Annotated in this window: 105 protein-coding genes and 2 tRNA genes (1 of these 107 cut by a window edge); 59 read left to right on the top strand and 48 right to left on the bottom strand. The window is 65.5% G+C overall.

Annotation, left to right across the window (positions count from 1 at the left end):
- The 3 genes from C474_RS04860 to mptA form a co-directional block, all read left to right on the top strand.
- Window positions 1–207 carry the 3' portion of a hypothetical protein gene (locus C474_RS04860; protein ID WP_049916723.1) on the top strand. Its footprint begins 30 nt before the window's first position, so the window shows 207 of its 237 coding nt (coding positions 31–237); its start codon lies off the left edge, out of view; it ends in the stop codon at window positions 205–207.
- Window positions 208–417: 210 nt separating this feature from the next.
- Entirely contained in the window at window positions 418–834 is a 417-nt protein-coding gene (locus C474_RS04865) for a DUF7124 domain-containing protein (protein ID WP_049916724.1), read from the top strand.
- A 99-nt stretch (window positions 835–933) separates the two neighbouring features.
- Complete coding sequence (gene mptA / locus C474_RS04870) at window positions 934–1872, top strand: GTP cyclohydrolase MptA (RefSeq protein ID WP_049916725.1); 939 nt, start codon at window positions 934–936, stop codon at window positions 1870–1872.
- A 32-nt stretch (window positions 1873–1904) separates the two neighbouring features.
- Here mptA and C474_RS04875 read toward each other — a convergent pair whose 3' ends face one another.
- The 3 genes from C474_RS04875 to C474_RS04885 form a co-directional block, all read right to left on the bottom strand.
- Window positions 1905–2837 (bottom strand): MarR family transcriptional regulator, encoded by a 933-nt coding sequence (locus tag C474_RS04875; protein ID WP_152421595.1) that lies wholly within the window; start codon window positions 2835–2837, stop codon window positions 1905–1907.
- 219 nt (window positions 2838–3056) lie between these two features.
- Entirely contained in the window at window positions 3057–3881 is an 825-nt protein-coding gene (locus tag C474_RS04880) for a TrmB family transcriptional regulator (RefSeq protein ID WP_008384533.1), read from the bottom strand.
- 85 nt (window positions 3882–3966) lie between these two features.
- Complete coding sequence (locus C474_RS04885) at window positions 3967–5607, bottom strand: DUF255 domain-containing protein (RefSeq protein WP_008384535.1); 1641 nt, start codon at window positions 5605–5607, stop codon at window positions 3967–3969.
- 198 nt (window positions 5608–5805) lie between these two features.
- On the opposite strand from C474_RS04885, the gene C474_RS21205 reads away from it, so the two are divergent.
- From C474_RS21205 to C474_RS04905, 5 genes are all read left to right on the top strand, one after another.
- On the top strand, window positions 5806–5964 hold the full coding sequence (locus tag C474_RS21205; protein WP_083861947.1) for a DUF1059 domain-containing protein: 159 nt from the start codon (window positions 5806–5808) through the stop codon (window positions 5962–5964).
- A gap of 58 nt (window positions 5965–6022) precedes the next feature.
- Window positions 6023–6775 carry a helix-turn-helix transcriptional regulator gene (locus C474_RS04890; RefSeq protein WP_008384537.1) on the top strand — a complete coding sequence of 251 codons (753 nt, stop codon included), beginning with the start codon at window positions 6023–6025 and terminating at the stop codon, window positions 6773–6775.
- 165 nt (window positions 6776–6940) lie between these two features.
- On the top strand, window positions 6941–7282 hold the full coding sequence (locus C474_RS04895; RefSeq protein ID WP_008384539.1) for a HalOD1 output domain-containing protein: 342 nt from the start codon (window positions 6941–6943) through the stop codon (window positions 7280–7282).
- A 122-nt stretch (window positions 7283–7404) separates the two neighbouring features.
- Complete coding sequence (locus C474_RS04900) at window positions 7405–7797, top strand: DUF7344 domain-containing protein (protein WP_008384541.1); 393 nt, start codon at window positions 7405–7407, stop codon at window positions 7795–7797.
- A 150-nt stretch (window positions 7798–7947) separates the two neighbouring features.
- A complete protein-coding gene (locus C474_RS04905) occupies window positions 7948–8430 on the top strand; it encodes an FxsA family protein (protein ID WP_049916743.1) in 483 nt (160 codons plus the stop codon).
- A gap of 473 nt (window positions 8431–8903) precedes the next feature.
- Here the strand turns inward: C474_RS04905 and C474_RS04910 are convergent, their stop codons facing one another.
- The 3 genes from C474_RS04910 to C474_RS04920 form a co-directional block, all read right to left on the bottom strand.
- On the bottom strand, window positions 8904–9188 hold the full coding sequence (locus tag C474_RS04910; protein WP_049916744.1) for a helix-turn-helix transcriptional regulator: 285 nt from the start codon (window positions 9186–9188) through the stop codon (window positions 8904–8906).
- A gap of 129 nt (window positions 9189–9317) precedes the next feature.
- Window positions 9318–9602, bottom strand: coding sequence for a PadR family transcriptional regulator (locus tag C474_RS04915; protein ID WP_008384546.1), 285 nt, complete (start codon window positions 9600–9602; stop codon window positions 9318–9320).
- Between the two features lie 208 nt (window positions 9603–9810).
- Window positions 9811–10740, bottom strand: coding sequence for a DUF389 domain-containing protein (locus tag C474_RS04920; protein ID WP_008384547.1), 930 nt, complete (start codon window positions 10738–10740; stop codon window positions 9811–9813).
- A gap of 536 nt (window positions 10741–11276) precedes the next feature.
- Here C474_RS04920 and C474_RS04925 point away from each other — a divergent pair.
- The 5 genes from C474_RS04925 to C474_RS21965 all read left to right on the top strand — a co-directional run bounded on the left by C474_RS04925 (window position 11277) and on the right by C474_RS21965 (window position 16000).
- Window positions 11277–11350: transfer RNA gene (locus C474_RS04925), tRNA-Ile, on the top strand.
- An 864-nt stretch (window positions 11351–12214) separates the two neighbouring features.
- A complete protein-coding gene (locus tag C474_RS21210; protein ID WP_008384548.1) occupies window positions 12215–13369 on the top strand; it encodes a replication-related protein in 1155 nt (384 codons plus the stop codon).
- A 158-nt stretch (window positions 13370–13527) separates the two neighbouring features.
- Window positions 13528–14421 (top strand): hypothetical protein, encoded by an 894-nt coding sequence (locus C474_RS21960; protein WP_152421596.1) that lies wholly within the window; start codon window positions 13528–13530, stop codon window positions 14419–14421.
- A 33-nt stretch (window positions 14422–14454) separates the two neighbouring features.
- A complete protein-coding gene (locus tag C474_RS21215; protein WP_008384550.1) occupies window positions 14455–15132 on the top strand; it encodes an IS6 family transposase in 678 nt (225 codons plus the stop codon).
- Window positions 15101–16000, top strand: a complete 900-nt coding sequence (locus tag C474_RS21965; protein WP_152421597.1) for a hypothetical protein — start codon at window positions 15101–15103, stop codon at window positions 15998–16000. The genes C474_RS21215 and C474_RS21965 overlap by 32 nt, the downstream gene beginning before the upstream one ends.
- 30 nt (window positions 16001–16030) lie before the next feature.
- Here the strand turns inward: C474_RS21965 and C474_RS21220 are convergent, their stop codons facing one another.
- Window positions 16031–16393 carry a replication/maintenance protein RepL gene (locus C474_RS21220; RefSeq protein ID WP_083861948.1) on the bottom strand — a complete coding sequence of 121 codons (363 nt, stop codon included), beginning with the start codon at window positions 16391–16393 and terminating at the stop codon, window positions 16031–16033.
- Between the two features lie 145 nt (window positions 16394–16538).
- On the opposite strand from C474_RS21220, the gene C474_RS21225 reads away from it, so the two are divergent.
- Together C474_RS21225 and C474_RS04940 are read left to right on the top strand one after the other, a co-directional pair.
- Entirely contained in the window at window positions 16539–17576 is a 1038-nt protein-coding gene (locus C474_RS21225; protein ID WP_008384551.1) for a tyrosine-type recombinase/integrase, read from the top strand.
- Between the two features lie 411 nt (window positions 17577–17987).
- Window positions 17988–18293, top strand: a complete 306-nt coding sequence (locus C474_RS04940; protein ID WP_008384553.1) for a metal-dependent transcriptional regulator — start codon at window positions 17988–17990, stop codon at window positions 18291–18293.
- A gap of 258 nt (window positions 18294–18551) precedes the next feature.
- Here the strand turns inward: C474_RS04940 and C474_RS04945 are convergent, their stop codons facing one another.
- Complete coding sequence (locus C474_RS04945; protein WP_049916729.1) at window positions 18552–19547, bottom strand: phosphoribosyltransferase family protein; 996 nt, start codon at window positions 19545–19547, stop codon at window positions 18552–18554.
- Window positions 19548–19839: 292 nt separating this feature from the next.
- On the opposite strand from C474_RS04945, the gene C474_RS23260 reads away from it, so the two are divergent.
- Both C474_RS23260 and yciH read left to right on the top strand, forming a co-directional pair.
- The gene (locus C474_RS23260; RefSeq protein WP_008384555.1) at window positions 19840–19974 is read left to right on the top strand and encodes a hypothetical protein; all 135 of its coding nucleotides are present in this window, start codon (window positions 19840–19842) and stop codon (window positions 19972–19974) included.
- A gap of 67 nt (window positions 19975–20041) precedes the next feature.
- Window positions 20042–20347, top strand: coding sequence for a stress response translation initiation inhibitor YciH (gene yciH / locus C474_RS04950; RefSeq protein WP_008384556.1), 306 nt, complete (start codon window positions 20042–20044; stop codon window positions 20345–20347).
- Window positions 20348–20485: 138 nt separating this feature from the next.
- On the opposite strand, the gene C474_RS04955 is transcribed toward yciH, so the two are convergent.
- Together C474_RS04955 and C474_RS04960 are read right to left on the bottom strand one after the other, a co-directional pair.
- Window positions 20486–21526: a sodium:calcium antiporter gene (locus C474_RS04955; protein WP_008384557.1), complete on the bottom strand. Its 1041-nt coding sequence runs from the start codon at window positions 21524–21526 to the stop codon at window positions 20486–20488.
- Window positions 21527–22756 (bottom strand): GNAT family N-acetyltransferase, encoded by a 1230-nt coding sequence (locus C474_RS04960; RefSeq protein WP_008384558.1) that lies wholly within the window; start codon window positions 22754–22756, stop codon window positions 21527–21529. It abuts the gene before it with no gap.
- A 165-nt stretch (window positions 22757–22921) separates the two neighbouring features.
- On the opposite strand from C474_RS04960, the gene C474_RS04965 reads away from it, so the two are divergent.
- The 5 genes from C474_RS04965 to C474_RS04985 all read left to right on the top strand — a co-directional run bounded on the left by C474_RS04965 (window position 22922) and on the right by C474_RS04985 (window position 28667).
- Window positions 22922–23179, top strand: coding sequence for a hypothetical protein (locus C474_RS04965; protein ID WP_083861952.1), 258 nt, complete (start codon window positions 22922–22924; stop codon window positions 23177–23179).
- A gap of 69 nt (window positions 23180–23248) precedes the next feature.
- The gene (locus tag C474_RS04970; RefSeq protein ID WP_008384560.1) at window positions 23249–23500 is read left to right on the top strand and encodes a hypothetical protein; all 252 of its coding nucleotides are present in this window, start codon (window positions 23249–23251) and stop codon (window positions 23498–23500) included.
- 97 nt (window positions 23501–23597) lie between these two features.
- Window positions 23598–24131, top strand: coding sequence for a DUF5815 family protein (locus C474_RS04975; RefSeq protein WP_008384561.1), 534 nt, complete (start codon window positions 23598–23600; stop codon window positions 24129–24131).
- 198 nt (window positions 24132–24329) lie between these two features.
- Window positions 24330–27566 (top strand): carbamoyl-phosphate synthase large subunit, encoded by a 3237-nt coding sequence (gene carB / locus C474_RS04980; RefSeq protein WP_008384562.1) that lies wholly within the window; start codon window positions 24330–24332, stop codon window positions 27564–27566.
- 285 nt (window positions 27567–27851) lie between these two features.
- Window positions 27852–28667, top strand: coding sequence for an SDR family oxidoreductase (locus C474_RS04985; protein WP_049916730.1), 816 nt, complete (start codon window positions 27852–27854; stop codon window positions 28665–28667).
- Here the strand turns inward: C474_RS04985 and C474_RS04990 are convergent, their stop codons facing one another.
- Window positions 28668–29492, bottom strand: coding sequence for an NAD(+)/NADH kinase (locus C474_RS04990; protein WP_008384564.1), 825 nt, complete (start codon window positions 29490–29492; stop codon window positions 28668–28670).
- A gap of 205 nt (window positions 29493–29697) precedes the next feature.
- Between C474_RS04990 and C474_RS04995 the strand changes: the two genes are divergently transcribed.
- Window positions 29698–30960 carry a KaiC domain-containing protein gene (locus tag C474_RS04995; RefSeq protein ID WP_008384566.1) on the top strand — a complete coding sequence of 421 codons (1263 nt, stop codon included), beginning with the start codon at window positions 29698–29700 and terminating at the stop codon, window positions 30958–30960.
- Between the two features lie 175 nt (window positions 30961–31135).
- Here the strand turns inward: C474_RS04995 and C474_RS22305 are convergent, their stop codons facing one another.
- The 5 genes from C474_RS22305 to C474_RS05020 form a co-directional block, all read right to left on the bottom strand.
- Window positions 31136–32470 (bottom strand): cohesin domain-containing protein, encoded by a 1335-nt coding sequence (locus C474_RS22305; RefSeq protein ID WP_049916731.1) that lies wholly within the window; start codon window positions 32468–32470, stop codon window positions 31136–31138.
- Window positions 32467–33699: a metallophosphoesterase gene (locus tag C474_RS05005; RefSeq protein WP_008384569.1), complete on the bottom strand. Its 1233-nt coding sequence runs from the start codon at window positions 33697–33699 to the stop codon at window positions 32467–32469. Before C474_RS05005 ends, C474_RS22305 begins: the two co-directional genes overlap by 4 nt.
- A gap of 413 nt (window positions 33700–34112) precedes the next feature.
- The gene (locus tag C474_RS05010; protein WP_008384571.1) at window positions 34113–35249 is read right to left on the bottom strand and encodes a hypothetical protein; all 1137 of its coding nucleotides are present in this window, start codon (window positions 35247–35249) and stop codon (window positions 34113–34115) included.
- A 412-nt stretch (window positions 35250–35661) separates the two neighbouring features.
- The gene (locus tag C474_RS21230) at window positions 35662–36027 is read right to left on the bottom strand and encodes a hypothetical protein (RefSeq protein WP_008384573.1); all 366 of its coding nucleotides are present in this window, start codon (window positions 36025–36027) and stop codon (window positions 35662–35664) included.
- Window positions 36028–36122: 95 nt separating this feature from the next.
- Window positions 36123–37643, bottom strand: a complete 1521-nt coding sequence (locus C474_RS05020; protein WP_008384575.1) for a lipopolysaccharide biosynthesis protein — start codon at window positions 37641–37643, stop codon at window positions 36123–36125.
- Window positions 37644–38148: 505 nt separating this feature from the next.
- Here C474_RS05020 and C474_RS05025 point away from each other — a divergent pair.
- The 5 genes from C474_RS05025 (at window position 38149) to C474_RS05045 (ending at window position 45327) form a co-directional block, all read left to right on the top strand.
- On the top strand, window positions 38149–39474 hold the full coding sequence (locus tag C474_RS05025) for a glycosyltransferase family 4 protein (protein WP_008384577.1): 1326 nt from the start codon (window positions 38149–38151) through the stop codon (window positions 39472–39474).
- Window positions 39475–39548: 74 nt separating this feature from the next.
- On the top strand, window positions 39549–41384 hold the full coding sequence (locus C474_RS05030; RefSeq protein ID WP_152421598.1) for an alginate lyase family protein: 1836 nt from the start codon (window positions 39549–39551) through the stop codon (window positions 41382–41384).
- Between the two features lie 164 nt (window positions 41385–41548).
- On the top strand, window positions 41549–42319 hold the full coding sequence (locus tag C474_RS05035) for a glycosyltransferase family 2 protein (RefSeq protein ID WP_008384581.1): 771 nt from the start codon (window positions 41549–41551) through the stop codon (window positions 42317–42319).
- Window positions 42320–42431: 112 nt separating this feature from the next.
- Window positions 42432–43421, top strand: coding sequence for a DUF1616 domain-containing protein (locus C474_RS05040; protein ID WP_008384582.1), 990 nt, complete (start codon window positions 42432–42434; stop codon window positions 43419–43421).
- A gap of 82 nt (window positions 43422–43503) precedes the next feature.
- The gene (locus tag C474_RS05045) at window positions 43504–45327 is read left to right on the top strand and encodes a hypothetical protein (protein WP_152421599.1); all 1824 of its coding nucleotides are present in this window, start codon (window positions 43504–43506) and stop codon (window positions 45325–45327) included.
- A 577-nt stretch (window positions 45328–45904) separates the two neighbouring features.
- On the opposite strand, the gene C474_RS05050 is transcribed toward C474_RS05045, so the two are convergent.
- Window positions 45905–47008 carry a glycosyltransferase family 4 protein gene (locus C474_RS05050; protein ID WP_008384586.1) on the bottom strand — a complete coding sequence of 368 codons (1104 nt, stop codon included), beginning with the start codon at window positions 47006–47008 and terminating at the stop codon, window positions 45905–45907.
- Window positions 47005–48189: a glycosyltransferase gene (locus tag C474_RS05055; protein ID WP_008384588.1), complete on the bottom strand. Its 1185-nt coding sequence runs from the start codon at window positions 48187–48189 to the stop codon at window positions 47005–47007. The genes C474_RS05050 and C474_RS05055 overlap by 4 nt, the downstream gene beginning before the upstream one ends.
- Window positions 48190–48429: 240 nt before the next feature.
- On the opposite strand from C474_RS05055, the gene C474_RS05060 reads away from it, so the two are divergent.
- Both C474_RS05060 and C474_RS05065 read left to right on the top strand, forming a co-directional pair.
- A complete protein-coding gene (locus C474_RS05060) occupies window positions 48430–50190 on the top strand; it encodes an asparagine synthase-related protein (RefSeq protein ID WP_049916732.1) in 1761 nt (586 codons plus the stop codon).
- Between the two features lie 173 nt (window positions 50191–50363).
- Window positions 50364–51788, top strand: a complete 1425-nt coding sequence (locus C474_RS05065) for a sulfatase (protein ID WP_008384591.1) — start codon at window positions 50364–50366, stop codon at window positions 51786–51788.
- Between the two features lie 206 nt (window positions 51789–51994).
- Here C474_RS05065 and C474_RS05070 read toward each other — a convergent pair whose 3' ends face one another.
- The gene (locus C474_RS05070) at window positions 51995–52987 is read right to left on the bottom strand and encodes an alkaline phosphatase family protein (RefSeq protein WP_049916733.1); all 993 of its coding nucleotides are present in this window, start codon (window positions 52985–52987) and stop codon (window positions 51995–51997) included.
- Between the two features lie 323 nt (window positions 52988–53310).
- Between C474_RS05070 and C474_RS05075 the strand changes: the two genes are divergently transcribed.
- Window positions 53311–54222 (top strand): alkaline phosphatase family protein, encoded by a 912-nt coding sequence (locus tag C474_RS05075; protein WP_008384595.1) that lies wholly within the window; start codon window positions 53311–53313, stop codon window positions 54220–54222.
- 107 nt (window positions 54223–54329) lie between these two features.
- On the opposite strand, the gene C474_RS05080 is transcribed toward C474_RS05075, so the two are convergent.
- Both C474_RS05080 and C474_RS05085 read right to left on the bottom strand, forming a co-directional pair.
- Entirely contained in the window at window positions 54330–55655 is a 1326-nt protein-coding gene (locus tag C474_RS05080) for a glycosyl hydrolase family 28-related protein (protein WP_008384597.1), read from the bottom strand.
- 277 nt (window positions 55656–55932) lie between these two features.
- A complete protein-coding gene (locus C474_RS05085; protein WP_008384599.1) occupies window positions 55933–57363 on the bottom strand; it encodes a right-handed parallel beta-helix repeat-containing protein in 1431 nt (476 codons plus the stop codon).
- A gap of 453 nt (window positions 57364–57816) precedes the next feature.
- On the opposite strand from C474_RS05085, the gene C474_RS05090 reads away from it, so the two are divergent.
- Window positions 57817–58782 (top strand): glycosyltransferase family 2 protein, encoded by a 966-nt coding sequence (locus C474_RS05090; RefSeq protein ID WP_008384601.1) that lies wholly within the window; start codon window positions 57817–57819, stop codon window positions 58780–58782.
- 2 nt (window positions 58783–58784) lie between these two features.
- Here the strand turns inward: C474_RS05090 and C474_RS05095 are convergent, their stop codons facing one another.
- From C474_RS05095 to C474_RS05125, 7 genes are all read right to left on the bottom strand, one after another.
- Entirely contained in the window at window positions 58785–60026 is a 1242-nt protein-coding gene (locus C474_RS05095; protein ID WP_152421601.1) for a carbohydrate-binding domain-containing protein, read from the bottom strand.
- A 347-nt stretch (window positions 60027–60373) separates the two neighbouring features.
- Entirely contained in the window at window positions 60374–61522 is a 1149-nt protein-coding gene (locus tag C474_RS05100; RefSeq protein ID WP_008384605.1) for a Gfo/Idh/MocA family protein, read from the bottom strand.
- A 137-nt stretch (window positions 61523–61659) separates the two neighbouring features.
- Window positions 61660–62877, bottom strand: a complete 1218-nt coding sequence (locus tag C474_RS05105) for an FG-GAP repeat domain-containing protein (protein WP_008384607.1) — start codon at window positions 62875–62877, stop codon at window positions 61660–61662.
- A 500-nt stretch (window positions 62878–63377) separates the two neighbouring features.
- The gene (locus C474_RS05110) at window positions 63378–63662 is read right to left on the bottom strand and encodes a winged helix-turn-helix domain-containing protein (RefSeq protein WP_008384608.1); all 285 of its coding nucleotides are present in this window, start codon (window positions 63660–63662) and stop codon (window positions 63378–63380) included.
- A 351-nt stretch (window positions 63663–64013) separates the two neighbouring features.
- On the bottom strand, window positions 64014–64706 hold the full coding sequence (locus tag C474_RS05115) for a nitroreductase family protein (protein ID WP_008384610.1): 693 nt from the start codon (window positions 64704–64706) through the stop codon (window positions 64014–64016).
- Between the two features lie 102 nt (window positions 64707–64808).
- Window positions 64809–65264, bottom strand: coding sequence for a universal stress protein (locus C474_RS05120; RefSeq protein ID WP_049916734.1), 456 nt, complete (start codon window positions 65262–65264; stop codon window positions 64809–64811).
- 48 nt (window positions 65265–65312) lie between these two features.
- Window positions 65313–67229, bottom strand: a complete 1917-nt coding sequence (locus C474_RS05125) for an ATP-binding protein (RefSeq protein WP_008384613.1) — start codon at window positions 67227–67229, stop codon at window positions 65313–65315.
- 90 nt (window positions 67230–67319) lie between these two features.
- Here C474_RS05125 and C474_RS05130 point away from each other — a divergent pair, with 90 nt between their 5' ends.
- Complete coding sequence (locus C474_RS05130) at window positions 67320–67661, top strand: DUF7113 family protein (RefSeq protein WP_008384615.1); 342 nt, start codon at window positions 67320–67322, stop codon at window positions 67659–67661.
- A 46-nt stretch (window positions 67662–67707) separates the two neighbouring features.
- Here C474_RS05130 and C474_RS05135 read toward each other — a convergent pair whose 3' ends face one another.
- Window positions 67708–68964: a DNA double-strand break repair nuclease NurA gene (locus C474_RS05135; protein WP_008384617.1), complete on the bottom strand. Its 1257-nt coding sequence runs from the start codon at window positions 68962–68964 to the stop codon at window positions 67708–67710.
- A 121-nt stretch (window positions 68965–69085) separates the two neighbouring features.
- Here C474_RS05135 and C474_RS05140 point away from each other — a divergent pair, with 121 nt between their 5' ends.
- Window positions 69086–69745, top strand: coding sequence for an HAD family hydrolase (locus C474_RS05140; RefSeq protein WP_049916748.1), 660 nt, complete (start codon window positions 69086–69088; stop codon window positions 69743–69745).
- Between the two features lie 80 nt (window positions 69746–69825).
- On the opposite strand, the gene C474_RS21970 is transcribed toward C474_RS05140, so the two are convergent.
- The 3 genes from C474_RS21970 to C474_RS05155 all read right to left on the bottom strand — a co-directional run bounded on the left by C474_RS21970 (window position 69826) and on the right by C474_RS05155 (window position 71210).
- Window positions 69826–70251, bottom strand: a complete 426-nt coding sequence (locus C474_RS21970; RefSeq protein ID WP_152421602.1) for a hypothetical protein — start codon at window positions 70249–70251, stop codon at window positions 69826–69828.
- A gap of 86 nt (window positions 70252–70337) precedes the next feature.
- Window positions 70338–70709, bottom strand: coding sequence for a hypothetical protein (locus C474_RS05150; RefSeq protein WP_008384625.1), 372 nt, complete (start codon window positions 70707–70709; stop codon window positions 70338–70340).
- 60 nt (window positions 70710–70769) lie between these two features.
- Window positions 70770–71210, bottom strand: a complete 441-nt coding sequence (locus C474_RS05155; RefSeq protein WP_008384626.1) for a DUF2240 family protein — start codon at window positions 71208–71210, stop codon at window positions 70770–70772.
- Window positions 71211–71373: 163 nt separating this feature from the next.
- Here C474_RS05155 and C474_RS05160 point away from each other — a divergent pair, with 163 nt between their 5' ends.
- Entirely contained in the window at window positions 71374–71751 is a 378-nt protein-coding gene (locus C474_RS05160) for a 30S ribosomal protein S8e (protein ID WP_008384628.1), read from the top strand.
- A gap of 80 nt (window positions 71752–71831) precedes the next feature.
- On the opposite strand, the gene C474_RS05165 is transcribed toward C474_RS05160, so the two are convergent.
- Window positions 71832–72833 carry a phosphate uptake regulator PhoU gene (locus C474_RS05165; protein ID WP_008384630.1) on the bottom strand — a complete coding sequence of 334 codons (1002 nt, stop codon included), beginning with the start codon at window positions 72831–72833 and terminating at the stop codon, window positions 71832–71834.
- A 315-nt stretch (window positions 72834–73148) separates the two neighbouring features.
- Here C474_RS05165 and C474_RS05170 point away from each other — a divergent pair, with 315 nt between their 5' ends.
- The 6 genes from C474_RS05170 to phoU all read left to right on the top strand — a co-directional run bounded on the left by C474_RS05170 (window position 73149) and on the right by phoU (window position 79996).
- Window positions 73149–74297 (top strand): PstS family phosphate ABC transporter substrate-binding protein, encoded by a 1149-nt coding sequence (locus C474_RS05170; protein ID WP_049916735.1) that lies wholly within the window; start codon window positions 73149–73151, stop codon window positions 74295–74297.
- Window positions 74298–74510: 213 nt separating this feature from the next.
- A complete protein-coding gene (locus tag C474_RS05175; RefSeq protein ID WP_049916736.1) occupies window positions 74511–75608 on the top strand; it encodes a PstS family phosphate ABC transporter substrate-binding protein in 1098 nt (365 codons plus the stop codon).
- Window positions 75608–76663 carry a phosphate ABC transporter permease subunit PstC gene (pstC, locus tag C474_RS05180; protein WP_008384635.1) on the top strand — a complete coding sequence of 352 codons (1056 nt, stop codon included), beginning with the start codon at window positions 75608–75610 and terminating at the stop codon, window positions 76661–76663. Before C474_RS05175 ends, pstC begins: the two co-directional genes overlap by 1 nt.
- Window positions 76660–78300, top strand: coding sequence for a phosphate ABC transporter permease PstA (gene pstA, locus C474_RS05185; RefSeq protein ID WP_008384636.1), 1641 nt, complete (start codon window positions 76660–76662; stop codon window positions 78298–78300). The genes pstC and pstA overlap by 4 nt, the downstream gene beginning before the upstream one ends.
- Entirely contained in the window at window positions 78297–79211 is a 915-nt protein-coding gene (gene pstB, locus C474_RS05190) for a phosphate ABC transporter ATP-binding protein PstB (RefSeq protein ID WP_008384638.1), read from the top strand. The genes pstA and pstB overlap by 4 nt, the downstream gene beginning before the upstream one ends.
- A 107-nt stretch (window positions 79212–79318) precedes the next feature.
- Complete coding sequence (gene phoU, locus C474_RS05195) at window positions 79319–79996, top strand: phosphate signaling complex protein PhoU (protein WP_008384640.1); 678 nt, start codon at window positions 79319–79321, stop codon at window positions 79994–79996.
- A gap of 620 nt (window positions 79997–80616) precedes the next feature.
- Here phoU and C474_RS05200 read toward each other — a convergent pair.
- Window positions 80617–82842 carry a CDC48 family AAA ATPase gene (locus C474_RS05200; RefSeq protein ID WP_008384642.1) on the bottom strand — a complete coding sequence of 742 codons (2226 nt, stop codon included), beginning with the start codon at window positions 82840–82842 and terminating at the stop codon, window positions 80617–80619.
- 192 nt (window positions 82843–83034) lie between these two features.
- On the opposite strand from C474_RS05200, the gene larC reads away from it, so the two are divergent.
- Together larC and C474_RS05210 are read left to right on the top strand one after the other, a co-directional pair.
- Entirely contained in the window at window positions 83035–84375 is a 1341-nt protein-coding gene (gene larC / locus C474_RS05205; RefSeq protein ID WP_008384644.1) for a nickel pincer cofactor biosynthesis protein LarC, read from the top strand.
- Between the two features lie 119 nt (window positions 84376–84494).
- A complete protein-coding gene (locus C474_RS05210; RefSeq protein WP_008384646.1) occupies window positions 84495–84992 on the top strand; it encodes a YciE/YciF ferroxidase family protein in 498 nt (165 codons plus the stop codon).
- A gap of 141 nt (window positions 84993–85133) precedes the next feature.
- Here the strand turns inward: C474_RS05210 and C474_RS05215 are convergent, their stop codons facing one another.
- Window positions 85134–86006, bottom strand: a complete 873-nt coding sequence (locus C474_RS05215; protein WP_008384647.1) for a hypothetical protein — start codon at window positions 86004–86006, stop codon at window positions 85134–85136.
- A gap of 141 nt (window positions 86007–86147) precedes the next feature.
- On the opposite strand from C474_RS05215, the gene radB reads away from it, so the two are divergent.
- Window positions 86148–86846: a DNA repair and recombination protein RadB gene (gene radB, locus C474_RS05220; RefSeq protein WP_008384649.1), complete on the top strand. Its 699-nt coding sequence runs from the start codon at window positions 86148–86150 to the stop codon at window positions 86844–86846.
- A 123-nt stretch (window positions 86847–86969) separates the two neighbouring features.
- On the opposite strand, the gene C474_RS05225 is transcribed toward radB, so the two are convergent.
- Complete coding sequence (locus C474_RS05225; RefSeq protein WP_008384650.1) at window positions 86970–88112, bottom strand: CBS domain-containing protein; 1143 nt, start codon at window positions 88110–88112, stop codon at window positions 86970–86972.
- A 201-nt stretch (window positions 88113–88313) separates the two neighbouring features.
- Between C474_RS05225 and C474_RS05230 the strand changes: the two genes are divergently transcribed.
- The 3 genes from C474_RS05230 to C474_RS05240 all read left to right on the top strand — a co-directional run bounded on the left by C474_RS05230 (window position 88314) and on the right by C474_RS05240 (window position 90525).
- Window positions 88314–88562 (top strand): hypothetical protein, encoded by a 249-nt coding sequence (locus C474_RS05230; RefSeq protein ID WP_008384653.1) that lies wholly within the window; start codon window positions 88314–88316, stop codon window positions 88560–88562.
- Between the two features lie 161 nt (window positions 88563–88723).
- Window positions 88724–89041: a DUF7344 domain-containing protein gene (locus C474_RS22310; RefSeq protein WP_008384655.1), complete on the top strand. Its 318-nt coding sequence runs from the start codon at window positions 88724–88726 to the stop codon at window positions 89039–89041.
- Between the two features lie 116 nt (window positions 89042–89157).
- On the top strand, window positions 89158–90525 hold the full coding sequence (locus C474_RS05240; protein ID WP_008384656.1) for a hypothetical protein: 1368 nt from the start codon (window positions 89158–89160) through the stop codon (window positions 90523–90525).
- 604 nt (window positions 90526–91129) lie between these two features.
- On the opposite strand, the gene C474_RS05245 is transcribed toward C474_RS05240, so the two are convergent.
- A tRNA-Val gene (locus C474_RS05245) sits at window positions 91130–91204 on the bottom strand.
- 237 nt (window positions 91205–91441) lie between these two features.
- Between C474_RS05245 and trpD the strand changes: the two genes are divergently transcribed.
- The 5 genes from trpD (at window position 91442) to C474_RS05270 (ending at window position 96121) form a co-directional block, all read left to right on the top strand.
- Entirely contained in the window at window positions 91442–92476 is a 1035-nt protein-coding gene (gene trpD / locus C474_RS05250; RefSeq protein ID WP_008384658.1) for an anthranilate phosphoribosyltransferase, read from the top strand.
- A gap of 1 nt (window position 92477) precedes the next feature.
- Window positions 92478–93131 (top strand): phosphoribosylanthranilate isomerase, encoded by a 654-nt coding sequence (locus C474_RS05255; protein WP_008384661.1) that lies wholly within the window; start codon window positions 92478–92480, stop codon window positions 93129–93131.
- Window positions 93128–94759 (top strand): anthranilate synthase component I, encoded by a 1632-nt coding sequence (gene trpE, locus C474_RS05260; RefSeq protein ID WP_008384662.1) that lies wholly within the window; start codon window positions 93128–93130, stop codon window positions 94757–94759. The genes C474_RS05255 and trpE overlap by 4 nt, the downstream gene beginning before the upstream one ends.
- Window positions 94756–95403, top strand: coding sequence for an anthranilate synthase component II (trpG, locus tag C474_RS05265; RefSeq protein ID WP_008384664.1), 648 nt, complete (start codon window positions 94756–94758; stop codon window positions 95401–95403). Before trpE ends, trpG begins: the two co-directional genes overlap by 4 nt.
- Window positions 95404–95578: 175 nt before the next feature.
- A complete protein-coding gene (locus tag C474_RS05270) occupies window positions 95579–96121 on the top strand; it encodes a metal-dependent hydrolase (protein ID WP_008384666.1) in 543 nt (180 codons plus the stop codon).
- A gap of 44 nt (window positions 96122–96165) precedes the next feature.
- On the opposite strand, the gene C474_RS05275 is transcribed toward C474_RS05270, so the two are convergent.
- Both C474_RS05275 and C474_RS05280 read right to left on the bottom strand, forming a co-directional pair.
- The gene (locus C474_RS05275) at window positions 96166–96801 is read right to left on the bottom strand and encodes a phosphatase PAP2 family protein (protein ID WP_008384668.1); all 636 of its coding nucleotides are present in this window, start codon (window positions 96799–96801) and stop codon (window positions 96166–96168) included.
- A gap of 63 nt (window positions 96802–96864) precedes the next feature.
- Complete coding sequence (locus tag C474_RS05280; protein ID WP_008384669.1) at window positions 96865–97092, bottom strand: hypothetical protein; 228 nt, start codon at window positions 97090–97092, stop codon at window positions 96865–96867.
- Window positions 97093–97646: 554 nt separating this feature from the next.
- Here C474_RS05280 and C474_RS05285 point away from each other — a divergent pair.
- The 4 genes from C474_RS05285 to C474_RS05295 all read left to right on the top strand — a co-directional run bounded on the left by C474_RS05285 (window position 97647) and on the right by C474_RS05295 (window position 103782).
- Window positions 97647–100844, top strand: a complete 3198-nt coding sequence (locus C474_RS05285; RefSeq protein WP_008384670.1) for an adenosylcobalamin-dependent ribonucleoside-diphosphate reductase — start codon at window positions 97647–97649, stop codon at window positions 100842–100844.
- Window positions 100845–101129: 285 nt separating this feature from the next.
- Complete coding sequence (locus C474_RS05290) at window positions 101130–102407, top strand: aryl-sulfate sulfotransferase (RefSeq protein WP_008384672.1); 1278 nt, start codon at window positions 101130–101132, stop codon at window positions 102405–102407.
- A gap of 26 nt (window positions 102408–102433) precedes the next feature.
- On the top strand, window positions 102434–102556 hold the full coding sequence (locus C474_RS23265; protein ID WP_008384674.1) for an HVO_2523 family zinc finger protein: 123 nt from the start codon (window positions 102434–102436) through the stop codon (window positions 102554–102556).
- A gap of 215 nt (window positions 102557–102771) precedes the next feature.
- The gene (locus C474_RS05295; RefSeq protein ID WP_008384675.1) at window positions 102772–103782 is read left to right on the top strand and encodes a phytoene/squalene synthase family protein; all 1011 of its coding nucleotides are present in this window, start codon (window positions 102772–102774) and stop codon (window positions 103780–103782) included.
- A gap of 196 nt (window positions 103783–103978) precedes the next feature.
- Here C474_RS05295 and C474_RS05300 read toward each other — a convergent pair whose 3' ends face one another.
- The 5 genes from C474_RS05300 to C474_RS05320 all read right to left on the bottom strand — a co-directional run bounded on the left by C474_RS05300 (window position 103979) and on the right by C474_RS05320 (window position 108953).
- Entirely contained in the window at window positions 103979–104410 is a 432-nt protein-coding gene (locus C474_RS05300; RefSeq protein WP_008384677.1) for a Zn-ribbon domain-containing OB-fold protein, read from the bottom strand.
- Window positions 104407–105576 (bottom strand): thiolase C-terminal domain-containing protein, encoded by a 1170-nt coding sequence (locus C474_RS05305; protein WP_008384678.1) that lies wholly within the window; start codon window positions 105574–105576, stop codon window positions 104407–104409. Before C474_RS05305 ends, C474_RS05300 begins: the two co-directional genes overlap by 4 nt.
- A 158-nt stretch (window positions 105577–105734) precedes the next feature.
- Window positions 105735–106604, bottom strand: coding sequence for a bisanhydrobacterioruberin hydratase (cruF, locus tag C474_RS05310; protein WP_008384680.1), 870 nt, complete (start codon window positions 106602–106604; stop codon window positions 105735–105737).
- Window positions 106597–107457: a prenyltransferase gene (locus tag C474_RS05315; protein WP_008384682.1), complete on the bottom strand. Its 861-nt coding sequence runs from the start codon at window positions 107455–107457 to the stop codon at window positions 106597–106599. The genes cruF and C474_RS05315 overlap by 8 nt, the downstream gene beginning before the upstream one ends.
- Window positions 107454–108953 (bottom strand): phytoene desaturase family protein, encoded by a 1500-nt coding sequence (locus C474_RS05320; protein ID WP_008384685.1) that lies wholly within the window; start codon window positions 108951–108953, stop codon window positions 107454–107456. The genes C474_RS05315 and C474_RS05320 overlap by 4 nt, the downstream gene beginning before the upstream one ends.
- Before the next feature lie 104 nt (window positions 108954–109057).
- On the opposite strand from C474_RS05320, the gene C474_RS05325 reads away from it, so the two are divergent.
- Together C474_RS05325 and C474_RS05330 are read left to right on the top strand one after the other, a co-directional pair.
- Window positions 109058–109759 carry an SDR family NAD(P)-dependent oxidoreductase gene (locus C474_RS05325; protein WP_008384687.1) on the top strand — a complete coding sequence of 234 codons (702 nt, stop codon included), beginning with the start codon at window positions 109058–109060 and terminating at the stop codon, window positions 109757–109759.
- A gap of 114 nt (window positions 109760–109873) precedes the next feature.
- Window positions 109874–110695, top strand: a complete 822-nt coding sequence (locus C474_RS05330) for a ZIP family metal transporter (RefSeq protein WP_008384689.1) — start codon at window positions 109874–109876, stop codon at window positions 110693–110695.
- Between the two features lie 10 nt (window positions 110696–110705).
- On the opposite strand, the gene C474_RS05335 is transcribed toward C474_RS05330, so the two are convergent.
- Entirely contained in the window at window positions 110706–111053 is a 348-nt protein-coding gene (locus tag C474_RS05335; protein ID WP_008384691.1) for a hypothetical protein, read from the bottom strand.
- Window positions 111050–112066: a DUF7490 domain-containing protein gene (locus C474_RS05340; RefSeq protein ID WP_008384693.1), complete on the bottom strand. Its 1017-nt coding sequence runs from the start codon at window positions 112064–112066 to the stop codon at window positions 111050–111052. Before C474_RS05340 ends, C474_RS05335 begins: the two co-directional genes overlap by 4 nt.
- A gap of 109 nt (window positions 112067–112175) precedes the next feature.
- On the opposite strand from C474_RS05340, the gene C474_RS05345 reads away from it, so the two are divergent.
- Window positions 112176–112580 (top strand): universal stress protein, encoded by a 405-nt coding sequence (locus tag C474_RS05345; protein ID WP_008384695.1) that lies wholly within the window; start codon window positions 112176–112178, stop codon window positions 112578–112580.
- 3 nt (window positions 112581–112583) lie between these two features.
- On the opposite strand, the gene C474_RS05350 is transcribed toward C474_RS05345, so the two are convergent.
- Together C474_RS05350 and C474_RS05355 are read right to left on the bottom strand one after the other, a co-directional pair.
- Window positions 112584–113927: an ornithine cyclodeaminase gene (locus tag C474_RS05350; RefSeq protein ID WP_008384697.1), complete on the bottom strand. Its 1344-nt coding sequence runs from the start codon at window positions 113925–113927 to the stop codon at window positions 112584–112586.
- A gap of 265 nt (window positions 113928–114192) precedes the next feature.
- Entirely contained in the window at window positions 114193–115194 is a 1002-nt protein-coding gene (locus tag C474_RS05355) for an alpha/beta hydrolase (protein WP_008384702.1), read from the bottom strand.
- Window positions 115195–115343 lie beyond the last annotated feature (149 nt).

A 115343-nucleotide genomic window follows, 5' to 3' on the forward strand; every position in this document is an offset into this window, starting at 1 on the left:
GAGATTCCGAACGAAGGAATGACCATAGTGCGAACGGGCCCGGCGGACATCGACGCGGACGCGACGGTCCGCCACTACGACCAACTCTCCGAACGGGCCCGACGGGTCGTCGCCGACGCCGCGAACGGGTCGGAGCCGTCGGTGCGGGCGCCCGACCTCTCACCCGGCGACGTCGTCCGCTTCACCGACTACTACGTCGTCCGCTGACGCCGACGGGCCCCGCCTCTCCGCTCTCGCCCGTCCCCGCCATTCTGGGCTCGCCCGCCCCTACCGCCCCCGCTCTCACCGTTCGTCGCCGCGCCGTCGCGCTTCCCGACCGCTCGGTCCACCGGAGGAGATTCCACCGTCCGTCGCGGGTCGTCCGGCGGCGTGCGCGGAATCGAAGCGGTTTTGCGTCCCACGCGACCACGTTTCATCATGGACGGAGGCGGCTCGACAGATATGACGCTGGCGTTCGAGTTGGAGGCGCTGAAGGCGCTCGCCGACCCGACCGTCGTATTCAACGACGCGCGACAGTGGACGGAGTACGTCGGCGTGGTGAGCGAAAAGCCCACCTACGTCGTCACGAACTTCACCCGGAAACACCGCGTCCGTCAGGACTTCTTCTCGGGGCCCCGCGGCGTCAAGGAGAGCCTGGAGAACGTGAAACGCCAGTTCGACACCGACCGGCACGTGTTCGTCGGCACCTCCGAGGAGGACCGCGCGTTGGCCGAAGAGACGGGCTGGGAGTATCTTCCCCTCGAACAGGCTTCCGAGGCGGCCGGGGGGACGCTGGCCGGCGACGAGGAGGAAGCGGACCCCTTCGAATCGGAGACGCGGGACGACTGGCCCTGACGTCGACGCCGGGGAGACGCCCCGTATCGGTCGAATTCTCGCGTGAGGGGTGTTCCCGTAACGAAAGCGTTAATCGAGCCGCTACCCACCGTTGGTACGATGAGTCACCAGTTGCCTGACGTTCAGGCAAGCCAACCCGACGTCACCGTCGGACTGAGTCAGGTGGGAGTGACGGGCGTCGACAAACTCGTCAAAATCGCCCGCGACGGCAAGCGACCGCTGATTCTGATGGCGGAGTTCGAGGTGTTCGTCGACCTACCGAGCGGTCGGAAGGGTATCGACATGAGCCGCAACATGCAGGTCATCGACGAAGTGCTCGAAGCGGCCGTCGCCGAACCGACGTACCGCGTCGAGGACATGTGCGGCGACGCCGCCGAGCGACTCCTCGCGAAGCACGACTACACCTCGAAGGCCGAGGTGCGGATGACCGCCGAACTCGTCCTCAAAGAGGAGACGCCGGCGTCGGGACTGCCGACGCAGAGCACGACGGACATCATCGCCAGCGCCGTCGCCACCGACGAGGGTACCCGCGAGGAGATCGGCGCCGAGGTGGTCGGCATGACCGTCTGCCCGTGTTCGCAGGGGATGTCCGCCTCCCGCGCCCGCGACGTGCTCCGCGACTTAGAGGTCGACGACGACACCATCGAGGAGTTCCTCGAACAGGTGCCGCAACCGGGTCACTCACAGCGCGGTCACGCGACGCTGACCGTCGAGACGAACGGGTCGCCCGACGTCGACCTCATCGACCTCGTGGACGTCGCCCGCGACTCGATGTCCGCGCGCATCTACAACCTCGCCAAACGGCCCGACGAGGACCACATGACCTACCACGCCCACGCCGACGCGAAGTTCGTCGAGGACTGCGTCCGTTCGATGGCCGAACAGGTCGTCGAGGAGTTCGACCACCTCGCCGACGACGCCGTGGTTCACATGAAGCAGTCGAACGACGAATCCATCCACCAGCACAACGCCCACGCGGAGCGCGTCACCCCCCTCGGCGAACTCCGCACCGAGGTCGAGACCGTCGACCGCTCGTAATCCGCCCTCGACGCCGACGACGGCCGTTCCCGCTACGCCCGTCCGCCGGACGCGATGACCGCCTTCAGTATCCTGTCCTCCTCGCCTTCCGTGATGTCCGGCGCGTCGAAACAGGCGCGGACGACTTTGCAGGCGAGGTCCGGTTCGCCCAGCGGCGGCGGTTCGTCGCCGCTCGCGGGGGGAGCGCCGTCGAGTCGATCCTCCAAGGCGGCTACCCGCGCGGAGAGTTCGTCGAGGCGAGCTAGCACCTCCCGCCTCGATTCGGGGGCGCGGTCGGCGCCCGGGTCCCCCCCGTTCGACCGGACCGCGTCGCCGGCTTCCGTCTCCCCCCTTAGCTCCGATTCTCCGGGCCCGTCGGCCTCTGAGTCCATCGCGTCGTTCCCGTCCGTCTCTCCGGCCTCGTCTCCGTTATCGACGCCCACGCCGTCGGTCCGTTCGTGCGTCACCTCGCTCCCGCCTCGCAGCGCTTCGTCCCCGAGTGCGGCCTCCGCGAACGCCCGTCGGCGCTGCCAGTCGAACCCCTCGATGGAGTTGAGACGGTTGTTGATAGTGGACTGTGTCACCCCGAACTGCTCGGCGAGTTCGCCCTGCGTCGCCTCGGGCGAGACTCGAATCGCCCGAAGCGCCTCCCGTTGCTTCATCGTCAGCGTCGGCGGATCGTTCGGTTCATCGATGCCTCGGGGATCGACTCCACCCGCGTCCCCGTCCGTCTGTGCGTGTTCCATCTGTGATTGCTCCTCGGTCGCGTCGTGTTCTGAACCGCCGGTCGTCCCCTCGCTCTCGGCGGGATCGCCGTACTCCTCGAAGACGCGTTCCACGAGGTCGGCGGACGCCCCGTTGACGGCGGCGGCGACCTGCTCGACCGACGCGCTCGGTTGCGACTCGGCGGCGTCCAGAATCTTCTTGTGTATCATCGCCCGCGGAACGGACGACTTCCCGTTGCCCACTCCCGAATATGAACTCATAACTCGTGTGTGTTAGAGTACCACAACGTGCGCCCGTATTGTCATGGACCGACTATATCAAACTATTTTCACGTAAACGAGGGTCTGGGCGAACGCCGCACGCAGAATCGAAACTATTGCTTCTGAGACTGGAGGAGACGACGTAAGACGGACGGAGGCGGCTGATTTAGTCGCCGTCGGAGTTCGCTTAGTAGCGTATTAAGCTTCGGAGGGACTCCGTTAGTCGTCGGCGTCGACCGTCGAGAGCGACAGCGCGTCGGCCTCCTCCCAGCGCGGGTCGAACATCCCCCGGATATCGGCGGCGAAGTCGGCGTCCTTCAGGTCGATCATCGCGAACGCCTCCCCGGGGTCAAGCGGGTTGGGGACCTCGATGCACACCTCCATGTTGTCGATGAGATTGAACGTTCCCGGAAGCTGTTCGGTCGTCCGCACCTCGAATCGGGGGTGGTCCTCCAGTTGCTCCACGTAGCGTTGGCCGACGCTCCGAGGGAGCGAGGCGACGATTTCGGGCGACATCAGCACCGACACCTCGACGCCGCGGTCCAGGGCGGCCTCCAACTCCTCGGTGACGAGTTCGCCGACGCGGCCGAGGTCGAACTGCGGCGAGAGCGCCCCGGCGACGATAACGAGCGAGTCGTCGGCCGCCGAGAGTCGTTCGAGAAGCAGGTCGACCGACTCGTCCATGCCGACCGCGGCGGTCCAAAACTGCCCTTGAACCGGCTCCGCGGCCTCCAGTTCGTTCGTCAGGTCGTCGACGACGGCCTGGTACTGTTCGGCCTTCTCGGACAACTCCTGCCGCTTCGTCTCGAGCAGGCGGTCCAGCGCCGTGTCGGGTTCGACGGCGACGTACTTTTTCGGCCGACTGGCGGCCTGACTCCGCACGAGGCTGTGCTGTTCGAGGCTGTTCAGGACGTCGTAGATGCGGCCCATCGGCACGTCGCTGGCACGTGACAACTCTTTGGCCGTTGTCGCGCCGGTCCGAAGCAGCGAGCGGTACGCGCGCGCCTCGTACTCCGACAATCCGAGGTCCCGGAGGCTGGCCATACCTCTCACTCAGCCTCCATCGGTAAAAACGAATCGGAGGTTTACACGTATCGGCCGTTCACCCTTTCGCCCCTCGAGCGACGGTTCAGGCGTCGTCGGTGAGGTCGGAGACGGCTGTCATCAACTGCTCGGGTGTGGCCGCCGCCCGCTCGCACTCCCCGACGCGGACGACCGCTTCGTCGGGCGAGACGCCGTCGGCGCCGGGAAGGACGACCTTCTCGTGGTCGGCGACGCGCAGGGCGGCGCGGTGGAGGTCCGACCCGGCGGGCGCGCCGACGGCGACGGTCAGCGTCGGTCGAGTCAACCGGGCGGCGACCGATCCGTATCCGGCGACCTGCACGCCGATTCGGTCCCACGCACCCGCGAACGCGCCGACGGCCTCGCGGGCCGCCTCCTCGTACCGCTTCTCGCCGGTCGCCGCCGCGAGGTCGACCAGCGCGTCCGCCATCTCGACGTTCGCGTCGAGGGGGCGGAGCGGACGGTCCAGGAGGCCGAGTCCGGACGACGGACCGTCCCGAAAGGCGCCGTCGTCCGATTGCAGTCCGTCGAGGGCCGCGTCGGCGACGGCGCGCGCGCGGTCGAGGTACCGTTCGTCCCCGAGCACCTGCCGGGCGCGGACGAACGCGCCGAGGGCCCGCGCCTGATCCTCCAAGAGGAGCGTCTCGCCCGACTCCTCCGCCGCCTCGAAGTGCGTCACGACGCCGTCGTCGACGAGTCGGTCGTCGAGATAGTCTAGCGTCCGCGCCGCGTAGTCGCGGGCGTCCTCGTCGTCGGTGTACGCCGTGAGCGTCAGGAGGGCGTCGGCGGCGAGGGCGTTCGCGCCCGCGTAGGCGGTCAAGTCGCGACGCGGGCCGGCCCCCTCGGTGCGTTCCTCGGCGTCGCCCCCGTGGTAGTCGTCGTCGCCGGGACCGACGCTTCCCCCGAACGCGGCGCCGTTCCAGAGTCGGTCGACGAGGAACTCGCGAGTTCGCTCGGCCGGGCCGAGGAGGGCGTCGTCGCCGGTGTAGAGGTAGCCGTTGGCGAACGCGCGGACGAGGGCGGCGTTCGCGTCGAGCAGTTTCTCGCGGTGGGGTTCCGACCAATCGCGGCCGTCGGCGTAGCGGAAGAACCCGCCGGCCACGTCGTCGAACAGCGTTTCGCCTATCGTCCGGAGCGTCTCGACGGCCTGCCGGTTCGACCGCTTGAGGGCGAACTCTATCGTCCGCGGCATCGGGAACTTCGCCCCGTCGCCCCACCCGGCGAACCGGTCGTCGTACTTCTCGTCGAGTTGGCCCGCGAGGTGCTCTTCGATGCGGGTGTCCACCGGTCCCGAGGGCGTCGGGTCGCCGGCGAGGGCGCGGGGGACGCGCCCGGACTCGGGGCCCTTCTCGGTCCACGTCTGCCGCACGCGGTTCAGCACCTGTCGCATCCCGTCGGGACCGAGGTACATCGCGCCCGTGATGAGTTCGCCCGCGGGCGTGCAGAACACCGTCGAGGGGAACCCGCCCATGTTGTACCGCTCCCGAACGCGCGGGTGGCGGTCCACGTCGACGCGGACGGGGACGAAGTCGTCGTTCACGTTCGCGGCGATGCGCGGTTCGCCGTACGTCTCCACGTCCATCTCGTGACAGCCGTCACACCACGTCGCCGTGAGCGAGAGCAACAGCGGTTTCCCGGCCGTCTCGGCCTCCTCGAACGCCTCCGGACCCCACTCACGCCACTCGACGCGCGTCTCGTCGTCCGTCATGCCTCTCCGTCGGGGACCGCTTGGGGTAAGCCCTTCGAGGCGTCGCCCGAATCGAACGACTCCGAGAGGAGGCGCGTCGACTCGGGAACGACCCTCCGCGACGCCACACAGTCAATAAGACGAGATTGTCCTGGTTCGATGCGTTTGTTTCCGTTGTAGCGTGTTTTAAGGTAAGGCGAGTGATACTGTACAGCGAACATGCCCTCTCAGTTCGAATGCTTCCAAGACGGATGCAACTTCATGGTCCGCGCGGACAGCGACGAGGAAGTCGTCCACCTCGTCCGAGAACACGCGCAGTTCACACACGACATCACCCTCGACGCAGACACCATCGAAGAGGAGATCGAACGCGTCTGATGCGCGCGTTCCTCGCCCGCTTCGAGTCTCAGTGCGACTCCGAACCCACGGACACAACATGGACGACGACGACGTCATCGAGGTAGTCAAACGCCTCCCCATCCTCCAGGCCCTCCGAGACGGGTCGCAGAGCGCGGGGAGTCTGGAAGAACAACTCTCCTTCTCGCGGTCCACCATCCACCGAGCCACGAACGCGCTCGCCGCGTTGGGAATGATTCGGAAGCGCGGCGGCGAGTTCGAGTTGACCTCGTTCGGCCGCGTCGCGGTCCGCTGTCTGTCCCAGTGTCGACGCGACCTCGACATCGCCGACCGCCTCGCCCCGTTCCTCAACGCCGTCGACGCCGACGTGGCGTTCCCCATCGCCGCTCTCTCGGACGCCGCGGTCACCTCGCCGGACCGCGGGCAGGCGCACTTCGCCGTCAAGCGCGTCTCGGATCTGATGGCGGAGTCCGAGTCGCTCCGCACTTTCTCGGCCGTCGTCTCCCCGGTGTACGTCGACATCTGCTGTCGGCAGGCGCGTCGAGGCGCGAGCGTCGAGGCGATTTTCGACAGGCGGGTCGTCGACATCCTGTTCGACGACTACGGCCCGGAGGCGCGCGAGGCGATACGGAGCGGCGACTTGGAGGTGCTCATCTGCGACGACTGCCCGTTCGAGTTGTTCGTCTTCGACGACTGCGTGGCGATGACGGCTCACGGCTCCGGCGGCGAACGGACGCCGTTCGTCGAATCGACGAACCCCGACCTCTACGAGTGGGCCGAAGACCTGTTCGAGCGGTACAAATCCGACGCGGAGTTCGCCACCGTATTCTGAATCTTCGGTCCGAGTAGCGACCGTGACCGCCCCATTCTCTTTTCTCACGTCTGAAACAGCTCCCGTCGACCGAATCGTTTTCTAAATTGAACAGATGTGCAAATTTTGTTCGATACGGCGACGTATATTTGTATACCCGTCCATTATGATGACGTACGAGGAAGCATGTCTGCTGACACTGGGGATGGAAACGGATCGTCGATTCCGTTCAAAACGATCGACGACTTCCGGTACGACGACCAGATGGGGATGCATCGAGCGAGATACGACGCCGCGTCCGCGCACGAACTCCTCGTGGACATCGTCCTCGCCGTCGCGGACATCGAGGGGGCTACGACGGACGACATCGACCCGGCGTACCGGAGTATCGACGCGGACGCTTTCGAGACGCTGGTGCGCACGAATACGGGTGAGAATCCTTCGGCCGGACCGCTGACGTTCCCGCTCGGCGGGTACCAAGTGACCGTCGTCGCGGGCGAGGTCACGTTCGAGCGCCGACCGTCCTGACCGACCGGAGCCATCGCGGGCGGACGCCCTCTCGGCGGAGCGACGAGCCGGTTGTTAGAAGGTGTTTTAGGCACGCCCGTGCTACGTCCGAGTAGTCGGGCGCCCCCCTCGCCCTGTTGAATATGAGACCAGAACTCCACAGAGAGACCCGAATCCCGAGCCCGGACCACGTCCAGACGGACGGCGGCGAGCCCTCGCTCGATACCGTCTTTCAGATACTCAGCAACCGCCGTCGTCGGTTCGTCCTCTACTTTCTCACGGAAGTGGACGACTCGGTCGGACGCGAGGAGTTAGCGAGGCGCATCGCGACGTGGGAACGAGACGAGGACATCGGCGACGTCCCGAGCGACGAGATAGCCCGGGTCACCGTCTCTCTCGACCACGCCCATCTCCCGCGACTCGAAGATAGCGGCATCCTATCGTACGACCGCGAGAATCGGGAGATCGCGGCGACCGACGCCGTCGACCGTTTCCTCCCGTATCTGGAGTTAGCCCAGTCCGAGGACTTCGACTGACGCCGTCGAACGCCCTTCGACGGGACGTGAGGCAGACTCTCGCGATAGTGTCGACGCCCGCATCCGCGTTCGGGGCCCGGTCGTCGAATCCTCGCGAACGACGCCCCACAGGACACAAGGGCTATGAACGACGACCGAAAAGGACAGAGCATGCAGACGCGCTGGGTCATCGCGGCACTCCTCGCGATTCCGCTCTTGGACACGTTGCTGTTGATTCCGCTGTCCGGGTTCATCGGATTCGTGCCAACGGTGCTGCTGGTCGTCCTGACCGGCCTCGTCGGAATGCTTCTCGTTCGCGCCGAGGGCCGTCACACGCTCTCGAAACTCCAGCGGAAGGTCGCGACGGGGGCGTTGCCGACGAACGAACTGCTGGATGGGGGGCTACTCATCGGCGCGGGCGCGTTCCTCCTCACACCCGGCGTGGTCACCGACCTCCTCGGATTCGTCCTGGCCGTCCCGGTGACGCGGTATCCGATTCGCGAGGCACTGAAACGCTTCGTCGTTCGTCCGTACCTCGAAAAGCAGACCGAGGGGTTCTTCTCGGGCGACGTCTGGGTCGGCGGGTTCCCCGACGACGACGTCATCAACCTCGACCCGGAGAACTACGGTCGGCCGGACGACGACAACTCCTGACCCGCGAGGTTCGTCCGCCGTCTCACTTGCGACGAGCGATTCTCCCGTAGTCGGTGTAAAGACTCGAACACAGTATCTGGTGCTCTACCGAGATTTCTGTCCCTATCCATCGACAAAGAAATTCTATAGTGGTCGTTTCTGGATCTATATTAGAAACTACGTACGAAAGTATCCCAGTATGGACGTATAACTGACTACTATAATTACATTCTGTCTTTGTATAGATACATAAGTGTGGGTCTGGTTAGATGTTCCCCACTCGCACACCCGAACGGTGAGCGGTCAGATATCGTTCTCTGCAACTACACGAACTTCGACACCGGGGTGTCAAGGTTTCCCATTACGGACGTATGCCTGTAACTAGCCCCCTCACGAGTGATGGGGTCAATCACATCGTCGCCTTTCCGTGTCGCTCGGGGGTGGCGGAGTCGTGTAATTCGGTCGCAGAAGAGGCCGGTTCGACGCGGTGAGACCTACTGGTCGTCGAGGCCCGGAATGGTCTCGTTCTCCCACCGACGACGGTTTTCGAGGGCCTCGCGGCCGGTCTCCGAGAGCGTGTAGAAGTTCGTCCGTCGGTCGAGTTGTCCCTTCTCGACCAGACCGTTCTCCACGACCACGTCGAGGTTCGGATAGAGACGGCCGTGGTTCACCTCGTTGATCTCCTTTTCGATCTCCTCTTTGACGGTCTGTCCCGAGGGCTTGTCCAATCCCGCAATCACCGTCAGCAAGTCCCGCTGAAACCCGGTCAACTCGAACATCTCGTTCGTCATCGACCATCTCTTCTCACGACGAACATATATATTCAACCAATGTTCTATAGTATTGACTGTCACACAATGGGATGTAAAACCGAATCACCAGGGTCCGGTTGGCGACCGCGACCGCCGTCAGTCGTCGGTGAGGTTCGGGACGGTATCGTTCTCCCACCGACGGCGGTTCTTAAGCGCTTCGCGGCCCGACTCGGACAGCGCGTAGTAGTTCGTTCGCCGATCGAGTTGTCCCTTCTCGACCAGACCGTTCTCGACGAGGGCATCGAGGTTCGGGTAGAGGCGACCGTGGTTCACCTCGTCGATCTCTTTTTCGATCTCCTCTTTGACGGTCTGTCCGGAGGGCTTTTCGAGTCCCGCGATCACGGTGAGGACGTCTCGCTGAAATCCAGTCAGCTCGAACATATTATCCGTCATCAGTCTCCCCTTCTTGCGAGTGTCACAAGTATTTATGCAGAGTCACAGATAAAAGAAAATCACTAATAGCTACGTGTATATCGACCAGCGGCGAGTTGCGACCCCGATACCCGCCGTTCGAATCGTCTGTCGACTTTTCTCTGACGACGCCGTCGTGAGCGACGGTGCAGACGACTGAAGGGGGAATTCCGAACGTTCATCCGCCGTGCTTTCCCCCACCGTCCGGCGACCGGTATCCGAGCAGTCGAAAGGTGACGTAAGATGTGACGTTGATACACCCGACGTTCAACAGGAGGACGGCGAACGCGCCGAACGCGACGGAGAACTGGCGCCACGCGAGACCGACGCCGCCGGCGGCGGCAGCGGGGATGACGGCCGCGGCCACGGCTACGCCGGCGAGCACTACCCCCTGGTCGGTCGCCAACGCGAGTGCGCTCGCAGCGCCGGCGGCTATCGCGATCGTGAGTATGAGGAAGCCCGGAGTGCTGAAAGCGGTCACCTGCTTCGTTCCGACTATCGGCCCGTTCGGCGGCACGACGGCCGTCCAGTTGGCTAACAGTCCGACGCAGAAGCCGGTGACAACTGCGAATCCGAGCCCGAACAGCTGCGATTTAGCCCCGTCGACTAGGAGTTCGGAGTCGCCGAGGAGTGCGCCGAGTGCGACGGATAGCAGCGAACTGGTGAGCGGTGAGATGACCATGGATCCGACGATGGCGATGACCGAGTTCAACAGCAGACCCGCCGTCGCCACCGTCGCACTGAGCACCGCTTGCGCGAGGAAGATCTTTCGGTCCGGCTCTATCTCCCGAGCGGAGGTCCGCAGTTCGTCGCGGGCGATACGCGAGTCCGACTCCTCGCCCTCCGTGTACTCCTTCTCCAGTTCATCGACGTTCGGCGTCATCGCGGTGTTGAGGTCGCTGACCACGGTGTATCGTTCCACCTCGACCTCCGAATCTCGCAGTTCCTCCAGAATCGCCTCAACGGCGCCCGAAGGCACCGGAAAGGAGACGAGCGAGGCATCTCGGCGGTCGGCGTCGAGAGAGACGAAGTCGACGCCGACCTCGTCTAAGGTGTCGAACGTCGCGTCCCGATGTTTGTCGCGGACGAGTATCTCTATGCGGCGCATCGGCGACCTATCCCGTGGGTGCGGTCGCTCCCGGAACGTCCACCGTCCCGCGGCGCCGCAGTCGGTCGACTCGAGCAATGCAGCGACGCTCCGTTCACCGATGCGGAGTTCGTCCGGGTCGCTGGAAAGCGTTGTGACCGACGGCGGATCCGAGGCTCCATCGAGGATAGAGTCGGACGCTTTTAGCTTTCCATCATCTCGCTACTATGGGAGTACAATTGTCGTATATAAAATCACATATCCGCCCCAAAACATTTTGTTGTCGAGTGTGTTTCTATACAGACGAATATATAAACAAAAAATTCGATACTAAACTCGGAACCCACAGATATGTATACAAGTATGTCAGATATGGTTTCTAATCAAGCATAGGGTTGCTCGGATGCATTCCCGTCCCCGCTGAACATCTCGTACAGACGCCGGCGCGCGCCGCCCGCTCTCCTATCGGTCGTACGCCGGTGTCTATCACCCGACGGAGCCGCCTCGAAAAGAAACTCTTAAACGAATCCTCGAACAACGACTGAATGCGCTCACCTGGGCCAATAGCTCAGTCAGGTTGAGCGCTCGGCTGATAACCGGGAGGTCCGCGGTTCAAATCCGCGTTGGCCCACCTACCTTCCTGGCCTTCGTTGGCCAGGAGAGATTGGGGCCGGGAACTCCCCAGCCACCTAATCTCGGCGTTTCCTCAAACTCGCTATAGGGGTCTCTATGAGCAATTCGGTAGTTCCCCTACCTGTACCCTACGCCATCTGGCGATAGGTTTAGCTCAGTATAGTAGTCCGGGGTGGGTCTTGTGAATCCGATACCCGGATTCTGTGCCGCCTGTCGCCAATATTCCTGTGAGCTCGTACGCGGGCGAGAAACGGCAGACGATCCTCTCTGCTCATACTGCTATGAGGGACTAGTTCGTCCTGCGTACGATCCACGGCTTCTCTCGAAACACATCCAGGAGATGGCCCGATGAACGGGTGTCTTCGCGCGGTTCAGCGAGTCCGCCGCGATCTCTACCCTCCCACACACCCACCCTCATTGTTGGGTGACCGAGAGGACCCCCTTCACGGGGGTCCGATCGGTCGTCCGTCCATCCGCCGCAAGCGGAGGAACGGAAGAGACGGCTCGCCCGGCAGCGCAGCGAAGCGAGCAGCCCGGAACGCGGTGCGGGCGCTCACCGCACCGCGCACCGGCTCGACCACCCGTCCGTGGGGCTTGTCCCCACGCAACGGAAGCCGACGCGCACCCTCGACCGAAGGGAGAGGGCCCGAGGTGCGGTGGCAGTGCGGGAGGTGGAGCAGTTAGCGTGAGTAATCCATCAGCACTCACTGGAGCTCACGCGCCAGATTGGGAGTCCCGTTCTCGGCCTTCCAAGACTAACTGTACAACCGCCGACTCGAACTCTCTACCGACCGGTGAGACGACTTGGCGGGGATATTGGTGGAAACAAAAGAACCGTCTGGTCGACCAATTTCTTGAAGACATGCCAAACCGGGCATCTCGACCGCTATCAGTCCGTAACAATGTGAAACTTCGTGAAGAGGCCACGAGGGAGAAGCATGAGGATTCTACAGGCGCTCGACGTTCAGCCCCTTGGTCATCGGTATTACGCGAGTTCTTGACTTGGTACAACGACTACCGCTATCTACACCTTCGGTTCCGTGATCCAGATGGTAATTTAGTGCGGGGTCAGATGTCGAACAGCCATCAACCACGATACAGGAACCGGTATTACGCTCGCATCAAGGCCCTTGAACGCCAAGCTATTGCTCAGTTTGACGATCTGTACGTAACGATGCTATCGCTCACTGGCTCTATGCAGAACGCCAACGGAGGTTGGCGTGCCCCGGCCGATCACCTCCGAGACGTTGTTTCGTCTTGGCGTCCTGATCGCGGTCGCGGTGTTTACCATGCATTGAGGGATTCTCTCAGTGCTGCGAACGATGTTACTCGCTGGGAATATGCCATTGTGACTGAACACCATGCAAATGGCTACGGGCATATTCACGTAGCAGTATTTACTGATGGTCCGGTTGATCAGGAGACGTTTCGCCCGGCTGTGAACGCGCACGTTCGGAAGTGCGATATTGCAGGAGCTGAAGCGCACCAGGTGACTGGAGATGGCGGGGTCGTCTCTGTCTCGCGAGTTAATCCAGATCTTGATCCAGATGACTATGATGGTTCTAATGAGGTTGGGAATCTTGGATCGTACATAGCAGAGTACATCGGAGCAGGCGACGACGGCGGCGATCTGCTTGATCGTGAGCTCTCGGAGTTAATCCATCGTGCAGCCTGCTGGGCAACAGGAACTCAGCGTGTACGGTTCAGCACAGGTGCAAATGAGCTCATAGATGATGATTTAGCAGAAGAGCCTGATACTGACGACGGCGAACCAATCTTAGTACCTCGACCAGAGTTTGATCCTGATGCCGATGACCCGGGTGCTACTGTCGGCTATGGAGCTCCTCACGAGGTCATGAACGAAGGCTGGACACTCGATGGCATCGGCACGGTTGATGAAGATGGCGAGGATGTTTTTGACCCTGGACATGAAGGAGTTATCTGGATGAATATCGATGATGCACGCCATCTCGATCCTCCAAATATCCAACCACCTCCACTCACCAGCTACGACTAAGAATTAAGCGAGACTGCGTTGATAACGTAGGTACGTTGACTCTTGGCTACAATCCTAAGGAAAGTATATATGAAATATGAAAAACGCTTCTCCCAATATGAACGGTGTCTTCACACTCGCTACGTATTTTCATTACAATTGAAAATAACGCACTACAAATGAAGGATCTCGCAGAATCAAACAAGGGTGCCCGTGGTTTTATAAAAGTACTCGAAGAATATATACCACTGTTCTTCTTTGGGGCAATCTTCATCAGTGGATGTATCTTACTATTTGCTCTTATTAGTATATCCGACAATTTTCCATTTGGCCAATTTACTTTCGTCCGAGATATTGGAATATTAACACTATCTTTGTTAATTCTCCCTCTACTGATTGCTACTGCGGTCTTTCCTGCCACCAACCTATTCATGCGACTCGTTCTGGGGCATATTTCGTTAGAAATTTCTTCTTCTTTGTATGTCCTAGCACGATTCCATTACATTCGACACATTCTAAATAATCTCACTATCTCCTATCTCATTATCCCACTCGTATATATGCGTTCAATTGCTAGTGGACTCCTTAGCACACAGATTGCTTTGAGCTCGACAATAATTGCAGTGTATTTCCTTTTTATAATAGTTATACAAGATCTCTTTACGACCCTTATTATGGGCTTTTCAACCAGTGTTCGATGGAACCTTCAAGTAATCCTCGCATTGATGGGGATAGTAGCCGCGGTTGGAGTTTTCTCTGCTAATTATATTGACCGGAATACCTCTGATATCGCACCAAGGATATATCTCACTATTCCAATTCGTCTTTCCATTTTAGTCATGGGAGTTACTGGCGTATTTGCTATCTCCACTCTCCTTATTGCGATATTCCAGGAAGATCTACAGGCGGTATTCGCTAATGTATCTGCCTTTTTCTTGGCTATATTCTCTATGGGTCTTTTCTCCTTTGTAGTATATCTATTTTCACTCCCTTTTCGCGGAGGAATGCAAATTCTCAGGAAACGCGCAGCCATGCAAGCGATTCGACGATATGCGTTAGGTGGCACTGTCTAGATAAGGACGAGCAGGTTGAAGAGCTAGTGATTCATGCTACTCTCAGACCTGCTCAAAGAGAGTTTAGACACTGCAACGCTTGAATGTTGGCAGCGGGAGCGGACGGCGACGCCCGTCAGGGCGTTCGCCGTCCGCCTCCACGCTGCCGGTCTCTCGCTCAGGGAAACAGAGGCGATTCTGCATCTACTCGGCGTAGATCGCTCGTTTCAGGCGATTTTCCAGTGGGTACATCGACTGGCTGACAGCGTCTCAGACCCGCCTTCGGCGCAGCCGAAGCGGGTCGCTGTCGACGAGACCGCTGTCAAAATCAACGGAGAATTGTCTTGGTTGTACGCTGCAATAGATCTCGACACAAAATTACTTCTCGACGTACAGCTGTTCAAGCGACGTGGCACCGACCCGGCGGCTGCGTTCCTTCACGGAGTCGTCGAGAAACACGATTGTGAAGACACTGTGTTTCTGGTCGATCAATTCGGCTATCGGACTGCCCTCTCTCGATTAGGGTTAAACGGTCGGGTTGACTATACGGACCGAAACCTGATCGAAAAGTGGTTTCACACCCTCACAATGCGAGTCGACCGCTTCCATAATTCGTGGGTGGGCAGTCGGCTGAGCGTTCGCCAGTGGCTTGCGCTGTTTGTTCATTACTATAACTTTCAACGACCGCATCAAGCGCTCAATGGACGAACACCGGTTGAGGAGGTTAACTAGACAGTGCCCGTTAGGTAGTCTACAAAGGGAATTGTCATTTGAGATTCTGAACGGTATCGAACAGAACAATAACGATCAGAATACACCCGGAGAAAGCCAATCCGTCGGTATTACTTCCGCAGACCTCAATCTAAAATCTGGTGAGAGAATAACTGACATCCAATTAAAGGATATTGGGAATATCTACCAAACTTATGGAAACTGCTTTGAATCCTTGACATTTGAGAAAACAGTGGGTGACGAGATCGTCGGTTATGATGATACGGTAGTATCTGTCTCGGGCTGGAACGGAAAACGAGCGATTAGTGAACTCTGCTCAGATTTGTCTGATGCGTATTATTCTGATCTCGTTGGTGATGGTTTCGGAATTAAGCCTCAACGACAAAACAATGCACTTGAAGAGTATATATCTCAGCTAGAAAACCAGTCAAAAAAAGCAATATCTGAACATAACCCAGCCCGACTATCTTTCCTGATGGAGGAGTATCGTCACTTGATTGAGATTTGTTCAATCAACAGTGAACTCTATAGCTCAGAAACAGTATCTGTAGAACTTCCCACCCAAACTTTGCAGCAGAGTCTGGAAAATACTGTCCAATTCACGATTGATGTTACTAGCCCAGAGGGAGAACTTACTCCCTCAAAAAGGTCCATATTAGGTATAATAGTTTACGCAGTATACAGATCGGGAGCGGAAAGCTATAAAGAAGGCCACGATCCATCATATTCGGAAAAAGCAGAGGAAGTGTTAGATAGATTCTTAATGTTGCTACCGCGAGACGATGTTGATCTATATGATGATATTCGGGAAAGAAGAGATAGCCTCAGAAAACTGAGTGGGGAAGAGTCCAAAGAGAATCGCTCATAGTTGCTAGGTAGTTGGTTCCACAACAAGTTATTATTGAGAATTCTTATTGTTTGATTCAGGAGCCTGGTCGTAGACCTCTGGATCACCAGTGACAACAAAAGCACCATCGGGTGTAATCTGATATTTCCCTCGGCCAACTTTTTCAACTAATCCTCCTGCTTGTAATGTATTCAGCCGCCGCGAAACGGTTACACGTGATACATTAGTGTTCTCTGCAATAACCGAGGGGGTGAGAATAAGTCCGGTGTACATTACAAATAGAATGTGTGCGTCTGCCCCAGTGAACCAGTCTGGTGTGTCGCCACTAATTATTGGTTTTGTTTCTCCAGAAAGATTCGGAAGTTGAGATAGCTTTTCCGAGGCTGTTTCCTCCTCGTTGTCGCAGTCGTCCATTAAACAGCGTATTGGGTTGAGTACTGAAAACAGTATGGTCTTTTTATATCCACCTTTTAGAGGTAGCCATACATAGGCAACTACTTGTATGATACTAATTAGTAACAACAGTTAAGATACCCCGTACAGAATCGTTCAGATAAGGATGAGGAGGAATAGAGATCTCGACCCAATCACACCCGACGCGGCGCTTGAATACTATCTCGATGCTCGTCGGTATGATCTCCGTGAGACTACTCTTCGGACGCATAGAGCGCGTCTTAAGTCCTTCACCGATTGGTTGAAAGACCAAAACGTGGAGAATATAAATGATGTAGACCTCCAGCTGGTCCACGCTTATCGAGTCTACAAGCGCGAAGACAACGGAGATGACTCACCCTGCAACGATGTTACTATGCAGGGCCAGGTATCCACTGTCCGCCGATTCCTCGCTCATCTCGTCGATATTGATGCAGTGAGAGAGGAACTCCCTGAGCGTGTTCGACTTCCGAAGGTCCATGGTGACGATTCCCGTGATACGATGCTTGGTCAGGGTCGTGCGAAGGCAATCCTCGAATATCTCCAAGACTTCCAATACGCTTCATCAGAACACGTTACACTCTTGCTCATGTGGCGAACATCGGCTCGTCGAGGAGGTGTCCGTTCGCTCGATCTCAAGGATTTTGATCGCGATGATCGGGCGCTTTGCTTTCGCCATCGACCGAAGAAAGGAACTCCTCTGAAAAATGGAGAGAGAGGAGAACGCGATGTTTCACTTGCTCCTCACGTAGCTCACGTCCTGGAGGACTACATCGAGAGTCCAAACCGGTACGACACTACGGACGAGTACAATCGCTCACCGCTAATCACGACGAAATACGGGCGGCCATCAGTCGGTACGTACCAAAACTGGATATACCGATTCACTCGACCGTGCGTGATCGGGGAACCGTGTCCACACGACTACGACCCGAGTACCTGCAATTATACAGCTCACGATAGAGCGAGTGGATGTCCTTCGTCTGTATCTCCTCACGCCGTTCGGAAAGGTTCGATTACGGCGCTTCGGGATTCTGGGACTCCACGCGAGGTTGTTAGTGATCGGGGTGACGTGAGTGAGAAAATTCTTGAGAAGCACTACGATAAGGCTTCGAAACGCCAGCGGATGCGGCGTCGGAAAGATCATCTACCGGAGGATTTCTGAATGCCTGAATCAATGTTCAGACAGGCAGTTCAATTGTCTTATACCGCGTTGGCCCATCCACTGCGCGAACGGTCCTTGACCGTTCCGCGTTAGGGGCTGAGAACTCCCCAGCCACCTAACTTCGTTGCACTTACTCCTCGAGAGGCTTCGGTGTCTACGCCGAACTGCATCAGTTCAGACCGATATGCATCCCGAGAGCGGCGCATCGCTCCTTTCGGACCGTTGATTGGACTCGTCGACTTCGCGGCGAACGGCGCTTGTCGTGTCATATATCTTCGAGGAGTCGGACCGACGAGGAGAATCAGAACGCCGTTTCGGCGCACCTCACAACCGAAGCATCTATCACATTTTAGGTGGGCCTAAAATCATGGCGAGAGCAAGCGCGGTTCGGGAGGTGCCGAGGGGTCGCGGATGAGCGAGCGCTCGCTGTACCTCCCCGCGCTGTACATCGTCGAGCACCGGCAGCAGCCGCCCGTCGCTCCCGGGCGGGTCGCCGAACTCGTCGGTCGCACGCCGGCGACGGCCATCGAGGCGATTCACCGGTTCGACGACGAGGGACTGGTCGACTACGAACCGTACGAGGGCGTCGAACTCACGCGGCGGGGTCGGGAGGTCGCGGCGGACCTACACGAGACGTACGTGACGCTCTCGTGGTTCCTCCGCAGCGTCCTCGAACTCGCCGATTGCGAGGGCCGATGCGAATGGCGGGCGTCCTGAGTCCCGACGTCGCCGGGCGACTCGCGTCGACACTCCCGTACGAGGAGGAGGAAAAGAGAGAGAGGGAGGAGTGACCCCGACCCGGGACGGCGACGAGTGATAGGCGCGCCTCGCCCGTCGCCGCCTCGGGGTGGCGTGTCTCCGAGACCGCCGTCCCCGACGGTGGAGGTAGTTGAGAAACGCGCGTAGAAGTGCGGTCTCGTCCCCTCGAGACGGCCCGTAGACGAGCGACGGGCCGGTTCGATGTCGTCCTCGCCGCTACTTCCCGAAGTGGGTCTGTATCGTCCGACTCATCCTGTAGTAGCTCTCGCTGAGCACGTACTTGCTGGCCTTCAGCGAGAAAGCGACCGGGTCCTCGCTGAACTGCGTGACGTAGTCGGTGCTCTTGTTGTGGATGCGGTCGACACAGCCAGGCTTCATCAGTTCGTTCGACTCATAGCAGAGGACGGGCTGCTTCGAGCGCTCGCAGATTACCTCGGCCTGTCGCGGCGAGCTCTCGATGAACAGCTTCGTGTTCGTGTTCTGGTAGACGTTGGCCTTGTATTCGGCGTGGTTCCCCGCCCGCTGTCGGGCTTCCTTCGAGGGATGGTCCATCATCACCAAGTTCTCGTACTCGACGCCGTGTTCGTTCAGCCACGCCTCCGTCTCCTCGCGGTACTTCTCTAGCCGGCACGTCACCAGCCACCCGATGGTCTCCGTGGGGACGACGCGCGGTTCGACGGTCTGCAGGAACTCTCGGTAGCGCGGCCCGTCGTCGTTCTCCTCGCGGGTCGGGTCGCGGCAGAGGATGCCGTCGATGTCGACGCAGGAGAACTGCAGCATCGGGTGGTGCATCACGTTCCACTCGAAGACGCGCGGTTTGTCGACGACGTCGACCCAGTAGTCGACGAACTGGTGTCCCTTCGAGGAGACGTACACCGCGGCGTACTCGATGTCAAAATCGAGATTCTCCTTGGCCAACTGCGCTTTCGTCTCTCTCATCTGCCGCCCTGAATCCACCGAGTCGTCGACGACGAGCACCCGCTCTACGTCGTCGAACGACGCCTCGCCGTCGTACCGATGACCGGTTTGGAGTATCCGACCCTCGCATAACCCTTCTACGTCGGTCATCGGCACGTCGAGATTCAAACAGAGTAGGTTCGCGGCGAGCAGACCGCTCCGCGGAATGCCGACCACGAGGTCCACCCCACGTGGAATATCGTACGAGAGTCGGCGCGCCCCTCTGTTCAACTCGGCCACACTTCTGTAGTTCACTATACGATATTCAGTGGGTTTGACCGTATTATTCTAACTATGATAACCCCGATTAGGAGCGGTAAAATCTGACATTTTGATGGTAGTCCCGTGAAACAGAACCACCTCTTGATAAGCCTGATAAACCTACGAGAGCCTACCCGGAGGACTCGCCGACTCATCGTCGTCCGGAAATCGGTCGAATCGATCGGTTCTCCGCACGAATGAACGGACGCGGACGAGAAGGACGGTATAATTTACTCTGTTCCGTATCACAGTAGTATTATGCGTGAGAACGTTGTACACAGTCCCGATGCCCGAAATACGCGTCTCCGACAGCCTGTACAGACAACTCGTCTCCGTCTCAGAGGCGGAGGGCGGTGACCTCGACAAGACGATGTGGAAGATGGTCGCACGCTACGGCCGCGGGAACCACCCCGGCGACTGATCGGCGGTCGTTCGCACCGCGCGCACGGCAGGCCAACGGGTATATCCGCCCGGCGTGTAGGGAGAACGTGGCAAACAACGACGACCTGTCATCCATCGCCGGACTTCCCGAAGAACTCGGCATCGACCAGGACCTCTCGAAATCCCAACAGCAGCTCTCGGTTCACGTCGACACTCGCCGCTACGGGAAAGCCGTCACCGTCGTCAGCGGCTTCGACCTCTCGAAGGACGAACTGCGGGACGTGGCCTCGCGATTGAAGAGCAAACTCGCCTGCGGCGGGACGGTCGAGGACGACTCGGTGGAGCTACAGGGCGACCACACCGGCCGCATCGGCGATATCCTCCGCGACATGGGCTACGGCGTGCAGACCTGAGCGAGTCGCGACGGCCGGCGCAGATAGGCGCGCGATAGAATCACTCCGTTTTCGCTGGTTTCACCGGTTTCACCGCACGAGCCGTTCGACGCGGGCTTCGAGTCGGCTTTTTCAACGGTAGAGCCGTCGCCGGGCCGCCTATCCCACGAACGAGGTGACGCCGAGGCTCTCGGCGATGAGCCAGACGATGAACACGCCGTAGAGGGCGACGAGAAAGTACGCCTCTCGGTGGGAGAGGCGCATATCCGTCCGGAGAACGGCGAAGAACGCCACGGACGCGGCGACGAGAAAGCCCATCATGGGAACCACGTCCGGGAGCGACACCGTCGCCCGCCCGGCGGCGAAGACGCCGGCGGGGAGGACGACCAACAGCGCGAAGATGTTGCTCCCGAGGACGTTCGCGAGGCTCACGTCCGCGTTGCCGCGGCGCGCGGCGACGACGCTGACGAACGTGTCCGGCAGACTCGTCCCGGCCGCGACGACGGTGAGTCCCCACAGGAACGTCGAGGTGCCGAAGGCGTTCCCGAAGCCGACGGCGGCGCGGACGAGCAACTCCGCGGAGACGACGATGATACCGAGCGAGACGAGCAGTCGAGCCCACTCGCGTTCGACGTTCACGGCGTCGGGGTCCGCGTTGAAGGGCGACTTCACCCGGTGTTCGAGGGTGTCGGTGTACTGGATGAAGAGGTACAGACCGTACAGGACGAGGGGGACGGCGCCGAGGGCGGGCGTCAGCGTCCCGGTGAACGGATCGCCGTCCGCCGACCCGTCGTAGAGGACGGCCAGCGTGAACATCAGAAACACCACCGCGACGGAGAGCAGGTAGAACTGCGTCTCCTTGAACACCAGGTCGCGATTCGACGCGAGCGACCCCTCGCCCGCCAGTGCGGAGACGGAGGGGATGACGAGGATGTTGAACACCGCCGACCCGACGACGGCGCCGACGCCGATGTCGAACGCGCCGTAGCGGGCGGCGGCGATAATCGTGCTCGACAGTTCGGGGAAACTCGACCCGACGGCGGCGACGACGGCTCCCTGCACGACGGCCGGGAGGCGGTAGTACGCGCCGAGGCTGTCGGCCGCCTCGACCAGCAGTTCGCCGCCGCGGAACGCGAGTCCCGCGCCGACGACGGCCGCACCGAGATACAGCGCCAGCGTGAACGTCGTGGCAGCCACCATTCAGAACCCTTCTCTGAAGAACGCTCGCTCGCGCGGGAACAGGGCGTCCAGCGTCGCTCGGATGGACGCGTCCGCGACGGTCAGGTCGCCGGCGCGTTCCAGTTCGGCGGCGTCGCGCGCGCCGACGGCCAACTGCGAGAGCGCGCCGATGCCGAGTTCGGCGTCCGGGCCTCCGGTCGCGGTCGCACCGTCACCGAGGCGGCTCACGTGCGCGCCCGCGGCGTCCACGCGGAGTTCGAACGTTCCGTCGTTCCACGCGCACCGGTCGTCCGAGACGGCGAGCACGACGGACTCGCGCGCGTCGTACGACAGCGTCGAGAGCGCCCTCGCCACGTCGACGATGCGGACCATCGGCCCGGGTTTCACCTCCAGCGTCGCCGCCCGCGGGTCGGGTAGTTCGTCGATGGGACGCGCCCACTCGGGGAGGGCGAGGAACGTCACCGAGTCCACCTGCGAGTCGTGGTCGCGGCAGAACCGCAGCAGGTGCCCGCGCGCCTCGTGGTCGACGGCGGCGCGTTCCCACACGCGCATCTCGCGCCCGTCGCCGTCGTCCTCGTCGACGGTGTACGTGAGATAGCCCCGCAGCGACCCCTCCTCGTCGGACCAGCCGAAGACGTAGGGGTCCTTCCGCCACCCCCGGAAGACGCGCTCGCGCCACCAGCCCTCGGTCCGGCGGACCGCGAGCGACTCGGTCGCCCACGCCTCGTGGACCGCGCGCATCGCCGAGAGGTCGTCGTCGGGGGTCAGTCGCCGGAACGTCCCGCTGGCCGCGGGGACGACGTCCGCGAGTTGCTCGGGCGGGAGCGTCACCTTCGCATGGTTACAGCAGGTGGCCCAGCCCAGTCGGCGGTAGAAGGGGTACTCGAACGGCCACAGCGCCGAGAACGCCGCCCCCTCCTCGCGGTAGCGCGCGAGGAGGGCGTCGAGCATGGCGCCGACGGTCCCCTGCCGCCGACCCTCCGGCGGGGAGGCGACGGCGGAGACGCCGGGCATCGCGCGCCACTCGCCGCGCACGCGGGCGGTGAAGTCGTAACTGCCGCAGACGGTGCGGAGGTCCGAGGCGTCGGGGTCGGAGTCGGGGGGCGCATCGTAGAAGCCAAGCGGGGTGAACAGGTCGGGGTCCTCGCGGTTACGGTCCTCCCAGTCCGGCCCGTCCGTCGGTCGGAAGGCGTAGTTCACCATCTCGCGGAAGGCGTCGCGGTGGTCCTCCGGTAGCGAACGCAGGTGCACGTCCCCACCGTCTCCGCGGACGGTAAAAAGCGCTCCCCGACCGTGCGAGCGGGGACCACGCCGAACGCGGCGTCGGCCGTCGAGGACGACCGGACCGAGTGGAGCGGGCGGCGACGGACGGCGCGGAACCGAGCGATTCAGGGTCGTGTGGTCCCGAGCGGGTGTATGGGTCAAGACGAGGCTCCCGTTCGGGACGACGGGGAGTCGTCGAGCATGTTCGAACTCACGCGCGATAAGGTGCTCCTGTTGACGGTGCTGTTCGTCGGCATCGCCGGCACGGGGCTCCTCCGACGGTTCCTCGGCGAACTCGGCTACAACGGCATCGGCCGTATCGTGTTCGTGCTCGGCTACGGGGGGATGGTGTTCATCATCTGGTACGGATGGATCCGCCCGATGGATATCACCGGTCCCGGCGGGGGGTAGCGCGGGCGTCCGGTCCGCCGGAGAGAACGGAACTTTAATACTCGATTCGCGCCGAATCTCGCGGTAAGGATGCTCCCCATACAGCTCATCGACAGCTTCCTGCTGGAGTACAACGTCGGGCAGGCGCTGTTGCTCGTTTTCATCTTGGCGACGCTGGGCGCGCTACCGCTGAAATCCGCGAAGGTAGTCGCCCTCAACACCATGGCGTTCGGCGTCATCTTCCTCTTGACGCCCCAGTCGCTCGTCCCGCTTCACTACCTGTTCCTCGGTATCGCGCTGGTCATCATCGGTCCACTGCTGTGGACCACCTCGCGGGACTGACCGCGGACCCGAGGCGCCGGCCGCATCCTTTCCCGTCCGGGCGGCGAACGCGGACGCGAACGCGACGTTTAACCCACCGCGACGACAACGACGGCACATGGCACAACCGCGCGTCCCCGGCGGCCGTGGTGAGGACCTCGAACTCCCGTGCGGGGAGACGAAATCGGTCCGGAGCCTCGATCTCGGCCTCCGAGAGTTCGACTGTCCGTGCGGCGACACGCACGCCGTGGTGATGGACGTGCACCCGCCGGAGCGATTTCTCCCCGACTTCCTCGTCGAAGTCCTGCAAGGGGCCGTCGAGACGACGAGCGAGGAGATGCCGGAGTTCGGCACGGCGCACCTGATGGGCATCGTCCTCGAAGAGTTCCCCCGAAAGGTCGTCTCCGCCGACGTGAGCGACGACGGCGACGTGGGCGCGGGCATCGTCTGGGTGACGGACTTCGACTCGCGCCGCCTCCACGAGATAATCGTCGAACTGGTCGTCGAACTGATGGAACACGCCGTCTCCCACGCCGAAGACGACTCGGCCATCTCCGACTTCGAGACGAAGATGCTGGATTTCGATGTGGGTGAGTTCGTCGAGCAGTACCGCGCGCAACGCGACCTGTCCGAGGACGACGTGTACGCGTAGGGCCGTCGACGGGACGCGCGGATACGAACGTGGTTCTCCCCACCTTGACTCTCCCACTCACACCATCCAGCGACGCGTCTCGAAAGCCGAGACAGCCGATTCGACCGCGTCGCGGCCCCTCTACGATATTCGAAACTCTGTTTCGTATCTCGTAGTAATTCGCCGGGCTTATTACGATGTGCTGGTTTCGTTCCCACGATGACCGACGAGGACACCTCGACTGGCTCTCCCGAAGAGGGCGAGAACAGGACCATTCTGCTCATCGGAAGCGGTCCCATTCAGATCGGACAGGCGGCCGAGTTCGACTACTCCGGCGCGCAGGCGTGCCGAGCGCTTCAGGAGGAAGGGGCGCGAGTCGTCCTCGTCAACTCGAACCCGGCGACGATTATGACCGACCCCGAGATGGCCGACAAGGTGTACATCGAACCCATCACCACGGAGGCCATCTCCGAGGTCATCCGCAAGGAAACCCCCGACGGCGTCATCGCCGGCCTCGGGGGACAGACGGGGCTGAACGTCACCGCCGAACTCGCCGAGGAGGGAATCCTCGAGGAGTTCGACGTGGAGATAATGGGGACGCCGCTCGACACCATCTACGCGACGGAGGACCGCGACCTGTTCCGCCGGCGCATGGAGGACCTCGGTCAACCCGTCCCCGCCTCGACGACCATCTCGCTCGATGAGGACGAGTCCGTCTCCGCGGTCACGGAGGAGGACCTCTCGGACCGCGTCGAGTCCGCGGTGGACGCCGTCGGCGGCCTCCCCGTCATCTCGCGGACGACCTACACCCTCGGCGGATCGGGGTCGGGCGTCGTCGACGACATGGAGGAACTGAAACAGCGCGTGCGCAAGGGCCTCCGCCTCTCGCGCAACAGCGAGGTGCTCATCACCGAGTCCATCTCGGGGTGGGTCGAACTGGAGTACGAGGTGATGCGCGACGCCGACGACTCGTGTATCATCATCTGCAACATGGAGAACATCGACCCGATGGGTATCCACACCGGCGAGTCGATGGTCGTCACGCCCTCGCAGGTGATTCCGGACGAGGGCCACCAGGAGATGCGCGACGCCGCTCTCGAGGTCATCCGCGACCTCGGGATTCAGGGCGGGTGTAACATCCAGTTCGCGTGGCACGACGACGGCACCCCCGGCGGCGAATATCGCGTCGTCGAGGTGAACCCGCGCGTCTCCCGTTCCTCGGCGCTGGCCTCGAAGGCCACCGGCTACCCCATCGCCCGCGTGACGGCCAAAGTCGCCCTCGGCAAGCGCCTCCACGAGATAGACAACGAGATTACGGGCGAGACCACCGCCGCCTTCGAACCGGCCATCGACTACGTGGTGACGAAGATTCCGCGGTGGCCCAAAGACAAGTTCGACGACGTGGACTTCACGCTCTCGACGGCGATGAAGTCGACGGGCGAGGCGATGTCCATCGGACGGACGTTCGAGGAGTCGATGCTGAAGGCGCTCCGCTCCACCGAGTACGACCCGGTGGCCGAGTGGTCCGAGGTATCCGACGAGGAACTCGAAGCGGAGTACCTCGAACGGCCGACGCCGGACCGCCCGTACGCCATATTCGAGGCGTTCGAGCGCGGTTACACCGTCGAAGACGTGGTGGAACTGACCGACATGAAGACGTGGTACGTCGAGCGGTTCAAGCGCATCACCGACTCCGTCGCCGCCGCGCAGGAGGGTGATTTCACCGCCGCGGCCACCGCCGGTCACACGAACGCCGAGATAGCCGCCGCGACGGGCAGCGAGGTGGGCACCGTCGAGACGCAGGTGCCCGGCCGGACCTACAAACAGGTCGACACCTGCGCCGGCGAGTTCGCCGCGCAGACGCCGTACTACTACTCCTCGCGCAAACCGGAGTTCTTCTCCGGACCGTACGAGGGCAACGCCGCGGCGGGCGAACTCCGCGTCGACCGCGACGTGGAGAGCGTCGTCGTCGTCGGCGGCGGTCCCATTCGCATCGGACAGGGCGTCGAGTTCGACTACTGTTCGGTCCACGCCGTGCGCGCCCTGCGCGAGATGGGCATCGACGCGCACGTCGTGAACAACAACCCCGAGACGGTCTCGACGGACTACGACACCTCTGACGGCCTGTTCTTCGAGCCGATAACGGCCGAGGAGGTCGCGGACGTGATCGAGGCCGCCGACGCGGACGGCGTGATGGTCCAGTTCGGCGGACAGACCTCCGTCAACATCGGCGAGAAACTGGAGGACGAACTGGCCCGCCGCGGCGTCGACTGCGAGATTCTCGGGACGACGGTGGACGCGATGGACCTCGCGGAGGACCGCGACCGGTTCAACGTTCTGATGGACGAGTTGGAGATTCTCCAGCCCGAAGGCGGGTCCGCGCGGAGCAGAGAGGAGGCGCTCGAACTCGCGCGCGAGATCGGCTACCCCGTCCTCGTTCGCCCGTCGTACGTCCTCGGCGGCCGCGCGATGGACGTCGTCCACTCCGACGAGGAGTTGGAGACGTACATCGAGGAGGCCGTTCGCGTCTCGCCGGACAAACCCATCCTCGTCGACGAGTTCCTCGCGGACGCCGTCGAACTCGACGTGGACGCCGTCAGCGACGGTCGTCGCACCCTCATCGGCGGCGTGATGGAACACGTCGAGAGCGCGGGCGTCCACTCGGGCGACTCCGCCTGCATGATTCCGCCGCGCGCCCTGGACGAGGAGACGATGACGCGCGTCCGCGAGGTGACGGAGGAGATAGCCACCGCCCTCGATACGGTGGGTCTGCTGAACGTCCAACTCGCGGTCAAAGACGGCGAGGTGTACGTGCTCGAAGCCAACCCGCGCTCCTCGCGGACGGTGCCGTTCGTCTCGAAGGCGACGGGCGTCCCCATCGCCAAACTCGCGGCGAAGGTGATGGCCGGCGAGACGCTTGCGTCCCTCGACGTGCAGGAGCAGATTCCCGAGCACACCTCGGTGAAGGAGGTCGTCCTGCCGTTCGACCGCCTGCCGAACTCCGACCCGCGCCTCGGCCCCGAGATGAAGTCGACGGGCGAGGTGATGGGCACCGCGCGGTCGTTCGCCAAGGCGTACGACAAGGCGCAGGACGCGACCAGCAAGCCGGTGCCGACCGGCGGCACCGCCATCGTCGACCTCTCGGCCGACGAGTTCCCGGACCTCGACAGCGAGGCGGGGGAGACCCTCCGTGAAGGCTTCGCGGAGTACTTCGACCTCGTCTCCTTCGAGGACGAGGAGGAACGCGACGCCGCCATCCGCGAGGGGAAGATAGACCTCGTGGTGTCGCGGAATCGCGACATGCTCGAACTCTGCGTCGAAGAGGAGATAACGTACTTCTCGACGCACGCCTCCGCGTCGGCGGCGCTCGAAGCCATCGGCGCGGCGGACGACCCCCTCGACGTGCTGGCCGTCTCCGACCGTCCGAAGCGGACGGCCGAGTGGGGCGGCGAGTAGCGTAGCGAGACGACACACGACAAGCCAAGACGGGAGGCGAGGCGGTCGACGGCGCGTCGCGGTCCTCGTCTCTTCTTGTCTCTTCTCGACCGTCTGCGTTTCTTCCGCCCCACGGGTCGTCGCTTCGCGATACTTACTCTCAGGGGGGTGCCGTCCGTGTCGAAACGGCAAACCCGTCACCGCTGGGTACGCCGCGGGTGCCCGCCCACGCCCCGCGCTCTCGGGAGAACGCAGATTTTGCCCGCCGAACGAACCGTTATGTACGCTCGAGAGCCACGATATCGTATGTCATTTTCCAGCGGCCGGGTGCTGGTCGCCGGCGCGACGGGCGGGACGGGTCGGCGCGTGCTCGACACGCTCCGGTCGCTCGACGCCGACGTGACCGTCCGCGCATTGACGCGGTCCGCGGACGAGGAGTCGGCGCTCCGAGAACGGGGCGCCGACGAGGTGGTCATCGGCGACGTTCTCTCCGCCGAGGACGCTGCCCGCGCCGTCGAGGGCTGTGATGCCGTCGTCTGCACGCTCGGGTCCTCGCCCGGACTCGGCTCCCTCACCGGCGACTACGCCGACGGACAGGGGGTGGAGAACCTCGTCGACGCCGCCCGCGACGCCGGCGTCACGCGGTTCGTCCTCGTCTCCTCCATCGGCGTCGGCGACTCCAAGTCGGGGATGGCGCTCGGCCTCCGTCTTCTCCTCCGCGGCCTCGGTATCCTCCGGGCGAAGGCCCGCGCCGAGGCGCACCTCCGCGCGTCGGGTCTCACGTACACGGTTCTCCGACCCGGCGGGCTGACGAACGCCGACGCGACGGGCGACGTGGTCGTCGGCGAGGGCGGCGACACCGTCTCGGGGTCGGTCCCGCGCGCCGACGTGGCGGGACTCTGCGTCGCCTCGCTGTTCACGCCGGCGGCGGAGAACAGGACGTTCGAGGTAGTCGCCCGGCGGGGTCTCCGCGGCAACCCAGAGGGCGTCGTCGAGGTCGACTGGCGGATGGGTCCCTCGCCCGGCGGCGGCGCCTCGGCGGCCGATACCGCCAAGCGGCGGTCCGCGTCCGGTCGCGCGTCGGACGACGCTACGGTCGAGGAGAGCGAGTCGGCGGACTGACTAATCGAGCTTTCCGAGCGCCTCGAAGAAATCGGAGGGCGACCCCGCGAGGCGGACGGGGGCGTTCGCGGACGCGACGGTCACCTCGGCCGGCGGCGTCAGGTATTTCCGCCGTCTGCCGTCGGTGACGACGACGGCCTCTTCGGCGCCGGCCACCGAGATTGTCACCTCCGCGTCGGGCGAGACGACCAGCGGCGGCATCCCGTCCTCTGCGACCATCTCGTTGACGACGAGGCCGCCGACGCTCGGGTGGACGAGCGGGCCGCGTTCGCTGAGGTTGTACGCCGTGCTCCCGGTGGGCGTCGCCACGAGGACGCCGTCGACGTGCCCGCCGCTGTACAGCGAACCGTCGACGCGCACCTCGACGTCCACGCCGCCGCCGTGACCGCGCCGGGGACCCTGCACGACCACCTCGTTCATCGCGGGCCGCTCGGTCCACCCGTCGCCGCCGGCGGCGATGCGCGGCACCTTCCGGACCGCCAGCGACTTTCCCTGCCGGAAGTGCTCGACCTCTCTCATCACGGCCTCGACGGCCTCGTCGGGACCGACGGCGTTCAGAAACCCGACTTCGCCGAGGTTGACGCCGAGGATGGGCGTCCCGCCCGCGCCCCGCGCGGCGAACAGGAACGTGCCGTCGCCCCCGATGCTCACCGCGAGGTCCGCCGATTCGAACGTCTCGACGTCGTGGCCCGAGACGCCGAGCGTCTCCGCCGTGTCCGCGTCGACGCGCACGTCGACGCCCGCCTCGCCGAGTCGCTCCCGGAGGTCCTCGGCCAACCGCGCGGCCCGGTCGTTCCCCCGTTGTGCGACGATGACCACCTGCATGCTCGTCTCTCGGGTTCGCCCTCGCCCGGCAAAAGCCCACCGTCACCCGATTCGTCTCCGATACGACCTCCCCCCCGTCGGCGCGCGCAAACCAGTCGGTACGGGTAACATTCATACAGTTTGGCGACTATCTACTCACGACTGCGATGGAATCGACCGCTTCGCGTTCGCGCGCGACACGACACGGCGACCGGGGGGACGACGCGTGAGCGACGACGACGACTGGTTCGAACGCGCGTTCGCGGACTCCGACGACGACTCGGAGGCCGCGACGGCCGACGGCGAGACGGAGGCGGGCCGGGACGACACCGCGCGACCGGACGCGGGTACCGACACCGAGGAGACGGCGGCGGACGACGGGTCCGACGGTGCGACTGACGGCTTCGAACGCGCCTTCGGGGCCGACCCCGACGACGACGCGTTCGGCTTCGACGTCGGCGCACCGTCGGACGACGCGGAATCGACCGCCGACCAACCCGACGTCGGTCAAACCGACCCCGGCCAAGCCGACGCCACCGACCCGTTCGGCGGCGTCCGCGATAGGCGGGCGGACGAGCGAAGAGGAACCGACGCCGGGGCGGACTCCGACGGACACGACCCGTTCCCCGACGACTTCGCGGCGGCGATGGAAAGCGCACCGGAGTTCGGCGGCCCGAGCGACGACTTCGCGGCGGCGATGGAGAGCGCACCGGGGTTGGACGGTCCGGACGCCGGGTTCGGCGGGATGGGCGGCGATGCGGAGACGTTCGACGACGAGGCGTTCGAGTCCGACATCGAACGCCTCGACATCGGCATCGACGGACTGGACGAGATGATTCTGGGCGGCGTCCCCACCCGGTCGCTCATGGTCGCCATCGGGTCGGCCGGGACGGGCAAGACCACGTTCGGCCTCCAGTTTCTCAACCGGGCGCTCGAAGACGGCGAGAAGGCCGTCTACATCACGCTGGAGGAGAGCCGACAGCGCATCTTCGATACCGCCGAGGAGAAGGGCTGGGCGTTCCGCGAGTACGCCGAGGAAGACCGACTCGCCGTCATCGACCTCGACCCCGTCGAGATGGCCAACAGCCTCGCCAGCATCCAGAACGACCTCCCGCGTCTCGTCTCGGAGTTCGGCGCCCAACGCCTCGTCCTCGACTCCGTCTCACTCTTGGAGATGATGTACGACCGCCCGTCCGAACGCCGGAGTCAGGTGTTCGACTTCGCCCGCGCGCTGAAGGACGCCGGCGTGACGACGCTTCTCACCTCCGAGGCGAAGGAGAACAACCCCTACTCCTCCCGGCACGGACTCGTGGAGTACCTCGCCGACGCCGTGTTCGTCCTCCAGTACGTCCGTCCGAGCGACTTCCGCGAGACGAGACTCGCCATCGAAATCCAGAAGGTTCGGGACGCGAACCACTCGCGCGAGACGAAACCGTACGAACTCACGAACGACGGCATCAGCGTCTACCGACAGGCGAACATCTTCTGACGCCGTCGCGGCGGCCGAACTCGGTCGTTACGTGGGAGCGACTCGAAGGGCCGGAATCGAACTCGCGGCTAAAAACGACTCGGGGCCGCCGGCGGGCCCTCTCCGCTCGGATTATTCGCTCGGCCGGAGGCCGTCGCCTCGGCGTCCGAATACGTTCGGTTCGCCGCGGGCCTCTCTACTCGTCGCGTCGCAGTGCGAGCAAGCAGACGAGCAGGCTCATCGCCGCGAGCGAGGCGACGAAGCCGAATCCGGGCGTGGAGCCGTCGGTTCCCGTGCCGCCGGATTCGGTGTTGCTCTCCGACGCGGCAGCCGTCTCCTCCTCCGTCGCCGGAGCCGACGTGTCGGTCGGCGTGGCCGTCGACTCCGGCGTCGCGGTGGCCGTCGACTCGTTCGCCGCGACGGTCACGTTGCCGGCGGAGACGGAGTTGACGCCGAGGGCGTACGTTCCGGGTTCGTCGAAGCTGATGGAGAAGTTCACCCTGCGGCTCTCCCCTTCGTCTATCTCGACCGACCGACTGTACTCCGTCTCGTTCCCGTCGACGTACAGGCGCGCGTCGAACTCGCCGTCGGCGTCGCCGGAGTTCTCGACGAGTGCCGAGACGAGCACCGGGTCCCCGACGCTCCCGTTCGTCGCGTTGAGTTCGACCGATTCGACGGAGAACTCCGGTTCGTCCGACGAGTAGTCGCCGCCTCCGCCGCCGCTGCTACGGCTGCTGTCGTCGTCGTCATCGTCGCTACTGTCGTCGTTGCTGCTGTCCTCTTGCGCCGGGACTGCCGTCTCCGTCTCGGTCTCTGTCGCGGTTTCCGTCTCCGTCTCGGTTTCGTTCTCTGTGACGGTCTCGGTTTCTGTCGCCGTCTCCGTGGCGGTTTCAGTCTCGTTCTCTGTGACGGTTTCCGTTTCTGTGCCCGTCTCGGTCTCTGTCGCAGTCTCAGTTTCCGTCTCCGTCTCTGTCTCCGTTGCAGTCTCGGTTTCGGTCGCCGTCGGCGTCGGCGTCTCGGCTGCCTCGACGTTCACGGTCACGTCGTTGAGCGTCTCCGGGGCGAACGTCTCGCCATCCGCGGAGGCGAACTTCGTCTCGGACTCCTCGAACGAGAGTGCGGTGCTCTCGTTCGCCTCGCCGGTCACTTCCAGCGTTATCTCGGCCAGCACGGGACCGTCCGCCTCAGAGGAGCGGATCTGGTTGAACGCGACGGTGCCGGCCTCGTTGTCGACGTTCGCGACCGGGTCGTCGAAGTCCTCGCTCCCCGAGACCGCTGTCACTTGGACGACGGCGGGGTCGAACGCGAGCGCCGTCTGATAGCCGCTCACGCCCGTGGCGTCCGTCCACACGCTCACCGTGACGGTCTCGCCCGGTTCCGCGGTCAGGGTCCCGTCCGGCGACGACGTGACCTCGTCCCCGACGCTGATCCCGGGGGCCGTCTGCGCCGCGACCGACGTCACGCCAGCCGGGAGGCCGACGAGCAGTACGAGGACGCAGCCGAGGACCAACGCCCTGTTCGCACCGCTCATTGTCCTTCCTCGCTGATGTTGCGCGCGCGAATCGCATCGCCGATGTCCACGTCGCCGTCGTCGTCGACGTCCGCGGCCTCCGTGTTGATGTCGACATCCTCGCCGGCTATCGAGCGCTGGATGGCGTCGACGTCGTCGCTATCTACGTCGCCGTCGCCGTCGGCGTCCCCCGCGAGGGGGCCGTCCGAGGCGGATCCGAAGCGGGCGTCGAAGTCGAGGTCGAAGCCGAACTCGCTGTCCGCGTCCTCGAGGAACTCGTCGGTGCTCGGCGAGTACGTGTAGACCTGAATGCGGTCGGGGTCGTCCTCGCTCCCGCCTTCGCCCGGTTGGAATTGGACCTGTCGAAGGAGTCCGTACCCGCCGTTAGAGCGGTTCTGGAAGTCCGACAGCAGTTCGTACACCTCCTCGCCGTCGTCGTTCGACGAGACCTGATGCGCCTCGCCGTCGTCCCTGTGCCAGTGGCCGCAAAGCACCATGAACACCTGCGAGTTCGGCGCGATGAGCTTCTCCCACACCGTTTGACCCTCGGTTCCGATGCCGTTGTCCTCCTGTACCTGCAGGGTCCGACGCTGCGGATAATCCCGGAGATACGAGTGCGTGGTGACGATGGTCGGTCGGTCGGGGTACTGCTCGAGGACGCTCTGGGCCCATCCCAACGCCGTCGACGGGTCGTCTATCTCGCCCGGAACCTCCCACTCTAAGGCCAAGTGGAGGAAGTCGTAGCCGCCCGCGGAGAACAGTTGATAGGTGTTGAGGTCGTCGGGGCCCGCGCCGCCGAAGTAGCCCTCCCCTTCGTGCCGCGACGGCCCGAAGTACTGCTGGTAGTTCTCGATGGACGAAGTGCGGTCGCCTAACGACGCCCAGTCGTGGTTGCCCGGAAGCGTCGAGTAGGGAACGGTTCCGTCGAGCGGTGCGAGCGAATCGCTCATGTGCTCCCACTCCGCCTCGTCGTCGCCGTGTTCGACCACGTCGCCGAGGTGGCTCACGTAGGCGATGTTCTCCTCGTCACGCGCCGCGGCGATCCATTCGGCCTGGTCCCGCGGATACGACGTCTTGTCTTCGGCGTAGAACTGCGTGTCCGGGAGAGCGACGACGGTCCACGGTTCCGCGCTCTGGGCCGAACTCCCCGCCGCGCCGACTCCCGCCAGCGTCGCGCCGGCGCCCAGCGCTCGTAGGATCGTCCGTCTCGTTGGGCCCGACCATCCCGTCGCCTCGGAGTCGGCCGTCATGCTACCACGCGCTCAGGCCGTGGTTCGGTCCGATAAGCTGTGGTCCGTGTTTCGATATGCCGGCGCGCCGTGCGGAGTCGCTCCTGTGGTGTCGACTGTACGCCATAACCACTGTGGGGACTCCCTGGTGTTCGACTCATAGGCGGTTCTTACCTCGAATGTAATTCCTCGTTGACGGATAGTTATATATGAGTTAAATAAGCGTCTCCAAATCGGTATCCCAGTTAATCGGCGCTCTGTCGGGCGGCCCTCGGAGACACCGCGAAAATTGGTCTCCCTAATTGACATTTTGGGTCCCATCTGACCGGTTTCCGATACATCGATGCGGACGTGCCCGCCGGTGGAACCGGAGGTTGCCACTGGCTCCCGTCTTTCGGCCGCGGCCTCGACCCACCATCTCGCGGTCCGCTCGGTCAGTCGGACGCCTCGACGGTTCTCCGCGGTTCGAGCGACTCTATCATCTCAACGACCTCCGTGTCGAGTCCGTGTTCGGTCCAGTCGCGCTCCCGCGGGATTCGGGCGCGGTGCGTCCCGACGTCCTCGAACAGTTCCTCGAACACCTCACGTTCGCGCTGGATAACCTCGTCCAGCGAGTCGACCATGGTGCCGTCGCTGACCAGGGAGTCGTAGGCGTGGAAGTACTCTCTGAGCCGGCCGTCCCACTCGAAGTTGCAGATGGAGGTGATTCCCTTCATCGCCTCCTCCGTCGAGATGGGTTCGCTGGTGATGTGGTCGTTGTTGGGCGCCGCCTGCAGGAACACGATGTTGTCGACCGAGGAGTGCTCGACGTACTCCGCGGTGGAGTACAGCGAGCCGACGTCCGTGAAGTCGCGGCCGTCGTCGGAGAGGAACTTCCCGTTCAGGTAGAGAAGCGCCGTCGCCGGCAGTTGGTTCGCGCCGCCGAACCGGTCGTTGACGTACTCGTGGACCTCGTGGCGCAGTCGGTCTTTCAGCGAGTCGTGCGTGAGTTCCACCTCGGAGAACGACTCGATGTTGTAGGGCTGGAGGTTCACGCCCAGCGGGTAGCCGGACGCCTCGCCGTCCGCACCGACCCAGAGCCGGTCGTCCGAGAGGAAGTTCGCGCCCTCGCGGAGCAGCGAGAGGAGCGTGTTCGTCTTGCCGGCTCCGCGCCAGGCCGGGAACAGCGTCGTCTGCCCGTTCAACTGGACGCCGGAAGCGTGTACGAGCGCCTTGCCCTGTTCGACCATCCGCTTGCGTATCTCGAACTCCATCGGGTAGATGGCGTAGAACGGCTCGAATCCCGGCGTGACCTGGATATGGTTCCATCCGGGCGTGACCGCCATGAACGAGGAGCCGTTCCGGATCACGAACTGCTCGCCCGTCCAGCCGTAGTAGTCGTTCGGGTCGCCGAGCACGACGTCGGGGTCGACGTCCTTCGTGGTCTCCTCGATGACCATATCGGGCTCGCGCGTCGGCGAGGTCACCCGGAAGTGGCCGTACATCTTCTGGAACTGCTCGTCCGTCCGTCCGCCGGAGCCGCTCACTTCGACCAACAGCCCGTTGAAGAACTCGTAGTAATGTTTACTCATGTCTGGGTACTATAGATTTTCTGCTGGAAGGCGGTCCGTGAGTTCGGAAACCTCATACTAGGACACATGTGGAGAGTCTATATTGTTATACAACTCAAAAGATGCCGGCCCGGATTAAAGTCGGATTAGTACCACGTTTCTCACCGAGTCTACCGGTGACATACCGTCTCACGGAATATCTCCAACGACTCGCTTCGGACTCGGACTCCGTCGAACGAGTGAGTACTTCGGCGGTCCCGTCCCGTTTACTGGGCACGAACGGGTATCTCACATCGGATGCCGGACTGCCCGAGGGTCCGCACGGCGTTCGGCAGCGTCGATTATCGACGGCTGCCGACGGTGGAGACGACCGTTCGACCGGGAAACTACAGCGAAAACGAGACGGACGACAGCGATGAGAACGACGCCGCGGTCAGGGCAGGAGCACGGGCAACTGTCGGAGGACCAGGTAGCCGAAGACGACGAACCCGGCTCGCACGACCCAGTTGAGGCGGTTCCACCAGGTCGGGACTCGGTCGGTCGGGGCGAGGATAGTTCGGACGACGAGGAGTCCTAAGAACGAGACGACGAAGTACAGCTCCGGCGTCCACATCTCCAGGGCGACCAGGGCCAGTCCCAGTAAAACCATCGCCGCCGCCTGCACGACGGCGAAGATGCGGAACCGCTCTCCGCCGTCGGACCACTGTTGTCGCTGCGGCGTCGCCGCGCGATAGCTTCCAGACCCGTCGGAAGCGATTCGTTCCGCCTCCTCTCCGTCAGACGTGGTGTTCTCGTGCATTGTGTCTCTGCGTCATCGGTCTTCGTTCGTACGGATGTTCGAATCGATCGGTGTTCAATATTTCGGCTGTCATGAATTTGTGTCGAAAGGGGGTTTCAGATCATGTCGCGGATGTCTTTGATGTCGTGGAGGATGTTCCAGTTAATCCGCGAATCGAGGGCCACGACGGCCACGGCGTACGTCACCACACCGACGAGGACGAGGATGATCAACTCGACGAACGCCGGAACCGACGACACGGTGTGTCTGGTCCAGTAGACGGCGGCACCCATGAACGCCGCCGCGGGTAGGGGGTAGACGAACTCGAGCAGCAGCCGTTTGAAGTCCGCCTCGACGGATTTCGCCGCCAGGTAGGTGTCGAGTGGGAACATGATTACCGCGTAAACCGCGGTGATGACGAACGCAGTGCCGGTGAGGCCGTACTCGACCGTGGCCGGGTAGATGGGGATGGCCATGAAGACGATGGCGACGAGTTGGAGTTTCACCAAGTAGTCGGGGTGGCCGGTGGCCTGCCAGACCGATCCGTACGCGGAGACGAACCCCCGTATCATCCCGTAGACGGCGAGAATCTGCATCGGGACGACCATCGGCATCCACTGTTCGCCGAGGACGGCCCTGACGAACGTCGGCGCGACCATAGCGATACCGATGGCCATCGGTGCGGCCAGGAACGAGGAGATGCGCACCGTCTTGTAGAACGCCGGTCTGAGCCGGTCCAGATCGCCCTGTATCTCCGAGTAGGCCGGGAAGGAGACCGACGAGATGACGTGCGTCACCTCCGTTGCGGGCGCGTTCGAGAGGCGGTACGCCATCTGGTAGAACCCGAGCGAACTCGCCGCGAGGAGCCACCCGACGAAGTGGTCGTCCCCCTCGTTTCGGATGTAGTTGGTGATGCTCGCGCCCGTGATCCACTTGCCGTAGTCGAACATCTCCCGGGCGCGTTCCACGTCGAATCGCGGCCCCGGGCGGTAGCCGTGGAGGACGTAGGACAGCAGCGTCCGGATCACGTTCCGAGCGAGGTACCCCATGACGAGCGCCCACGCCGTCGGACTCCAGAGGGCGTACGCGAACGCGGCGACGAAGTACGCCGCCTCGCCGCCCACGTCGTAGACGAACTCCTTGTGGAAGACCAGGTCCTTCCGGAAGTAGAGTATCGCCGGGTTTCGAAGCCCGAGGATGAGCGGCCCGAGCGCCATCACCGGGAGGATTTCAACAACGATCGACTCGTTGTAGAAACGGGCGATGAAGGGGGCACTGAAGTAGAGAAGCGCCGCGAGGATGAGTCCGCGAACCGCGTTCATTATCCACGCGGTGTCGAGGTACGGGTCGACGTTCGACTCCTGATTGTAGATGAGCGCTTCGTCGAGTCCGAGCTTCGAGAAGCGTTCGAGCCCGATGATGACCAACATCCCGATGGCGACGATACCGAACGCTTCCGGCGTGAGGAGCCGCGCGAGGAGAATCGCCGTCAGAAGCTGGAAAATCCGTCCTGAAACGTTGAGCGCCGTCGCCCAGATTCCGCCGGTGACGGCTCGCTCCATGAGCGTCCCGTCGGGGGTGAGCACCTGCTTGAGTCGGGCGAACGCGTTCCGGAGCCGGTCGATGATGTTCGGCATCTACTCGGACACTCTATTCTGTCTGTCGGTTTCGGTTCGACCACCGTCTCCGCTCGGCCGACCGCGGACGCTTCGGTCCCGCCCGTCGCGCTCCCGCGAGCCGTCTCCATCGGCACGAAGACGACGCACAGGCAATTCCGACGCGCGACCGACTCGGACTGTCTCATTCATGTTTTCCGTCAGTTGCGACTTTAGCCAGTTAGTTAATTAGTGTAAACCCAAACTGAACGACTCGTAAAACCGGGGAATCGGGTCCGTAACGGTCGTACCTGCCGATGGTGGAAGAATGTGCCAACTACTCTCGGACGCCGGCTAACGGTCACCTATCCCGCTAACGGTTGGGCAAATTACATAGTAGGAGCGAATTAACAAACCCGAATCATATCGCATAATTCGTTCATGGACCGAGAACTCTCCCGAGACACGGGGAGGCCGCTATCGCACTACGTACGCGATGGTATCGCACAGTACCGCACTGACGGGTGCGGGACGGAGACGTTCGACGATGGGTGACTCGCGCGACCGGATCGCGGTCGTCTCCCAACAGTTCCCGCCGGACACGAGCGGTCACGCCTCGCGGATGCGGGACATGACCACGAACCTCCAGCGCATGGGGTGGGACGTCGACGTCCTCTGCCCCCCGCCGAGCTTCCCGCACGGGGAGTTCGAACAGCGATGGACGCGGAGCGAGACGGAAGAGATGGACGGGGTGACCGTCCGTCGGCTGTGGAGTTGGCAGCCGACCGAGTCCGACCCGCACGCCCTCTCGCGGCTGGCGCACTACATTACGTTCGCGCTTCACGCGACGCTGTGGATGTTATTCAATCTCCGCCGGTACGACGTGGTTCTCACGACCACGCCGCCTATCTTTACCGGGATCGCCGGATTCGTGCCCTCGCTCACCGGCACCCGGTGGGTCGTCGACGTTCGGGACCTGTGGATAGACGCCTCCGTCTCGCTCGGATTCATCGAGGAGGGCGGAATCTTGGAGCGGGCGAGCCGAGCGTTCCAGCGACGGGTGCTCGGCCGCGGTGACCGCATCGCAGTGACGACGGAGATGCTCGGCGAAGAACTGTGCGAGCAGTACGGCGAGGAGCTGGCGGAGAAGATTCTCGTCGTCCCCAACGGCGTCGACATGTCTCGGTTCGGTGTCGAAATCGGCGCGAAGAGCGCGTCGGAGGCCATCTCCGTCCCGGCCGGCGGCTCGGACTCGACGGCGTCGTCGTCGAACGAGCGCCCGGTCATCGTCTACGTCGGGAACATCGGCCACGCGCAGGACCTCCCCGCGTGCATCCGAGCGATGAACCGCGTCGATAACGACGCGGAGCTCCGTCTCATCGGCGGCGGCGACACCGTCTCGGAACTGCGACGGCTCGTCGAGGAGGAGTCCCTCGAAGACCTAGTGACGTTCGTCGACCCCGTCCCCCGCGAGGATGTTCCGAAACTCCTCTCGGAGGCGGACATCGGAATCGCACCGCTCGTCAGAGACGAGGAGCTCGCCTACGCGATGCCGACGAAGGTGTACGAGTACTTCGGCTGCGGGCTCCCCATCGTCGTCACCGGCTGCGGCGAGCTCCGGCGGTTCGTCGAGGAGTCCGGCGGCGGCATCCACGTCGACAACGACCCGGATCAGATCGCCGCCGCGTTCGATAGACTGCTCGAAGACGAGACGTTGCGCACCGAGATGGGCGCCCGTGGGCACGAGTTCGTGCGAACGCGGTACGACCGCCGCCGGATCGCAGAGCGGTTGGACGACAGCGTCAAGCAACTCATCGGGAGACGCGAGCAGGCGGACGGGTCCGCGCCGGCGACGAGCCGTGATCTGTCGTGAGCGGCGGGAGCGCCTCTTCGAGCCGGTTCGCGGACGTGCGGACGCTGTCACTGCTGTTTCGGACGGTGAGCAACATGGAACCCAGACAGCTCGCCGGCGTCGCCGAACGGAAGCTCAGACACGCCGTCATCCCGACGCTCCCGGTCGATTTCGACGCCCGATACGACCGGTGCATCCCCGACGACATCACGTGCACGCCGGGCCCCCTTCGGGCCAACACGACGGTGCTGCGCCGGAGCCTCTCGGGTGAAGACCGCTCGGCGCTCCGCGCCCGCGCGGCCGAGGCGACCGACGGCGAGGTCACCTTCCTCGACCGCACGATTCGCGTCGAGGGCCCCGATGGGGTCGGCTGGCACGACGAGGCGGTGTACGGACCGCCGGCGCTCTGGGCGCTGAAGTTCCACGGGTTCGAGTTCCTCCGGGGGGCGTACCTCGGCCACGACGACCCGACCGACTGCCCGGCCGCCACCGAGACGTTCCCCCGTTGGATCGCCGACTGGCAGGCCGACGCGGGCACGAATATCGGGACCGAGGCGTACCTCCGACGCGCGTGGACGCCCCACTCGGTCTCGTTCCGACTCCTGAACGCGGCTCGGTACTACGCGTGGCTCGGGGCCGACGAGCGGTATCCGGACCTCGCCGAGCGGTTGCACCGCCTCCTGTACCGGAACGCCTCGTTTCTCTCGAACCACGTCGAACACGACATCGGCGGGAACCACCTCATCGAGAACGGCATCGCGCTCGTAGTCGCGGGGCTGTTGGTGGACGACGCCGGCGACCCGTGGGTCGATGCGGGCGTCGAGGTGCTGACCGACGCCGCCGACCAGTTCCTGGCCGACGGCGGCCACTTCGAGCTGAGTCCGATGTACCACGCGCTCACGCTCACGCGGTATCTGACCGCGCTCGACCTCCTCCAGCGGTACGGGCGAACCCCGCCGCCGGAGATTCGAGACGCCGCCGAGCGGGGGACCGCGTTCCTGCGGGCCATCGCCCCGCCGGACGGGAGGCTGCCGCTCCTCAACGACTCCGTCCACGGGGAGTCGCTGTCGCTCCGGGCGTGCCTCCGCTACGCGAGTGCGGTCGGCGTCGACCCGGGACCGTCGACGACGACGGCGATGGAGGACTCCGGGTACTACTGGCTCGGGCGGGGCGACGACTCGCTCCTCGTCGACGCCGGTGGAATCGGTCCCCCGCACCTCCCGGCGCACTCGCACAACGACCAGTTCTCCGTTCTGCTGTGGGTCGACGGGCGGTCGGTCCTGACGGACACCGGGACGTACGAGTACGCGCCGACGGACAGGCGACAGCGCACGCGGAGCGTCGCCGCCCACAACACGGTCCAGTACGGCGACGTCGAACCGATAGACATCGCGGGGAGCTACCTGATGGGTCGGCGCTTCGACCCGACGGTGCGGTACGGCGTCGTCGACGGCGTGACCGCGTTCGACGGCGCCTACCGACGGGCCGGCGGGAGCGACGCCTACGCCCACCGTCGCCGGATCTACGCCGACGACGATTGGTGGCTCGTCTGGGACCGCGTCGCCGCCGACGAGGCCCGACCGATCCGCAGTCGACTCCACGTCGACCCCGACGTCGCCGTCGACGGCGCGGTGTCCACCGGCGCGGCCGGTCTCGGGTTCCGAACCGACGACGACGCGGACCCGCTGGCCTATCTGTACCCGCTCGAGGCGGCGGAGACGACCGTCGGGACCAGCCCCTACTTCCCGTCGTTCCTGACCGAGGTCGAGCGACCGTCGGTCACGCTCCGCTCGTCCGGCGCGGACGTCTCGTTCGGCTTCCTGCTGTCGAAGCGGCCCTACGAGACCGTCGCGCTCGAACGCGATGGCGACGACCCCCGTGTGCTGTCGCTCGACGGGACGGACCGCTCGCTCCCGGACCGACTCTCCTGACCCGCGCTCGTCCGGTCGACGGCCCCGAGACGGTTCGGGACGCCCGTCTGCGGACGTATGCCGTTCATAACAATGCCCCGTCTGTGTCTCCCTACGACCAGAACCCGGCCGCGACGCGGCGTCGCGGCCACGCACGGCGATTCGTCGTGCCGAGGGAGACAGACATGGTAGATATCTCAATCATCATCCCGACGCTCGAAACCGACCCGACGTTCGGGTGGGAAGAACAGCTCGAAGCCGCGTCCGTCGAGGGGGAGATCATCCTCCGCGGCGACGCGACGGCATCGGCGGCCAGAAACGAGGGTATCAAGCGGGCGAACTCGGATAAACTCGTGTTCCTCGACGACGACTCCGACCCCCAACCGGGCTACTTCGACCGGGTGTCCGCGCTCTTAGACGAGCATCCGGCGGTGACCGGTCGAATCATCGACACCGGCGCGGAGATAACCCGCGGGCTCTCTTCGCAGTACGACCAGGGCGAGGAGGGACACGTCACCGAAACCGTCGTCGGTTGCAACATGGCCGTCCGGCGCTCGGTGCTGGAGGACGTGGGCGGATTCGACGAACGACTCCCGTACGGCCACGAGGAGACCGAACTCGCGAACCGCATCTCCGAAAAGTACGAGTTCTGGTACGACCCGGACCTCGTCGTCGCCCACCCGTTCGCGGACTCGCTGTGGGACTACTACGGCAAGGCGTACCGGCACGGTCGAGAGGCCGTTCCGTACTACTTGATCCGGGGCGAAAACGTCCGCTGGCGACTCCTCACGCAGGTGCTCATCCCGACGAACTACCTCGGCGACTCGCCGCGCGAGACGCTGTTCGAGGCGACCAGTCAGGTCGCCCGATCGGTGGGACTCGTCCACGGCTACCTGAAGTACGCGCGGGACGGCCGGGGGGCGTACGCCGGACAACGACGGACGATAGAAGAGTGAGCGACCCCTCGCCCGCATCGCTCGTGCCCGTCCCCGTGAACCCCGTTTCTGCGGGAGTTATCCCCTTCCTACCGAGCGATGCTTTTAGACCGAGCGCGTCCATTCCGCAGCCATGGTAAGTCGCTCCCTCGGAGAGCAGGCGCCGGAGGCAAGCGCCGCGGCGGCGTTCCTCGACCTCGCGGTCGCCGCCGTTCTCGCCGTCGTCGGCCTCGGTCTCGGGGTGGCGGTGGGCCCCTCCGCGCTCCTCGCTCCGATCACGGTCGTCTTCGGCGCACTGTACGTACTCGTGCTTCCCGGCTACGCACTCACCGCCGCGCTCTTCCCCGCGCGGTCACCCTCCCCGGAGACCCTTCGCGTGAACCACCCGACCGTCTCCGCGGCTGAACGTGCGGTGCTCGCGGTCGGACTGAGTCTGATGGCCACCCCGCTGGTCGTGCTCGGTCTGAACTTCACCGAGTTCGGAATCACGCGGGTGTCCGTGCTCGTCGGACTCTTCGCCGTCGTCGCCGTCGGCCTCGTCGCCGCGGCCGTCCGACGCGCGAGAGTTCCGCCCCGCGAGCGATTCCGACTCCCCCTCGATCGCCTCTCGGGCGGAGTCGGGTCCCTCCCGAAAACGCATCTACTGATCGCCGTATTCCTCCTCGCGTCGGCCGGGTTCGCCGGTGCGACGCTCGCGGAACCGCAGAACGGAGAGCGCTACACCGAACTCTACCTCCTGACCGACAACGGCGAGAACGGCACCCTCGTCGCCGACCAGTTCCCGTCGCAACTCAGCCCGACCGAACCCCGGTCCATCTACGTCGGTATCGGGAACCAGGAGGAGCGAACCGTCGAATACTCCGTCGTCACGGAACTGCAGCGGATCGAAACGGTCGACGGCGAGCGCCGCGTCGCCGCGGAGAGCGAACTCGAGCGGTTCTCCACGACGCTGCAAGCGGGCCAGACGTTCCGCGGGCAGCGTAAACTCACGTCCCGTTCGTCGGTGACCGGCGAGCGCCTCCGACTCATCTTCCTCCTGTACCGGGGCTCGCCACCGGAGAATCCGACGGAGGAGAACGCGTACCGTTCGACCCACATCTGGGTGAACGCGACCGCCCCCTGAACTCACGAACCATGAACGACAACGTTACCACCCGACCGAATCGCCTGCCGACCGACGACCCGACCAGCGGAGGGGACGGGCAATGAGCAGGTCCTCGATCCGCAGACCGGTTACGAGATGGCTCGTGACCGCCGGGTTCGCGCTCGTCGTCGCGCTGACGTACATCCTGTTCTCGACGCCGTCGGCGAGCGCCTACGAGATGTCCATCTACGAGGCGTACCCGTGGTACTTCTGGGCGCTGGCTGTGCTCGCGCTTCTCATCGGCCACTACGCCGTCCTCGAACGCGCCTTCGGCGGGGAGTCCGAACGCGGGGCGTGGCGACTCGGCCTGCTGTTGATACTGGTGGTCGAGGCGCTCCTGCTGTTGCTTCCGTACTTCAGGGGCTATCCGGTGTTCGGGCGCGGCGACGTGCTGACCCACGTCGGTCAGATCGTCACCATCCAGGCCACCGGCATCGCCGGTCAGCAGGACATCTACCCGAACCTGCACTTCCTCGTGCTGAGCTTCTCGTACGCGAGCGGCGTTAAGCCGTTACACCTCATCAACTCCGTCGCGGTCGTCATCTCGCTGTTCTCGCTCGCGGCGTCGTTCGCCCTGATTTCGACGGTGTACGACAGGACGCGAGCGCTCCTGTCGCTGCCGTTCGTGACCCTGCTCATCGGCGGAACGGCGCACGTGAACCCCTCGCCCTACCCGCAGAGCGTCCTGCTGATCCCGTTCGTCCTCTATCTGTTCTTCAAAGAGCAGCGGACCCGGTCGACTGCGGTCCGAGTCGCCCTCGTCGTCACCGCCGCGGCGATGGTCGTCTACCATCCGCTGACGACGCTGTTCCTCCTGTTCATCTTCGGCGTCTACACCGCCGCGAAGTTCGTCCACGACCAGGGGATACTGACTGGGGAGTCCGTCGAGTGGCGCAGCGCGGTCGGCGCGACTCCCGTCGCCCACCTCGCGCTGGGGATGTTCGCCGCGTGGTACCTCGATTTCTCGCAGGTGACCGGGAAGATACAGACGGTCGTGCAGACGTTCGCCGCCTCCGAGGGCGGCACGTCCACGCTCGAGTCCTACGGTTCGACCGTCTCGCAGGCGAGTCCGGCGCTGACCGACCTCGTCCGCATCGGACTCGTCAAATACGGGATGTCCGTCATCCTGCTCTCGCTCGCGGGTCTCTACGCGCTCTGGACCCTCTCGTCGCCGGACCGCCGCCGCGACCTCGGCATCTATCGGACGACGTTCCTCGGCGGGTTCGCGCTGTTCGCCGGCCTCGCGGTCCCGTTCTTGGTCATGGACCTCGTGGTCGGGTTCGGCCGACCGCTCATGCTCGCTCGCATCTTCGCCGCGCTGCTCGCCGGGTCGCTGTTCTACGTGCTCTACCGTTCGGCCGACGCGAACGGGAAGCGCGTCGTCCAGGTCGGCTGCTATCTCGTGTTGGCCTGTCTCGTCGTCATCAGCACGTTCGGACTCTACTACTCGCCGTACGCCATCGAGCGGAACCACCAGGTGACGAGCGCCGAACTCGACGGGGCCGACTGGACGCTGGAGTTCCGAGAGCCCGACAACCCGACGATACAGTACGGAATCAACCTCCGTCGGTTCCGCGACGCGCTGTACGGGACGGCGGGCTACACGGAGGACGAGGTCATTCCGGCCAGCACCACCGTCGGACCGCCGCCACACTTCAACTACACCGAACACGACACGCTCGGTGCCAGCTACGAGGAGGACCGGTACATGATCATCACCCGGAGCGGGCGCATCTTCTACGAGGAGATGTACCCCGACTACCGGGAGTTCTGGCAGTTCAACGACGGGGACTACGAGCGCCTCGAACGCGACGGGACGGTGTCGCACGTCTACGCCAACGGCGGCTACGACACCTACCTCGTCAACAGCACTCTGGCCGGATGACAGTACCCTGACCGGGTGCTCAACCGCGGCGACTCCCCCGTCGCCGCCTCGACTGACGCTGTTCTTCGGTAATCGAACGCTCGCCGCGCCACCACGCCTCGCCTCCGACGACCGATACGTTTCTCTCCGGACCGCGTTCGCCGCGACGCCGCGACAGCACGGCGCGGTATCCGCGGTTGCGGAACCGCGGCAACGTACTTTGTGGCGACGCACCCCGAGACGACGCACTCCCGGGGAGGCGGTACCGTCTCGCGTTCTCTCGTCGCTCGATACCGACTTCGAGTAGAGCGACCGCGTTCCGAGCGCGCTCTGCGAGAACCGTCCGTGTCGGGGGGCGCTCCGAGCCTCGACAGTCACGCCCTCCGTGCTACGGGAGTTGCCCGTGTGTTACAGGAGGCGCTCCCGTGTTACCGGAGACGCGTCGGAAGTCGGACGCCGCCGTCTCTCGGCGCCCGTCTCGGTCCTTCGATCCCGGACGCGACCGCACGACGGCCGTGTGACTCCTCGAACTATCGGTCCGTCGAACCGCGGGTAAAAGAAAGGCGAGTCGGGGGTCGCCGCGCGTCGGACTCGGAGGCTACCGACCGCCGACGATGGCGTCGATGGCGGCGACGAGTTGGTGGCCGATGGCCTCGGGGTCGTTCTCCGTTCGGACCCGCATCCGCGCGTTCTCACCGAGGCGGGCGCGCCCGTCGTCATCCAGCAGTCGCGTCACCTGCGCCGCGACCTGTTCCGCCGTCGCCTCCTCGAGGACGACCCCGGTCTCGCCGTCCTCGACCTGTTCGACCATCCCGTGGGCGGCGTTGACCATCGCCGGGAGCGCGGACTGCTGGGCCTCGAGAACCGACCGCGGGTAGCCGTCGATGTGCGAGACGTAGACGAAGGCGTCCGCCAACGCGTAGAGGTCCGCGACGTTCTCCACGAAGCCGAGGGCGTAGATGCGGTCCCGGACGGCCGGGTCGGCGATGGCGTCGACCGCCGCCCGCACGTCTTCGAGGTAGGAACCGCCGCCCGCGACGACGTAGGCCACGTCGTCGTGCGAGGCGAGCACCGACTCCATCCCCTCGACGATGGTGCGGACGCCGTCGTACTTGCCGCGGTACTTGAGGTTCGTCACCGTCAGGAGCACCGTCTCCTCCTCGATTCCGAACCGCTCTCTGGCCGCCCGCGCCGACCCGTCCTCACGGTCGGGGACGAGCGGAACGTGGACGACGTGTACCTGCTCCGGCCGACAGCCCGTGCGCTCGACGACGACCTCTTTCAGTTCCGCGGAGACGACGACGTAGCCGCGGGCAGACCGGTAGATGGCCTCGTCAAGGGCGTACGTGAGGTAGTACCGGAGCTTCGTTCCGAGTCCGTCGTCCTTCCCCGTCCGGTATATCTCCTCTAACCCCTGCCAGTGGTTGCCCTTGAAGCGGAAGACGAACGGGACGCCCCGGAGGACGCAGATGGCCGCGATCAGGAAGCCGAGCAGTCCGAGGCAGTCAGACAATACGGCGTCCGGCTTGGGGTCGCTGGTCAGTTCGAGCAGGCGGACGACCGTGTTGAGGTTCCGTTCGAGGAAGCCGTCGGAGGCGTCGATGTCGACGAGTTCGACCGTACCGTCGGCCAACGACAGCGGTTCGGCCACCTCGTGAGAGCGGTGTGCGGTCACCGCCGCGATTCGGAGCCCGTCGGTCATTCCAGCGCCTCGCGGTGGAGTTGGTATACTCGCTCCGCGTGGTCGTCCCACGTCCACCCCTGTTCGACGAGTCGCTCGCGCCCCTTCCGACCCATCTCCAGCAGTCGCTCCCGGTCGCCGGCGAGCGCCGTGAGCGCTTCGCGGAGCCTGTCGGTGTCGCCCGGCGGTATCAGCACGCCCGTCTCGCCGTCCTCGACCTGTTCGGGGACGCCGCCGACGGTCGTCGACAGCACGGCCGTCTCGGCCGCCATCGCCTCGTAGATGACGGTCGGCCGCCCCTCCGCGTGGCTGGGAAGGACGAGCACGTCCGCGACGGCCAGCCACCGGCGCAGCGCCATCGAGGTGATTCCCGTGTACACGTGACGGGCGGAGAACCGACTCGACGCGAGGGCGCGCCGGAGCGTCCACTCCTCGTCGCCGCCGTGGCCGACGAACACGAACTCCGTGTTCGGGAGGTCGAGGTCCGGGAGGACCTCGGCCAGTTCGGGGATTCCCTTCCGCTCGCAGAACTCCCCGACGAACAGCGCCACCGTCGCCTCCGGGTCGACGCCGAGTTCCTCCCGGAGCGCCGCCTTCCGTTCGACGGGGTACCGCGACGGCGTCGCCCCGATAGGGACCACCTCCACCTTCGAGCGGGGGACGCGCTCTGCGGCCTTCTCCGCGAGGGCGTCGCTGACGCACAGCACCTTCTCCGCGGCGCCGAGCGTCTCGTCCACCTTCTCGCGGACGCCGTCGGCCAACTCCTCGTACTCGTTCATGAAGTGTCCGTGCGAGACGACGAACAGGGGGACGTTGTGCTTCTCGCAGTAGTCGACCATGCCGTAGCCGTCGAGGTAGATGTGGCAGGCGTGGATCACGTCGGGGACGTCGAACGTCCGCTCGACGTACCGCGGGATACGCTTCGCGAAGGAGTCGCCGGCCCTCCCGTAGAACAACCGCTTCGGCAGCAGGTAGAAAAAGCGGGGGTGGTGGACGCTGTAGCCGTCCCACTCTTCGACGGTCGGGAGCATCGAGTACTCCGAGTGGGGACCGACGGGCGGCGCGAACGGCCGCGGCGAGACGACGTCGACGTCCATCCCATGCCGCATGAACGACTGGACGATCCGCTGGTTGAACAGTCCGATGTACGGATTGATGGCGTCCGGATGGTTGACTGCGCTCGCCAGAACGCTGTGAGTCATTACGGTACCGTGGGTAGAATCCGGCCTAAGTTATATCACACCTACTGAACGAACGCCGGGGGCGGCGCTTCGCGCGGCGGGTTCTCTCGGTTCCGCTGACCCGTCCGAAAGCGGGCGACGGCGTCCGAGACGCGAGACGCAGTTACCGACGTGACCGCCGGTTCGTTCCCCCGCGATTCGGACGCGACGGGCGGATAGCCGGTAAGTAACTATTTGAATAAGATAACTGAAGTATGCCATATGTCAGGATTGGTTGGAAGCCCCTCGCTCGCGGACTGCGAAGACGCGGCCGAAGAAACCCCCGTGCACGGCGTCTCCGAAGAGACGGAGGACCGAACCGAGCGGGAGACCACCTCCATCTACGCCCGACTCCCCGTCTCGGACGCGAAAGGCGTCCGGACGCTCGTGGACGGCGACCGGACGTTGTTCGTCTACGGCGCGGTCACCGCGCGCGAGTGGCGCGAGACGGACGACGACGAACTCGTCGAGGCGTTCTTCGAGGACCCCGTGGCCGCCGCGGAGCGGACCGATGGGACGTTCCTCCTCGTGGGCGTCGACGACGACGCGGACCGCCTCCTCGTCGCGACGGACAAACTGGGAGCGCGTTCGTGCTTTCTCGTCGACGACCGGCCGGTGTTCTCGACGTCCGTCGCGGCGTGTCTTCCGTTCGTGGAGGAACCCGCGATAGACGAGCAGGCCGTCTCGGACTTCCTGTTGATGGGCCTGCTCTGGGGCACCCGGACGCTCGTCTCGGAGGTATCGATGGCCCGCCCCGCGACGGTGTACGAGTTCGAAGACGGTGAGTGGCGCGGCGAGCGCTACTGGAAACCGGAGTACGACGAGGCCGAACCCAGCGGCGAGTACCTCGACGAACTCGCCTCCCGATTCACGACGGCCGTCGACCGGACCGCCTCGACGCTCCCCGAGGAGGCGAGCATCTGGCTGTCCGGCGGACTGGACAGCCGAAACACGAGTTCCGCGCTTTGCAAGGCGGCAGCCTCCGGGGACCACGAGTTCGAGACGCTGTCGGCGTACACGTACGACGCGAACCCGCCGACGGGGGACAACATCGAAATCGCCCGGGAGGTGGCTGACCGCCTCGGCATGGAACTGACCGAGTTGGACCTGCTGCCGTCGCCCGAGCGCATCGAGCGACTCGTCGACGTCTGCGGCGGGATGGTCGCCTGGCACATCACGAAGAACCTCTCGGGGTCCTACGATATCGACGATTCCAGCGTGTTCATGGAGGGCGTCGAGGGGTCGTTGTTGGGCGACCACCTCCTCCAGTCGCATTTTACCCGGTACGACTCGGCGGTCGAATCGCAGATAGCCAGCGAGGCCGCCCTCGACATCGACCTCGTCGAGGACTGCCTCGCCGTCAGCGTCGACCCCGTCAAGACGTTCCGGGAGGAGTCCGACAAGAGCGAGGAGAACACGTTCCACAACAAGGTGTTGGACATCCACTTCAAGAACTACTACAACCGGTGTGCGATGGCCTCCAACGCCATCATCCGCGACGTCGGCGGCGACCGGGTCGTCTACACCGACGGCGATTTCCTCGAGTGGTGCGCGCGCCTCCCGACCAAGTACCGCAAGGGGACGTTCCCGTTCACCACGTCGATTCCGATGGGCACCTCGCGGGCGAAACTCGGGATGACGAAGCGCGTCGCCCCGGAACTCGCGGACATCACCTACGAACGCACGAAACTGCCGCCGAAGTATCCCTACCCGGCGCACGTCCTCGGCTTCGTCGCCAACGTGGGTCTCGGTCGACTCCGGTCGGAGCCGACGTACGGAAACGGACAGCTCTCCGACATCTGGCTCCGGATGGACACCGAGTTGGCCGACTGGGCCGAGACGCACCTGCGGAAGGCGGCCGAGCGCGACGTGTTCTCCGACGACCTCTCCGACCTCTGGACCCGCCACCAGCGGGGCGAGAATCTCTCGCCGGTCATCGCCCACATCACGTCGCTCGAATACTGGTTCGACACGTACCTGTGAGCCGTCCGCCCGACCCGTCGCACCCAGAGACCATCCACCCGCTCCGCTCCCTTCGACCGTATCGGAACCGTTCGGAGACGCTCTCTGAACGGAGTTAGGAGGGGGCTTCGATTTACGAACTCGCTTATGCACTACAAAAATAAAGCCACCGAACGCATCGACACGGTAGACCAATGACCGACACTCGCCCAAACATCGTCTGGCTGAACCTGGACAGCATCCGGGCGGACCGGACCTCGATGGCGGGATACCACCGCGATACGACGCCGAACATGCGGCGTATCGCCGACGGACCCACCAGCAGAGCGCTCACCAACTGCGTCTCGCACGCGATGTGGTCGCTGCCCTCCGATTCGTCCATCCTCACGGGGACGTACCCCTCCCACCACGGCACCGGACTCTGGAACGACGTGCTCCCCGAGGGCATCACGACGATTCCGGAGCGGTTCGCCGAGTTGGGCTACCGGACGGTCGGCCTCTCGCAGAACGCCTACTGCAGCGAGTCGACCGGACTCGACCGGGGCTTTCAGGACTTCACCTGGATGGACAAATCGAACCTCCTGCAGACGGCCGGTCCGAAGATACTGCTGAAGTACCTCCTCGGACTGCGGAAGCACTCCGCGGGGTTCACGACGGACGCCAGCCGACACCGACCCGAGTTCATCGCCACCGAGTTGGCGAAGCGCCGGATCAGCGACTACGGCGGGTCGGACGAACCGTTCTTCATGTTCGTTCACACGCAGGGTGCACACCTGCCCTACATCCCGCCGCTGCCGTACCGCGACGCCTTCACCGACGACATCGAGATGTCCACCGAGGAGGCCGCCGACGTCGCGTTCGACCGGAGCATGAACTACTATCGCGAGATAGCGAACGGCTGTGAGTTCTCGTCCGAGGTGAAAGAGGCCATCGACGCGATGTACGACGGCGTCCTCGCCTACGCCGACCACCAGGTGGGCGACCTCTTCGACCACATCCAGTCGCTCGATATGGGACCGACCGTCTTCGTTGTCACCGGCGACCACGGCGACCTGTTGGGCGAGCACGGGGTGATCGGCCACCAGTTCTCGCTGCACGACGGGCTGGTCAACGTGCCCACCGTCGTCCACGGCCTCCCGTCCGTCACGGACCTCCCCGAGGACGCTCTCGTCCAGCACATCGACGTGATGCAGATGCTCCTCGACGAGGCCGGGGCGTCCGACGAGACGCTGTCGGAACTCCAGGGCATCGACCCGAGAGAGGAGACGCGGACGTACGCGCTCAGCCAACGCGGCAACGAGACGTACGAGACGGCCGTCGAGCAGGTCAGAAAGCACAACCCGGACGCGGACCTCGACCGCTTCCAGTCGGGACTGGTCCACGCCGTCCGCAGCGACGAGTACAAGTGGCTCCGCGGGGACCGCGGCGACGAACTGTACCGCCTCGACGACGAGGACACCGACGTGTCGGCCGACCACCCGGAAGTCGCGGACGAACACCGCGAGTTCTTCGAGACGTTCTCCGAGCGACTCGGTCGCGGCGAACGGAACGCCGAGCAACGGGAGATGTCGGACGCGATGAAAAAACAGCTCTCCGACCTCGGCTACGTGATGGACTGAATCGCCGGTCGCCAATCGGCCTCTCGCGCCGCGAGTTCGTCATCGTGCCGTCGTATCGTCGGCCGACGCTTTCCGCTCGCTGACCGTCGTACAGATAGCAGACGGCGCTGAGGGGTCGCAGATGGCGCCGGGTGCGGACGGGAGAGTGGGCTCCGTGGTGTTCGCGGGGACGAGAAGGAGGGCGATTCGGCGCGGCGGCGGGTCGACTATAGGTAGCCGAGTTTCTCCAGTCGCTCTTGGACGTCGTAGTCTGCGTCGGTCTGTCTGGCCACGTCCACGTCGGGCACCTCCTCGCCGGTATCGGTGCCGGTGGCGAGGGCCCATGGGACCCGCTTCAGGTCGGGGTGGACGAACCCCTCGGGGTGGCCGTAGCCGCCCATCTCGCCGAACAGGTCGCCGTGGTCGGCCGTGATGACGACCCGCTTGGCGTCGATATTCTGTAGGAGCCTTTCGATGTCGTCGAGAACGAAGCGCAGGTTGTCCATGTACAGTTCCCACGCTTCCTCCTTGGTCGCCCGTCCCTGCATCATCTCCCGCCACGGGTCGTCTTCTAACGGCGTCAGCGTCCGCTTCTCGCGGTGCGCGTCGGCGATGTACGGCGTGTGCGGTTGGAAGTAGTGCAGCACCATCCGCTCTGTGGGGTCCTCGCGAGCCATCTGGATGGCGTAATCGGTGACCACCTCCGGCGGCGGCGCGGTGAAGTACTCGTCGTAGTCGTGTCGGTGTATCTGGAGGAGGTTCCCGAACGCGGACTTCTCGACCACGTCCCAGTCCGCCCACATCAGGGGGACGGCGTACGACTTCGGCGGGAACACGCGGTCGTCGAACGTCTGCGGGACGAACGGGTTCGTCGTGACGAGCGACGTCTTCTCTATCTCCGAGCGGTACTCGTTGGTGAACGTCTTGCAGATCCACTCGTGGGAGGCGCTCCCGACCGACCAGATGGAGCTGACGAGTTCGAGGTAGTCGTACTCGGGGGCGACCGCGCGGAGGGCGTCGAGTCGGCAGGCGTCGAGAACGATGAGGAGGTCCCACTCCCGTTCGTAGATGTTGGTTCCGAGGGGATATCGAGTCGTTAGCGAGAAGTAGGGGCCGTTGAACGCGCCGCGGAGGGACTTCAACAGGGCTTGCTTCGGACTACTCCCGCTTCTGACTTCCGAGGGGAACTCTCTGAGCCACGCTCGGATGTCGGTGTGCATGTGGCTACAGGGTACAGCGGATAGCGGATATAGTTATGGAGCGTACAATCCCGAATACGACCCCATCCGACCGTGAAACTGTCGTTCTCCAAAGACATCTGCGGCGCCGTCGGTGACGGGAGCGGACCGGTGATAGGCTCTATATTTTTAGGGACCGAGCGGGTTCACCGTACCATGACGCTCTCCACTCCCCGTGGAAACTCGCCCGTCGGCGCTCCCGACGCGATTCGACGACGAGGACCAGCGGTCGCGACCACGACCGCGACCGTTCGAGAGCCGACAGCATCGACCGAGACCCGACTCGCGACCGACGGGGGCCGCCGATGATACTCTGGGATCGAATCCGGGAGAACCCGGAGCTACTCACTCGGGCCCTCCGAGACCCCGGTCTGGTCGGACTCGGACTCAACCGGGCGTACTACGACCGAATGAGCAACAGCCAGTACAACACGATGGGGACGGACGTCTTCGAAGACGAGGACTGGGACAACCTCATCCTCCTGGACGCCTGCCGGGCGGACGTCTACGCCGAGATGACGCCGTTCGCAGGCGCCCCTGAAACCCGGCAGTCCCGAGGAAGCGCGAGCAAGCAGTTCGTCCGCGGAAACTTCCAGAACAAGCGGCTCCACGACGTGGTGTACATCTCCGGGAACCGCTGGTATCTCCAGCTACAGGAGGAACTGAACTGCGAACTCCACGCGTACCACGACGTCGAACGGGACGTCGCGGACGGCTTCGTCCCCAGTCCCGAGGCGGTCACCCAGGCCGTCTTGGACCTCAAGGACGAGTACCCGAACAAGCGGCTCCTCATCCACTACATGCAGCCGCACTACCCGTACCTCGACACCGACAACGACGCGTTCGACCTCGACAGGACTGGCCTCCGGGAGACGGTCCGCGGGAGCGACGTGACCTACGAGGACGTCCGAGAGGCGTACCGGTCGAACCTCCGATACGTCCTCGAACACGTTCAGACGCTCATCGAGGAACTCGACGGCAAGACCGTCATCAGCTCGGACCACGGCGAGATGCTTGGGGACCGACTCACGCCGTTCCCGGTCCGTTGGGTCGGCCACCCGCCGGGCATCTTCACCGACAAGCTGGTGACGGTCCCCTGGCACGTCGTCGCCGACGGCCCGCGCCGGACCGTCACCGCGGACCCGCCGGTCTCGTCGGACGCCGTCGACATGGCTGAAGTCGAACAGAACCTCAAAGACCTCGGCTACAAGGTGTAACTCGCCGTTTCGGACGCGACTCGACCGGGGTCTCCGCACACACTGAGCCGCCGCCGGTGTGCGCCGAGACGCCGGAAAATGCCAGAAAGAGAGTCGGGCCGTTCAGCTCAGTGCTGCGCTTCGAGCTGCTGAATCCGCGCGAGGAGTTCGAGCACGTCGTCTTCGATCTTGGCGAAGTTCTCGTTCAGGGGAACGTGCCAGTCGACGGTGCCCGGTTCGGGACTCTTGTAACCGCCGTACGTTTCGGGGTCGGTCGGTGTCGGCGTCGAGGTGTCCTGGTCCGCGCCGTCGCTCGCTCCGGGACCCACGTCGGATTCGCTCGGAACGGACGGTTCGAGCGCGCTACCGACGGCCGTGGAGCCGACGATACCGCGATCCCGGCCGAGCGAGACGCTCGACCCGTGGATAATTTCGTCGATAGACCCGCTCGCGCTGTCGGTGAAGTTGACCATCGTGTCGGTGCCGTGGATGGAGATGCGGCCGCCCACGACCTCCATCTGGTCGGTGTAGATGCCCGCTCCGTCGCGGTGTCCCCCCTGCCCGACGTTCTTGATAGCCACCTCGTTCAGTTCGAGGCGACCGGGCACGGGGAAGTCGATGCCGGGGAACTTCCCGCCGTCGATGATGCAGTTTTCGAGGGCGACCGTTCCGATAGACGCGTTGGAGGGGTTCGCCTTCACGGGGATTTCGGTGTCCGAGTTCCCCTTCATGATGGTGTTTCGGATGGTCGTCTTCGCGTTCTCCTGCGTCATCTTGAGGCTCCCGCGGTAGGAGTCTCGCATCACGCAGTTCTCGATGAGGACCGTCTGCCAGTCCTGCGTCTTCGCGTGTCCCACGTCGACGTCCGCGCCCTCCTGACCGGAGAACAGACACTTCCGGATGGTCGTCGTCGTCTTCGCGGTCTGGTTGGGGGAGATGCCGTGGCCGCCGTTCCAGACGTAGCCGGCGTTCTGGAAGTGAGAGTAGGTGATCTCCGAGTCCATGTGCCCGGAGTGTTTGAGGTTCGCGTTCTGCGCGTTCTTGAGCCGGCAGTTGTGCATCTTGAACAGTCCCTCGGCCTCCGTGAGGACGCACAGCCCGACGCTGTCGTTCGACTGCTGGTCTTTGTTCCCGTCGACGGTGAGTCCGTCGAACGTCACGTCCCGCGGCGACTGCGAGCCCTTCACTAAGAAGACGAAGTGGGCCTTCGTCTGGCCGCCGGCCATCTTGATGGTGACCTCGTCCGCGCCGGCGCCCGCCCACGTCAGGTTGTCCCAACTTCCGTCGCCCGGGTACGCGAAGGGGACGCGGCTGTTGGAGCCGACGAGGTAGGTTCCGGGGGGGAAGTAGACCGTTCCGCCGGGACCCGCGGCGTTCGCGGCGTCCCGTATGGCTTCCGTGTCGTCGCGCGATCCGTCACCGGCCGCACCGAAGTCTGTAACTTTCTTTGGCATGATGACGGGTCTCAGTTGGTTCGTTCCTCGGTCGAAGGGGAGGTTTCGCGTCGGTCGTCCGCTCTCTTTTGGAGGCACCCGATGGCGCCGCGTTCTGCGTCCATACCTCCGCATACACTCATCCGTGAATAACTCTTCTTTCCATATATCCTCCCGAACGTGCCCGCTGCTGGCAAGTTATAGCCGGGTACTCGCGGTTTACTTACCGCGTCGATACCAACCCGGTGCCGACCGCGTTCGCGCGCACCGGCCGCGAGCGGTCGGGTCCGGGGAGCGGTCACGACGAGGGTCGCGGTCCGACGTTCCCCCGGGCGACGACGTTCGGTTGCAGCGGTTCGCCGCGGGTGGTCTTCTGCACGTTGACCCCCTGGCTCTTGCCCATGCCGGCGACGTTGCCGTAGACGATTTCCGCTATCGAACCTGCTCCGTCCTCGATGTTGAGGGCGATGCTCTCGTTGTTCTGACCGACGTTGTGGATGGAGATACGACCGGAGTCGCGGAAGTCGATGTCGCGGGTGAATATTCCTCCCCGGTCCTGTCCGCGCTGTTTGTTGTTCTGGTCGACGTTCATGATGGCGACGTTGTCGAGTCGCAAGCGGCCGGGGCACGGCAGGTCGATGGCCGGCCACCCCCCGCCGTCGATGAGCACGTCTTCGAGGATCAGGTCGTCGATACTGATGTCCGTCGGATTCACTTTGACCGGAATCGTCGTCGCGTCGCCGCCGAGCATCTGCGTCCGGCGAACGGTCGTCAACTTGTTCTGCGTCGATAGCTTCAACGACGCGAGGCTGTTCTCGAGGATGCACTCGTCGATGAGGACGGTCTGCAGTTGCGTGTCCTCCGTCTGCCCCACGTCGACGGATGCCCCGCCCGAGTTGTGACAGTGGCACCGCCTGATGACCGTCTCCGTCTGACGCCGGTCTTGGTTTGGAGAGACGTCGTGGCCGCCGTTCGACCGCAGTCCGTTGTTGCTGAACTCGCAGTACTGAATGTCGGCGTCCATCCCGCCGGACAGTTTCACGCCCGCGTTCAGCCAGGAGGTGACGTGGCAATCGCGCATAACTAGCGTGCCTTCGGCCTCCGTGCGGACGCCCAAGCCGGGGTTGGGCCCTTGGTTCCGCTTGTTCCCGACGATGGTGAGCCGTTCGAGTCGGACGGTCCCGACGCTGTTCCCCGGGTCCGTACCGATGTACACTGCGCTGTGGACACCGTTGTGACCGGGGGCTAAGACCAATCTCGTCTTCCCCGACTCCGGGCCGGCCCCCCGGAGCGTGACGTTCTTGTTCGAGGCGTTGAGTCGGATGGCCTTGGAGTCGGTGTTCCGCCCGTCGAGGAGGATGTTCCCCGCGGGTAGGTTCACGACGCCGCCCGGGGAGGCCGCCCGCAACGCCCGCATGATCGCCGGGGCATCGTTGGTCTTGCCGTCTATCTTCGCGCCGTAGTCTCGAATGTCCTCCCCTTCGGGCGCCTGTTCGTCGACCTCGGTCGGGGTCGGAGACATCGGGGTCGGCACCTCCGACTCTGGGTCGTCGTCCCCGTCCGAGAAGAGATACGAGAGCGCGAGCGTCCCGGTGCCGACGACTCCGGCGACGGCCGCCACGATACTTTCCCGGCGCGTTATCGTCTCTTCCTCCGCGGTCTCCTCCCCATCCTCGCCGGCCTCCCGCCCGTTCTCTGCCTCCGCTCGGCGGTCCGCGTCTTCACTCATCGCTCGTCCGCTCCCCTCGCTGTACCGCCCCTGTTCGCCCGACCGGCGCGTTCTCCTGTCCGTCGAACGCTGCCAGGTGTCTCGTGTCTGTGTTCATGGTTTTGGCGTCGACGGGTCCGCCGACTGCGGGATCCGTTTGCTATCCGAAGGTCTCTGGCGGTTAAAGGTATACGCTCTGTAGATGACCGACTGCGGCGATGTACGCCCGGAACTGTCCCTATCCGACGAATTCGTCGCTGCCGCCACTCCTGTCCGCAGATTAGTAGCAATGTAACTAATTTCCCGGCTCAAGCATAAAATGGTTGTCTACTCTTTCGCGCCGCTTGGCGGCCCCGTTCGCCCCGTAATAACACGCATAACAGTATGCGCACGCCGGGAGGAGACGGACGAGAAAGATGTCCGGATCGAACGCCACGCAACCGCGCCCGCGACGCCCGCCCGTCCGGTGACCCGATGAGCCGAACCGACTCTCAGACGGACGACCCCGTGGTCACGGTGATCATCACGACGTACGACCGCCCGACGTACCTGCGGACGGCGGTGGACACCGTATCCGAACAGGAGTACGCGCCCATCGAACTCGTCGTCGTCGACGATTGTTCGGAGGTGCCGGCGAGCGAGGTTCTCGACGGCGTCTCCCCAGACGTGCACTCCTTCCAGATACGTCGCCACTCGGAGAACCGCGGCGCCAACGCCGCCCGCAACACGGGCGTCGAGGCGGCGACGGGCGAGTACATCGCGTTCTTGGACGACGACGACCGGTGGGACCCCGAAAAGCTCTCGAAACAGGTCGCGCGCTTCCGGACCGCCGGCGACGACGTCGGCCTCGTCTACGTCGGTCGAAAGGGCGAGATGAACGGCAGCGTCCAGGACGTCGTCGTCCCCGAACCGGTCGGCGGCGACATCACGAAGGCGGTGCTCTGCCGGAACGTCGTCGGCACGCAGTCGGCGGTGATGGTTCGGTCAGATCTGGCCAAGGCGACGCCGTTCGACGAGCGGTTCAAACGGTGGGCCGACTTGGAGTGGTACGTCTCGCTCTCGACGAAGTGCGAGTTCGAACCCATCGGAGAAGCGCTCGTCACCTACGAGTACGACGCGCACAACCGCATCTCCGACGACTACGACACCCTCTTGGAGAGTTACGCGCTGTTCATCGAGAAGTACCGCGATTTGGCGGCCGAGTACGGCCCCCTCTTCGAGCGCAAGATGCTCGGCTGGACGGCCTACCGGGTCGGGTCGGCGTCGATAAACGATAGAAATTACGAGGTGGCCCGCCGGTTCTTCCTGAAGGCGGTCCAACACTACCCCCTCGAACCGACGTTCCTCCTGTACGCCGGCGTGACGCTCGGCGGGCGGACGACCCACCGACTCGCGCAGGTCGCGAACCGTCTCGTCGCCGGGTCGTCGGTCCCCGAGTAACCTCAGTTCGATTTCTCGACGCCGCCGTATCCCATCTCGCCGTAGCCCTGTATTCCGTAGTTGTCGTTGACCACGGGCGTCGGGGTGGGAGTCGGGGTCGGAGTGGGGGTGGGCGTCGGCGTCGCGGTCGGAGTCGGCGTGGGAGTCGGCGTCACCGCCGGTTGGTTACTCGTGAACTCGATCCAGTTGAGGTTCACGTCCCCGTCGACGACTTCGACCCGCAGGACCTGCCCTTCCCCTTCGGACAGGACGACGTCCTCTATCGTCACCGTCTCCCAGGACTGCCAGCTTCCGGTGTTCGGCACCTCGACGACGCCGAGTTCCTCCCGGTCGAGCAGCACGCGGAACCGCTTGCCGTCGACGGGCGAGGCGACCCGGAGTTTGACGTCGTACGTCGCGGCCGTCACGTCGACGGTGTACTCCAGCCACTCGCCCTCCTGCATCCACCCAACGTTGTACGTGCCGGAGTCGTCCTGCGTGCTCTCGATGTCCACCAGTTCGTCCGTCCGGTACGCGCCGCCCTTCGCCTCGCTCGTGGTGTCGAAGTACGCGACGCCGGCGCCGCCCGCGTCGAAGTGCTCGGCCTCGATCTGGCCCGGAAGCGTCCTGACCTGCCCGCCGAAGGGCGCCTGCCCGTCCGTCGGAGTGGGTGTCGGGGTCGGCGTTGGCGTCGGAGTGGGGGTCGGCGTCGGTGTCGGCGTTGGCGTCTCCGCCCCGCCCGCCGAGACGGCCAGCGTGTAGTCTCCGCTGCCGTCCTCGACGTCGATGACCTGCACGTAGTGCGTCCCGGACTCCTCGACGGCGCTCCGGACCGTCACCGGGCCCGAAGTGCCCAGATATCGGAGGTCGCTCCACTGACCGCCGTTGTCGTAGACGACGACTGCGACCACGCCGGTGTCGGTGGCTCGCTCGAAGTCGACGGCGAGTTCCTGCCCCTGCGTCGCGTCCACGGCGTACCAGTCGACCTCCGAGGACGTCAGCCGACCCGACACCGTGGCGCCGAGGTCGACGGCCATCGCCGTCGCCCGACTGTCGTTCGACTCGGACTCGCTCACGCTGAGGTCGAGCGAGGAGGCCTGCTGGAGGACGGCCGCCCCACCGTAGCCGAACGCCGACACCGGTTGGACGCTGGCGACGCCGCCCGACGCTCCGGTGCATCCCGCGACAGAGGCCGTCGCCGCGGCGACGCCGACCATCTTCAGATACGAACGCCGGCCGATTTCGACTTGGTCAGACGCTCCCACCTCCGCGTCGGATTCGGACGCGGATTCGGTTCGCGGTCGCGAACGGGGCCCTCCTGAGACCCAACTCCTGATTGCCCCCCCGAGCCCGCGCCGTTCGATTCGATTTTCGTCGGAAAGCTTTCTACTCATCCTGAGAAGAAATACAGGAATATCTTAATTATCGCTTTTGCATACTTAACAGCGGACGGTAGATAAATCCTATCCAGATAGCGACATTCAGTTACCAGATAGTGACAAAAAGAGCCGCATGAAGGGGCAGCGGGTGTCGGCGGCCGCGCGGTAGACTGGGTGTTCGACCGCGAGGCGACGAGTTCGTCGTTCCGCCTCCGACGCTCGAAGCGACGCGGTTACGCGTCGCCGGAGGCGAGCAGTTCGTTCGACTCGACCATCTCTTCGAGCGCGTTCCCGTCGGCGTCCAGCGGGAAAATCACCCGCTCTCGCCGCCGCGCGGACTCCCAGGCGCCGAAGATGAGCTCCGTGGACTGGAGGGCGTTCTCGGCCGAGAGTTCGGAGGGGCGGTCTTCGACTAGCGTGGTCACGACTTCCTCGATGGCGCGTTCGATGTACGTCGGCGTCCGGAACCGGTCCTCGGAGACGAACGGAAGCCGCGCGGCGACCTTCCGGGCGGCGACCTGCGGGAGCGAGTCGGTCGGTCCGTGGGTGCCGTCCCGGCCGGTGTCGACCGTCTTCCATCCGCTCGTCGAACCGCTCCGGTACCGAAGCGGCGGCCCGTCCTCGGTGCAGATGTCGATGAGGCCGTCGTCGCCGACCAGGCACATCTGCGCGGGGACGACGCCGTAGTCGCCGGTCGAGGCGATGCCGACGACGCCGTTCTCGTGCCCCCACTGGGCTATCGCGTTGTTCTCGTTGTGCGCGCCGAACTGGACGTTCTCCTCGCCGTAGTCGACGCCGCAGAGAACCCACTCGGGCGGGGACTGGTCCGTGTAGTAGCCGCAGAGGTCGAACAGGTGAGTTCCGAAGTCGTAGAGGTTCGGTCCGCCTATCTCGACCCGTTCGAGCGAACCGATAGCGCCGTCGTCGAGCAGCCGCTTGGCCTCCCGGAACGGGCGACCGAACCGCCGTTGGTGGTTGAACGTGAGTCGGACGCCCGCCTCCTCGCAGGCCGCGACCATCCGCTTCGCGTCGTCCCACGTCTTCGCCATCGGCTTCTCGCAGTGAATCGCTTCCACCGAGTCGCTCTCGGCGCACTGGAGGACCACGTCGGCGTGGACCGACGGCGGCACCGTGACGCTCACGACGTCCGGTCGCACCTCCTTGAGCATCTGCCCAACGTCCTCGTAGACGGCGTTCTCGCCGAGATCCCACGCCTCCGCGAACGCTTCCGCGTTCGGCCGGACGATGTCCACGCAGGCGGCGAGTCGACAGTCGTCGAGTCGGTCGTAGGCGGATGCGTGTCGATACCCCATCGCGAAGCCGTCGGTGTCCGGGTCGTCGGGGTCCGGACCGGTGCCGACGATTGCCACGTCGTACGTCATGTCACGGACGTGGCGTCCTCGACATATCAGTAGTAGCGATATAACCGCCTCCGTTTCGAAGGACGGCGACCCCTACTCGGCGGTTTCGGAGAATCAGTCTCGGTCGGTCGGGCCGGGTTCGGTTCCGCGGCGCGCGATCAGGACTCGTTGTACCAGATGTCGACGTGCGCGTCCGGTTCGTAGGACTTCCCCACGATGTCGAGTCGTCCGTCGCCCGTCATATCGACGGCCTTCGCCTCGTGCGTCTCGACGCCGGTGGCGATGACGTGCTCCTCGAACGTCCCGTCGCCGAGGTTCTCGAAGATGAGGTGCTGAGGGTCGTCGTTCACGCCGAGACCCATCTCGGAGACGTAGATGTCGGGCAGTCCGTTCCCGGTGAAGTCCTCTATCTGGAGGGAGTGGGGGCAGTACATGTCGTCTCTGAGGGTGTGCTGCTCCCAGTTCGGCGGATCGAACCACGCGACGCGACCGGGGTGGTTGCCGAGGAGTGGCGAGTCGCCCTCCGTGAACACGACCTCCAGTTCGCCGTCGCCGTCGAGGTCAGCGACGGCCACGCGGGTCCAGTCCCACCCGGAGACGACGGTCTCGCGTTCCCAGTCGTCCCCTTCCTGCCGGTAGACGTGCGTGCCGGCGATGAGTTCGTTCTGCCCGTCGCCGTCTAGGTCGACGATACAGAGGCCTTCGAGGTTGACTCCCGACTCGATGACGTGCTTGGTCTCCTCGGGCCACGGCGTCCGCCGCGGGTCGTCGGGAACGTCGTAGTAGAACAGCGTCTCGCTCTCCTGGGAGACGCCGACCAGTTCCGGTTCGCCGTCGTTGTCGACGTCGCCGAACGCGAGGTCGTGGTACTTCTCGAAGTCGCTCCGGAGGAGGTGTTTCGTCCACGTCTCCCGCGGGTTCGCGGGCCGTTCGAACCAGTAGATGTCCCCGAAGCCGAGACCCTGCCCGACGACGACGTCCTCCGACCCGTCGCCGTCGAAGTCGACCAGCGTGCTCCCCAGCAGTCGGAGTTCGCTCTCGTCGGTCATCTCGTGGCGCTCCCACCCCGAGTTCTCGTACCAGAACAGGTCCGTCTCGAACCGCTTGAAGAAGTAGCCCGGGATGGACGAGCGCTCGACCGTTAGCCCCGGAACGAACGTGTCGACGTCCGTCGAGCCCATGCCGCCGACGATGAGGTCGGGCCGGCCGTCCCCCGTCAGATCCGTCGGGTGGCAGATGAACAGGCGACCGCTCGGCGGGTTCGCGTCGATGATCTCGTGTCGGAACCGGAACTCCGTGTCGCTCGTCCCCGGTTCGGCGAGTTCGCCCGTCGACGCCCCGCGACCGTCTGCGGTCCGGGAAGCCTCGTCGCTCATCTCCCCGCCTCCGTCCGGTCCGTCGGGTCGTTCTCTGTCTGTCGGGTCGACGCGGCCGCACGGGTTCGGTCCATTGGTCGCTAGTCGTCCAATTGGTGCTTTGTTATCCGCCGCGGAACGCGCGCGAAACCGCGGCTTCAACCCTACCCTTTCCCTGCAGCCCGTCGTTCGAGCGCTCGCCGTCGCCCGATATCGAGTCTGTACCATCGACATCTGTTTGAGGGTGTTCGCTCGACTCGGGCGAACGCGACCGAGAGTGAGCCTCCCAAGTCCCGAGGAGACCCTTCCGGCCGAACGTCTCTCCGGAAGGGGGGCTCTCCTCATCGTCCACTCTGAATCTCTCCCCAGAACCGAGGTGGCGAACGGGGTCAAATCGGCGGTTAATGGACTATTAACGGGGTTGGAACGGTCGGGTCGTCGTCGAAGCCACCCTGTGGCCCCGTCACTTCCGCTCGGACAGATGTCGAGTCTCACCGCCAAAAAAGCCGATTCCCGGCGGGTTACACGAGGTCCTTCGCGTCGAGCGTCTCCCACACCGACCGCCCCTCGTCCGTGATACCGTAGACGCGACCCTTCTTTCGCTCCTCGGACACCAGCAGCGTCACGTGCGACTGCTCGCGGAGTTGCTGTAGCGCCCGCGAGACGTGCGTGATGGAACTCCCCGAGTCCGACGCAATGAGCGACGGCGTCGCCGGTCCCTCGATGAGTCGCTTGAGAACGAGCACTCTATACCGAGAGCTGATGACGTAGCCGACGTCGTCCCACCTGCTCTTGCCGATGCTCATCGGGTCGTCCTCCCCCCGATAGCAAGCGCGTTCGCTCCCTCGTCTCTCTCCGATTCGCACTGTCCCACGGTGCGACCCGAAAACAGGTTGTTCGCCCCCCGGCGACACCCGACTGCTCCCCCTATTCTATTCTCCGCGGTTTCTGGCATTACTCTACGTTTAGTGTACCCTTAAATAAGATTTTCGGAGACATTCAAAAAATATTGAATGTTCTGTATTTGTGAGATTAATTTCTTTATATATTTAACTATCAGATACCTTTTGGTCCTTTCGCCCGGGCGGATGAGTTGGCATCGGGACCGTCCGGTCGGCGGGTTGGGGGAGAAGAAACGAAGACGAGGCCGGCGCCGCTCAGTCGTCGGACGAGGCGGGCGTCTCAGCGGCCGCGGGGGATTCGGTCGACGCGGCGGGGTCGAACTCGTCGAAATGGACGATTTCGTCCACCGAGCGGCGGTACTTGCGCTCTCGGTCCACGTCGGCCGCCTCGTCGGCGGGGTAGCCCATCGTGACGAGCATCACGGGTTCGTACTGACTCCCGTCGATGTCGAACGCCTCGACGACGGCTTCGGGGTCGAACCCGCCTATCGGACAGGTGGCGACGCCCTGATCCCAGGCGGCGTTCATCAGTTCCGTGGCGGCGATGGTCGTCGAACGGACGGTCCAGACACGCCGCTCCTCCGCCGGCAGTTCCGACATCGCCGCGACGTTCTCCATGACGGCGTCGCGGGCGTCGTTGTTCGGCAGGTATCCCTTCGCCACCCAGTCGTCGAAGACGGCCTCGGCGTGCGCCGCGGGGTCTTTGTTCCCGAGGACGACGACGGCGACGGGGGCGTCGGTGACGTGTTCCTGCCCGTTGGCGGCCTCCCGAAGCGCCGCCCGGTTCTCGCCCTCGGTGAGCACGAGGAACTCCCAGGGCTGAAGGTTGTAGCTCGACGGAGCGTACCGGACGCGTTCGAATATCGATTCGACGACTTCGGCGGGCAGGTCCTCGTCGGCGTACTGGTGGACGGACCGTCGGGACGTGACGACTTCTGAGTACTCCATACCGAGTACTCGCTTCGCGGGAGGAAAAGAGCGGGCGACACCGGCGGAGCCCTCCGGGACCGACCCCGTGCTCGCACCCCTCGTGGACGGGACGTAACCCGGTTACGCCGATGACACTCCGTCGCCGGCGTCCATCTCCTTGCGAGCGATGGTCACGGGTACGGGCGAGCGCCGAACGACCGCCTCGGCGACGCTCCCGAGGACGATGCGCGGGATTCCCTCGCGGCCGTGGCTCCCGAGGACGACGTGGTCCACCTCGCCCTCGCTCGCGACGTCGATGATGGTCGCCGCGGGGCGACCGACTTCGGTTCGCGTCTCCACCGTCGCGTCGGGCGGGAGAATCTCGCGCGCGTCGGCGAACAGTTCCTTCGCCCGTTCACGGGAGGCGTCGTACCACTCTTCGGACCCCATCGGGACCGCACTGGCGCGCGACCCGTTCACCGGGTCGATGACGTGGAGGAGGGGGATGCGGGCGTCCCCCCACTCGGAGGCGGCGAACCGGAGCGCTTCGACGGACTGGGGCGAGCCGTCGACGGGGAGAAGCACATGTCGAACCATACGTCTAGTATGTTGTCAATTACCAAAAATACTGGCACTGAGTTCGGTTCACTCGCCGTGTCTCGTCACGCACGTCGAGAGGCCGACGAGTTCGACGGGTTCGGAGTTGTCGGGCGAGTAGACCACCATCTGTCCCTTCTCCATGTACGGCACCTTGTCTTCGAGGTTCGGCGGGATGTTGACGCTCTTGATGGCGTCCTCGTCGCCGAGGTTGAGGACGAGTTTCGTGTTCACCTGTTTGAACACCGGTTCGGCCACGTCCTGCGGGTCCTGCGTGATGAGAAAGAGGCCGAGTCGCTCCTTTCGACCCTGCTTGGCCGCCTCGGTGAACTTCGAGACGACCTTTCGAGCCTGCACGTTGTCGGCGTCCGCGAGGAAGTTGTGCGCCTCGTCCATCCCGAGAACGAGGGGCGTCTCCTTGATGCGGTCCGACCGCGGGGCGTTCGACAGTTTGTCGTCGATGAGCATGCTCGACACCGCGAGGACGAACATCTCCTTGGCGCGACTCGTCGAGAGGTGGTACGTCGGAATCACGGTCAGACCGCCCGGGCGGACGAGTTGGTGGTCCAACTCCGTGATGGGGCGGGCCGACTGGTCGAACACGCCGTCCGGGACGCCGCGGACGCGACGCTTCACGGCGTCGTACGTCGCCTCGTGGACCCGCCCGGACTCGTGCAGTTCCTCTTTCAGTGCCGGGTCGTCGAGGAACGTCAGGAACTGTTCGTACGTCCCCTCGTTGCCGTACTCCCGGAAGAAGCGGCGCAGGAGCTCTTTCAGCGCCGGGAACTGGTTCTCGTTGAGGCTGCTGCCCGCGACCAGCCACGGTCGGTCGCGCGCCATCGAGAACGGGACGGTGAACTCCAGGCGTTCAGCGCGGTGGTTGTCCCCGCCGTACGGTACGCCGTCCTCCTTCGGAACGAGACAGAGCGTGTCGTCGTGACCGCCGTGTGCGACGCCCTCTCGTTCGTACCGCCGAGCGACCGAACCGGTCATCTCGGGGTTGTCGTCGTGCATCTGCGCGTACTCGTCCTGGGGGTCGAACTGCACGACGGCCATCCGAGCGTCGCGCCCGTCGTCCATCTCGTAGGTCCGGTCCGAATCGAGGAGTTGTCGCAGGAGATTCTTCGAGGCGTGCGTCTTCCCGGACCCGGTGCCCCCGGCGACGAGCGTGTGCCGGAAGACGAGGGGGTCGCCGTCGGCGTAGTCGTCCTTCAGGCGGTAGTCGATGGTCGGCGGTTGCGCCGCCGTCCGCACCTTCTCGCCGCCGACCGAGAGGTGCCCGAGGAAAACCCCCTCCGCGGGAATCTTCAGCCCGGTCTTTATCTGCTCGGGGTCGGTCGCCTCGGCGACGACGGCGCCCGGTTTCGGCACGCGGTCGACCATTCGGCGCTTGAGTTCGCCGTCGTCGCCGGACTCCGTCCGGCCTTCCGAGGCGTCTCGCGTCTCGTTCTGCTCGAAAAGGACCGCCACGGGGTCCAGCGACGCCACGAACTTGTAATCGCGCTCTTCGAACTCCTGTCGGCGCATCGCGCGCCGGGCGTGAATCTCCGTCGCGTCGTCGGTCCGGAACTCCTGTGCGTACTCCAGAGCGGTGATGCGGCAGAACAGCAGTTCGTCATCGGGGTAGGGGACCAAGAGATACTTACCGAGGCGCACGTCGTCGCGGTTGCCCGTCGTAACGAACGCGCGGAGGGCGGTGTCGTCGCCGTCCTCGGCGACGCGGAGTCCCTGGGAGACGGAGACGGCGCCGATGCCGCGGTCCTCTCCTTCAGGCGCCACGTCGAACCGCTCGAAGGCGACCGCTTCGTCCGCCGCGTCGGACTCGGCGGCTGCGTCCGCGGCGGCCGCGCCGTCGGACGCTTCGCCGCGTTCTCCCCTCTCGGCGCCGGACGCGTCGGCCGTCTGTGACGACGAGTCTCGGTCGGACCCGGACTCGAAGTCGGTGAAATCACCGAGGTCGGACATGTTCTCCGAAACGGTAGGCTGTCGTTAAAAAGACCCATGGCTTCGAAGTTCCCGCGCGTCTTTTTACGCCCGAGGCCGTATCGCAAGGATATGCTTCTAGTTCGCGGTCACGGCGGCGGCACGACCCTCACGGGTACGATATTCGAACGCGGCGAGGAGGCGCCGTCGTACAAGGGGGCACCCGACGAGGACGCGCCGTACGTCTGGGTCTGCGACGAGTTCTACGAGGTGGAGAGCGGCGGGTCGGAGACGACGATAGACGGACGAACTATCAACGTCGCGTTCGATTCGCCGATGCCCCGCGGGTTCGACACGCGGGACCAGGCCCTCGCGGCGGCCAAAGAGCACGTCAGGACGCAGTTCGCCCGCGTCGGGGTCGGCGCCGACGACGTGCGCATCGAAGTCATCAAGAGCGAACCCGGCGCGGTCTGACCCGCTCTGTGACTCGCCCGGACCGCTCTCTGCTCCCCGCTCCGTCTCACTCGCCGGGCGCCCACCGCAGGTCGTCGTACTGCCGCACCGCGTCGGAGTCGAGGTTCTCCTCCAGTTTCCGTCTGAGCGCCACTTTCTCCTGCGCGCTGATCCGCGCCAGTTCGTCCGCCTTGGCGACGGCGTCCGGCGGCCCGCGGTTCGCGGCGACGCCGCTCAGCATCTGCGTCGTGAGGCGGCGGCGCACGTCGTCGTCGCGAGCGAACGCGAGGGGGGCCTCGACGCGATAGAGCACGTCCGTCCGCGGGTCGTAGACGACGAAGAACGCCACCTCGTACAGGTCGGCGTCGAGCCGTCGCTCCAGTCCGAACGCGTCGCCGCCGGCGGCGAACGTGCGGTCGCACCCGCCGCGGGAGACGAACCAGTTGGTGAACGTCAGTTCGCCCGTCTCCCGCCCGTCGGTGCCCCGCTTGCCGACGGCGCGGCGTTCGAGCAGTCGGGTGAAGAAGGCGGTGTCGTCGGTCCACGGCGCCTCCATTCCCCGGTCGCGGACGGCGTTCACGAGATGCTTTGACGCGGGGTTCTTCACGAACCCGCAGAGCGGCACGTCGCGTTCGACGAAGCGTTCGACGAGGCGGACGTAGTTCTCGACCACCTCCTTCGGTTTCGCCTCCCGCGAGAGGTCGCTGAGTTCGCCGTCTCGGTCACGCCAGTTCAGCAGTTCCTTTGGGTAGAGTGGTCCGTCGAGAACGAGGAGGTCCTCGACTTCGTCGGCGTGTTCGAGGGCGTGCGTGCTCTCGGCGAGGTACAGCGAAAGAGCGTGGACGACGCCCTCCGCGAAGCGACTCACCCGCGGCGCGTGGATGACGCGCCAGCGACAGTAGCCCTCGTCGCGCTCTCGCCACGGTTGGTCGAGCGCGAGCGTCGCGTCGTTCGCGTGCGTCGTCGCCACGATGCTCCGGTGTCGGTGTAAATCGAGGTCGGAGGGAACCGCCGCCATCGCGGCCTGCGCCACGTCGAGGACGATGCCGTTCTTGAACGTCGTCGGGTTGATGGTCCCCGAGTCGAGGCCGTGGACCGTCTCGAACGGTGACTCGGCGAGGGCGACGTCGTCGACGTCGGCTGCGCGGAGGCGTTTCCGCCCGAGTGGTTCGAGCACCGCGTTCCCGTCGGAGCCGTAGAGGGGGTCCAGATACTCCTCCCAGACGGTGCGCGCGAGGTCGACGTGCTCGCCGTCGTCGACGTTCCGTGCGAGATAGGTCGCGAGGTCCGCGATTCCGCCCACGTGGACGGGGTCGAGCGTCATGGACCACCCGTCGGCGCGCGCGAAGAAAAACCCCCCACGTCGTCGGTTGGTCCCGGGTACCGGCGTCGTTACGCAAACCCGAACACGAACGGTCATGGTGCTCGACGCCGTACGGACGAGCGTGACTATCCGGGCGGTCGGGTTCGACCTCGACTACACCCTCGCGGTACCGACGCGAGACCGAGAGACGATTCTACGCGACGCCGCAACCGCCGCGGGTGCGCCGCCGCTCTCCAGGGACGCCTACCTCGACGCCCACCAAGAACACCTGACGGGTGAGACGCGGGCGCCCATCTTCGAGACGCTGCTCGACGCGCGCAACTCGGACGCCGACCCCGACGCCGTCGCCACGTCCTACCGCGAGCACATCGCCGACGCCCTCGTCCCCGTCGACGGCGCGGCGGCGTTCCTCGCGGACCTGCGCGAGCGCTACCCGGTCGGACTGCTCACCAACGGCCCGCGCGTCGCGCAACGGGACAAACTGGCCACCCTCGGGTGGGAGGAGGCCTTCGACGTGGCCCTCGTGACCGGCGAACTCACCGCCGGCAAGCCGAACGCGGCCGCGTTCGAGGCGCTGTTGGACGCGCTGGGAAGCGAGGCGGGCGAGACGGCCTACGTCGGCGACGACGTGAACGCCGACATCGGCGGGGCGGGCGACGCCGGCCTCGTCCCGATTCAGGTCGTCTTCGAGGGCGGTCCCGACCCCGACCCCCGCGCGGCCGCACACGTCGAACGGACCGAACTGATCGACCGACTGCCGGCGATTCTCGACGGTCTCTGAACTCGGCGCGGACGCAGGACCGCGTATTGCTCCGACCCCGTTCGCGTTCTCAAAAAGGGACGAGACGCGTGTCTCGAACGCTACGCACGGAACGCTCTCGCGACGCCGCGGCGGGCTACGCTGATGAGGAACAGCCCGAACACTGCCACGGCCAGCCACCGGCCCGTCTGCGAACTGAGCGCCTCGGCGAACAGTCCGAGCAGGTCGAGGCCGACGGCCTGTCCGAGGGCGAACAGGAACAGAACGAATCCGGCGATACCGATTCCCCAGCGCAGCGCGGCGCCGGCGAAGACTGCTCCCAGTCCGGAATCGGAGCGCTCGGCGTTCCCCTGCTCCCCGGCAGGTCGCTCGTTCACGACCTGCTGGGTCGGCTGGGGTCGGTCTCCGGTCTGTCCCTGCGGTCGCCCGCGGGACTGCTGCCGAGACCGTTCGTTCGGCTCCTGCGGATTCGCGTCGTTTGCACGCTGTGCGCGCCGTGAGTCCGCATCTTCGCCTTTGTGGGGCATAGTGAGACCCCGCTAGGAGGTGGCGCCGGCGCCATTTGGTTACGAAGTCGATAGAATCCGGTTAATCTGACATTCCTCGGATGGGTTCAGTTCTCTACGACGGCGCGGAGCGCCGGCAGGAGTCGCTTCACCTGCGCGCCGTCCTCGACGAACACGAGCGTCCGCGGCGGCCGGACCGCCTTCGGGCGGACGCGGAGGCCCGCTCCCTCGGCCGTTTCGGCGACGGCCTCGGGGGCGGCGAGAAATTCGACGCGCGCGCGGTCCGGGTGGAGGTACACCTCGGCGACGCGTTCGCCGTCGCGTTCGACGGCGTAGGCGAACGCCCCGTCAGCCGTCGGTTCCGCGTCCCGTTCGGAGTCCGCGATAGACAGCGACGCGAGCGACCGCTCGTGGCCCGTCACCTCGCTGGCGAGGAGTTGGGCGATTCGTTTCCCGTCGGTGAGTCGGTCCTCGACCATGCCCGACTTTGCCCGTCCCCGGGTTTAGGCCGAGCGGTTCGGGGACGGACCCCTCTCGGGTTACAGTTCCTCGCGGGCCTTCCGCGCGGCGTCGCCTGCGTCGACGCCGCGGCGCTTCGCGTAGAGGGCGGCGGCCGCCTCCACGCTGACGCCGAGTCGTCGCTGGAGGTCGTTGACGCCCGCGACGGCCTCCCGTTTGTCGTGGCCGGCGGCGACGAGGGCGTCGAGTATTCGCTCGAACGCCGACTGCTCGCGCAGGAGGGACTGGTCGGGTTCGTAGTCCTCGGGGACGGCGACGCCCGCGGGGTCGAACGCGGCGACGACCTGTCCGTCCTCGCGCGTGACCAGACCGCGGCCGGCGGCGACGTCGATGAGGCGCTTCGCCTGGTCGGGGGAGAACCAATCGCGGTCCAAAGAGAGTGCGACGACGAACTCCCCCTCGCCCAGGCTGTCGGTCCCGCGCTGTTTGAACGGTACCGCCACCGCCACCTCGAGGCTCATACCCTCCCCTCGGAACGCCGCGGCACAAGGAGTTCTCGGTTCGGCCTCGCCCGCATCTCCGTTCGGCCTCAGCGCACGGCCGGACGCCGCGGCGAGCGCTGCGCACGCACACCTCGCGGGCCGATTCGAGCGATTCAAGTAGCTACCGGGATTTTCCTCCCCTATGAAGGACCAAGGACGCTCCAAGCGGAAGCGCACCGGCGGGCGACTCCGACCCTCGCACAAGAAGAAGCGACACCAACTCGGCCGCCAGCCGACCGAGACCACCGTCGGCGAACCGCGGTTCCGCGTCGTCGACTCCCGCGGCAGCAAAAAGAAGGTCCGCGCGCTCTCGACGAACGTCGCGCAGGTCGCCGACGGCGGCGAGGTCAACGAGGCCGACATCGAGAACGTGGTCGACAATCCCTCGAACGTCAACTACATCCGCCGGAACATCATCACGAAGGGCGCCATCATCGACACCAGCGAAGGTCGCGCCCGCGTCACCTCCCGTCCCGGTCAGGACGGACAGGTCAACGCCGTCCTCGTCGACGAGGAGTAACGACGCGTCTTCTCCCGTTCTCTCCGCCGCCGAGCGACGGCGTCGCCCTCCGTCGGACGCCGTGCGGTGCCGGCGGACGCTCAGGGCGTCGGAGCCGCCTTCTGCAGGGCCGTCTCGGCGATGTTGCCGCCGTAGTCGGCGCTCCGGGAGACGGAGTCGACGATGAGACCGAGCAGTTGCGCGCGCGCGGGGTCGAGGTCGCGAAGCAGTTCGTCTATCTTCCGCGCGCTCTCGTCGATCTCCTGGACCGCCTCGCGGGCCTCGTTCGCCAACCGGGAGGCCTCGTCGGGGTCGTCGGTGAACAGGGCGTCCATGCCGTCGTCGACGACCTTCCGCGCGTCGACGTACAGTTCTTGGAGGGCGGCGACGACTTCCTCGGGGACGGGCGCCTCGAAGTTCAGCGTCAGGTGGGCTATCTTCGTCGCGTGGTCGCCGATGCGTTCGAGTTGGCGGGCGGCCGACTGGTAGTCGAAGCACACCTCGCGCGGGAGGCCCAACTCCTCGGCGGCCTTCGGCGTTCGGAGCGTCGCTCGGAAGATGCGCGAGACGACCATCCAGAGGCGGTCGACGTCGTCGTCCCGTTGGATTACGTCCCGGGCCATGTCGTCGTCGAGTTCGGCGATGGCGGCGATGGCGTCTTCGAGCATCGACATCGCGATGAGTCGCATCCGCGTGACGGCGTTGTGAATGGAGAGTTCCGAGGAGTCCAGGAGGTCGCGGATGACGACCCGGTCGCGGGTCTCCTCGAGCACTTCGAGACCGACGAGACTCTGGGTCGCCTCGCGGATCGTCCGACGCTGCTCGGTGGTGATGCGTCCGCTCTCCAGGGCGATGATGTCGAAGCCGCTGACGTACATCGTCATCACCGCGCGCATGAGTTCGTCGCCGTCGAGGTTGGTGATATCGAGCGTCCCCTCCGTCCGTTCGTCCTCCGAACGCGGCGTCAAGAACAGCGAGTCGCCCTCCGGATAGAACTCCACCTCGGTTCCCGCGGAGACGCTGTTCTCGGTCGCCCAGTCCTTCGGAATCGAAACGGTGTACGTCGACCCCCCCGTCACCTGCACCTTTCGCGTCTCGACCATATCCGAAGATATGGAACGAACCCCATAAATCTATTCGTATCTATATACTTCTACGAATCGGGCCGAAACATCTCACGGAACCGTGGTCGATAGCGCTCTGTTGGTTCCGAGAGGGCGCTTCGGGAACTCTCTCGGTCGAGCGTCGGTTCGACCGTCGAGCGGGGGATAGAGCCCCGAAACGCCGGCATATCCGGACGTAGAGGTCACGAGCAGTTGCGAGGGCTCCCTTCGGATAGTGTGACAACAACAGACACAGAGCCGGAGATATACACCTCATAGCAGATTACATAGTTGAGAGGAGGTTTCCATCGAGTGATGACGCGGAACCCATCGAAAGCGTCGAACGGTGTGTCGAGGCGGAAGTTCGTAGTCGCCGCCGGGGCGGCGGGGCTCGCCGGACTCGCGGGGTGCAGCGGCGGTACAGGCGGCGAGCAGGCGTCGTCCACGGGGGGCGAGGGGACCGAACAGTCGATGCAGCAGTCCACGCAGTCGTCCAGCGGAAGCGGGGGCGACGCGTCGACGCCGCTGACGGCCGACGGGTCCTCGACGGTGTACCCGGTGACGAACCTCGCGGGATCGTACTGGAACTCGAACCCCCCGGCGGACGACAAGGAGTACTGGGGGCCGGGCCAGTACGACATCGACACCGACCAGAACCTCGCGGACTACTGGGCCGGCCTGTACGGCTTCGAGGCGAGCGGGGAGGGGTCGCCGCCGTTCCGGACCAGCATCGGTCTCAGCCACAGCGGGGTCGGTCTGGAGAAACTCAAGCAGGGACAGGTCGACATCGGCGACTCCAGCGCACCCGTCAGCGCCGAGTTCCCGGAGGCCTCCAAGGAGGAACTGAAGCCGTTCACCGACCACGTCGTCGCCGTCGACGCCCAACCCGTCGTCGTCAGCAAGCCGATATACGACGCGGGCGTGACGAAACTCACCATCGAGCAACTCCGCGCCATCTACAAAGGAGAGATAACCAACTGGTCGGAGATAGACAGTTACAACGGACCCAAACGGGAGATTCAGGCCGTCGGCCGCGCCGAGGGGTCGGGCACCGACACCGCGTTCCGATTGAACGTTCTCGGCGACCCCGAGGCGTCCATGAGCGGCGTCGACATCCGGAAGGGGCAGAACCAGCAGGTCAAGACGCTGGTCTCGAAGTCGAACAACGCCATCGCGTACCTCGCGCTCGCGTTCGTCGACGAGCAGTCGGTCCCGCCGGTCGCACTGGAGATCGACGGTACGACCTACACCTACGGCGAGAACCTCGGGGCGAAGGACTATCCCCTCTCCCGCGACCTCCATGCCTACACCTGGGAGGGTACCTCGAAGAAAGAGGCCGCGTTCCTCCGGATGATCCTCTCGGAGTTCGGTCAGAAGACGTTCGTGGAATCGAACAACTATGTGACGCTGACCGACGAGCGGTTGTCGAAACAGCAGAAGAATCTCCCGCAAACGGAACAGTAAGATAACTGAGAGTATATACACCCCGTCGACTCGCTATAGTCGCGGCGGTCGTCGTCGACCACCCTACATCTCGCGGCGCCGCGTCGCCCGCGCGTCTCCACGAGCTGACGTTTCGAGCCCTCTACGCCGCCACCGCTTTTCGGGGCGTTCGTACGTATGGATATATAGAAATCATAGTAGGGTATTTACTACCGAATCGGAAATCTACGGTCGATGTCTGAGTATCCTGTCCAGCGACGCTCGTTCTTGGCCGGTGGCGCCGGACTCGTGGCTTCCGTGGTGACGGCGGGATGCGTGAGCACGAGTGCGACGCCGCCGGGACGGGGCGAGGGGTCAGATGGGAGCGACGACGGTGGCTCTTCCGGGTCGACGAAACTGCTGAAGGCGGGCGGTTCCTCGACCGTGTACCCGATTGCCAACAAGGCGGGGTCGTACTGGAACTCGAATCCCCCGGCGAGCGACGGGGAGTACTGGGGGCCGCAGCAGTACGGTATCGACACCGACCAGAACCTCGCGGACTACTGGGCGGGCAAGTACGGCTTCGACTCCGACTCGGGGTCGTCGGTCCCGTTCACGGTCAGCGTCGGTCTGAGTCACTCCGGGACCGGACTGGAGAAACTGAAGAACGGCCAACTGGACATCGGGAACGCCAGCGCGCCGGTCAGCGCCGAACTTCCCGAGGCGTCGAAGGAGGAACTGGACAAGTTCGTCAACCACGTGGTCGGCGTCGACGCCCAGCCCATCGTCGTCAGCAAGGAAATATACAACGCGGGCGTGAAGCAACTGACCGCCGAACAGGTCCGCGCCATCTACAAAGGAGAGATAACGAACTGGTCGCAGATAGACGGCTACAACGGACCCAAGCGGGAGATCCAGGCCATCGGCCGGTCGGTCGGGTCGGGGACGGACACCGCGTTCCGCTCGAACCTCCTCGGCGACCCCGAGGCGTCGATGCCCGGCGTCGACGTGCGCAAGGGGCAGAATCAGCAGGTGAAGACGACGGTGTCGAAATCGAACAACGCCATCGCGTACATGGCGCTGGCGTTCGTCGACGACTCCGTTCCGGCCGTCGCCCTCAAAGTCAAGGGGAAGGTGTACGAGCAGGGAAAGAACCTCTCCGAACCGGGGTACCCGCTCGCGCGTGACCTCCACTGCTACACGTACGGGGGCACCTCGAAGATGGAGGCCGCGTTCCTCCGGATGGTCATCTCCGACTACGGCCAGAAGACGTTCGTCGAACCGGTCGGGTACGCGAAGCTCACGGAGAAACGGCGTCAGAACCAACTAGAGAAGCTTCCGGAGACGTCCTGATGTCGACCGGGAACCGATTCGACGCGCTCGGCGAGATAGACCGGGAGACGCAACTCGTCGGCGCGACCAGCGGGCTGGCGCTGTTGGCCGTCCTCGTCGCCTTCCTCGTGGCGGCCCAGTACGCCGTCTACCCGCTCGTCGCCTTCGTCGCCGTCGTCGCTTACGGCTGGTACGCCCACCAGGAGAACACGGCCGCGGTCCTGATGTTCTTCACCACGGCGTCGACCATCGTCGTCCTCGGATTGATCACCGTCTACCTCTTCGTGAAGTCGATTCCCGCGTTCGAGACGATGGGTCTCGACATCCTCCTGAAGACGAACCAGCCGCTCTGGGAGCGGGCCTCGAACACCTACTCGCTGGCGCCCATGATCTGGGGGACGCTCCTGACGACGGCCATCGCCATGGCCATCGCGGCCCCCCTCGGCGTCGCGGGCGCGCTGTTCATCAGCGAAATCGCCCCCCGGTGGGCGCGCGAGATAATCAAGCCGGCCGTCGAGATGCTGGCCGGCATCCCCTCCATCGTCTACGGGTTCCTCGGCTGGGTCGTCGTGACCGAGTACTTCTACCGCGAACTCCAGCTCTCGAACTTCAGCAGCCTCATGGTCGCCGGCATCATGATCGGCGTCATGGCGCTGCCGACGGTCGTCTCCGTCGCCGAGGACGCGATAGCGAGCGTCCCCGGCGCGATGAAGGACGGGTCGCTCGCCCTCGGCGCGAGCGACTGGCAGACGATAAAGAGCGTCACCTTCCCCGCCGCCTTCTCCGGCATCTCCGCGGCGGTCATCCTCGGCGTCGGCCGCGCCGTCGGCGAGACGATGGCGGCGACGGTCATTCTCGGTCACCAGCAGGCGTTCCCCGACCCCCTGTACGACGTGTGGGAGGGGACCGAGACGCTGACCAGCCTCATCGCCAGCCAGTACGGCATCGCGACGGGGACGCAGCTCAGCGCCCTGTTCGCCGCCGGCGTCGTGCTGTTCGTCACCGTGCTGGCGCTCAGCATCGGTTCGCAGTTCGTCGAGGCGCGGATGCGCCGCCGCCTCGGAGGTGAGCAATGAGCCTGGATACCCGAACCGCCGACACGCTCGTCGACGACGACTCCTCGGCGCTGGGGTACGTCGCCGGCGCCGCCACGGTGGTTTCGCTGCTCCTCGCCGTCGCCGGCGTCCTGACCCTCTTCGGCGTCGTCGGGCTCACGAGCACCGTCGCCGGGTTCTCGGTGTTCGAGCTGTTCGGCGTCGGGTTCGCCGCCGTCGGCGTCACGCTCCTCGGCGTCGGCGTCGCCTCGCGGGCCGGCGTCGTCGAGACGAAGCCCGACGTGACGGCGGGGGCGCTCCCGATGGTCGTCTTCGGGCTCGTCGGACTCGTCGTCGCCGGTCTCGTCTCCTCGCAGACGCTCGGGTTCTCGACGCTGTGGCCGCTGTTCGCCCTCCTGGGCGGCGTCGGCGTCGCGGCCGCGACGGTTCTCCCCCCCGAGGACGTCGGCGTGACGCTCCCCGCGGGCGGCCTCGCGCTGCTCGCCGGCGCGACGTTCCTCGCCGGCCTCATCACCCCCTCGTGGACCTGGGAACCCGTCGCCGGGTCCGCGACGTACACCGGCACGTTCGCCGTCCCGATTCTCGCGCTGTTCGTCGGTATCCTCGTCGCGTGGGTCGGCGCCGAGGCCTACGGCGGGTTCGGCACGCGGGGACGGCAGTTGGGGGCGTACCTCCTCGTCGGCGCCAACGCCGTCGGCATGCTCTCGCTCCTGGTCGTCCTCGTCGCGTACGTCGTCAGCAGGGGGTTCGCCCCGATGACCCGCGGCATCCAGTTCGGCCTGTTCTGGGAGCCGCTGACGTGGTTCTACTTCCCGCCCATCGAGGAGTACGTCGTCATAAACGGACCGCTCGTGTGGTTCTACTGGCCGTTCGTGATGGAGGGCGTCGCGCTGATGAACGACGTCAACGGCATCTTCCCGGCCATCGTCGGCACCGTCTGGGTCGTCGCCGGCGCCGTCACCTTCGCCATCCCGCTGGGCGTCGGCGCGGCCGTCTTCCTGACCGAGTACGCCGAACGCGGCCGGTTCACCCAGCTCGTCGAGATATCGACGAACGGGCTGTGGAGCACGCCCAGCATCGTCTACGGGCTGTTCGGGCTGGCCTTCCTCGTCCCGCGGCTCGGAAACACCACCTCGCTGCTCTCGGGTATGCTGGTGCTCGGTATCATGATGCTCCCGCTGGTGGTCATCACGAGTCGGGAGGCGCTCAAGAGCGTCCCCGACGACTACCGCGACGCCAGCGCCGCACTCGGCGTCGGCAAGTGGGAGACGATAAAGAGCGTCGTCCTGCCGGCGGCGATGCCGGGCGTCATCACCGGCGTCATCCTCGGCATCGGCCGCATCGCGGGCGAGACGGCGCCCATCCTGCTCGTGATGGTGAGCGACCCGTTCCCATCGCGGGCGACTGACGTGCTCGCGCCGGAGTTCTCTTTCATCTCGAATTTCCCCTTCGTCCACGCGCAGTTGCTAGATACGAGCGCGCTGTTGCAACCGACGAGCGCGCTCCCCTACCAACTGTACGCGATAATCACCGCTGGGGTCGGGCAGCGCGAGTCGTTCGCGTGGGGGACGGCGCTCGTCCTCCTCCTCGTCGTCCTGTCCTTCTACGCGGTCGGTATCGGCTCGCGGATGTACTTCCGACGGAAACTAGACCAATGAGCAACACGACACAGACGGATCCGAACGCCGAAGCAGCGAACGGGAACGAACAGACGACGGTCGTCGGTGAGACGAACGAGGAACTCAAAGCGGAGTGGGTCGACTACCGCTTCGACGGCGAACCGAAGTTCACCGTCGAGGACCTCAACGTCTGGTACGGCGACGACCACGCGCTCCACGACATCTCGATGGACATCCCCGAGAAGAGCGTCACGGCGCTCATCGGCCCGTCGGGTTGCGGGAAGTCCACGTTCCTGCGGTGTCTCAACCGGATGAACGACCGTATCAAGGTCGCCCGAGTCGACGGCTCCGTGCGGCTCGACGGCCGGGAGATCTACCAGGACGGCGTCGACCTCGTCGAACTGCGAAAGCGCGTCGGGCAGGTGTTCCAGTCGCCGAACCCGTTCCCGAAGTCCATCCGCAGGAACATCTCCTACGGACCCCGGAAACACGGCGACGTCAACACCGGCCTCCTCGCTCGCCTCACCGGTCGCGACGACAGCGAAAAGGAGGAGAAACTGGTCGAGCGGTCGCTCAAGCAGGCCGCGCTGTGGGACGAGGTGAAAGGCCGCCTCGACGACAACGCCATCGGCCTCTCCGGCGGGCAGCAACAGCGCCTCTGCATCGCGCGCGCGCTGGCGACCGACCCCGAGGTCATCCTGATGGACGAACCCGCCTCGGCGCTGGACCCCGTCGCAACCTCGAAGATAGAGGACCTCATCGTCGAACTCTCCGAGGACTACACCGTCGTCGTCGTCACCCACAACATGCAGCAGGCCGCCCGCATCTCCGACCAGACGGCCGTCTTCCTCACCGGCGGCTACCTCGTCGAGTACGACGACACGGACAAGATATTCGAGAACCCCGAGAGCCAACGCGTGGAAGACTACATCACGGGTAAGTTCGGGTAGTTCTCCGTTCTGCTCCCCTCCGCGACCGCCGACTCGGGTCGGTAGCCAAATCTATATAGACTATTGTGACGACAATACTTATGGCACCCCGCGTCGTTGATTGTTTCATGCCCCGACAAGAGTATCAGAACTCCCTAGAGTCGCTCCGCGACGACGTGCTCTACATGAGCGAACTCGTCGCAGAACGGCTCCGCATGGGTCTCGACGCGCTCGAACAGAAGGACGGAGAACTCGCACAGCAGGTCATCGAGGGTGACGGCGAAATCAACCGGATGTACCTCGAGCTCGAACAGGAGTGCATCAACCTCATCGCCCTCCAGCAACCGGTCGCCTCCGACCTCCGCTTCATCGCGGCGTCGTTCAAGCTGACGACCGACCTCGAACGCATCGGCGACCTCGCGACGAACCTCGCGGGCTACGCCACGGAGGCCGACCGCGACGTGTTCCCGGAGGTCGACATCCAACAAATCGGCGACGAGACGCTCGACATGCTGGAAACCGCTATGAGGGCGTATGCCCAGGAGGACGCCGACCTCTGCCGCTCGGTCGCGGACCGCGACGACGAGGTCGACGCGATGTGCGAGGCGGCCAGCGAGATGGTCGTCCGCGACCTCATCGAGGCCGACCCCTTCGGCGAGGAGGACCTCGACGCCGAAGCGTACATGACCGACATCTCTCGCCTTCTCCTGACGATTCGCGACCTCGAACGCGTCGGCGACCACGCGGTCAACATCGCCGCCCGGTCGCTCTATATGACCGAGGACGACGACGAACTTCTCTACTAACCCACCTTTTTCCTAACTCGGGTTTCCTCGCGTCGCCTTCGGCGACGCTGCGGGAACCCTCGTTGGAAAAAGCTGGACCAAAAAAGATTCCGCGACTCGCCCACTTCGTTCGCTCGTCGCGGCACAACCGATTGATAGCTGCAAACTTGGCCGACGAAGCCCAGTCAGAGTTCGGCTTGGATCGAATGTTTTCTATTCCGGGATCGAACGAAACAGCCGTTCAGTAGCGCGCGCTTATTGACCACGCCCGACGACAAAGCCTCCGACTGTCAGTACAGTTCCGCCGACCAGAAGAAGACCGTTGACCTCCTCTGGAGCAAGCCGGAGGCTCTCGAAAACGTAGCCGAGAAGGGTTAGATACCCAAGAGCATCTCTCTGGTTCCGCCAAGGGAGGGCTTCAGAGCGATAGTATAGACCAGTCATGTAAGTACACTTTGATTAGTAGCTTCCCTGTACTGAGCACTTTCCGGCCTAGTTACTCAAACGCTGACGCCACAAACTAACCTGCAAGTAGTTGTACCGCGACGAGCGAACGAAGTGAGCGAGTCGAGGCGACTTTTTGGTGCAGCTTTTTGCAACGAGCGGTCGCGCGAAGCGCGACCCGAGTCAGCAAAAAGGTGCTATTGGAACCCGATACGACCGCCGCGACTGTCGTCGAGTTGGTCGCGCGCGCCGCCTTTGAACTGGTCCTGCATCTGCTCGTAGTAGTCCATCAGGTTCTCCGTGATGGTCGGCCGGACGGACTCCATCGCCTTGCGGAAGTGCCGCATCTCTATCTCCTGAGCGTCGTCGTCCTCGCGGAGAGCCTCGATGGCCGCCTCGCGCGCGATGGATTCGAGGTCAGAGCCGACGTAGCCGTCGGTTATCTCGGCTATCTCGCGGAGGCTCACGTCAGGCGCGAGCGGACTCGAGTCCGTGTGTATCTTGAGAATCTGCTCGCGGCCCTCCTCGCCGGGTTGGCCGATGAGCACGAGGCGGTCGAACCGACCCGAGCGGATGAGCGCCGGATCGATCATGTCCGGGCGGTTCGTCGCCCCGATGACCATCACGTCGCCGTTCTCTTCTAACCCGTCTAACTCGGTCAGGAGTTGGTTGACGACGCGTTCGGAGACGTTGTTACCCATCTCGTTGCCGCGGGCGGGCGCGAGGCTGTCCAACTCGTCGAAGAAGATGATGGTCGGGCTGACCTGCCGCGCCTTGCGGAACGTCTGGCGGATGGCCTTCTCCGACTCGCCGACCCACTTCGACAGCAGTTGCGGGCCGCGCACCGAGATGAAGTTCGCGTTCGTCTCGTTGGCGACGGCCTTGGCGATGAGCGTCTTCCCGGTGCCAGGCGGACCGTACAACAGCACGCCCTTCGGGGGTTCGATACCCATGCGCTCGAACTTCCCTCTCGACGTGAGCGGCCACTCCACGCTCTCTTTGACCTTCTGCTTGGGGCTCTCCAGACCGCCGACGTCGTCCCACGACACCTTCGGCAGTTCGACGAGCACCTCGCGCATCGCCGAGGGCTCCACCTCCGTCAGCGCGCCCTCGAAGTCGTCGCGCTTGACGATCATCCGGTCGATGAGGCTCGGCGGGATGTCCTCCTCGTCTAAGTCTATCTCGGGGAGGTACCGTCGAAGTGCCTTCATCGCCGCCTCCTTCGTCAGCGACTCGATGTCGGCGCCGACGAAGCCGTGCGTCTCGTCGGCGAGGTGGTCGAGCGACACGTCGTCCGAGAGGGGCATCCCGCGGGTGTGAATCTGCAGGATCTCCTTGCGGCCGCCCTCGTCGGGGACGCCGATCTCTATCTCGCGGTCGAACCGACCCGGGCGGCGGAGCGCGGGGTCGACGGAGTCGACGCGGTTGGTCGCCGCGATGACGATGACCTGACCTCTGGTTTCGAGGCCGTCCATCATGGTCAGCAACTGCGCGACGACGCGGCGTTCGACCTCGCCGGTCACGTCCTCGCGCTTCGGGGCGATGGAGTCGAGTTCGTCGATGAAGATGATGGAGGGCGACTCCTCTTTGGCGTCCTCGAATATCTCCCGGAGTTGCTGTTCGGACTCCCCGTAGTACTTCGAGATGATCTCGGGGCCCGCGATGGAGAAGAAACTCGCGGACGTCTCGTTGGCGACGGCCTTCGCTAACAGCGTCTTGCCGGTGCCGGGCGGGCCGTGCAGGAGCACCCCCTGCGGCGGCTCGATGCCGAGTTTCTTGAATATCTGCGGGTGCTTCATCGGGAGTTCGACCATCTCCCTGACCCGCTGGATCTCGCCTTGGAGGCCGCCGATGTCCTCGTAGGTGATTCCGCCGCCGGTCTTCTCGAACCCGGAGATGGGCTCCTCGCGGAGTTCCACCTCGGTGTCCTCGGTGACGAGACAGACCCCTTCGGGTTCGGTTTCGACGGCGATGAGCGGAATCGCCTGTCCCGGAGACCGCATGAACGGGTGGTTCGTCGAGGACATCACGGGGACGATGTCGCGTTCGACGACGGGGCGCTTGAGAATCTGGCGTTTCACCATCCCGGCGGCGTCGGAGCCGAACTGCACGCTCGCCTCCTCGGGGGGCGCGAGGACCAGTTTCTCGGCCTTCGTCGCCTCCGCCTTCTGGATGGTCACCCGCTCGCCGATTCCCACGTCGGCGTTCTGGCGAGTGAAGCCGTCGATACGGACCGTGTCGGTGTTCCAGTCTTGTCGGTCTGCGCGCCACACCTTCGCTGCCGTCGTCTCACCACCCTCTATCTCGATGATGTCGCCCGGTGAGAGTTTGAGATGGAGCAACGTGTCCGGGTCAAGACGGGCGATGCCGCGCCCCGAGTCGTTCGGGTACGCTTTCGCCACTTCGAGTTGCACTTCATTCATGATTTGATCGCGGGGATATGTCTGATTCCTCGTTCTCGATGCGGGTTAAGTCCTTCCCCAGATGGGACCGTCTGCACCCGCCTCGCTGTGGGTGACACTCCATAGCACACTACGAGCTCGAACATACAAATCCCTACCGACTGCGTCCATCGATGCCGTGGAATTTTCACGTCCCACCGCTTCCTCGGAGACATGCGTACACTCGCGTTCGACGGGCGGATGGGCGCCAGCGGCGATATGATACTCGGCGCCCTCCTCGCGGCCGGCGCCGACCGGAACGCGCTCGCCCCCGTCGAAGAGGCGCTCGACGTCCGCTACGAGGCGTCGACGACGGTGAAGAACGGTATCTCGGCGACCAGCGTCCGCGTGCTGCTGGACGGCGGAGGTGGAACCCCGCCGGGCGGAGACGACCATGAGGACCACGACCACGACGGCGGTCACCAACACGACCACGACCTCGAACACCATCACCACGCGCACACGCACGACGACGAAGACGCCGGCGTCGGTGACGCCCGCGGAACGCCCGCCGAGGGTCACGGACCCCACCGCGCGTACGCCGAAGTCGTCGAGATAGTCGAGTCGATGGGGCTCTCGACCCCCGTCGAACGCGACGCGAAGGCCGTCTTCCGCCTCCTCGGCGAGGCGGAGGCGTCGGTACACGGCACCGAGTTGACCGAGACGCACTTCCACGAGGTCGGCGCGGACGACGCCATCGCGGACGTGGTCGGCGCCTGCCTCCTCCTCGCGGACCTCGGCGTCGAACGCGTGGTCGCGACCCCGCTTTCGACGGGCGGCGGAGAGCAGACCATGGCCCACGGCACCTACCCCGTGCCGACGCCCGCGGTGGTCGAGATAGCCGAACGCGCCGACTGGTCGCTGAAGGGCGGCCCCGTCGAGGCGGAACTGCTGACGCCGACGGGCGCGGCGATACTCGCGCACGTCGCCGAGGGCGTCGAGACGCTCCCGGCGCTTCGAATCGACGCCTCGGGTTACGGCGCCGGCGGCTACGACTTTTCCGACCACCCGAACGTCTTGCGCGCCCTCGTCGGCGACGGCGCGGGCCGCCTCGCTCGCGACGAGATAACCGTCCTCGAGACGAACCTCGACGACGCCTCGCCCGAACTCCTCGGGAGTCTCCAGTCGACGCTGACCGAGGCCGGCGCGCGCGACGTGACGGTGCTCCCGGTGACGATGAAGAAGTCCCGCCCGGGCCACCTCGTGAAGGTCGTCGTCAAACCCGAGGACGCCGAACGCGTGGCGCACCGGTTGGCCGTCGAGACGGGGACGCTCGGCGTTCGCGAACACGGCGCGGGGCACCGCTGGGTCGCCGACCGGACGTTCGAGACGGCGGAACTGGTCATCGATGGGGGGACGTTCGAGGTGACCGTGAAAGTCGCCGCCGACGCCTCGGGCGAGACGTACGACCGGAGCGCCGAGTTCGACGACGCCGCGTCCGTCGCCGACGCGACGGGCCTCCCCGTCCGCGAGGTGATGCGGCGCGCCGAGAACGCGGTCGATCCGTCCCGCTGACCGGGATTTACGGCTCGTGAGCGGGTATCTATACGGGTCAGAAACTTCGCGGGACGTTTAAATCCCATTAATATGCAACCAGTCCGGTGATTGAATACGGGCACCTCTCGTTGAATGCAATGTCCGCTAACTCGCTCGAAGATCTGTTCGTGGATGGGCTGCAGAAGATATACTACACCGAGCAACAGCTGGAAGACGCTCTCGAAGAGCTCGAGAGCGGCGCGGAGGACGAGGAGATTCAGAGCGCGTTCTCCGAGCACCGAGAGGAGACGCGGACACACATCGAGCGCCTCGAAGAGGTGTTCGAGGCGATCGGTCAGGACGCCGAGGGCAAGCAGGACCGCGTCGTCGACGCGATGATCGAAGAGCACGAGGAGTTCACCGAGAAGGACCCCGACGACAAGGTGCTCGAGCGGTACAACATCGCCGCCGGTCAGAAGTCCGAGCACTACGAAATCGCCGCCTACGGCAACCTCATCCCGCTGGCCGACCAGCTCGGGATGGACGACGCGGCGGACACCCTCGAAGAGACGCTCCGCGAGGAGCAGGACGCGCTGGAGAAGCTCTCGAAACTCGGCGAAGGCTACGACTACGGCGATATTCCGTCCGAAGCCTGAGGACCGCTCCGACGCCGAGTACCGTTCGCCACGACCGCTCGCTCTCACCCTCGCCTTCTTTCGACATCCACGCGTCCGAGCGCCGAGTCCGTCGGCTGTTCACCACCGACTGTTCACCGCAGACTACTCACGGTTGACCGCTCAGCCGTCGGCGTCCTCGTCGAACTCCGTTTTCGCCCCGTTCGCACTCGCGTCTGTGTCCACCCCTGTGCCCGACGATACTCCCCCGCCGTCGCTCTCGTCTTGCTCCTCCGCTTCGTCCCCGTTCTCGTCGCTGCTCCGCGCGCGGTGTTCGGCCAGCGCCTCGTCGACGGTCAGGTCGCCGGCGGCCACGCGTCGGGCGAGTCGCTCGTCGATGGTGCGGTTGTCCTCGCTCGCGCGCCGCGAGTGGTCCTTGATGCGCTGGAGTTCGCCCTGCGTCGGTTCGATGTCGCGGGAGTCCACCGCCTCGCCGCGGCGCCGGGCGATGTTCACCGCCGCGAGCACGTCGCCCATCCCGCGGGCGCCGGTGCCGAGATACGGCGTCGTCCCCGTCTCGTCGACGAGTTCGACGGTCACGTCCTCCAGGTCGTTCACGATGGTCGCCCCCTGCAGGCGGGCGCCGTCGCCGACGCGGACCAGGGCATCGGGGCTGTCCGCCACCTCCGACTGAACGGTCGCCACCGCGTCGGCGAGGGGGACGTGGAACGCCGCGACGACGGTGTCCCCCGCGAGGACGGCGATGCCGGGTCGCGTCCCGGGGTCGACGCCGATTATCGTCCGCCCGCCGTCGCCGCGGAGGATGGCGACGGCCTCCTCGACGGCGCGCCGGACCTCGTCCGCCGGCGCGACGACCACGTCCACGTCGCCGTCGTCCGGTCGGTCGGCTTCGTCCGCCTCTGCGACCACGACCACGTCCGTCCCGTCGGGCAACTCGGCGCCCGGTTCGACCGTCGTGAACGCGACCCCTCGGTCGCGGAGTTCGCCGACGACGTCGTGGTAGAACTCGAAGTCCGCGGTGGCGACGACTATCACGCCGCGGACGTTCGAGAGGGACCGAGTAAAGCGTGTCGCGCGACGCGGCGCGGGCGACCGAAACTGATCCGCTCGATTCACCCGTCGGACCGCGGGACGGCGACCGGGGGGTTTTTCGGCGGACGCGACCCACCTCCTCTCGTGTCCGACCCAGTCACTACCGGGTGCCGGTCGCTCGACGACCTCTTGGGGGGCGGGTTCGAGCGCGGAACCGTCACGCAGGTGTACGGCCCGCCGGCGGCGGGGAAGACGAATCTCGCGCTGTCCGCGGCGGTCCGCGTCGCCGCCGCCGGCGGCACCGTCGTCTACATCGACACCGAGGGACTCTCGGTGGAGCGCTTTCGCCAACTCGCAGAACACGTCGCCGGCCCGGACCAGTCGATGGAGGACGTGACCTCCCGGCTCATCATCTCCGAGGCGCACGACTTCGACGAGCAGGAGGAGGCCGTCCGCGACGCGAGCGAGTTCGCCGAGCGGGCGGACCTCATCGTGCTCGACAGCGCGACGGGCTTCTACCGTCTCGAACGCACGATGGACAAAAACGACGGCGGCGAGTCGCTCCGCCGCGTCGCCCGACAGGTGACGCATCTGCTCTCCTTGGCGCGGAAACACGACCTCGCGGTGGTCATCACGAACCAGGTGTTCTCCGACCCCGACACCGACCGCGTCCGCGCGCTCGGCGGTCACACGCTCGAACACTGGACCGGCGCGGTGCTCCGCGTCGACCGCTTCCGCGGCGGTAACCGCCGCGCGACGCTAGAGAAACACCGCGCGAAGGCGGCGGGCGAGACGGCCACCTTCGAGATAACCGACGGCGGCCTCGCGGCGACGGACATATAGTCGACGCGGCGGCGGCGCTGTCGAGCGACGGACGGAGGCGTCGTCAACGTCGAACCGGCGCGCGAAAAACGGAGTCGGAGTCGAGTTCGTCGAGATGCGGCCGTCGCGTCTTCGGGTTTCCGTCTACAGGTCGCCGAGCTTTCGCATGACCTGTCCCTGGTATTTCTCGTCGGCGTTGACGCCCTTCAGTTCGAGCACGTTGCGCTCGAGTTTGTCCAGGGCGACGTGGAAGGCGTGTTCGGCGCCGTAGCCCTCGCCGCTGCCGGCCACCTGACCTTGGCTGGTGCGAAGGCGCACCTGGGACTGGATGAGGGGCGTCCCGCGGAGCTTCTCTTTGTGCTCGTGGAAGCGCACGTGCGCGTGGTGCACCTGCATCTGCTGGTACTTGTCGACCACCTGCGTGATGGAGTCGCCGACCTCCTCGCGGGTGAGCGTCTCCAAGAGGCCGATGTTGGTTATCTGCACGTCCATGCGCTCTTCTTCGGTGAACGTCAGCGCGCGGAGCACGTCCGTCTTCGTGACGACGCCGAGTATCTCGCTGTCGCTCTCGGTCGGCGTCACGATTAGCCCCTCGATGTCGTTCTCGAACATCCGCTCGACGGCCTCTCGAACCGTCTCGCCGGGCGAGGCGGCGATGACCGGCGAGGACATCAGGTCGTACACCGGAAGGTCGAGCATCCGGTCGATGTCGCCGCGGCGGTCGCCGCGGCCCTGCCGGTCGGTGTTCCGCACCGAGAACTCGATGATGTCGTGGGTGGTCAGCACGCCGGTGAGCTTTCCGTCGTCGTCGATGACGGGCAGCCGCGAGACGCCGTTCTCGCGCAGGAGATTGATCGCCTGTCCGACGTGGGACTTCTCGCCGATGGTGACGACGTCCTCGGTCAGGATGTCGTCGACGGTGATGGCGTCGAGGTTCTCCAGCACCGCTTCGAGGATGTCGTTCCCCGTGACGATGCCGTACAGTTTCTCGCCCTCGTAGACGGGAGCGATTCGCGTGTCCCCTTCGACGAGCATCCGGGCGGCCTCTCGGATGTCCTCGTGGCGGTCGATGCGGGGCGCGGACTTCATCACGGCGGACGCCTTGGTGTCGTCCTCCATGCGGGACCGGACGAGCTGTTTCTCACCGATGACGCCGGCGTAGTCCCCGTCCTCGGTCACGACGATGCCGCGAGAGTTCTCGCGCTCGAAGATGGACCGGATTTTACCCAGTCGTTTGTCCGCATCAACCTCGACGAAATCGGGAGTGGCAATATCAGCAATATCCATAGTCCGAGTAACCTCCATCGTTAACGTACTCCGCCCCTGCTCTTGAAGGTTCGCGCTGGCTCCCGGGCGATGGGCGCCGCGTGCTCGCCGGTCGGTTCCGGACGCGATTCGCGGCGTTCTCCCCGCCAGCAGCCTCCACGCCGCCGTTTGACGGGCCGGCCGGACCGAAAGGGACTCAAAGGATGACACCGGTTCACCAGTATGACAAGCGGGCTACTCGCGTTGCTTCCCGAACTCGTCGAGGTACTGCTGTTCGGCACCGGAACCGTCCTACTGTCGGGCGTCGGACTCTACGTCGAGCGATTCGCGCTGTCGATGGTTGAGGGCGGTCAACTCGGACTCGGCGCGTGGGCGGCCGTGATGGGCGCCGTCGCCTTCGGGTTCGCCTACCTGCTCGCGACCGACAAGTTCCGACCGCGCGTCGCGAAACTCCTCGGCGCGGACGCCTAGCACGGAGACGTCGAACGCGGGAGTTCTACGAACCGTCGTTCGCTCGCCACCGACGGCTTCGCTCTCCCAGCACGTGCGAACGGCCGCGTTTTCCGAACACCGAGTAAATTACGCGAGTTGGAGGGGGAAAATAATACCCGTCCGGAGTCCGAAGACCGGGTATGGATAGCTACGACCCGGCCACACTCTCGAAGGACGAGGCGTACGAGTTCGCGTCGAACGAGCGCCGACGGAGCCTCATCCGTACGCTCATCGCGGACGGCGCCCAACCGCTCTCGCGGGTCGTCGACGAAGTCGTCCCCGACGCGTACGAGGAGTCGTTCGAGGACTCGTGCGTGGACGCCCGTCGGAACGTCCGCATCGCCCTCGGACACACCGACATCCCGAGACTCGACGCCGGCGGGGTCGTCGACTACGATTACGCCGACGAAGTCGTCGCTCCCGACGACCGCATCGAGGAACTCGAACCACTCGTCTGAACGACGTTTCGAGGCGTACTCTTCTCGTGACGAGAGACAATCAGGTCTAGTGTCTATTATTTCACGGAATATTTAATTGGATTATTTGTTCCGTGGCGGAGTGCGTCCGATACAGAATGTCCCGGCTGATAGTACTCGGAGTCGTACTCATCTTCGTCACGACCGGTTGTATCGGCGTGGGCCCGTCGGAGTCACCGTCCGGCGAAATCGTGTCGGAGGTGGAGAGCGCGCAGACCCCGGACGGGTCCAGCGTCTCGCCGAACGCGACTCCCGACGACGGCGGCGACTCGACCGACACGGCCACCACGACGGACGTGCCGCCGAACGCCGACGAGGGCGGAGACGAACCGAACGCCGATTCGGGCGACTCGAACGAAGCGAACGCTAATTCCAACGACTCGAACGATAGCTCTGCGGACTCCGACGACTCGGACGATAGCAATGATAGCTCGAACGACTCGAACGATTCGAGCGACTCGGATACCAACGCGAACGACGACGAGTCGACGACCGACTCGAACGACGAGAACGCGACGGCCGCCAACGCCACCGAGACGGCGACCGACACGGAAACTGACACCGAGACGAACGCGTCGGCCGCGGTCAACGCGGAGTCCGACGACGAGGACGCGGAGGTGAACACGGAGACGGACACCGAGACGGCGACCGACACCGAGACGGACGCGCCGCCGAACGCCGACGAGGACGGAGACGAACCGAACGCTGAAGCGGACACGGAGACGCCCGTCGTCACGGAAACGGAGACTGAGACTCCGACCGACACCGGCGTACCGACGGAAACGGAGACGGACGCCGGCACCCTGTCGGCGCTACTGACGACCGCGGCGTCGATCGCCGGCGGCGCGGACCGAGCGCAGAACTCGACGCAGTCCGAGACGCGACGCGAAACGGAGACGGAATCCGATACGCCGACCGAAGGCCCGACAGAGACGGCGACCGACGAGCCGACATCGACACCGACCGCGGAGCCGACCGAAACACCGACTGACACGGCCACGGAGACCGACACCGCGACGCCGACGGAGGCTCCCACCGAGACCGAAACGGCAACCGAAACAGCGACTCAGACCGACACGGCGACGGAGCGAGAGGCGGCCGTCGACACAGAGACGGAGACAGCCGCGGAGACGGCGACTCAGACGGAAACCGCCACCGAGACCGAGACTGAGACCGCCACGGAAACGGAGACCGCGACGCCGGATCCGACCGAGACACCGACTGAGGACGACGGACCGAACGCCGAGGCGGCACCCCCGGCGGAGAGCACGGACGACGGCGGACTCGTCGAGACTGCGCTCGGTCTCGGGAACGACGACGAACCGAACGAGAACGCCGACGGGACGAACGGGAACGCGGACGGGCCGAACGGGAACGCGGACGAGAGTGCAGGGTCGAACAATGAATCGAGCAGTGGGAACTCGGCGTCGAACGGCGGCGGACCGAACGCGGGTCTCCTCGAATAGCCCCAATCTGCCGTCTGAAGCGCTTAGAATACAGGGTGTTCTCACGCACTCTATTCTTCTGCATGACGTGCGGACGGATGTACCCACCATCAACCGATTCGGCGAAATGGGGTGTTACGTGCTTCTGTTATAGTGTTCGTGCGGTACTTTCGAGGTCTGCCCAATGTGGAGTCACGACTCTCACAATCGGCTAAATGGCATTTCGGATGCCTCCGGGATTCGTTTTGAGGTGGTAAACTGATGGCCGCCTTTTTCAAAGTCAGATTACACGGTTAGCCCGAGAGGTTGATTAGGGAGAAACCTTGATTTAGCGCCTACTACTTATTGCAGGCATGTCGTACGGTAACACAAGCTTCGACAACACCAGCTATGCTCCTACTTCTGCTGCAGCGGGTGCACTCATCCAAAACCCCGAGGACGAATGGCCATAGAAAATCAGGAGCTGTTTGATCCGTTTGCGAAACTGATACTCTGGCTGTTCTTATTGGCGGTTACGTACACAGCAAGCGACAATCTTTCTTGACTATAGCCTTGGCTACCCCAGTTCGCTGAGGTGTTACCTGCCGGTCAAGCAACTACTGAGTCGGAAAACGATATAAGAGGATGGGTTGGGGCAGATTTGAACTGCCGGCCTCCTCCATGTCAAGGAGGTGTCATAACCAGACTAGACCACCAACCCGGTTTGCTGCGTACAGTGCGCCCGTCTGAGCGCATTACCTCGTTTCCCGGGAATACAATTAAGAGTTGCGAATTGGAACGCCGTCGTTCGATTCCGGGGACGGCGCGGTGACGAACCCGTCCCCGACGCCCGCCGAACGTCGCCTCCTGCGCCCGTCACCTCGCCCCGCCCCGACAGCCTTAAGCTGGTGTACTTATTTGTACATTATAACCCGAATACGTACATCGGAGTCTCACCATGACGCTTCAGACCTACATCGAACGCGCGACGGAGGGAACGGACCTGACGCAGGAGGAGGCCCGCGAGGCCGCCAGCGCCGTCTTCGAGGGGGCGACGGACGCCCAGATCGGCGCGCTGTTGACCGCTCTGCGGGCGAAAGGAGAGACGGAGGCCGAGATAGCCGGCTTCGCGCAGGGGATGCGCGACGCCGCGCGCACCATCTCGCCCGACCGGACGCCGTTGGTCGACACCTGCGGTACCGGCGGCGACGACTACGACACCATCAACGTCTCGACGACCAGCGCCATCGTCGCCGCCGGGGCGGGCGCGGCCGTCGCCAAACACGGCAACTACTCGGTGTCCTCCTCGTCGGGGAGCGCCGACGTGCTCGAAGTCGCCGGCGCCGACGTGGAGGCCGAACCGGCGGCCGTCGAGGCGGCCATCGACCGCGACGGCATCGGCTTCATGCTCGCGACGGTGTTCCACCCCGCGATGAAGGCCGTCATCGGCCCCCGGAAGGAACTCGGCATGCGGACCATCTTCAACGTGCTCGGCCCCCTGACGAACCCCGCGGGCGCGCAGGCGCAGGTCGTCGGCGTCTACGACCCGGACCTCGTCCCGGTACTCGCCCGCGCGCTGACGAAGATGTCCGTCGAACGCGCCCTCGTCGTCCACGGGTCCGGCATGGACGAGATAGCGCTCCACGACGAGACGGTCGTCGCGGAAGTCGACGGCGAGAACATCGAGGAGTACACGCTCTCGCCGGCGGACCTGGGCCTCGACTCGGCACCCGTCTCGGAGGTCGGAGGCGGCACGCCGCAGGAGAACGCCGAGGACCTCCGCGGCATCGTCACCGGCGACGTGACGGGACCGAAGCGGGACATCATCCTCGCCAACGCGGGCGCGGCGATATACGTCGCGGGACTCGCCGACGACATCGAGGCGGGCGTCGAACGCGCCGCCGAGGCCATCGACTCCGGGGAGGCCGCCGACACGTTCGCGACCCTCTGCGGGACGAAGGAGGCTCCCGACGCGGAGTCGGCGGAGGTCTGAGATGGTCCGGGTGAAGATATGCGGCGTCACGAGCGAGGAGGACCTCCGCGCCGTCGACGAGGCGGGCGCGGACGCCGTCGGCTTCATCGCCGGCGTCCCCGTGGACACGCCGCGGGAACTGTCGCTCGTCCGAGCGGCCGAACTCGCCGCCGCCACCTCGCCGTTCCTCTCGGCCACGCACGTCACGATGCCCGAGACGGCCAGCGAGGCCATCGAAGTCGGCAACAGGGTGAAACCCGACGTGCTCCAGATTCACGGCGAGTTCGACGCGGAGGAGTACCGCGCCGTCCGCGCCGCGGTGGACACCTGCGTCGTCGCCGTCGTCGACGCCGAAGAGCCTCAACGGGCCCGCGCCATCGACGCGGCCGTCGACGGCATCGTCGTCGACTCCGTGAGCGAGGAGGGCGCGGGCGGCACCGGCGAGACGCACGACTGGAAGCAGACGGCCAAGGTGGCCTCGACGCTCGACGCGCCGGTCATCCTCGCGGGCGGGTTGACCCCGGACAACGTCGCCGAGGCCGTCGAGACGGTCGACCCCTACGCCGTCGACGTGGCCAGCGGCGTCGAGTCCGAGGGCGGCGTGAAGGACCGCGACGCGGTGCGGGCGTTCGTCGAGAACGCCAAGGCCGCCGCCACCGCGGAGGTGAAGGCGTGACGCGCGCGAACGGCGTCGCCGACGTTTCGCTGTCGCTCTCGCGCGCGGAGTTCGTCTCCCTCCTCGACGGCGAGGACCGCCCGGTGGTCGCGCACGTCACCGCCGACCTGCCGGCGACGACGCCGCTGACGGCGTACGCGGCCCTCGCGGACCGCAGCGACTACGGCTTCCTCCTGGAGAGCGCCGAGAAGACCGCCTCCAGCGACCCCGACGGCGCGTTCGCGCCGGACCACGCGACGGCGGACCGACACGCCCGCTACTCGTTCGTCGGTTACGACCCCGAGGCCGTCGTCACCGTCGGCCCCGAGGGGGCGTCTATCGAGTCGCTCGGCGGCCGCGCCGCGCGCTATCTCGAACCCGGCGACGGCGACGTGCTGGACCGTCTCCGCGGAGCGCTTCCGGACCTCCCGCGCGTCGGGTTCCCCGACGACGACCGACAGCGACTGCGCGGCGGTCTCGTCGGCTTTCTCGCCTACGAGGCCGTCTACGACCTCTGGCTCGAAGAGGTGGGCGTCGAACGCCCCGAGACGGACGCGCCCGACGCGCAGTTCGTCCTTACCACGCGGACGTTGTCGTTCGACCACGCCGAGGGGACGGCGACGCTCGTCTGCACGCCCGTCGTCGGCCCCGACGACGACGCGGGCGAGGTGTACGGCGACCTTCTCTCGGAAGCCCGGGCCGTCGTCTCGACCCTGACCGACGCGGAGACGCCCGACACCGGCGGCTTCGTCCGAACGGGCGAGACGGCCGGACCGAGAGACGAGTACGAGGCGGCCGTCCGCGAGACGAAAGATCACGTCCTCGACGGCGACATCTATCAGGGGGTCATCTCCCGCGTCCGCGAACTCCGCGGGGAGGTCGACCCGATGGGCCTCTACGAGGCGCTCCGGACCGTGAACCCCTCGCCGTACATGTATCTGCTCCGCCACGACGACCGACACATCGTCGGCGCGAGTCCCGAGACGCTCGTCTCCGTCCACGGCGACCGGGTCGTCTCGAACCCCATCGCGGGCACCTGCGAACGCGGGACCAGCCCCGTCGAGGACCGCCGCCTCGCGGGCGAGATGCTCGCCGACGGGAAAGAACGCGCCGAGCACACGATGCTCGTCGACCTCGCGCGCAACGACGTCCGCCGGGTGAGCGAGGCCGGCAGCGTCCGCGTCGAGGAGTTCATGAACGTCCTGAAGTACAGCCACGTCCAGCACATCGAGTCCACGGTGACGGGAACGCTCGCGGCCGACCGCGACAGTTTCGACGCGACGCGGGCGACGTTCCCCGCCGGGACGCTCACCGGCGCGCCGAAGGTGCGCGCGATGGAGATAATCGACGACCTCGAACGCACTCCGAGAGGCGTTTACGGCGGCGGCGTCGGCTACTACTCGTGGTCCGGCGACGCCGACTTCGCCATCGTCATCCGCACGGCGACGGTCGACCGCTCGGGCGACGAGGACGTGATAGCCGTCCGCGCGGGCGCCGGCCTCGTCGCCGACAGCGACCCGGCCGCCGAGTACGAGGAGACCGAACAGAAGATGGGCGGCGTCCTCGCCGCCGTCGAGCGAATCGAGCGAGCGCCGACTGACGGCGCGGGGGAGGGCCCCGAAGCCGCCCCCGAGGGGGGAGAGCGATGAGCCTCCGCGTCGTCGTCGTGGACAACTTCGACTCGTTCACGTACAACCTCGTTGAGTACCTCTCGGAGCAACGCGTCGACGGCGAGTCGGTGGAGGTGCTCGTCCGCAAGAACACCGCCTCGCTCGGTGAGATTCGCGACCTCGACCCGGACGCCCTCGTCGTCAGTCCGGGACCGGGTCACCCGAAGAACGACCGCGACGTGGGCGTGACGAACGAGGTGCTGACGACGCTTTCGGAGTCCGTCCCGACGCTCGGGGTCTGTCTCGGCCTCGAAGCCGCGGTGTACGCCTACGGCGGGAGCGTCGGACACGCGCCCGAACCGGTCCACGGCAAGGCCTCCCCCGTCGACCACGACGGCCGCGGCGTGTTCGCCGGTCTCGACCAGGGTTTCCAGGCCGGCCGGTACCACTCGCTGGTCGCCACCGAGGTGCCCGACTGCTTCGAGGTGTCGGCCACGACGAACCACGGTGCCGCCGGAAGCGAGTCCGACGACGGGACGGAACTCGTGATGGGGGTGCGCCACCGCGAGTTCCCCATCGAGGCGGTGCAGTTCCACCCCGAGAGCGTCCTCACGGGCGTCGGACACGACGTGATGCGGAACTTCTTAGCGACCGTCGCCGGCGACGAACGCGTCGTCGCCTGAACGCCCCGCCCGCGCCGTCGGGGCGACGTGCGACCGTCCCCCCACGCTGTTCTCATCCGCGGCCCCGGAGCGGTTCGACGAGATTAATTTGTACCTGACGACGGATACGTCGTATCCGAGGACCGAAGCTGCCGCCAGGTACATCCGGCTCTCGGTTCTCGGATGGGCCGTAGACATGGTCGACATAATCGGTCACATCGGGATGGGACTGATATGGCTCACCATCGTCGGCTGGCTGGCGTACGATGGTCGAACCGCGCTGGGGTTCGTCGCTCTCGGGATCCCGTTCTCTCTGCTGCCTGACATTGACCTTTGGCTGTCGCGGGCGTTCGCGGGCGTCAAACACCACGGCGTCGTCCACACGGTGCTGTTCGTGAGCGTCGCCGCCGTCGTCATCGGTGCGATTCTCGGCAAGTGGGTCGTCCCGTGGCTCCAGAGGCGGTATCTGTCGGGTTCCGGTGTCGGTAACCAGTACGCCTACGGTATCGGCGCGGTGTGGGTGGCCGGCCTCGCGCACCTCTCCGCCGACATCCTCTCGGCGCCCGACATCGCGGACTCCATCGAACCGTTCTGGCCCATCTATCGGCAGTCGCTCGGTATCGACGTGCTCTGGTACAACAGCCCCCTCGCCAACTGGGGGCTGTTCCTCACCGGACTGGTGCTGACGGCCGTGCTCTGGTGGCAGGTCAACGACAGTGACTCCGCGGTCACCGCCTAATTCTCGCAACCTCCCCCTCGGCCGGGCGTTGAGGGGCGGGACGGTCACTCGGACGCTCCGCTCGCCCCCGCGAGCGGCCGCTTGACCCGGAGCGCGTAGACGGCCGTAACGACGCTCGCGGCCAAGAGCGCGCCACAGACCGCCTGTAGCGGCGTGTGCGCTTCGACGTACACTCGGTTCGGAACCATCACCGCCGGCACCGCGAGCAGCGGCCAGAACCTCGCGTCCGTCAGCGTCAGATAGAGCGTCGGCGTGACGGCGAAGATGACGTGACCCGAGACGTTCCACACCGAGGAGACGGCCGCGTACGGAATCGTCACGGCCGCGAGCGCGAGCACGCCGCCGGGGACCAGCGTCCCCCAGTCGAACCGCGTCCAGCAGTACCACAGCGAGACGCAGACGACGAGGACGCCGCTCGCAACCAGCGCGTCCACCTGCCAGGTGTTCCCCTGCGTCACCTGCATCGGGCCCTTCCCGGAAATCACGACGTAGGCTGCCGTCGGGAGGAGCGACGCGGCGCCGGCGACGAGGAACGCGCCGACGCGCCGAGCAAGCGTCCCGTTCGGGTCGTCTTGCCGTCGCCACTCGTGTCGAATGAGGAGCAGGAGACCCCCGCCGACGAGCACCGCCGGGTGGAAGACGTACGGGTAGTACGCCATCGCGGTCGAGAGGAGGCTCATGCGTGGTGGTTTGACGGAGCGAGCCAAAAAATTCCGCGGAGCCGACCCCCCGCCGAGGCCGCCTCAGATGCCCATGCCGAAAAAGGAGAGCAGCAACAGCGCGCCGATGATGAGGGCGGCGATGGTGACGAGGCGCCACGCGATGTTGAGCACGATGCGGCCGACGACGACGACGACTGCGAGGGCGATGACGGCGACGAACGCCTGGCCCAACTGCGTCTCCAGCAGTCCACCGAGTTGCATGGGGAGGGTGACCAGCGCCGTCAGGACGCTGCCGAGTGCGAGGTGCATGGTTAAACTATCAACCTCCGAGAGTATAACCTTGTGGGATAGGTGTTGTGGCCCCGACTCCGGACATCCTACTCCCGCTTCCGCCCACGTTCGGCCCCGTTCGCGCCGTGCGACGGCGACGACGGACTGTCGCTCCGACCATCATACTAGATATGACATATATGGTGGAAGCGGACGGTGTCGTTCGTTCAAGTACTCCGACCCGTCGCTGTACGCGGTCGGTGTTCCTCCGAATGACCGTCGTCCAACCCCCCTTCGGTTCTCCTGCACATCGCGGTTCCGTCGGTCGATTACCGGCCCGATGATATCACTTTCACCGCGCTTCAACCACGGTTATTGAGCGGCGGCGCGTAGTGGCTATCGACGCTGTTCGACTTCGGGGGTGCGCAGTCGACAGAAGGTGTCGAATCTGACAGTTCGAACGTGAGTCACCGATACCGAAGCCTTAACGGACGCACCCGTACTCACAAATCATCGTTACTATGCCTGGAACTGAGCAAGCCATTCGATTCGTAATCGCCCGGTGCGGGGACGCTGGGCGGGAGGAACAGTAGATGAGCGGCGCGGACTTATCGGCGGACGAACTCGTCCTGCCCATCAAGCGCACGGAGGGGGAGACGCTGGAGGAGCGACTCACCTCGAACGCCTACAACAACATCCTGCCGGCGCGGTACCTCCGCAAGGACGCCAACGGCGACCTGACGGAGTCGCAGGAGGAACTGTTCGCCCGCGTGGCGAAGAACATCTCGCTGGCAGAGGCCGTCTACGAGGCCGAACGCCGCGACGAGGAGATAACGGTCACGCCCGACCAGTTGAAGCCCGGCCACCCGCGGCGCGACGAACTCGCCGCGGAGGTGTTCGGCAAGGGGGTCACGTCCGAGGACGTTCACGGGAGCGAAGCTCCCGCGAGCCAGCCAGAAGCGGACGCTTCTGGTGACGGCGCGGAGGCGACGCTCTCCGTCTACAACGTCAACAAGTTCGCCTACGACACCATCGTCCCCGAACTCCCCGGGGAGGTTCGGGACGTCGTCGAGGAGAAGCGAGAGACGTTCCAAGAGATGATGGAGTCGCTCTCCTTTATGCCGAACTCGCCGACGCTGATGAACGCCGGCGACGAACTCCAACAGCTTTCGGCCTGCTTCGTCGACTCGCCCGACGACGACATCACGGACATCCACCAGACGGCCAAGGAAGCCGCCGAGGTGTTCCAGTCCGGCGGCGGGATGGGGTACGCCTTCTGGCGGCTTCGCCCCTACGGCGACGCCGTGGGTTCGACCGGCGGCATCGCCTCCGGTCCCATCACGTTCATGCGGACGTACGACCAGATGTGCGAGACCATCGCGCAGGGCGGCGCGCGCCGCGGCGCGCAGATGGGCGTCATGCGCATCTCGCACCCGGACGTCATCCAGTTCATCCACTCGAAGAACAAGGACGTCTCCCTGGCGCACTCGCTGCGCCTCAACGACCCCGACGACTTCACGCACAACTCCTTCGCGGACGCACTGGAGGAGGCCCGCGAACTCATCGACGAGGAGGGTCGCGTGCCCAAGCACCTCCGCAACGCCGTCGAGGGCCACCTCTCGAACTTCAACATCTCCGTCGGCGTCACCGACGACTTCATGGAGGCGTTGGAGGCGGGCGAGGAGTTCGTCTTCACCAACCCGCGCACGGAGGAACCCCACGTCGCCACGCCGGAGACCAAGGAGATATACGACATGTTCGGGCTCGGCGAACACGTCGAAGTCGGCGAAGTCCTCTCTATCCCCGCCCAGAAGCTCTGGGACCAGATGGTCGACGGCGCGTACGAGAACGGCGAACCCGGCGTCATCTACCTCGAACGGGTGAACAAGGAACACTCGTTCGACGTGGAGAAGCATCCGGACCATCGCATCTTAGCGACGAACCCCTGCGGCGAGCAGCCGCTCGAGGAGTACGAGGCCTGCAACCTCGGCCACATCAACCTCTCGACGCTGGCCGACTTCGACGCGCCCGACTGGCGCGTCTGGTACGACGAGCACGGCGACGACTACGACGCCTTCGAGGACGCCGTGGACGCGTTCCTCGACGAAGCCATCGACTGGGACGCGTTCGACCACCGCATCGACGAGGGGACGCGGTTCCTCGAGAACGTCGTGACGATGTCGGACTTCCCCGTCGACAAGATAGAGGAGAAGGTCCGTCAGATGCGGAAGATAGGGCTCGGCGTCATGGGACTGGCCCAACTGTACATCCAACTGGGCATCCCCTACGGCTCCGATCCCGGTAACGAAGTCGCCGGGCAGTTGATGACCCACATCAACCACCGGTCGAAGTGGGCCAGTCACGAACTCGCCGAACAGCGCGGCAGTTTCGAGGACTGGAACGACTCGAAGTACGCGGCGCCGACGGAGTACCGCGAGTGGTTCGAACACCACACCGGACTCGACGCCGACGAGTGGGCGGACGGGTTCCCCATCCGCAACCACAACACGACGACCATCGCCCCGACGGGCACCACGTCGATGATCGGTAACACGACGGGTGGCTGCGAGCCCATCTACAACGTCGCCTACTACAAGAACGTCTCCGACGACGTGCAGGGCGACGAGATGCTCGTCGAGTTCGACGACTACTTCCTCCGCGTCCTAGAGGAGAACGACGTCGACGTCGAGGCGGTCAAGCGCGAGGCTCAAGCGCAGATGGCCGACAACGAGTTCAACGGCGTCGAGGGGCTCGACACCGTGCCGGACGCCATCGGCGAACTGTTCGTCGTCACCTCCGACCTGACTGGCAAACAGCACGCGGCGGTCCAGACGGCCTGTCAGACGGGCGTCGACTCGGCCATCTCGAAGACCTGCAACTTCCCGAACAGCGCCTCGAAGGAGGACATGGACGAGGTGTACCGCTACATCTACGACAACGGCGGGAAGGGCGTCACCGTCTACCGCGACGGCACGCGCTCGAAGCAGGTGCTCACGACGCGCGCGAAGAACGCCGACTTCGCCGACGAGGGCGAGGCGGCGGAGACGCTGGTCGAACAGATGGAGGAAGTGTTCGGTGGTCTGCAGGGCTTCCTCGACAACGAGGACGTCCGCACGGCGCTGGACGGCGAAGTCGAACGCCTGCTGGCGGCGGCCGACGGCGAGCGGAACCTCGGCAAGAAGCAGCCGCGCCCCGACGTGCTCCACGGCGTCACCCAGCGCATCGACACCGGCTACGGGAAACTGTACGTCAACATCAACGAGGACCCCGAAACGGGCGACCCGTTCGAGCTGTTCGCCAACATCGGCAACTCCGGCGGCTTCACCGCCTCGTTCACCGAGGCGCTGGCGAAGACCATCTCGACGGCGCTCCGCTCGGGCGTCGACCCCAGCGAGATAGCCAGCGAACTGCAGGGCATCCGCAGCCCGAAGGTCGCCTGGGACAAGGGCGAGCAGATAAACAGCATCCCGGACGCCATCGGCACCGCGATGCGCCGCTACCTCGACGGCGAGATAGACAAAGGCTACCCGCAGCAGCAGAACCTCACGGAACTCTCCGAGGAGGCCGGCGGCGTGGACGCCCCCGAACCGGACGGGGGAGCCACCGTCGCCGACGGCCCGAACGTCGACGCCGGCACCGACGTCGACGCCGCGTCCCCGAACGCCGACGACTCGGTGGACGACCTGCTGGCGGCGGGCGAGAGCCCCGAGTGTCCCGACTGCGGGAACATGACGCTGTACTACTCCGAGGGCTGCAAGACGTGCGAGTCCTGCGGCTGGTCGGAGTGCTGAGCCCGAACCGCCCGACCCGTCCGAACCCCTGACGGCCGGCTCCCGGACCGAAGCGGGCCGTCGCTCTTCGCTTCGTTTTTTCTTCTCTCTCCGTTCCGAGCGTCGCGTCCGTTCGCGCCGCTTCGCTCGTCTCCCTCGGCCGGTGGTGTTAGGTGTAATGGTAGATAGCGTACGACAGACAGCCATGCAGTCACGCGACAGCGCGAAGAAGGGGGCTCGAATCCGCGAGCGACCGGTCCGGCCAATCCGGCGCCGTCCGAGCCGTATCGTCGAGGGAACGTCCGCGTGACGGGGGAGAGCAGTCGCGTCCGGTTCGGACTCGCGTTCGTCCTCACGGGACTGCTGCTCGTCGCAGGCGCGTTCGGCGCCAGTTGGGCGGCCGCCCCCGACATCGAGCGCGTGGCCGCGTCCGCGGACGCGAACACGACGAGCGTGCTGGTCGGCGTCCAGGGACCGGGGCCGAACGGGAACGTGACCGCCCTCGACGGCTACGGCGACGTCCGGTGGAGCATCGGGAACATCATCAGCTACCAGAGCGTCGAACGCCTCGACGACGGGACGGTGCTGGCGTCGTTCGCCGCCGGGGGGTACCGCAACTGCGGGCCGTACGAACCGCCCTGCAAGCGCACCGGCATCCGAATCATCGAGCCGGACCCCGAACCCAGCGTGGAGTACCAGTGGAGCTACCCGGTCAGGACCCGCAAAGACAGCGAGGTGCACGACGCCGAGATGCTCCCGTCGGGGAACGTGCTGATAGCCGACATGGAGTACGAGAGCATCTTCGTCCTCGACCCGCGCACCGGCGAGCGCGTGTGGACGTGGAACGCGAGCCGACACTACGACGCACCCGCTGACCCGACCGCCGAGGACTGGCTTCACCTCAACGACGTCGACCGAATCGGCGACGGGCGATACCTCGTCTCGATCCGCAACGAGAACCAACTCCTCGTCGTCGAACGGGGAGAGGGCGTGACCGAGGTGATAAACCGGGACGGCGACCCGACGGTGCTCGACGCGCAGCACAACCCTCAGTGGCTCGAACCGGGGGCCGTCGTGGTCGCGGACAGCGAGAATAACCGCGTCGTCGAACTCCACCGCAACGAGTCGAGCGGCGAGTGGGTGGCCGTGTGGGCCGTCTCGGAAGCCGGCGGCATCCCCTTCGAGTGGCCGCGGGACGCCGACCGCCTCCCCAATGGCAATACGTTCGTCACCGACAGTCGGAACAACCGGGTGGTCGAGATAGACCGCAACGGGAGCGTCGTGACGAGTTACATCGTCCCGTCGCTGCCCTACGAGGCCGACAGGCTCCCGCACGGAGAGATTCCCGGCGTCGGCGCCTACGACGTGGACTCGAACGTCACGTCGACGTTCGACGACGACGCGTCGGCGTTCTCGACGCTCCTAAACGGCGCCAGACACGTCGTCCCGCTCCCCTTTTGGGTGTCGGAGGTTCACGTCATGGTGGTCGGCCTCGCGGCCCTGTTGTGGCTCTGCGGCGGTATCCTGCTCGCGCAGGAGGGATTCGCTCGCGCCCGGCGGTCCGACGCCGTCGAGAAACAGTGATGGCGCTCGGGGGACCATCTCGACGTATGAGCGAGGCGCGACGCGGCCGGCCCTGCCCGCTGTGCGAGGAACCGATGCAGCACCGCCACTGCAAGTACGTCTGCCCCGAACACGGGGTGGTCTACGACTGCAGCGACACCTTCTGGTAACTCTCTGGTCGGACACTTCGGATCGGCGCTCTCGAACGTCGTCGCCACGTACCGGTCCGCTGTCGGCCGTTTTCTCCGGAGAGAACACGGTGTAGGACTGTGCTGGGTTAAACTTTCGGGACGAACGATTATGTCTGTGCGAGTACTAGAGTTGTTCAGTAGATGCGTGGTCGCGTCGTCACCGCTCGAAGCGTGCCGCCACTGAATCTCACACAATGGTAAGACAGGAGCAGGTTCAACGTAGCAAGACGATTCAGCGACAGACCGGCAAGACGTTCCACCTCGCGACGAGGGTGCTGCCCCGTCGAGTCCGACACGCGACGTACGTGCTCTACGCGTTCTTCCGTGTCGCCGACGAGGTGGTCGACGCCGAGGACACCGCCGAACCGGCGGTCCAACGCGAGCAGTTGGAACGCCTCCGCGCGGAGGCGCTGGGCGAACGCGAGACGGACGACCCAGTGCTCTCGGCGTTCGCCGAACTCCGCGAGGAGCACGGAATCGCCGACGAGGACGTGAACGTCTTCGTCGACGCGATGCTCGAGGACATCGCGAAGAGCGAGTACGAGACCTACGAGGAGTTGGAGGCGTACATGGACGGGTCGGCCGCCGCCGTCGGTCGGATGATGACGACCATCATGCGCTCGCCCGACGCCGAGAAGGCGCTCCCGCACGCGACTGCGCTCGGCGAGGCGTTCCAGATGTCGAACTTCCTGCGCGACGTGCGCGAGGACATCGTCGAGCGCGACCGGGTGTATCTCCCGCAGGAGACGCTTCGCGAACACGGCGTCACCGACGAGCAACTGCGCTCGTTCCGCGTCGACGAGAGCTTCCGCGAGGCGATGCGCACCGAAATGCGTCGAACGGAGGCGCTCTACCGCGAGGGCGTGCGGGGTATCCGGTACCTCCCGTCGGACTGCCAGTTCGCCGTGCTCCTGTCGGCGGTGCTGTACGCCGACCACCACCGCGCGATTCGCCTCCGGAACTACGACGTGCTGTCGGCGACGCCCTCGCTGTCCACCTCCCGGAAGCTCCTCTTACTGGCGAAGACGCGGGCGTACTGGGCGGTCGAGAAGGACCCCGAGGCGGTGTTCCGCAAGGTGAGCGTCGTCCCGTACCCCGAGGAGGACACCTCCCACCGCGAGCACTCGGGCATCGGTCGCGCCCCCTCCCGACGCACCGTCGGCCGCCTGTCCAGTTGGGTCCGCAGTTTCACCCGCAGCGAGTAACCGGTCGGGAGTCCGTCGTCCGGCGAAGTAGGTGAGTCGCCCGCGAGTAGTTCCGTCCCCCCGACAGTCCGGTTCTCTCGCTTCCAGTTCGTACCGACCGCGGCGTGGCGGAACCCGCGGTGCGTAGTCGGCACGGTCGAACTCCCCGTTCGTCGCCGATGGTCGGAGACGGGCGTCCGCGGAGTCGGCCCGGCCCTCACCGCGGTTCGAAGACGTGGAGCGGCCAGTCGGCCTCGTAGTCGAGTGCGACCTCACGTTCCGCGGCCGTCGGTTCGCGCACCGCGAGTTCGACGGCGTCGCCGATTGCGACGTCGGCGTAGTCGGCGGCCACGCGTCCGAGGAGGCGGCCGCCGTCGGCGAGTTCCACGACGGCGACCGTGTAGGGCGCGTCCGCAGCGAACGCCGGCGGCGGCGTGCGGACCTCCGTGTACGAGAACACCCGGCCCTCGCGCGACTGCGGTTCGACGTCGACGGCGCGACTTCCGCAGGCGTAGCAGGCCGGTCGCGGCGGCAACAGGACCTGCCCGCAGTCCGCGCAGACCCCGCCGAGGAGTTCGCCCTCCGCGAGGGCGTCGAAGAAGCCCGGGAGCGTCCGCGGGTCGGTTGCGTCGAGGTCGCCGTCGGTCATGGCGCCTCCGCCGTCGTGAGCACGTGACCGACCGTGACGGCGTCTGCGACGCCCCCTTCGTTGAGCAACAGGGCGGTCTCGGCCCCCTCGACCGCGCGGTCGCCCGCGGCCCCCGTGAGCTGTTCGTACGCTTCGAGCGCCTGCAGGAGTCCGGTCGCGCCGATGGGGTGGCCGCGGGCCTTCAGGCCGCCGCTCGGACTCAGCCGCACGTCCGTCCAGCCGTCGGCCCGCTCCGCCGGCGCCCGGTAGCTCTGATAGCCCGTCCCCGCGGGGGCGAACCCGGCGGCCTCCGCGAGCAGGGCCTCGCAGACGGTGAAGGCGTCGTGGACCTCCGCGATGTCGACGTCGGCAGCGTCGATGCCCGCCTCCTCGTAGGCCGTCTCGGCGGCGACGCGAGCGCCCGCGATGTCGGTCATGTCCCGCTCGGCGACCGCGATGTTGTTCGCGGAGGCCCCACTGCCCGCGACGCGCACCCGCGGGCGGTCGAGGTCGTCCGCCAACTCGGCGGTCGTCACGAGGACGGCCGCGGCGCCGTCGCCGACCGGGGCGCAGTCGTAGAGCTTCAGCGGCGGGGCGATGGGGTCTGACTCCAAGACCGTCTCCGCGTCTATCTCCTTCGGGAACTGCGCCCGAGGGTTGCGGGCGGCGTTGGCGTGGTTCTTCACCGCTATCTCGGCGAGGTCGCGCTCCGTGGCGTCCGTCTCGTGGAGGTAGCGCTGGGCGAGTAGCGCGTACTGGCTGGGAGCGGTGATGCCGGAGCGCTGCTCGATAGCGCGGTCGAACGCCGCCGACAGCGCGTCCGTCGCGCCGCTGGTGCCCGCGGAGGTCATCTTCTCGACGCCGCAGGCGAGCACGGCTTCGTGTTCCCCGTTGCGGACGTCCTTGACGGCGTGGCGAAGCGCGAGTGCACCCGCGGCGGCGCACCCCTCGACCCGTTCGGCGGGGACGTAGCGGAGGCCCGCCCACTCGGCCAACAGCGTTCCGTACATGATCTGGTGTTCGTAGCTCTCCGACTGGTTGCCGACGTACACGGCCTCGACGACGTCGGCGGGGTCGGGCAGACCGTCGAACGCCTCCGCGAGGGCGACCGAGAACAGGTCGCGGCCCGGGAGGTCCGTGCGGCCGAGCGGCGAGGCGCCGACCGACGCGATTACTGGCTCTGGCATGCGTGTTTAGTCGGTCTCAATGGGCCAAGTTAGCTATTCTCATTCACGGTCGGTCGAGCTATCGGGTCGACCACTCGCGTTCTCGTGCTGCAGGCGGCGTCGAGTCGTCCACGGTACGGACCGACCGCGGACCGAGAGGGGGTCGCGAACGCGCCCGCTCACCGCCGAATCCGAAGCACCCGCGAGTCGAACCGGTCCGTCGAGACGAGTCCGAGACCGAACAGCGCCGCGACGGCGACGGGGAGCCAGTTGCCGAACCAGGCGTTGATGCCCCCCCAGAGGATGACGAACGAGACGAGGTCGTCCAGCATGAACTCGCAGTCGTCGAGGCGGGCGAGGAGGCGGCGGCGGTCGTACCCCCAATCGAGGAGGGCGACGGCTACCGTCGCGCTCACCACCCACCCGGCGTAGTTCGACCACGGGACGCCGTAGAACGCGCCGGGCGGGTCGTACGCCCAGAAGCCGAGGGCGACGGCGCCGGGGTCCAACACCACGTCCATTGCCAGCACGGCGGCGACGACGGTCGTGAGACGGACGGCGGCGCTCTCGGCCCTGTCGCCCAGGAGGAGCAGACACAGCAGGTAGGCGTTCATCACGAGGGGGACGAAAAACACCGGGAGGCCGAGCGGAACGCTGCCGACGGTCGGTCCGAGGTCGACGCCGTAGGAGAAGCTCCCGTAGGGAAAGCCGGTGTGGACGCCGGTGTACTCGACGGCGTAGGCGTACAGCGTCAGCAAACCGACGCCCGTCGCCGCCCGCCGCGTCGTCCGCGGCAGGACGCCGACGACCAGCGGCGACCGCATCACCATCGTCCCGAAGAGGATGAACAGGCCGTTGAACGTCAGCGGGGCGAGGAGCGTGCCGTCGAACCAGCCCTCGGCGCTGGCGAGGAGAAGGATGAGGCCGTTCAGCGGGAAGAACACCGAGATTGTAAAGCGGTTCTCCCGCACCAGACGGTCCAGCCGTCGCTCCCACTCCTCGCGCGTGGTCGGGAGTCGCTCCTCGACGGAGAAGCCCGACTCAGCCACGGACCAGCCTCCAGAGCGCCCCCATCGTAAGGGCCATCCCGACGAGCGTGTTCAGCGCCGGATACCACCAGTAGGCGCGTTCGACGTCGACGTTCGAGCGGACGACGGCGAAGACGGCGACGGGGTAGGCGAACAGTAGGGCGCCGAGTCGCGGGTCGACGAGGGCGAACGCCGCCGCGGCCGCGAGCCAACACAGGGCGCAGTAGGCGTACGTGCGACGCTCGCCGAGGAACGTCGCCGTCGTGCGGATGCCCGCCTCGCGATCCGGTTCGATGTCGGGAATCGCCGAGAACGTGTGCATCCCCATCGTCCACAACCATGCGCCGGCGACGGCGGCCGCGGGCGGGTGGTGGCCCGCGACGGCCGCGAACGCCGCTGCGCCGGGGAGGACGTACAGGCCGTTCGAGACGGAATCCAAGAGCGGCGTCGTCTTGAACCGAAGCGGCGGTGCGCTGTACTCGACTCCGAGGAAGAAAAATCCCGCGAGGTAGGGCCACGCGAGCGACGGGGTGACGGCGAAGGCGACGACGCCGAGGAGTCCCGAGGCGACGACGGCCGCGGTGACGGCGGCGTCCTCGCTCCCCCGCCAGCGCGCCTCTCTGTCGTCTTTCTTCGGGTTCCGCTCGTCCACGTCGACGTCGAAGGCGTCGTTGACGCCGTAGACGAACACGTTCGCCGGCAGGAGGAAGTAGCCCGCGAGGACGAGCACCGGCGGGGAGGACAGGTCGCTCACGGCGTCGGCGGCGAAGGCGGCGCCGACGAGGACGGGGCCGGCGAGGTAGAGCCAAAAGCGCGGCCGCGACAGCGTGAACAGATACGAGAGTCGGCCGCGGGCGGACGCGGCGGGCGTCACGCGATTCGCTCGGCCATCTCTTCGGCCGTCAGTCGCCCGCTGATGAGACACATCGGGACGCCGATGCCGGGGGTGGTGAACGACCCCGTGAAGTAGAGGCCGGGCACCTCCTCGGAGTGGTGCGGCGGGCGCAGGAGCGCCGTCTGTCTCAGCGTGTGCGCGAGGCCGAGCGCCGTCCCCCGCGTGCTGTTGTAGCGCTCGGCGAAGTCGTTCACGCAGAAGGATTCCTCGAAGACGATGCGGTCGCGCACGTCCTCGCCGGTGTGCTCCGCGATGTCGTCCAACACGAGGTTTCGATACTCTTCTCTCCGCTCCGGCGTGTCCTCCAGACCGGCGGCGATGGGCACGAGGGCGAACAGGTTCGAGTGACCCTCGGGGGCGACGTCGTCGTCCGTCTTCGAGGGGACGCAGAGGTAGTAGGCGGGGTCGTCGGGCCACGCCGGGTCGTCGAATATCTTCTCGAAGTGGTCGTTCCAGTCCGTCGGCAGGACCAGCGTGTGGTGTTCGAGGTTCGGCACGTCGCCCTCGACGCCGAGGTACAGCAGGTAGGCGGAGGGGGCGTACGTCCGGGTGTCCCAGTAGTCCTCGTCGTACTGCCGTTTGCCCTCCGGTAGGAGGTCCATCTCCGTGTGGCGGTAGTCGGCGTCGCTGACGACGTAGTCCGAGTAGTACTCCTCTGTCTCCGTGCGGACGACGAACCCGCCCTCGCGGCCCCGAATCTCCGTCGCGGGGCTATCGACGCGGAAATCGACGCCGAGTTCCCGGCCGAGTTCGGCCATCCCGTCGACGACGCCGCCGAGTCCGCCGTCGGGGTAGTAGACGCCCATGTTGAAATCGACGTGGCTCATGAGATTGTACAACGCCGGGGTGTTGTTCGGCGCGCCCCCGAGGAAGACGAGGGTGTACTGCATGATCTGCTGGAGTTTCGGGTGCGAGAAGTAATGCTCGACGTGGTCCTGCATCGACCCGACGAGCGAGAGGCCGCGCGCGTTCTTCATCACGTCCCACGTGGCGAAATCGGAGAGTTCGGTCCGGTCGGTGTAGACGAAATGTTTCATTCCCACCTCGTAGTTCTTCTCCGATTTCTTCAGATACTTCTCGAACTGCTCGCCCGCGCCGGGTTCGTACGACTCGAACGTCTCCTTGTTCGCCTCGAGGTCCGACACCATGTCGACGCTGTCGCCGTCTTTGAAGAAGATGCGGTAGTGGGGGTCCAGACGCGTCAGTCCGTAGTAATCGGAGGGCGTGCGGTCGAAGTGCCCGAAGAAGTCCTCGAACACGTCGGGCATGAGGTACCAGGAGGGCCCCATATCGAAGCGGAACCCGTCCCGTTCGAGGCGACTCGCCCGGCCGCCCAACTGCTCGTTCTTCTCGAGGAGGGTCACGTCGGCGCCGGCGTCCGCGAGGTAGCACGCCGTCGAGAGGCCGCCGAACCCACCGCCGACGACGACCACGGACGCCCCCTCGACCGCGGAGAGGTCCGAGACAGATTTCATAGCCGACCTTAGGACGTAGAACGCATAAATCGACTGACTGGGGCGGAGTGGACTGCGGGTTCCGGCGACGGAGCGCTTACCTTCCGCGCGTCCGCACGGGGGGCATGGACGCAGACGGTCGAACGGTCGTGATCACGGGCGCGAGTCGCGGAATAGGGGCGGCCCTCGCGGGAGCGTTCGCCGCGGAGGGGGCGCGCGTCGTCGCCTGCGCCCGCGACGAGGGGTCGCTCTCGGACGTCGCGGAGAACGCTGAGGGCGCGGCCGGGTCCGTCGAGGCCGTCCGCGCGGACGTACGCGACGAGTTCGACGTGGAACGACTGATGGAGACGGCCGCCCGCGGCGCCGACGACGGTATCGCCGTCCTCGTCGCCAACGCCGCCGTCAACCACGGGGTGCCGGGTCAGGCGCCGATAGGAGAGGAATCCTACACGGCGTTCGACGACACCCTCCGCACGAACGTCCGCGGCGTGTTCGCGGCGGTGCGCGAGTTCCTCCCCCACGCGAGCGACGACGCGCGCGTCCTCGTCCCGTCGGGGTCCGTCGCCGCGGACGCGAAACCGGGGATGGGCGCCTACGCCGTCTCCAAGGCGGCCGCCGAGGGTCTCGCCCGCCAGTTCGCCGCCGACGTCGACCCCGCCGTCGGCGTCGTCGACCCCGGACTCGCGGCGACGGACCTCTCCGGCGGGTCGGGGCGCGATCCCGCGGACGTCGCCCCGATGTTCGTCTGGGCCGTCGCCGAACTCGACCGGTCGGACCTCGACGGCGCCCGCCTCGACCTGCGGGCGTGGAAGGACGCGACGCGTTGACGGGGTACACGCCGGTCTCCCCCGAGCGACGACGCCGTGACCGATACTGTTATCAACTCAGGTCCAAGAATTATTATCGTGACTGCTATTAACCGCGACACCGAAGTTAACAGCGTGTCCCGAATCTCGCGCGTCGGCGTCGCCGCCACCGCCGTCTTCGTTGCCCTCTCGGCGTACGCGGCGAGCGTCGGCGCGTGGAAACTGCTCGGGATAACGTGGGTCGCGTTCGCGGCGATGGCGCTCGCCGCCCCCCTCGGCGCCCGTCACCGCGACGAGGGGGCAAACGCCCTCGTGTGGGGCTACGGCCTCGCCAGCGGCGCGATGGTGACCAGCGCGGCCGTCTTCTTGGTGCCGCAGGCGGTCGGTCACCACCCGCAGTACGGCGGGTTCGGCATCGCGGCGGGTCTGCTCGCCGGGTTCGGTTCCCACACGGTCGGCCACCGACTCGCGCACATGGAGTTGCCCGTCGACCGGACCGTCGCGGAACTCGCCGCGCACGCCTTCTCGGCGGGTCTCGTCATCGGCATCGTCTACGGTAACATGCCGACGCTCGGCCCGACGCTCGGCCTCGCCATCGTCTCGCACAAGGGGCCGGCGGGCTACGCCGCCGCGCGCCGCCTCGCCTCGAAGCGACGCGCCGTCTCGGCGCTGCTGCTCCCCGCCTCGGCGCTCGGCATCGCGGCCATCCTCGCCAGCGCCGTCGTCCTGCCCGAGTCGGCCCCCTTCCGCGGCGTCGTCTTCGGCTTCGCCGCGGGCGTGTTCCTCCACGTGGCGATGGACTTTCTCCCGCGGTGCGAGATAGGCAGCGAGATACACGAACACCTCTCGGTGGAGGGCGACGCCCACGACCTGTTGGACCGCCTCCGCCTCCACGCCGTCGCCAGCACGTTCCTCGGCGGTCTGACGGTGTTTCTCGCGTGGCTGTTCGTCGTCTGACGCCCGTCGCCTACTCCGCTTCGGACCCCGACAACCGGCGTAGTTGCAACGAGATTCCGAGCGCTGCGAGCAGCAGGACGACGAGGTTGAACGCGACCATCAGCGGCGCGCGGTACTCGTAGACGACGAACGTGGAGATGGTCCGTCCGACGGCGAGATACAACTGCACCGCCGAAACCGCCGCGAGGAGGAGCAGTCCGCCGAGGACGGCGTAGTTCAGCGTCCGCCGCAGTCGGTCGACGGTCCCCCACTCGTCGGCGCTCGATTCCCGCGTCGGTTCCCCCGTCTCGGTTGTGGATTCGGTGGTCATGGTCGTGTCTCCGCGCGCGTCCGCGTCGTCTCCCTCTCGGTCGGTCATCGCTCTCGCCTCCGCGCGAGAAGCGCCGCCGCGAGGAGGGCGACGACGGCGACGGCGACGCCGAACCCGGGCGCGCCGCCGGCCGTCCCGCCACTCGCCGTCGCCGCGGGCGTCGGTCGCTCGCCGCCCGTCCCGCCGGACTCGAAGTCCTCGACGCGGAACTCGACGTCCTCCTCCGTCTCGTTCACCGTGATGCGCCTCGTTGGGTCGAGATTCGCCGCGGTGCGGGCGGTGTCGACGACGACGCCGTCCTTCGTCAGCACGGCGTCGAGGTAGTAGTTGTAGCCCGCCGGCACCGTCGCGGACGCCGTCGTCGTGGTGGTCCGACCCGGTCGAATCGTCCCCACGTCGCTCGTCGTCCGCGCGGCGACGACGTTCGAGTCCGCCTGCCGGAGCACGAACGTCACCGCGAGGTCCTCCGAGGGGGCGTCACCCGCGTTCGTCAGCGACGCCGCGAGGTCCAGCGTCGTCCGGTTCCCGCCGCCCTCGGCGACGGAGAACGACAGCGGCGGGAGTGCCTCCCGGTCGCTGAACGCGACGGTCGTCCGGGCGTACGCCGGCGTCAGCGCCTCCAACCCGCGGACCGTCTTCGACGCCTCATCGACGCGTTCGTCGTCGCGGAACAGGACCGCCTCGATGCGGTAGCCGCCCTCGCGTTCGACCGTGAGGTTCGTCCGGACGGCCGTCTCGCCGTCGTCTTCGAGCGTTCCCACGTCGACCGTCTCGCTCGTCGCTCCGAGTCCGGAGTCGGCGTCGACGGCGCGGACGAGGAGCGTCACGTTCCGCGTCGGGTTGCCGCGGTGGCGCACGCGCGTCTCCACGTCCAGCGTCACCGTCTCGCCGCGGACCGCGGCGTCGTCGTACCCGATGTTCATCTCCGCCACGTCGACGGGGCCGGGGCGGGTCACCTCCTCGGCGGGGTCGGCGAGCACCCCGGGGACGGCGAGGACTGCGAGGAGGGCGACGGCGACGACTCCGACGGCGGCCGTCGCGAGGACGGCGTCGCGGTTCATATATCAATTGACAGAACAGTTCGGCATAGGTTTTGTGCTCGCGGGGGTCAAACCGACCGTCCGAGTCAGGGGGCGGCGGGTTTTTGTCGTTTGCCGCGAGTCGTGTGGTATGACAACGTACGTGCTGGCGACGAATCACGTCGATACGAGCGCCGTCCTCTGTGATTATCTCGTCTCGCGGCTCGACGACGGCGACGCCGTCCACGCCGTGAACTCCCTGCCCGGCGGCGACGATACGTCGGGCGAGGACGCTCGCGAGGGGGAGGACGCTCTCAACGTCGTCGCGGCCCGACTCGGGGGGTTCGCCGACGTCGAGACGCACCAGTTCGTCCGCGGCAACGACCCGGCCGACGACGTCCTCGACTACGCCGAAGAGGTGGACGCCGACGAACTCGTCGTCGGGATTCGCAAGCGCAACCCGACGGCGAAAGTCGTCTTCGGCAGCACGGCGCAGCAGATTCTCCTCAACTCGAACCGGCCGATGGCCGTCGTTCCGCTCGAACGGATGGAGTGAGATTCAGTCGTCCGCCGCGTCCGCGTCGGCGTCCTCGCCCCCGTCGGTGACCGAACTGTCGCCGGTCAGCACCTCGTCCGCCAGCGTCGGTACGAACGTCCCGATGTCGGTCACCATGCCGATGGCCTGCGAACTCCCCCGGTCGAGCAACTGCGTCACCGTCGCGGGGTTGATGTCGACGCAGACGACGCGCGTCGTCGAGGGCAGGCAGTTGCCGACGGCCACCGAGTGCAGCAGGGTGGAGAGCATCAACACCATGTCGGCCTCGTGGGCCTGTTCGCGGATGGCCTCCTGGGCCTCCACCGCGTCGGTGATGGTATCGGGCAGGGGGCCGTCGTCGCGGATGGACCCCGCGAGGACGTACGGCACGTCGTTTTTCACGCACTCGTACATGATGCCGCTACCGACGAGACCCTCCTCGACGGCCTCCTCGATGCCGCCCGCGCGGATGACCTCGCTGATGGTGTAGATGTGGTGTTTGTGCCCCTTCCGCGGGTGCTCCATCGTCTCCATGTCCATCCCGAGGGAGGTGCCGTACAGACCGCGTTCGACGTCGTGAGTGGCGAAGCCGTTGCCCGCGGATATCATGTCGACGTAACCCTCGCGGACGAGGCGCGCCAAGTCGTCGCCCGCGCCGGCGTGGATGAGGGCCGGGCCGGCGACGACGAGCACCTTCCCGCCCTGCGCCTTCGTCTCTTCGAGGGCGTCGGCCACCTGCTTGATGAGCGACTCGGAGGGTCGCTCCGAGGAGACGCCGCCCTGCATGAACCCGAACGGACCGGAGGCGTCTCGGGGGCGTTCCGGCGGTTCGACGCGGACGCCCGCCTCGTCGGTCACCACGAGGTCGCCCTCCTCGATGGCGTTCAGCACCTTCGTGTAGGCACGGACGCCGTCGTCGGTTTCCTCGACGACGTCACCAGAACTCGAAGAGTTCTGGTTGCCCGTTGAGGTTTCCTCAACGACGATGGCGCAGTCCATCTCGATGTTCTGGACGTCGATCCACTCGCCCTCGTAGCGGACGCGCGTCGGGTGGTTCGTCGTCGAGTAGAAGCCGTGCGGGACGACTTGGTCGGCCGGCGCCGGGACGACCCTGGCGTCCACGGGGTCGATGAGGTTCGCGCCGATCTGGTGCAGTTCGTGCAGTATCTCCTGTAAGTCGGCGTCGTCCTCGTCGGGGCCCGCGGTGACGGCCATCCGGCAGTGCGACGTCTTGTCCTTGTGTTTACCGACGACGAACTCTTCGACCTCGAAGTCGCCGCCGAGGTCCATCACGAGTCCGAACGCTCGCTGCATCATCCCGGAGTCGATGATGTGCCCGTCTAGCTCGACGGTTCGCGTGGCGGTCATCGTCGGAAGTGTGCGGTGCCGTCCTAAGAAGGTCACGCACGCGTCCGAACAGGAGCGACGGCGCGGTTCGACGGTCGGACCGACCGGACGCGGGTCGGCCTACGCGGGACGCTCCGGCGACGCGGCGACCGCGAGGATCAGCAGTACGGCGACGGCGGCTCTGCGTGCGCGACCGGTCGGGTGGGACATGATATCATAGCAGGGAGCCGGAGACGGATAACCGTGTTGTGCCGAGTATCTCCGTTGATATTCGCGGTGAGGCCCCCTACCGGTCGGCGTCGCCGACTTCGCCCTCGAGGAAGGCGAGGCCGTGACCGACGACCGAGTCGCGGCCGCGGCCCTCGTAGACGTCGAAGTGGCCGGTCGGGAGGCGGAGGAACGTCGCGTCCGAAAGGGCGTCCGCCGCGGACTCGACGCCGTCGACGGGCACCACGTCGTCGCGCGTCCCGCCGACGACGAGGACGGGACAGGCGACGCTCTCCAAGTCGTCGCCGGCCGAGAAGCGGACGAGGTTGAGGAGCGACCGGGCGGGCGTCTCGTTGTCCCAGTCGGTATCCGAGGGGACGGTGTCGAGATAGCCCCGGCGCGCGCCCGGCGTCGAGACGAGGGCGAACTCCTCGGGGTCGCCGGCGACGGGAACGGTGTGCGGGTCGGTGAGAAGCGACTGAAGTCGGTCGCGGACGCCCGAGAACACCGACTTCGCGACGAATCCCAGCCCGCGCGTCGAGAGGAACGACCGGCCCGAGAGCACCGGCGTCTGCGCGACGACGGCGCGCACGCGCGGGTCGTCCGCGGCCACGTCGAGAGCGTGTCCGCCGCCGATGTCGGTGCCCCAGAGGACGAGGCGGGTGGTATCGAGGTCGTCCAGGCCCCGAACGCTCTCGACGGCCGCCTCCCAGTCGGTCCGCTGGCGCGCCGGCGAGACGAGGTTCCGCGGGTCGCCGTCGCTGTCGCCGTGGTTTCGGTAGTCGAACAGGAAGACGGCGTATCCCGCCTCCGCGAGTCGTTCGGCGTACGCGGGCAGACCGAACGAACGCTCGCCTGCCAGACCGCCGGCCATGACGACGACCGGCGGTTCGGCGGGTCTGTCGGGTCGGTAGAGCCATCCCGAACAGCGCTCGCCGGCGCTCTCGAAGCCCATCGTCACCTTCGAGAATGACTCCCGCGAGGGACGCCGGGCGTCGCGCCCGTCGGTCCGGTAGCCGTCGCCCTCCCGGTTGGCGTACTTGGCTCGCTCCCACTCTCCCCTGCCGGAGGGTCGGGTCACGCGGGCACCCCCGGTCGGTGCGTCGACGTCGATCGGACGCCGGCGCTGTTGCTTCGGGGACGACGCTGCGCGCTCCTGGTCGCGTCGGACATACAGACCCTTACCGCGGCGACCGTCTAAACGCTTGTCGCGAGAGAGCTCTCGAACGA

This window comes from Halogeometricum pallidum JCM 14848 (assembly GCF_000337095.1).
Lineage (GTDB): Archaea > Halobacteriota > Halobacteria > Halobacteriales > Haloferacaceae > Halogeometricum > Halogeometricum pallidum.

Bases quoted from the DNA above. Each gene is read 5' to 3' on its own strand.
- C474_RS23260 (WP_008384555.1), top strand. From the start codon at position 19,840: ATGCCCGAAATACGCGTCTCCGACAGCCTGTACAGACAACTCGTCTCC.
- C474_RS22310 (WP_008384655.1), top strand. From the start codon at position 88,724: ATGGATAGCTACGACCCGGCCACACTCTCGAAGGACGAGGCGTACGAG.
- C474_RS05035 (WP_008384581.1), top strand. From the start codon at position 41,549: ATGGTAGATATCTCAATCATCATCCCGACGCTCGAAACCGACCCGACG.
- C474_RS04910 (WP_049916744.1), bottom strand. From the start codon at position 9,188: ATGTTCGAGTTGACCGGGTTTCAGCGGGACTTGCTGACGGTGATTGCG.
- C474_RS21205 (WP_083861947.1), top strand. From the start codon at position 5,806: ATGCCCTCTCAGTTCGAATGCTTCCAAGACGGATGCAACTTCATGGTC.
- C474_RS05040 (WP_008384582.1), top strand. From the start codon at position 42,432: ATGGTAAGTCGCTCCCTCGGAGAGCAGGCGCCGGAGGCAAGCGCCGCG.
- mptA (WP_049916725.1), top strand. From the start codon at position 934: ATGAGTCACCAGTTGCCTGACGTTCAGGCAAGCCAACCCGACGTCACC.
- C474_RS05255 (WP_008384661.1), top strand. From the start codon at position 92,478: ATGGTCCGGGTGAAGATATGCGGCGTCACGAGCGAGGAGGACCTCCGC.
- C474_RS05070 (WP_049916733.1), bottom strand. From the start codon at position 52,987: ATGCACACCGACATCCGAGCGTGGCTCAGAGAGTTCCCCTCGGAAGTC.
- C474_RS05305 (WP_008384678.1), bottom strand. From the start codon at position 105,576: ATGCCAGAGCCAGTAATCGCGTCGGTCGGCGCCTCGCCGCTCGGCCGC.
- C474_RS05300 (WP_008384677.1), bottom strand. From the start codon at position 104,410: ATGACCGACGGCGACCTCGACGCAACCGACCCGCGGACGCTCCCGGGC.
- C474_RS04990 (WP_008384564.1), bottom strand. From the start codon at position 29,492: ATGCAGGTGGTCATCGTCGCACAACGGGGGAACGACCGGGCCGCGCGG.
- C474_RS04955 (WP_008384557.1), bottom strand. From the start codon at position 21,526: ATGGTGGCTGCCACGACGTTCACGCTGGCGCTGTATCTCGGTGCGGCC.
- C474_RS05160 (WP_008384628.1), top strand. From the start codon at position 71,374: ATGAAGGACCAAGGACGCTCCAAGCGGAAGCGCACCGGCGGGCGACTC.
- C474_RS05115 (WP_008384610.1), bottom strand. From the start codon at position 64,706: ATGGAGTACTCAGAAGTCGTCACGTCCCGACGGTCCGTCCACCAGTAC.
- C474_RS05225 (WP_008384650.1), bottom strand. From the start codon at position 88,112: ATGGATATTGCTGATATTGCCACTCCCGATTTCGTCGAGGTTGATGCG.
- C474_RS05090 (WP_008384601.1), top strand. From the start codon at position 57,817: ATGAGCCGAACCGACTCTCAGACGGACGACCCCGTGGTCACGGTGATC.
- C474_RS22305 (WP_049916731.1), bottom strand. From the start codon at position 32,470: ATGAGCGGTGCGAACAGGGCGTTGGTCCTCGGCTGCGTCCTCGTACTG.
- C474_RS21210 (WP_008384548.1), top strand. From the start codon at position 12,215: ATGCCAAACCGGGCATCTCGACCGCTATCAGTCCGTAACAATGTGAAA.
- C474_RS05200 (WP_008384642.1), bottom strand. From the start codon at position 82,842: ATGAATGAAGTGCAACTCGAAGTGGCGAAAGCGTACCCGAACGACTCG.
- C474_RS05350 (WP_008384697.1), bottom strand. From the start codon at position 113,927: ATGACCGCCACGCGAACCGTCGAGCTAGACGGGCACATCATCGACTCC.
- C474_RS05345 (WP_008384695.1), top strand. From the start codon at position 112,176: ATGACAACGTACGTGCTGGCGACGAATCACGTCGATACGAGCGCCGTC.
- C474_RS05175 (WP_049916736.1), top strand. From the start codon at position 74,511: ATGTCTGAGTATCCTGTCCAGCGACGCTCGTTCTTGGCCGGTGGCGCC.
- C474_RS05130 (WP_008384615.1), top strand. From the start codon at position 67,320: ATGCTTCTAGTTCGCGGTCACGGCGGCGGCACGACCCTCACGGGTACG.
- C474_RS05010 (WP_008384571.1), bottom strand. From the start codon at position 35,249: ATGAGTAAACATTACTACGAGTTCTTCAACGGGCTGTTGGTCGAAGTG.
- C474_RS04905 (WP_049916743.1), top strand. From the start codon at position 7,948: ATGCAGACGCGCTGGGTCATCGCGGCACTCCTCGCGATTCCGCTCTTG.
- C474_RS04915 (WP_008384546.1), bottom strand. From the start codon at position 9,602: ATGTTCGAGCTGACTGGATTTCAGCGAGACGTCCTCACCGTGATCGCG.
- C474_RS05005 (WP_008384569.1), bottom strand. From the start codon at position 33,699: ATGACGGCCGACTCCGAGGCGACGGGATGGTCGGGCCCAACGAGACGG.
- C474_RS05065 (WP_008384591.1), top strand. From the start codon at position 50,364: ATGACCGACACTCGCCCAAACATCGTCTGGCTGAACCTGGACAGCATC.
- C474_RS04975 (WP_008384561.1), top strand. From the start codon at position 23,598: ATGGCACAACCGCGCGTCCCCGGCGGCCGTGGTGAGGACCTCGAACTC.
- C474_RS04920 (WP_008384547.1), bottom strand. From the start codon at position 10,740: ATGCGCCGCATAGAGATACTCGTCCGCGACAAACATCGGGACGCGACG.
- carB (WP_008384562.1), top strand. From the start codon at position 24,330: ATGACCGACGAGGACACCTCGACTGGCTCTCCCGAAGAGGGCGAGAAC.
- C474_RS21230 (WP_008384573.1), bottom strand. From the start codon at position 36,027: ATGCACGAGAACACCACGTCTGACGGAGAGGAGGCGGAACGAATCGCT.
- C474_RS05120 (WP_049916734.1), bottom strand. From the start codon at position 65,264: ATGGTTCGACATGTGCTTCTCCCCGTCGACGGCTCGCCCCAGTCCGTC.
- C474_RS05210 (WP_008384646.1), top strand. From the start codon at position 84,495: ATGTCCGCTAACTCGCTCGAAGATCTGTTCGTGGATGGGCTGCAGAAG.
- C474_RS05075 (WP_008384595.1), top strand. From the start codon at position 53,311: ATGATACTCTGGGATCGAATCCGGGAGAACCCGGAGCTACTCACTCGG.
- C474_RS05150 (WP_008384625.1), bottom strand. From the start codon at position 70,709: ATGGTCGAGGACCGACTCACCGACGGGAAACGAATCGCCCAACTCCTC.
- C474_RS05240 (WP_008384656.1), top strand. From the start codon at position 89,158: ATGTCCCGGCTGATAGTACTCGGAGTCGTACTCATCTTCGTCACGACC.
- C474_RS05285 (WP_008384670.1), top strand. From the start codon at position 97,647: ATGAGCGGCGCGGACTTATCGGCGGACGAACTCGTCCTGCCCATCAAG.
- C474_RS21220 (WP_083861948.1), bottom strand. From the start codon at position 16,393: ATGGACGACTGCGACAACGAGGAGGAAACAGCCTCGGAAAAGCTATCT.
- C474_RS21215 (WP_008384550.1), top strand. From the start codon at position 14,455: ATGCTACTCTCAGACCTGCTCAAAGAGAGTTTAGACACTGCAACGCTT.
- C474_RS04885 (WP_008384535.1), bottom strand. From the start codon at position 5,607: ATGACGGACGACGAGACGCGCGTCGAGTGGCGTGAGTGGGGTCCGGAG.
- C474_RS05055 (WP_008384588.1), bottom strand. From the start codon at position 48,189: ATGACTCACAGCGTTCTGGCGAGCGCAGTCAACCATCCGGACGCCATC.
- C474_RS04970 (WP_008384560.1), top strand. From the start codon at position 23,249: ATGCTCCCCATACAGCTCATCGACAGCTTCCTGCTGGAGTACAACGTC.
- C474_RS04875 (WP_152421595.1), bottom strand. From the start codon at position 2,837: ATGAGTTCATATTCGGGAGTGGGCAACGGGAAGTCGTCCGTTCCGCGG.
- larC (WP_008384644.1), top strand. From the start codon at position 83,035: ATGCGTACACTCGCGTTCGACGGGCGGATGGGCGCCAGCGGCGATATG.
- C474_RS05110 (WP_008384608.1), bottom strand. From the start codon at position 63,662: ATGAGCATCGGCAAGAGCAGGTGGGACGACGTCGGCTACGTCATCAGC.
- C474_RS05060 (WP_049916732.1), top strand. From the start codon at position 48,430: ATGTCAGGATTGGTTGGAAGCCCCTCGCTCGCGGACTGCGAAGACGCG.
- C474_RS05340 (WP_008384693.1), bottom strand. From the start codon at position 112,066: ATGAACCGCGACGCCGTCCTCGCGACGGCCGCCGTCGGAGTCGTCGCC.
- C474_RS05125 (WP_008384613.1), bottom strand. From the start codon at position 67,229: ATGTCCGACCTCGGTGATTTCACCGACTTCGAGTCCGGGTCCGACCGA.
- C474_RS05155 (WP_008384626.1), bottom strand. From the start codon at position 71,210: ATGAGCCTCGAGGTGGCGGTGGCGGTACCGTTCAAACAGCGCGGGACC.
- C474_RS21960 (WP_152421596.1), top strand. From the start codon at position 13,528: ATGAAGGATCTCGCAGAATCAAACAAGGGTGCCCGTGGTTTTATAAAA.
- C474_RS21970 (WP_152421602.1), bottom strand. From the start codon at position 70,251: ATGCCCCACAAAGGCGAAGATGCGGACTCACGGCGCGCACAGCGTGCA.
- C474_RS04890 (WP_008384537.1), top strand. From the start codon at position 6,023: ATGGACGACGACGACGTCATCGAGGTAGTCAAACGCCTCCCCATCCTC.
- C474_RS05050 (WP_008384586.1), bottom strand. From the start codon at position 47,008: ATGACCGACGGGCTCCGAATCGCGGCGGTGACCGCACACCGCTCTCAC.
- C474_RS05135 (WP_008384617.1), bottom strand. From the start codon at position 68,964: ATGACGCTCGACCCCGTCCACGTGGGCGGAATCGCGGACCTCGCGACC.
- pstC (WP_008384635.1), top strand. From the start codon at position 75,608: ATGTCGACCGGGAACCGATTCGACGCGCTCGGCGAGATAGACCGGGAG.
- C474_RS21965 (WP_152421597.1), top strand. From the start codon at position 15,101: ATGGACGAACACCGGTTGAGGAGGTTAACTAGACAGTGCCCGTTAGGT.
- C474_RS05045 (WP_152421599.1), top strand. From the start codon at position 43,504: ATGAGCAGGTCCTCGATCCGCAGACCGGTTACGAGATGGCTCGTGACC.
- C474_RS04940 (WP_008384553.1), top strand. From the start codon at position 17,988: ATGAGCGAGCGCTCGCTGTACCTCCCCGCGCTGTACATCGTCGAGCAC.
- C474_RS05030 (WP_152421598.1), top strand. From the start codon at position 39,549: ATGGAACCCAGACAGCTCGCCGGCGTCGCCGAACGGAAGCTCAGACAC.
- C474_RS05025 (WP_008384577.1), top strand. From the start codon at position 38,149: ATGGGTGACTCGCGCGACCGGATCGCGGTCGTCTCCCAACAGTTCCCG.
- C474_RS05295 (WP_008384675.1), top strand. From the start codon at position 102,772: ATGGTAAGACAGGAGCAGGTTCAACGTAGCAAGACGATTCAGCGACAG.
- C474_RS05100 (WP_008384605.1), bottom strand. From the start codon at position 61,522: ATGACGTACGACGTGGCAATCGTCGGCACCGGTCCGGACCCCGACGAC.
- C474_RS05230 (WP_008384653.1), top strand. From the start codon at position 88,314: ATGACAAGCGGGCTACTCGCGTTGCTTCCCGAACTCGTCGAGGTACTG.
- C474_RS04895 (WP_008384539.1), top strand. From the start codon at position 6,941: ATGTCTGCTGACACTGGGGATGGAAACGGATCGTCGATTCCGTTCAAA.
- C474_RS05105 (WP_008384607.1), bottom strand. From the start codon at position 62,877: ATGAGCGACGAGGCTTCCCGGACCGCAGACGGTCGCGGGGCGTCGACG.
- C474_RS05270 (WP_008384666.1), top strand. From the start codon at position 95,579: ATGGTCGACATAATCGGTCACATCGGGATGGGACTGATATGGCTCACC.
- C474_RS05335 (WP_008384691.1), bottom strand. From the start codon at position 111,053: ATGACCGACCGAGAGGGAGACGACGCGGACGCGCGCGGAGACACGACC.
- C474_RS04985 (WP_049916730.1), top strand. From the start codon at position 27,852: ATGTCATTTTCCAGCGGCCGGGTGCTGGTCGCCGGCGCGACGGGCGGG.
- pstB (WP_008384638.1), top strand. From the start codon at position 78,297: ATGAGCAACACGACACAGACGGATCCGAACGCCGAAGCAGCGAACGGG.
- C474_RS05320 (WP_008384685.1), bottom strand. From the start codon at position 108,953: ATGAAATCTGTCTCGGACCTCTCCGCGGTCGAGGGGGCGTCCGTGGTC.
- C474_RS21225 (WP_008384551.1), top strand. From the start codon at position 16,539: ATGAGGAGGAATAGAGATCTCGACCCAATCACACCCGACGCGGCGCTT.
- trpD (WP_008384658.1), top strand. From the start codon at position 91,442: ATGACGCTTCAGACCTACATCGAACGCGCGACGGAGGGAACGGACCTG.
- phoU (WP_008384640.1), top strand. From the start codon at position 79,319: ATGCCCCGACAAGAGTATCAGAACTCCCTAGAGTCGCTCCGCGACGAC.
- trpG (WP_008384664.1), top strand. From the start codon at position 94,756: ATGAGCCTCCGCGTCGTCGTCGTGGACAACTTCGACTCGTTCACGTAC.
- C474_RS05080 (WP_008384597.1), bottom strand. From the start codon at position 55,655: ATGCCAAAGAAAGTTACAGACTTCGGTGCGGCCGGTGACGGATCGCGC.
- pstA (WP_008384636.1), top strand. From the start codon at position 76,660: ATGAGCCTGGATACCCGAACCGCCGACACGCTCGTCGACGACGACTCC.
- C474_RS05325 (WP_008384687.1), top strand. From the start codon at position 109,058: ATGGACGCAGACGGTCGAACGGTCGTGATCACGGGCGCGAGTCGCGGA.
- C474_RS04865 (WP_049916724.1), top strand. From the start codon at position 418: ATGGACGGAGGCGGCTCGACAGATATGACGCTGGCGTTCGAGTTGGAG.
- C474_RS05280 (WP_008384669.1), bottom strand. From the start codon at position 97,092: ATGCACCTCGCACTCGGCAGCGTCCTGACGGCGCTGGTCACCCTCCCC.
- C474_RS04965 (WP_083861952.1), top strand. From the start codon at position 22,922: ATGGGTCAAGACGAGGCTCCCGTTCGGGACGACGGGGAGTCGTCGAGC.
- C474_RS05165 (WP_008384630.1), bottom strand. From the start codon at position 72,833: ATGGTCGAGACGCGAAAGGTGCAGGTGACGGGGGGGTCGACGTACACC.
- C474_RS05275 (WP_008384668.1), bottom strand. From the start codon at position 96,801: ATGAGCCTCCTCTCGACCGCGATGGCGTACTACCCGTACGTCTTCCAC.
- C474_RS05170 (WP_049916735.1), top strand. From the start codon at position 73,149: ATGACGCGGAACCCATCGAAAGCGTCGAACGGTGTGTCGAGGCGGAAG.
- C474_RS23265 (WP_008384674.1), top strand. From the start codon at position 102,434: ATGAGCGAGGCGCGACGCGGCCGGCCCTGCCCGCTGTGCGAGGAACCG.
- C474_RS05085 (WP_008384599.1), bottom strand. From the start codon at position 57,363: ATGAGTGAAGACGCGGACCGCCGAGCGGAGGCAGAGAACGGGCGGGAG.
- C474_RS05020 (WP_008384575.1), bottom strand. From the start codon at position 37,643: ATGCCGAACATCATCGACCGGCTCCGGAACGCGTTCGCCCGACTCAAG.
- C474_RS04880 (WP_008384533.1), bottom strand. From the start codon at position 3,881: ATGGCCAGCCTCCGGGACCTCGGATTGTCGGAGTACGAGGCGCGCGCG.
- C474_RS04900 (WP_008384541.1), top strand. From the start codon at position 7,405: ATGAGACCAGAACTCCACAGAGAGACCCGAATCCCGAGCCCGGACCAC.